The sequence below is a fragment of the Sphingobacterium paramultivorum genome (genome assembly GCF_014109745.1).
GTDB lineage: Bacteria > Bacteroidota > Bacteroidia > Sphingobacteriales > Sphingobacteriaceae > Sphingobacterium > Sphingobacterium paramultivorum.
The window spans coordinates 5016279-5131621 of record NZ_CP058555.1; the positions used below are offsets into that span (position 1 = coordinate 5016279).

88 protein-coding genes, 3 tRNA genes and 3 rRNA genes (1 of these 94 only partly in view) are annotated in these 115343 nt (G+C 40.0%); 62 read left to right on the forward strand and 32 right to left on the reverse strand.

What is annotated here, in order from left to right:
* Positions 1–245: 245 nt before the first annotated feature.
* The 3 genes from HS960_RS20940 to HS960_RS20950 all read left to right on the forward strand — a co-directional run bounded on the left by HS960_RS20940 (position 246) and on the right by HS960_RS20950 (position 3243).
* A complete protein-coding gene (locus HS960_RS20940) occupies positions 246–530 on the forward strand; it encodes an HU family DNA-binding protein (protein WP_046673299.1) in 285 nt (94 codons plus the stop codon).
* A gap of 18 nt (positions 531–548) precedes the next feature.
* Entirely contained in the window at positions 549–1385 is an 837-nt protein-coding gene (locus HS960_RS20945) for a tetratricopeptide repeat protein (RefSeq protein ID WP_070562796.1), read from the forward strand.
* A gap of 304 nt (positions 1386–1689) precedes the next feature.
* Positions 1690–3243, forward strand: coding sequence for an Rne/Rng family ribonuclease (locus HS960_RS20950; protein WP_046673301.1), 1554 nt, complete (start codon positions 1690–1692; stop codon positions 3241–3243).
* Between the two features lie 69 nt (positions 3244–3312).
* Here HS960_RS20950 and miaA read toward each other — a convergent pair whose 3' ends face one another.
* From miaA to HS960_RS20965, 3 genes are all read right to left on the reverse strand, one after another.
* Positions 3313–4212 carry a tRNA (adenosine(37)-N6)-dimethylallyltransferase MiaA gene (miaA, locus tag HS960_RS20955; RefSeq protein WP_153847972.1) on the reverse strand — a complete coding sequence of 300 codons (900 nt, stop codon included), beginning with the start codon at positions 4210–4212 and terminating at the stop codon, positions 3313–3315.
* Positions 4209–5381 (reverse strand): Gfo/Idh/MocA family protein, encoded by a 1173-nt coding sequence (locus HS960_RS20960; RefSeq protein ID WP_153847973.1) that lies wholly within the window; start codon positions 5379–5381, stop codon positions 4209–4211. Before HS960_RS20960 ends, miaA begins: the two co-directional genes overlap by 4 nt.
* A gap of 64 nt (positions 5382–5445) precedes the next feature.
* Positions 5446–6225: a hypothetical protein gene (locus tag HS960_RS20965; protein ID WP_182330590.1), complete on the reverse strand. Its 780-nt coding sequence runs from the start codon at positions 6223–6225 to the stop codon at positions 5446–5448.
* A gap of 267 nt (positions 6226–6492) precedes the next feature.
* Between HS960_RS20965 and def the strand changes: the two genes are divergently transcribed.
* Entirely contained in the window at positions 6493–7074 is a 582-nt protein-coding gene (gene def / locus HS960_RS20970; protein WP_088163356.1) for a peptide deformylase, read from the forward strand.
* A 167-nt stretch (positions 7075–7241) separates the two neighbouring features.
* Here the strand turns inward: def and HS960_RS20975 are convergent, their stop codons facing one another.
* The 6 genes from HS960_RS20975 to HS960_RS21000 form a co-directional block, all read right to left on the reverse strand.
* A complete protein-coding gene (locus tag HS960_RS20975) occupies positions 7242–7853 on the reverse strand; it encodes a trimeric intracellular cation channel family protein (protein WP_153847975.1) in 612 nt (203 codons plus the stop codon).
* Between the two features lie 96 nt (positions 7854–7949).
* Positions 7950–10313: a GAF domain-containing protein gene (locus HS960_RS20980; protein ID WP_153847976.1), complete on the reverse strand. Its 2364-nt coding sequence runs from the start codon at positions 10311–10313 to the stop codon at positions 7950–7952.
* A 12-nt stretch (positions 10314–10325) separates the two neighbouring features.
* Entirely contained in the window at positions 10326–12926 is a 2601-nt protein-coding gene (locus HS960_RS20985) for a BamA/TamA family outer membrane protein (RefSeq protein ID WP_182330591.1), read from the reverse strand.
* Between the two features lie 2 nt (positions 12927–12928).
* Complete coding sequence (locus tag HS960_RS20990; protein WP_227550322.1) at positions 12929–13825, reverse strand: AvrE-family type 3 secretion system effector; 897 nt, start codon at positions 13823–13825, stop codon at positions 12929–12931.
* A 120-nt stretch (positions 13826–13945) separates the two neighbouring features.
* Positions 13946–15967, reverse strand: coding sequence for a polyphosphate kinase 1 (ppk1, locus tag HS960_RS20995; protein WP_159729871.1), 2022 nt, complete (start codon positions 15965–15967; stop codon positions 13946–13948).
* A 162-nt stretch (positions 15968–16129) separates the two neighbouring features.
* Entirely contained in the window at positions 16130–17314 is a 1185-nt protein-coding gene (locus HS960_RS21000; RefSeq protein ID WP_220801567.1) for a Pycsar system effector family protein, read from the reverse strand.
* A gap of 1056 nt (positions 17315–18370) precedes the next feature.
* On the opposite strand from HS960_RS21000, the gene HS960_RS21005 reads away from it, so the two are divergent.
* The 7 genes from HS960_RS21005 to HS960_RS21035 all read left to right on the forward strand — a co-directional run bounded on the left by HS960_RS21005 (position 18371) and on the right by HS960_RS21035 (position 25089).
* Positions 18371–18514 (forward strand): hypothetical protein, encoded by a 144-nt coding sequence (locus tag HS960_RS21005; RefSeq protein ID WP_153848835.1) that lies wholly within the window; start codon positions 18371–18373, stop codon positions 18512–18514.
* 143 nt (positions 18515–18657) lie between these two features.
* Positions 18658–20187 (forward strand): 16S ribosomal RNA (locus HS960_RS21010).
* Positions 20188–20308: 121 nt separating this feature from the next.
* Positions 20309–20382 (forward strand) — tRNA-Ile (locus tag HS960_RS21015).
* 11 nt (positions 20383–20393) lie between these two features.
* Positions 20394–20467 (forward strand) — tRNA-Ala (locus tag HS960_RS21020).
* A 229-nt stretch (positions 20468–20696) separates the two neighbouring features.
* Positions 20697–23576, forward strand: a 23S ribosomal RNA gene (locus tag HS960_RS21025).
* Between the two features lie 125 nt (positions 23577–23701).
* Positions 23702–23813 (forward strand): 5S ribosomal RNA (rrf, locus tag HS960_RS21030).
* The 16S, 23S and 5S rRNA genes sit together here with 2 tRNA genes alongside, the layout of an rRNA operon.
* Before the next feature lie 556 nt (positions 23814–24369).
* Positions 24370–25089: a hypothetical protein gene (locus HS960_RS21035; protein ID WP_182330592.1), complete on the forward strand. Its 720-nt coding sequence runs from the start codon at positions 24370–24372 to the stop codon at positions 25087–25089.
* 69 nt (positions 25090–25158) lie between these two features.
* Here the strand turns inward: HS960_RS21035 and HS960_RS21040 are convergent, their stop codons facing one another.
* Entirely contained in the window at positions 25159–25545 is a 387-nt protein-coding gene (locus HS960_RS21040; protein ID WP_182330593.1) for an SRPBCC domain-containing protein, read from the reverse strand.
* Positions 25546–25633: 88 nt separating this feature from the next.
* On the opposite strand from HS960_RS21040, the gene HS960_RS21045 reads away from it, so the two are divergent.
* Positions 25634–27001 (forward strand): methyltransferase RsmF C-terminal domain-like protein, encoded by a 1368-nt coding sequence (locus HS960_RS21045; RefSeq protein ID WP_159727584.1) that lies wholly within the window; start codon positions 25634–25636, stop codon positions 26999–27001.
* Positions 27002–27047: 46 nt separating this feature from the next.
* Here the strand turns inward: HS960_RS21045 and coaBC are convergent, their stop codons facing one another.
* Genes coaBC through HS960_RS21060 form a run of 3 tightly spaced genes read right to left on the reverse strand, consistent with a single transcriptional unit; the run spans position 27048 to position 29497 of the window.
* Positions 27048–28244 (reverse strand): bifunctional phosphopantothenoylcysteine decarboxylase/phosphopantothenate--cysteine ligase CoaBC, encoded by a 1197-nt coding sequence (gene coaBC / locus HS960_RS21050; protein WP_153844536.1) that lies wholly within the window; start codon positions 28242–28244, stop codon positions 27048–27050.
* A gap of 10 nt (positions 28245–28254) precedes the next feature.
* Positions 28255–28584, reverse strand: a complete 330-nt coding sequence (locus tag HS960_RS21055) for a DNA-directed RNA polymerase subunit omega (protein ID WP_075990346.1) — start codon at positions 28582–28584, stop codon at positions 28255–28257.
* Positions 28568–29497 carry an outer membrane protein assembly factor BamD gene (locus tag HS960_RS21060; protein WP_153844535.1) on the reverse strand — a complete coding sequence of 310 codons (930 nt, stop codon included), beginning with the start codon at positions 29495–29497 and terminating at the stop codon, positions 28568–28570. Before HS960_RS21060 ends, HS960_RS21055 begins: the two co-directional genes overlap by 17 nt.
* Before the next feature lie 242 nt (positions 29498–29739).
* On the opposite strand from HS960_RS21060, the gene HS960_RS21065 reads away from it, so the two are divergent.
* Complete coding sequence (locus HS960_RS21065) at positions 29740–30015, forward strand: NifU family protein (protein WP_153844534.1); 276 nt, start codon at positions 29740–29742, stop codon at positions 30013–30015.
* A 57-nt stretch (positions 30016–30072) separates the two neighbouring features.
* Positions 30073–30720 (forward strand): carboxypeptidase regulatory-like domain-containing protein, encoded by a 648-nt coding sequence (locus HS960_RS21070; protein ID WP_153844533.1) that lies wholly within the window; start codon positions 30073–30075, stop codon positions 30718–30720.
* Here the strand turns inward: HS960_RS21070 and HS960_RS21075 are convergent.
* The 11 genes from HS960_RS21075 to polA form a co-directional block, all read right to left on the reverse strand.
* Positions 30717–31946 carry an FtsX-like permease family protein gene (locus tag HS960_RS21075; protein WP_153844532.1) on the reverse strand — a complete coding sequence of 410 codons (1230 nt, stop codon included), beginning with the start codon at positions 31944–31946 and terminating at the stop codon, positions 30717–30719. The two genes, HS960_RS21070 and HS960_RS21075, sit on opposite strands and share 4 nt — an antisense overlap.
* 5 nt (positions 31947–31951) lie before the next feature.
* Entirely contained in the window at positions 31952–32593 is a 642-nt protein-coding gene (locus HS960_RS21080) for an MBL fold metallo-hydrolase (RefSeq protein ID WP_153844531.1), read from the reverse strand.
* 44 nt (positions 32594–32637) lie between these two features.
* Entirely contained in the window at positions 32638–33384 is a 747-nt protein-coding gene (locus tag HS960_RS21085; protein ID WP_153844565.1) for a shikimate dehydrogenase family protein, read from the reverse strand.
* Between the two features lie 98 nt (positions 33385–33482).
* Positions 33483–34895, reverse strand: coding sequence for a tetratricopeptide repeat protein (locus HS960_RS21090; RefSeq protein WP_153844530.1), 1413 nt, complete (start codon positions 34893–34895; stop codon positions 33483–33485).
* A 181-nt stretch (positions 34896–35076) separates the two neighbouring features.
* The gene (locus HS960_RS21095) at positions 35077–36456 is read right to left on the reverse strand and encodes an OmpA family protein (protein ID WP_153844529.1); all 1380 of its coding nucleotides are present in this window, start codon (positions 36454–36456) and stop codon (positions 35077–35079) included.
* A gap of 240 nt (positions 36457–36696) precedes the next feature.
* A complete protein-coding gene (locus HS960_RS21100; protein ID WP_046671636.1) occupies positions 36697–37707 on the reverse strand; it encodes an inorganic phosphate transporter in 1011 nt (336 codons plus the stop codon).
* Positions 37708–37743: 36 nt separating this feature from the next.
* Complete coding sequence (locus HS960_RS21105) at positions 37744–38391, reverse strand: DUF47 domain-containing protein (protein ID WP_046671637.1); 648 nt, start codon at positions 38389–38391, stop codon at positions 37744–37746.
* A 90-nt stretch (positions 38392–38481) separates the two neighbouring features.
* Positions 38482–39519, reverse strand: coding sequence for a sensor histidine kinase (locus tag HS960_RS21110; protein ID WP_153844528.1), 1038 nt, complete (start codon positions 39517–39519; stop codon positions 38482–38484).
* A 63-nt stretch (positions 39520–39582) separates the two neighbouring features.
* The gene (locus HS960_RS21115) at positions 39583–40236 is read right to left on the reverse strand and encodes a phosphatidylserine decarboxylase family protein (protein WP_159727582.1); all 654 of its coding nucleotides are present in this window, start codon (positions 40234–40236) and stop codon (positions 39583–39585) included.
* 24 nt (positions 40237–40260) lie between these two features.
* Positions 40261–41391: a toxin-antitoxin system YwqK family antitoxin gene (locus HS960_RS21120; RefSeq protein ID WP_159727580.1), complete on the reverse strand. Its 1131-nt coding sequence runs from the start codon at positions 41389–41391 to the stop codon at positions 40261–40263.
* Between the two features lie 4 nt (positions 41392–41395).
* Entirely contained in the window at positions 41396–44197 is a 2802-nt protein-coding gene (gene polA / locus HS960_RS21125; protein WP_182330594.1) for a DNA polymerase I, read from the reverse strand.
* 106 nt (positions 44198–44303) lie between these two features.
* Between polA and rsgA the strand changes: the two genes are divergently transcribed.
* Positions 44304–45224 (forward strand): ribosome small subunit-dependent GTPase A, encoded by a 921-nt coding sequence (rsgA, locus tag HS960_RS21130; protein WP_153844524.1) that lies wholly within the window; start codon positions 44304–44306, stop codon positions 45222–45224.
* 90 nt (positions 45225–45314) lie between these two features.
* Here the strand turns inward: rsgA and HS960_RS21135 are convergent, their stop codons facing one another.
* Positions 45315–47768 (reverse strand): hypothetical protein, encoded by a 2454-nt coding sequence (locus tag HS960_RS21135; RefSeq protein WP_182330595.1) that lies wholly within the window; start codon positions 47766–47768, stop codon positions 45315–45317.
* Complete coding sequence (locus tag HS960_RS21140) at positions 47728–48765, reverse strand: hypothetical protein (protein WP_182330596.1); 1038 nt, start codon at positions 48763–48765, stop codon at positions 47728–47730. Before HS960_RS21140 ends, HS960_RS21135 begins: the two co-directional genes overlap by 41 nt.
* Positions 48766–48860: 95 nt before the next feature.
* Here HS960_RS21140 and HS960_RS21145 point away from each other — a divergent pair, with 95 nt between their 5' ends.
* From HS960_RS21145 to HS960_RS21165, 5 genes are all read left to right on the forward strand, one after another.
* Positions 48861–50756, forward strand: a complete 1896-nt coding sequence (locus tag HS960_RS21145; RefSeq protein WP_182330597.1) for an AsmA family protein — start codon at positions 48861–48863, stop codon at positions 50754–50756.
* 146 nt (positions 50757–50902) lie between these two features.
* Positions 50903–52693: a TrkH family potassium uptake protein gene (locus tag HS960_RS21150; RefSeq protein ID WP_227550074.1), complete on the forward strand. Its 1791-nt coding sequence runs from the start codon at positions 50903–50905 to the stop codon at positions 52691–52693.
* Between the two features lie 110 nt (positions 52694–52803).
* Positions 52804–53490, forward strand: a complete 687-nt coding sequence (locus tag HS960_RS21155; RefSeq protein ID WP_153844521.1) for a potassium channel family protein — start codon at positions 52804–52806, stop codon at positions 53488–53490.
* Between the two features lie 3 nt (positions 53491–53493).
* Positions 53494–53814, forward strand: coding sequence for a YbjQ family protein (locus HS960_RS21160; RefSeq protein WP_046673052.1), 321 nt, complete (start codon positions 53494–53496; stop codon positions 53812–53814).
* A gap of 323 nt (positions 53815–54137) precedes the next feature.
* Positions 54138–56618 (forward strand): YfhO family protein, encoded by a 2481-nt coding sequence (locus HS960_RS21165; protein ID WP_153844520.1) that lies wholly within the window; start codon positions 54138–54140, stop codon positions 56616–56618.
* Between the two features lie 30 nt (positions 56619–56648).
* Here the strand turns inward: HS960_RS21165 and HS960_RS21170 are convergent, their stop codons facing one another.
* Entirely contained in the window at positions 56649–57245 is a 597-nt protein-coding gene (locus HS960_RS21170) for a ribonuclease HII (RefSeq protein ID WP_153844519.1), read from the reverse strand.
* 269 nt (positions 57246–57514) lie between these two features.
* Here HS960_RS21170 and HS960_RS21175 point away from each other — a divergent pair, with 269 nt between their 5' ends.
* The 3 genes from HS960_RS21175 (at position 57515) to fabD (ending at position 62920) form a co-directional block, all read left to right on the forward strand.
* Positions 57515–60352: an outer membrane beta-barrel protein gene (locus HS960_RS21175; RefSeq protein WP_153844518.1), complete on the forward strand. Its 2838-nt coding sequence runs from the start codon at positions 57515–57517 to the stop codon at positions 60350–60352.
* Positions 60353–60579: 227 nt separating this feature from the next.
* Positions 60580–61809, forward strand: a complete 1230-nt coding sequence (locus tag HS960_RS21180; protein WP_182330598.1) for a M16 family metallopeptidase — start codon at positions 60580–60582, stop codon at positions 61807–61809.
* A 220-nt stretch (positions 61810–62029) separates the two neighbouring features.
* Entirely contained in the window at positions 62030–62920 is an 891-nt protein-coding gene (gene fabD, locus HS960_RS21185) for an ACP S-malonyltransferase (RefSeq protein ID WP_153844516.1), read from the forward strand.
* 285 nt (positions 62921–63205) lie between these two features.
* Here fabD and HS960_RS21190 read toward each other — a convergent pair whose 3' ends face one another.
* Complete coding sequence (locus HS960_RS21190; protein WP_153844515.1) at positions 63206–63937, reverse strand: RDD family protein; 732 nt, start codon at positions 63935–63937, stop codon at positions 63206–63208.
* Between the two features lie 114 nt (positions 63938–64051).
* Between HS960_RS21190 and HS960_RS21195 the strand changes: the two genes are divergently transcribed.
* The 6 genes from HS960_RS21195 to HS960_RS21220 are packed head-to-tail and all read left to right on the forward strand — an operon-like array spanning position 64052 to position 70291.
* Positions 64052–65014: a stage II sporulation protein M gene (locus HS960_RS21195; RefSeq protein WP_153844514.1), complete on the forward strand. Its 963-nt coding sequence runs from the start codon at positions 64052–64054 to the stop codon at positions 65012–65014.
* Positions 65005–65916: an ABC transporter permease gene (locus HS960_RS21200; protein WP_182330599.1), complete on the forward strand. Its 912-nt coding sequence runs from the start codon at positions 65005–65007 to the stop codon at positions 65914–65916. Before HS960_RS21195 ends, HS960_RS21200 begins: the two co-directional genes overlap by 10 nt.
* A complete protein-coding gene (locus tag HS960_RS21205; RefSeq protein WP_153844512.1) occupies positions 65909–66787 on the forward strand; it encodes a DUF4129 domain-containing protein in 879 nt (292 codons plus the stop codon). The genes HS960_RS21200 and HS960_RS21205 overlap by 8 nt, the downstream gene beginning before the upstream one ends.
* Positions 66784–67977: a DUF4350 domain-containing protein gene (locus tag HS960_RS21210; RefSeq protein WP_153844511.1), complete on the forward strand. Its 1194-nt coding sequence runs from the start codon at positions 66784–66786 to the stop codon at positions 67975–67977. The genes HS960_RS21205 and HS960_RS21210 overlap by 4 nt, the downstream gene beginning before the upstream one ends.
* Positions 67974–68963 carry an AAA family ATPase gene (locus HS960_RS21215; protein WP_153844510.1) on the forward strand — a complete coding sequence of 330 codons (990 nt, stop codon included), beginning with the start codon at positions 67974–67976 and terminating at the stop codon, positions 68961–68963. Before HS960_RS21210 ends, HS960_RS21215 begins: the two co-directional genes overlap by 4 nt.
* Complete coding sequence (locus tag HS960_RS21220) at positions 68963–70291, forward strand: DUF58 domain-containing protein (RefSeq protein ID WP_153844509.1); 1329 nt, start codon at positions 68963–68965, stop codon at positions 70289–70291. Before HS960_RS21215 ends, HS960_RS21220 begins: the two co-directional genes overlap by 1 nt.
* On the opposite strand, the gene HS960_RS21225 is transcribed toward HS960_RS21220, so the two are convergent.
* Together HS960_RS21225 and metK are read right to left on the reverse strand one after the other, a co-directional pair.
* The gene (locus tag HS960_RS21225) at positions 70284–70688 is read right to left on the reverse strand and encodes a Dabb family protein (RefSeq protein WP_200845542.1); all 405 of its coding nucleotides are present in this window, start codon (positions 70686–70688) and stop codon (positions 70284–70286) included. The genes HS960_RS21220 and HS960_RS21225 overlap by 8 nt on opposite strands.
* Before the next feature lie 170 nt (positions 70689–70858).
* Complete coding sequence (gene metK / locus HS960_RS21230) at positions 70859–72112, reverse strand: methionine adenosyltransferase (RefSeq protein ID WP_120335217.1); 1254 nt, start codon at positions 72110–72112, stop codon at positions 70859–70861.
* Between the two features lie 304 nt (positions 72113–72416).
* Here metK and HS960_RS21235 point away from each other — a divergent pair, with 304 nt between their 5' ends.
* From HS960_RS21235 to HS960_RS21350, 24 genes are all read left to right on the forward strand, one after another.
* Positions 72417–73295 (forward strand): diacylglycerol/lipid kinase family protein, encoded by an 879-nt coding sequence (locus HS960_RS21235; RefSeq protein ID WP_153844508.1) that lies wholly within the window; start codon positions 72417–72419, stop codon positions 73293–73295.
* Between the two features lie 4 nt (positions 73296–73299).
* Entirely contained in the window at positions 73300–73650 is a 351-nt protein-coding gene (locus tag HS960_RS21240) for a translation initiation factor (protein WP_153844507.1), read from the forward strand.
* A gap of 432 nt (positions 73651–74082) precedes the next feature.
* Positions 74083–74907: a MotA/TolQ/ExbB proton channel family protein gene (locus HS960_RS21245; protein WP_120335215.1), complete on the forward strand. Its 825-nt coding sequence runs from the start codon at positions 74083–74085 to the stop codon at positions 74905–74907.
* A 101-nt stretch (positions 74908–75008) separates the two neighbouring features.
* Entirely contained in the window at positions 75009–75671 is a 663-nt protein-coding gene (locus tag HS960_RS21250) for an ExbD/TolR family protein (protein ID WP_075990315.1), read from the forward strand.
* 24 nt (positions 75672–75695) lie between these two features.
* Entirely contained in the window at positions 75696–76253 is a 558-nt protein-coding gene (locus tag HS960_RS21255) for an ExbD/TolR family protein (protein ID WP_153844506.1), read from the forward strand.
* A gap of 31 nt (positions 76254–76284) precedes the next feature.
* Positions 76285–77169 (forward strand): energy transducer TonB, encoded by an 885-nt coding sequence (locus HS960_RS21260; RefSeq protein ID WP_153844505.1) that lies wholly within the window; start codon positions 76285–76287, stop codon positions 77167–77169.
* 330 nt (positions 77170–77499) lie between these two features.
* Positions 77500–78426, forward strand: a complete 927-nt coding sequence (locus HS960_RS21265) for a PstS family phosphate ABC transporter substrate-binding protein (RefSeq protein WP_227550073.1) — start codon at positions 77500–77502, stop codon at positions 78424–78426.
* A 25-nt stretch (positions 78427–78451) separates the two neighbouring features.
* Positions 78452–80251 carry a tetratricopeptide repeat protein gene (locus tag HS960_RS21270; RefSeq protein WP_153844504.1) on the forward strand — a complete coding sequence of 600 codons (1800 nt, stop codon included), beginning with the start codon at positions 78452–78454 and terminating at the stop codon, positions 80249–80251.
* Between the two features lie 119 nt (positions 80252–80370).
* A complete protein-coding gene (locus HS960_RS21275) occupies positions 80371–80745 on the forward strand; it encodes an NADH-quinone oxidoreductase subunit A (protein ID WP_088163316.1) in 375 nt (124 codons plus the stop codon).
* Between the two features lie 65 nt (positions 80746–80810).
* The gene (locus HS960_RS21280) at positions 80811–81362 is read left to right on the forward strand and encodes an NADH-quinone oxidoreductase subunit B (protein ID WP_153844503.1); all 552 of its coding nucleotides are present in this window, start codon (positions 80811–80813) and stop codon (positions 81360–81362) included.
* Positions 81363–81860: an NADH-quinone oxidoreductase subunit C gene (locus HS960_RS21285; protein WP_228280104.1), complete on the forward strand. Its 498-nt coding sequence runs from the start codon at positions 81363–81365 to the stop codon at positions 81858–81860.
* Positions 81861–81870: 10 nt separating this feature from the next.
* A complete protein-coding gene (locus HS960_RS21290; protein ID WP_182330600.1) occupies positions 81871–83106 on the forward strand; it encodes an NADH-quinone oxidoreductase subunit D in 1236 nt (411 codons plus the stop codon).
* On the forward strand, positions 83099–83620 hold the full coding sequence (locus tag HS960_RS21295) for an NADH-quinone oxidoreductase subunit NuoE family protein (protein WP_075990305.1): 522 nt from the start codon (positions 83099–83101) through the stop codon (positions 83618–83620). Before HS960_RS21290 ends, HS960_RS21295 begins: the two co-directional genes overlap by 8 nt.
* 1 nt (position 83621) lies before the next feature.
* Entirely contained in the window at positions 83622–84977 is a 1356-nt protein-coding gene (gene nuoF / locus HS960_RS21300; RefSeq protein ID WP_153844502.1) for an NADH-quinone oxidoreductase subunit NuoF, read from the forward strand.
* A 30-nt stretch (positions 84978–85007) separates the two neighbouring features.
* Positions 85008–86027 (forward strand): 2Fe-2S iron-sulfur cluster-binding protein, encoded by a 1020-nt coding sequence (locus tag HS960_RS21305; protein WP_153844501.1) that lies wholly within the window; start codon positions 85008–85010, stop codon positions 86025–86027.
* 8 nt (positions 86028–86035) lie between these two features.
* Positions 86036–87079 carry an NADH-quinone oxidoreductase subunit NuoH gene (nuoH, locus tag HS960_RS21310; RefSeq protein WP_153844500.1) on the forward strand — a complete coding sequence of 348 codons (1044 nt, stop codon included), beginning with the start codon at positions 86036–86038 and terminating at the stop codon, positions 87077–87079.
* Positions 87080–87092: 13 nt separating this feature from the next.
* Positions 87093–87602 carry a NuoI/complex I 23 kDa subunit family protein gene (locus HS960_RS21315; RefSeq protein ID WP_070560982.1) on the forward strand — a complete coding sequence of 170 codons (510 nt, stop codon included), beginning with the start codon at positions 87093–87095 and terminating at the stop codon, positions 87600–87602.
* Positions 87603–87613: 11 nt separating this feature from the next.
* The gene (locus tag HS960_RS21320) at positions 87614–88111 is read left to right on the forward strand and encodes an NADH-quinone oxidoreductase subunit J family protein (RefSeq protein ID WP_046673083.1); all 498 of its coding nucleotides are present in this window, start codon (positions 87614–87616) and stop codon (positions 88109–88111) included.
* Complete coding sequence (gene nuoK, locus HS960_RS21325) at positions 88111–88440, forward strand: NADH-quinone oxidoreductase subunit NuoK (protein WP_153844499.1); 330 nt, start codon at positions 88111–88113, stop codon at positions 88438–88440. Before HS960_RS21320 ends, nuoK begins: the two co-directional genes overlap by 1 nt.
* Positions 88441–88459: 19 nt before the next feature.
* The gene (gene nuoL / locus HS960_RS21330) at positions 88460–90382 is read left to right on the forward strand and encodes an NADH-quinone oxidoreductase subunit L (RefSeq protein WP_159727570.1); all 1923 of its coding nucleotides are present in this window, start codon (positions 88460–88462) and stop codon (positions 90380–90382) included.
* A gap of 14 nt (positions 90383–90396) precedes the next feature.
* The gene (locus HS960_RS21335; RefSeq protein ID WP_153844497.1) at positions 90397–91839 is read left to right on the forward strand and encodes a complex I subunit 4 family protein; all 1443 of its coding nucleotides are present in this window, start codon (positions 90397–90399) and stop codon (positions 91837–91839) included.
* Between the two features lie 17 nt (positions 91840–91856).
* A complete protein-coding gene (locus HS960_RS21340) occupies positions 91857–93233 on the forward strand; it encodes an NADH-quinone oxidoreductase subunit N (protein WP_153844496.1) in 1377 nt (458 codons plus the stop codon).
* Between the two features lie 126 nt (positions 93234–93359).
* Positions 93360–95900 (forward strand): DUF5686 family protein, encoded by a 2541-nt coding sequence (locus HS960_RS21345; protein WP_153844495.1) that lies wholly within the window; start codon positions 93360–93362, stop codon positions 95898–95900.
* Between the two features lie 5 nt (positions 95901–95905).
* Positions 95906–96685 (forward strand): enoyl-CoA hydratase/isomerase family protein, encoded by a 780-nt coding sequence (locus HS960_RS21350; RefSeq protein ID WP_153844494.1) that lies wholly within the window; start codon positions 95906–95908, stop codon positions 96683–96685.
* Between the two features lie 172 nt (positions 96686–96857).
* Here the strand turns inward: HS960_RS21350 and HS960_RS21355 are convergent, their stop codons facing one another.
* Positions 96858–97751: an AraC family transcriptional regulator gene (locus HS960_RS21355; protein WP_182330601.1), complete on the reverse strand. Its 894-nt coding sequence runs from the start codon at positions 97749–97751 to the stop codon at positions 96858–96860.
* A gap of 129 nt (positions 97752–97880) precedes the next feature.
* On the opposite strand from HS960_RS21355, the gene HS960_RS21360 reads away from it, so the two are divergent.
* The 9 genes from HS960_RS21360 (at position 97881) to HS960_RS21400 (ending at position 115137) form a co-directional block, all read left to right on the forward strand.
* Positions 97881–99257: a sugar porter family MFS transporter gene (locus HS960_RS21360; RefSeq protein ID WP_153844492.1), complete on the forward strand. Its 1377-nt coding sequence runs from the start codon at positions 97881–97883 to the stop codon at positions 99255–99257.
* Between the two features lie 54 nt (positions 99258–99311).
* Entirely contained in the window at positions 99312–102680 is a 3369-nt protein-coding gene (locus HS960_RS21365; protein ID WP_182330602.1) for a DUF5107 domain-containing protein, read from the forward strand.
* 7 nt (positions 102681–102687) lie between these two features.
* The gene (locus HS960_RS21370) at positions 102688–105471 is read left to right on the forward strand and encodes a sugar-binding domain-containing protein (RefSeq protein WP_182330603.1); all 2784 of its coding nucleotides are present in this window, start codon (positions 102688–102690) and stop codon (positions 105469–105471) included.
* 143 nt (positions 105472–105614) lie between these two features.
* Positions 105615–106193, forward strand: coding sequence for an RNA polymerase sigma factor (locus HS960_RS21375; RefSeq protein ID WP_120335201.1), 579 nt, complete (start codon positions 105615–105617; stop codon positions 106191–106193).
* A 211-nt stretch (positions 106194–106404) separates the two neighbouring features.
* Positions 106405–107577: a FecR family protein gene (locus HS960_RS21380; RefSeq protein ID WP_159727559.1), complete on the forward strand. Its 1173-nt coding sequence runs from the start codon at positions 106405–106407 to the stop codon at positions 107575–107577.
* A 180-nt stretch (positions 107578–107757) separates the two neighbouring features.
* Positions 107758–111060 (forward strand): TonB-dependent receptor, encoded by a 3303-nt coding sequence (locus HS960_RS21385; RefSeq protein WP_182330604.1) that lies wholly within the window; start codon positions 107758–107760, stop codon positions 111058–111060.
* Positions 111061–111071: 11 nt separating this feature from the next.
* Entirely contained in the window at positions 111072–112910 is a 1839-nt protein-coding gene (locus HS960_RS21390; protein WP_182330605.1) for a RagB/SusD family nutrient uptake outer membrane protein, read from the forward strand.
* Between the two features lie 22 nt (positions 112911–112932).
* Positions 112933–114273 carry a BT_3987 domain-containing protein gene (locus tag HS960_RS21395; RefSeq protein ID WP_159727555.1) on the forward strand — a complete coding sequence of 447 codons (1341 nt, stop codon included), beginning with the start codon at positions 112933–112935 and terminating at the stop codon, positions 114271–114273.
* 240 nt (positions 114274–114513) lie between these two features.
* Positions 114514–115137, forward strand: a complete 624-nt coding sequence (locus HS960_RS21400; RefSeq protein WP_153844486.1) for a hypothetical protein — start codon at positions 114514–114516, stop codon at positions 115135–115137.
* Between the two features lie 138 nt (positions 115138–115275).
* Here the strand turns inward: HS960_RS21400 and HS960_RS21405 are convergent.
* Positions 115276–115343, reverse strand: a tRNA-Glu gene (locus tag HS960_RS21405); it runs 4 nt beyond the window's last position.

Genomic DNA, 115343 nt, shown 5'->3' on the forward strand with positions numbered 1-115343 from the left:
TTTATATGACAACTAATAAGTCAACATCTTGTAAATTAGATAATTGTTTTTATTTTTGAGGTCTATTTAATGGTTGGTCGGACGCAATGTCTCGTTAATTGATTGTAAATGTTTGGCTTTTGGAAGCTTATTTATCAAAAAAGTATTTAAATAATTTCCATTACTCATTTTAAAACAATACTTTTGCATCCCCAAACATTAGTTGGCTTAAGGGTTGAAAAATAAATAATTACAGTAAAATAGATATGACTAAAGCAGAAATTATTGCAGAAATCTCTACCAAAACTGGCTTAGAGAAGGTAGATGTTCAAGAAACCGTAGAGGCGTTCTTTAAAGTTGTCAAAAACGCAATGATCGGAGGAGAAAATGTATATGTAAGAGGTTTTGGTAGCTTCGTAGTCAAAAAAAGAGCTGAGAAGACTGCAAGAAACATTTCAAAAAATACAGCAATCATTATCCCTGAACACTTTGTTCCTAGTTTCAAGCCAGCTAAAATTTTCGTAGAGAAAGTAAAGAATGGCAATAAATAATCTTTAAAATAGATTAAAATGGCAAAAACCAAACAGATAATAGTAATAGGATCAGTAGTAGCCTTGGTTGCTGTGCTTTTAGCGCAGCCTATTAAAGGTTTGGTGAACAAAGAAAAACAAACTGCTGCAGCATCTGAGTCGAAGCCTTCCAATGAAGTTAATTTGGAAAATATATCTTCGATGACAAAACAAGGTTTAGATGCTAGTTTAGTCAAAGAAATTTCCGATATTGAGGGCCAAGTTGCAAAAGCTTCTGGAGAGGATAAGATAAAGCTGTTGCAACAGTTGGCAAATAAGTGGGATGATGTCGCAAAACCAGCCCCTCAGGCTTTCATCTATGAGGAAATGGCAAAGGTTTCACCGAAGTTTGAATATTGGTTGAAAGCAGGTAATGCTTATCGTGCCGCTTATACAAATTTGCAGGATTCTACTTTAGCCCAAGCGTTGAATCAAAATGCTATTCATGCATATGAAGCTGCGTTAAAAGCGAATACAAGTAGTTTGGATGCAAAAACAGGATTGGGTGCCGCAATGGTATCAGGAACGAATAACCCTATGGCAGGTATTGCCTTATTGCGCGAAGTCGTTGCTGCCGATCCTAAAAACTTAGAAGCAAACAAAACTTTGGGGTTGTTTTCATTACAATCCCGTCAGTTTGACAAAGCCATCGAGCGTTTTAAGACCGTTATCGATCAAAAACCCGATGCTGAGTCATACTTTTACTTAGCCACAGGCTATGAAAATATTGGGATGAAAAAGGAAGCCGTTACAGCTTTTCAAAAAAGTAAGGAACTGGCAGCCGATCCTTCCCTATCACAATTCATCGATCGAAAGATCGCGGAATTGAGCAAGTAATTAATTTATTATTTTATAATCATTAAAAAATTTAGCTATGCCAAGCGGAAAAAAAAGAAAAAGACACAAGATGGCTACTCACAAACGTAAAAAACGTTTAAGAAAAAATAGACACAAGAAAAAATAGTCTTGTGATAAGCTTTTAAACATCTTGGCCCATTTTGCTGAGATAGCTTTACGAAACGATCTACATGTCTGTGAAGGGGATGTAGATTGTTTTTTTCGTTACAACGTTCTTTAAATGTTTAATCGGATACCCAAGATTGCGATAGGATATTGCATAGGTATCAAAAATGAGTAGCTTTTGGTAAAGGAATTAATTATCGATTCAACTCCTGATAAAGGGGTAACTATTGCTTTACTACAAGATAAGCAGCTTGTTGAACTTAACCGCGAGCCCGCAAATAATAACTTCGCCGTTGGAGATATCTATCTCGGACGTATTAAGCGAATTATGCCTGGGCTTAATGCAGCTTTCGTAGATGTAGGCTACGAAAAGGATGCTTTTCTACATTATTTAGATCTGGGTCCTCAAGTTCAATCTTTGCTAAAGCTTACGCGTATAGTGAAGAATGGCAGTTATCAAGAGAAACTGCTCAATAGTTTAAAACTTGAAAAGGATATCGATAAAGCTGGTAAGATCTCTGATGTCTTAAGCAAAAATATGCTCGTGCCAGTACAAATCGCCAAAGAACCCATTTCAACAAAAGGACCGCGTCTGAGCTCAGACCTTTCAATAGCGGGTCGTTTTGTCGTTTTGGTACCTTTCTCAAGTACTGTTTCCATTTCCAAGCGTATCAAAGGTAGTAATGAACGCAATCGCCTAAAAAAGATTGTCGAAGGAATTAAGCCAGCTAATTTTGGCGTTATCATTCGCACAGTTTCCGAGGGTAAGGGTGTTGAAGAACTACAACGTGACTTATTGGACCTGATCTCAAAATGGGAGCTATTTACCAAACGTCTTCGTAATGCTGAACCGCCTCAAAAGGTTCTTGGCGAAATGGATCGTGCATCCACTATTCTACGAGATATTTTGACAGACGAGTTTTCGCATATTTATGTTAATGATCCTTCGATCTTCGAAGAAACAAAATCATATATACACGATATATCTCCAGACTTAGAGAAAATTGTCAAACTTTATAAACATAAAGAGCCAATTTTTGATCATTTCGGAGTTGAAAAGCAAATCAAGGCAGCTTTTGGCAAAACTGTAACATTGCCGGGCGGTGCGTACCTCGTTATAGAGCATACCGAAGCCTTGCATGTCATTGATGTCAACAGTGGTAACCGTTCTGCTAATAAGGAGAATCAGGAAGACAATGCATTGCTGGTCAATATGGAAGCAGCAAAAGAAATTGCGCGTCAGCTGCGTTTGCGTGATATGGGCGGAATTGTAGTCATCGATTTTATCGATATGCATAAACCCAATCATCGAAAAGAGTTGTATACGTTCTTAAAAGAATGTATGGTAGCGGATAGAGCGAGACATACAATTTTGCCTCCAAGTAAATTTGGATTGGTTCAAATTACACGTCAGCGCGTTAGACCTGAAATGAATATCGTCACAAACGAAAAATGTCCGGCTTGTGATGGTACAGGTGAAATCCGATCAAGTATTGTCCTCATGGATGATATTGAAAATAATTTGAGCTTTATCCTTCAAGAACAGAACGAAAAGAAGGTGACCTTATGTGTTCACCCTTATATAGACGCCTACATTAAGTCTGGTTTGATTTCTAAAAGAATGAAATGGTTCATGAAGTACGGAAAATGGATTAAAGTAAATCCAATGACGTCATATTATCTAACTGAATTCCATTTCTTCAATGCGAAGGATGAGGAAATCAAGTTATAATAGAAAGAGATTAACGAAAAGGGTTAGTAGTGATACTAACCCTTTTTTGTTTTTATATTATTGTGTTGTTTAAACCCAATGGATAATTATGCCGTCTTTTTCCATTTTGCGGAAGTAAGTCATTTGCCTTTTGGCATAGCGATGTATTTCTGTCTCCAGTTTTGCGGTAAAAGCAGGATAATCGAGCTGCCCAAGGAGATGGAGTGACGCATATTTATACTCCAAACCATAGTATTGAAGCTGCTCGTGTGTAATACCTTCTGTCAAGAGCCCGCACACTTCTTCTAAGAAGCCTTCATTCAATCGTTGTTTTAATCTTTGGCTAATGTGTTCGCGTCTGATTTCCAACGGAGGATTTAATCCGATAACAATGCTATCTACCGCTTGTTGCTGGACGATGTGATCGGGGTGATTCTCTAAAAACGCTAATATTTCTATTGCTCGGATTATACGTTTTTTTGTCGAAAGATCGATTTGAAAGTTCACAGGTAGCGTATATTCCTGAAGACGTTCTAACAGCTCCGTCTCTGGATATGCAAGTAATGACTCCTTGAAGCCTTTGATTGATGGGATCAGCGCATAGGGATTTTCTTGGATTACACTTTGAATATATAAACCTGTACCACCACACAGGATGGTATATTTTCCCTTTTCTAGAATGGATTGTTGGGCTTGACGGAAGTCAGCAATAAAGTTTCCGAGATTGTAGCGTTCTCCCGGTTCATGAATGTCGATAAGATGATAGGGAATATCTTGGTATTCCGATAGGTCTTTTCCCGTACCGATGTCCATCCTTCGATAGATTTGGCGGGAATCAGCACTGATGATTTCAGCATCAATGTGTTGGGCCAGTTGGACGGCCAGTTTCGTTTTTCCAGAAGCTGTAGGGCCTAAGATAACGATAACTTTCTCTTTGGGAACGGTTTGCTGTTCCAAAAGAGAAAGTGTATATTTTAATCTGTCTATCACAGAACAAATTTAGTCCATTTTTCTGTTCCTTCGTTATTTTTTACGACAGTATCGATAAAAGCCATGCCTCTTACGCCATCGTAAACTGTTGGGAAATCTTGTTGTTCAGCTGTAGGGGTTTTTCCTTCACGTTTGGCTGTAACTGTTGCCGCAAAATTACGATAGATATTCGCAAATGATTCTAATAGCCCTTCAGGGTGACCGGCTGGTACACGGGTATTATGTGTTGCAAAAGAACTCAACGTATAAGGCGCTGCGTAAGCATTTCCTGTGCGATAAAGCTGACGAGGTTGATCAAGCATTTTGATAATTAAATTGTTCGGATCCTCATTAGCCCATTCCAATCCACCTTTTTCACCATAGATTCGGATACGAACAGCATTTTCTTCTCCGGCTGAAATTTGCGAAGCCATCAATACGCCTTTAGCACCATTTTCGAAACGTAAAAGCACCGAACCATCGTCATCCAATAGACGGCCTTCAACAAATGTTGTTAGGTCTGCACATAGCTCTTGGATTTTTAAGCCCGATACATATTCCGCTAAATGCGCAGCATGGGTACCGATATCACCCATAACCAACGATTTACCCGAGCGTTTCGGATCTGCACGCCAAGCGGCCCCAGCATTACCCTCGCGTTCCGATAAACGGCTCAACCAACCTTGTGGATACTCAACAACAATCTTTCTGATCTTACCGAAGTGACCTTCTTTGACCATTGCTTTAGCTTGTTTAACCATTGGGTAGCCTGAATACGTATGGGTAAGGCACAGAGTACGACCAGTACGTTCTACCGTTTCTTGTAATTCTTTTGCTTCTTCAACGGATACTGTCATTGGTTTTTCAACGACAACATCAAAACCTTTTTCTAGCGCTAATTTAGCGGGAGCAAAATGTAAAAAATTGGGTGTTACGATCGTTACAAAATCCATGCGTTCGCCTTCGGGAAGCAAAGATTCTTTTTCGATCATCTCTTCATAGTTTAGATAGACACGCTCAGGAGCTACAAATAAGTCTTCTCCAGATTGTTTTGAAATCTGTGGATCAATACTAAATGCACCACAAACCAGTTCAATCTTGCCATCCATAAAAGCGGCAATACGGTGTACAGCTCCAATAAAGGCATCGTTTCCGCCTCCGACCATACCCATGCGAAGTTTTCTCTTCATAACGTTATTATTTTTGATTATTTATTTTTCAAACTTTTACAGTGTACAATATACACAATTTAGCTTATTTTATGTATAAAATCATCTTGATGCTACCCATATTTTCTTTGGGAAAGCCATTGGGGAACTGCTCCCTAAGCGCCTTTAATTCATCTGTATTTCGATAGGTATACCGCTTTGTTCCTGTGATCCAAAAGCTAATCGGTGCCGTAATTTCTTTCGCAACGAACCCAATTTTTTCGAGCGAAGAGTGTTGGCTCCAATCACGGTCGGTGAAAGTCATAATGTCTCCTGGCGAGAAATCGCTACAAAAGGCTTTAATTAATTTGCTTAGGCCTCCTATAACATTAATACCTGTTTTATTACAAAAACGTATTAGTTCAAATGAGCGATAGTCTTCATCTTTATTCAACATTCGACGCCCTCCAGAGAATACCGCGACCGCGACAAGCTCTCCCTGTTCATAAAGGCCATAACGATACTTGCCGGGAAGAGCGGCTTGTAAATGATGTTCCACGAGGAACTGTAAACTCGTTCTTTTGTCAATCCGGGCAAATACAGTATTGCGTGCGTAAATGCGTTTGTCATTTTTTGTTCTAGAAACAATGCGTCTGACGATCAAATCAAACTTTGTTATTAATTGGTCTTCATCGATATGAATGCAAGGGTCGGAAGTATCACTTCTAACGGATTTGTTGTGAGGATATAGTAAAATGTTAATTGCTAATTCCGGAGAGGATATTTGTATAAATCCATCATCCTGGCAAAACCCTAATGGGGCTTCAAGAGCTTGCTCGAGCCTAAGCTTGAACTGTGTTGACAAATTTATAAACGAAGGATCCATAAAACAAAAGTAACTTTTATGGAAGTTTTGACGAAATATTCACTTTTAATAATTATCCGTACCTTTGTACCGAAGAATATAATGGTGATACAAGGTATCCTTGTTAAAAAAGTACAATGACTCAGGGTGAGCAATCAGCCTGACATAATCTGAAATTAAATCGTGCTAAAATTACAACAGGTGCCAAGTGACCTTTAAAAGCAAACAGCGTGTAACGGACTCAGGTATAGCAATGAGTATCGGCACTTATAAATAATTATAATACATATGAAACTTCCGATAGTGGCGTATGGCGATCCTGTATTAAGAAAGGTCGCTGAAGAAATAGATGAAGACTATCCAGATTTAAAGAAATTGATTGATGATATGTTCGATACCATGTATGCAGCTCATGGTGTTGGGTTGGCAGCTCCACAGGTAGGTTTGCCTATACGTATGTTCGTTATCGATGCAACTCCTTTCGCAGAAGATGATGAAGAAAACAAAGAAGTGCTCCAATCGTTCAAAAAAGTTTTCATCAATCCTATCATGGTTGAAGAGTCTGGTGAAAAATGGGCTTTCGGTGAAGGATGTCTGAGTATCCCAGATATTAATGAGGACGTATTGCGTCACAGAAATATTCGCATCAATTATTTAGATGAGAACTTTGAAGAACATGAAGTAGACTTAACAGGTTTGGCTGCACGTGTGGTACAACACGAATATGATCATATTGAAGGTAAACTATTTACCGACAAATTGAGTGCCTTGAAGAAAACGATGCTGAAGGGGCGATTAGATGCTATCGCGAAAGGAAATATTCGCGTTGGTTATAAAATGAAATTCCCACAGCAAAAGAAAAAGCGTTAGTTCATACTAACGCTTTTTCTTTGTTGCTTCCTCCGCGTAAAATTGATTGGAGATCAAAAATATCCGCGTTCGACCCACTGATCCATCCTTTTAATCCATTTTTGAGACCGAATTGGTCATCCAGTAAGGCGTGTTATAAAAACTTCACACGCGAAGAAGGACTTTCCTCAATCCAACCGGGGTAAATATAGACGATATTTAACGGCTGTCATTCGTATTAAAAATACAACTGCTGCCCCAATGAAGGCCGCCCAGGAAAGATCAAGATCAAGATGTACCAGCAAGATGTAAGTGAGGCCACCACCTAAACAGGCGGTAGCGTATACTTCTTTTTTAAAGATTAATGGAGTTTCGTTGAGTAAGACGTCGCGCGTCATCCCCCCACATACCGCGGTGAACATTCCAAAGATAATGGCAGCATAGGTATTGCTTTCGTAGTTGAGTGATTTTTGTACCCCCAGGATAGTGAAAAAACTAATTCCGATGGCATCAAAAAGTGTCAAGGTACGATAATAACCATACAATTGTTTATTGAAGACAATGGCAATTAAAATTCCGAGGAAAATGGCGATGAGATAATTGCTATCATTGACCCATACTGGGCGCAGATTTAAAAATATATCCCGCATGGATCCACCGCCAATGGCTGTCACAAAGCCTAAAAAGGCTGCCCCAAAAATATCAATATCTTTACGTTTTGCCGACAGGGTGCCTGATATTGCAAAAAATAAGGTGCCAAGCAAATCGCTCAGATAAAAATAGTTGGCATCAGTAATCATGGTAATCCTTTTTAAATCATTATATTAAAATCTCCAGTTGACGGTACCCCATATCGCTTACACCAATGGGGATAAATCTCCTTTTATTGGACAAATTTAGGAGAAATCTTGATAGTTTAAATTTACAGAAAGGCGAATAGCTTTCAAACCCGCGATTCCCTGTACATCCTCCAATTTTAAATGTTCGATGGTATGCTCAATGATGCCCATGTCGTAGATTGCCTTTATACTCAACATGAGATCCTCTAGGATTTCATCCGATAAATAGACAATCGCAATTTTATTGACCTGGGTAAGTCGTTCTTTGGTTCGCTTTATCCGAATTTTGTCTATCCTTTTTTTGATTATTTCATAACGGATATTGAGAGATCCCTCTACATCAAACCTCCGTTCATCTTCCCGAAAGCTAATATCAATGCTATGTGGATTGATAAAAATCAATTGTGTTGTTTCTAAAGTCAGAGGAAGAATATCTTTCGCATGGTAAGCTTTCAGCGTAATTCTAGCCATCGAAATAATTTGCTGACGCCTAAATACATTGATAAATTCGTAGCTGAAAGGTTGTTGTGGCGTAATGGATTCGCCGATATAAATGTCATATTCAATACCGTCTGTCCTGAATTTTTGAAAATAAGATGGATAATTCCCCTGGATGAAGCTATTGAAATGATCCAGTTCTCTACTGATCAATTGATTGATCTGGCGTAAAGAAGTTTCAAATTCATTGCGATAAAACTCACCTGTGTCCCGATTGGTGAAAAAATGCTTCGCATAATGTTCGATCACCTCTATTTTTGACGGGAATTGCTTTCTGGCTTCTTCTAAAAATGGCTGTACATCTTTCCTAAAAAACTCAATGATCTTGACCATCGACTCATCAAAAGAAATATGGTCAAGAGATTCTGTAATTTGATCAACACGTGCTGAAAAAGTCATAATCAACTTGTGCTTTCCATCTAAAGAGAGCTCATCAATAAGCATTGCGAGCTGTTTGACCTTGAAGCTAAAGTCTTTCAGAATGGAGGCGTTTCGTATGATCGTTGAGTCTTTGACATCGACAGCACCATAGAGGGGATAGACATCTTCAAATACTACCGCCTTAATATGCGCATCCCGACTGTCGTTTTCCAGTTCCTGAATGTACTGGGCCGCAATATGGTTAAATTTCCACTGAACCGAAGGCTGTATGGTCGTAAACCGGTTGATGATGATATCGTCGATACGTTTTTTAAATTCTAGGGTGATATCCTGAGATAGTTGTGATAAAAGGGGGACCAAAGAACCTAAGGCTTGCATTGTATCATTGTCGAGCTGATCTTGTTCACGGCTGTATATTTCCAATATGCCTGAGAGGGAATGATTATGAATGAGTGGAATACACAGATAGGTCGTTACTCCCGAGCGACTAATCCGTTCGTCGAAAATGGATGTGGTATTTCGGAGGCCATTCGTCGCATTATTTGTATAAAATATAACATGCGGATGTTTTAGGTAGTCCGCAAGTTCAGGATTGATCTTGAATGTTTTATTTGCGGTATACGCTTCCGCAATCAAGATGCTTTTGTTGGTGATTGAATAATCGAAAAATGGGACCCCATTTAATTGGAATAACGGAAATAAACTAAATACGGTTTCAGCCCCTTTTAATAGCGGTGTGATGATTTTTTCTAAATCAGCGAAAAAGAGATGATAATTGTATGTCGGCAGATCCAAGAGAATGGACTGAATGCGACGTAAAGTATGTTCCGTACTGGTCTTTCTGAAAGTTACAATACTAAATCCCGATAACTCAAAATCTTCCAGTTTAACGGTATTGATAACGGTATTCCAATCAAAAAGCGAATCACTGGGATTTTCCGATAAACGACCTATATCAAGCGCAGGAAGTGTTTTTTTTGCCTTGATCTCAACAAATTTGAAATCGATGTCCAAATCGTAATAATCGACGATCTCCCCCCGATCATTGAGTTGATGATAAACAATACTGCTGTTTTCATTGGAAGAAAAGCCATAGAGTCGCTCGAAGATGAGGGTATAAAAGAGCTTTTCTTGATTGGTAAGAAGGCTTCCGGTACGCATCTTCCCTTGAATTTCTTGCTCGACAAGCTGATGGCTAACTAGGTCGAAAAAGGCTTCCGTTCCATAAAAGGCTTCTTCTGCTAGGGCTGTTGTGAGTGCCCAGTACCTTTTTGGAGCAGTGTCAATCAACGATACGGAGAGGCTATAAATCAATTGCAGAATATCTTTATAGGCTTTGAGGTTATGCTTGCAGAGTTTCCCGTTGAGATGTTCTATTTCTTTGATGCGTTCCAATGCATACAAAGGAATCATATCATCGGATGAAGTGCCATTTTCAATAAAAGATTCCAGGTATTTGAAAAATGGTTCAAAGTCTAGCCTGCCATTTGCATACGTATTGGCCGTTTTCTTCGTTGTGAGTTGTACTTTCTTTATCTCCATGGATCGAAAATTTTAAAAGCGGAAACCTGTGCTGAAATAGGGATACCAGCCTTCATTGGATTTCGTCATGACAAAATGTAAAGGAAGTGCATTGGCGACGATATAATAAATGCCTCCGCCCACACCCTGATGAAACTTATCGTTGTTATAGCCCTTTGCCCATACTTTCCCAACATCATACATACCCATTAGTCCGAATTCACCTGGAAGAACATAGCTTTTGACATCAAGTACTTTAACACGAGCCTCTAGGTTATTATAAAGCATCTGTTGCCCTGCAAATCGGTACTGGCGAAATCCTCTGAGATTTTCATGGCCGCCTAGAAATAGATATTGATAAAATGTAGGGTTCCCGACAACGGTGCCCCCTCCTGTTCTATTGGCGAATATAATACCTTCATTGAATGCACTAAAATAGCCGGTCATTGCAGCACTTAACTGCGCTGAATTTTTTGAGTACTGATTGAGTCCAAAATAGGAATTCAAAGCGGCTTCAATATATAGCCCTTTACTTGGGTTAATCTTTCGATTACGGGAGTCTTGTGTTAAAAAGGCATTGATACCTGCAAAAGCTTTGTCTTTGGTAATCGATAAACTATCGTAAGAATGTAAAGCTTGGGGATTTAAAATAAATCGATCTTCATTTTCAATCGGATCTAAGTGGTAAAATTGGATATGCGGACCTACGGCAAAGTTTAATGTAGCTGAAGGTTTCCACCTTAACTGTGGATTGATATTGAAAATATTGAATCTACTTCTGTAATATTTTGCACCATACTGTTCCTTTAAGAAGAGCGAGTTATTGCCTACGCCGAAGAAATTCTGCGTGTTGTCAGGAGCTTTTGCTAGCGCATCGACAACAAGATCCGCATCCCCGACAACAGCTATCCATTCGCCCCTATAGTGAATTTTATAAGCTCCGGTCCGGAAGGCTGTTGCTACAGTAAGTTGTTGCTTATAAGTAAAGGGACTTTTTCTAAATCCACGCTGATGTGTGTAAGCAGCGCCTAGCCCCAGCGAAAAACCGTCATCAGCATTATAACCCGCAGTTACCAGGGGAAGCCAGGTGTTGTACAGGTTTACAGGAACAAATTGCGTGTTGGTACTATCTTGTGCATAATGAAGCTTTATTTTGTTCTTTTCACCCAGTAAAGTGGAATTTTTGGTGTTTTCGTAAAGCTGTATTTTCGATTTGCTTTGGTTGATCACATAAGTCTTTGGCGTGTTATCTCCTATAATTCGGAGTTTTATAGGAGAATTTGCGTTATCGATGACAACAGAGTCTTTTCCCTCAGCCAAATAGAGACGAATTTCTTTTGTCAGGGAATCTTTATAGGTTTTGTCCATCAATGCTTTGGTGACCTTACCATCTTTATTGATCTTCGAAACTTTGACTTTTAAGTTTTTATTCGCTGTGCTGTATATTTCTACTTTTTCGTTTTTGTCGCTGAGATGAATATCGACAATGTTATTAATGAAATTGTAATACTCTTCCATCGCCATGGGCAGTGCATCACGACGGCTTTGAAGTGTTTTAAAAATTTGCTCTCCACGAATAGCAATGGACGATTGCGGCAGGCTATGTACCGACTCCCATAATACCGAATCTGTGAGACGAGCTACAAATTGCTTGACCTCTTTGGTCCATTCCTTGTGAGGAAGCTGGTTGCTCGGATGAGCATTTAAAAAGCGTGATTTAAACAAAGAATAGCGAATATCGGGAATACCGGTCGTGAAACCTTGCATGACTGGGTTGACAAATTGCTGATAGATATCTTTCATCAGAAAACCTTGTGTGACACGTAGTGCCTGATCCCGATCGCGGGGAATAGGAATATAGTCTTTATCGTGATCTGTGCTATCCTGATTTTCATTGTACCAACGCCATTGATCCTCGTGTCGATCCCAATCGCTTACCAGTACATCCAGCATTCTTGCGCGGAGATATGCCTTAGCCTTAAAGTTATCGTCGTTATCTTCCTGTAGTTTTCGTACAGCTTTCGGGCTGTTGTCTGAATCACCAAGAGGCTCGCGTTCTTCTAGTAAAGCCACCGTATGCTCAAAAAGCGGAGCATATTCACCCAATATGCTGTCTTGTGCAACAACGCCGATGATTGGATGGGCATGTGGGACGTTCACGGCATTTGCCAAAGCGGGGATCATAAGCGCAGAATAGGGATGCTGTGCGCTAGTGGCATCGTCCAAGACATCCTGTACAAAGGTGCCATGTAGCTCTTCTGGTATAAGGGATTCAGTCCTTTTATTGACTGATCGCAGTGCCCATTCCTGACCGCTTGAATCTGTAAGTCGTAGAGAAACCGATTGCATCCCGCCCCCTTGTTTAACAGGACGCAGTCCCCCGTATAAGGTTGAAAGTTGGAGCAAAGGTAAGGTGGTTTCTGCAGCCCATTCTTTGCGGTAGTTTTCGCCAAGGAAGAACTTTTTGAATTTACTGGCTTTACAATATTTTGCATTTGCAACGATACTTACACTGTCCTTGATGACGGTTTTAGCAAAGGACTTGCCCTGATGTGCAGGTGACTGTGTATGTTTTTGTTGTGAATAAACATGACTAGCAAGAAAAATAAGAAAGAATGGTACAACCTTTTGCATGCCTATTTTTGTTCAAATTTATAAATGATCCCTTTATCCTGATTACCGGCTTCGCTGCTGATGTAAAGATTGAATTTTGAATCAAAGTTAATGCCTTCAGGTTGAGGGAAGATCTTCGGATCTAATGGAGAGAGCGATTTTACACGAAAATTCTCATCGGTGACCACAAGGGCTTTGTCTACAGAAGATAAGATATACCATTCCTTACTGTCTGCTTTTTTAGCTAACGCGGAGGGTTTGAACGTTTTCTTAATTTTAGCATCAAATGCCTGAAGTTGATCAAGCTGGATGGCAAATTCTCCTTTCGGCTGAAATTGACCATGCTCGTCAATTGAAAAGACATAGCCAGAGGTTTGCGGTTGTTTTCTATCGACCTTGCATTCTTTACATAATACGTATGCCTGGTTACTTTCGCGGTCAACAAAAAGTCCCTCGTACTCTCCTTTTGGGAGTAAATTTTTCTGTTCAACAACGTTTTTTATATCGTCGTTTTCGGCAATCGGAAAGGAATAGATGCTGCCATTGCTCTTTAAGATAAAGAAATGTGTATTGCTTATCGAGATATCCTCATAGTCGCCATCTTTTCCGAAAGGGTTGAACGTGACTTTTTGTGTCGGTTGGTTAAACTTATAAAGAAAGCCCTGCTCGTCTTGGATGGCATAAATATCATCATCCTGTCCCGCGAGAAAGGCTATCCCGGATATTTCTAATAATTCGTCTGGCAAACTCATCTTTATGCCCGAAGATAATGTATAGGGTATTTGTTGCGGTTTTTCAGCTTGAACATGAGCGAGCTTGTTGTTATTTTCCTTGGCTGTATTATTCGGGTTGCAGGCGAGAAAAATAGCAGAGGCTAAGCCTAATGCCATCGTTGTCAATATCGTCGGGTTTTTCATCATTATATGATTAAATTTAAATTGATGAAGTCATCAGGTTTCTGAATGAGCTTACGTGCAATGATTATTTTGTTGGGCTTTCAGGGCTGGTCATGCTTTTATGAGATGCCCTGCTGAATAGTCCTATTTTTTCATTTTACCTTTCAAATAATTAAGGATTTGTTGCTGAGAAACATTCTTCTGTTGTGTTTCTATTGCCTGATTTTGCCCATGTTCATCCAACAAAGTTGCTTCGGTGTCGTCCGCAAACTGAATATCGAACAGTTCCTGTATTTGATGTGCTAATGTCAGATTCAGTAGCGGAAAGCAAGTTTCTATACGTCGGTAAATGTTGCGGTTCATCCAGTCCGAAGAACCCAGATACACGCTGCTTTGGGCTTGATATTGAAAAATAAATATTCTGCCATGTTCTAAATATCGTCCTACAATCCGTTTCACGACAATGTTGTCGCTCAATCCAGGTACTTGTGGTTTTAGTCTACAGATTCCTCTAACCAATAACTGCAGTTTTACCCCTGCCCGGCTTGCTTCATACAATTTATTGATTAACGATTCTTCTTCCAGATTGTTTAATTTAATTTTTATTGTAGCTGTGTCTCCGGCTTTAGCAGCTCGGATGGCCTGGTCGATCAGGGATAAAAATGTATGTTTGAGGTTGAACTGTGCAATCAGTAGATGACTAAAAGACAGCTCATTTGGACTATGGGGTTTTCTCCGGGCTGGTAAAAACTCGAATAGCATATTTAATTCGTTGGTCAATAGCTTATTTGAGGTGATGAGGAAGTAGTCTGTGTAGACCTTCGCCGTTTTTTCATTTAGATTTCCTGTACCTAGCAATGCACTTTCTCGACCTTGTTTGCGTTTGACCAGCGCTATTTTGGCGTGTACTTTTAAATTGGGGATACTATAGGTGATTTTTACACCCTGTTCTTTCATCAATCGAGCCCAATGTATATTATTTGCTTCATCAAAGCGCGCTTTCAATTCGACAAATACATTGACTCTTTTTCCATTTTTTGCTGCGGTAGCGAGTGCTTGTGCGATATGAGAATCACCAGCAATACGGTATAAGGTCGTGTAAATCTCGTCTACGGTTGGATCTATCGCTGCCTCGTTAAAAAAACGCAGTATGGGGTCGAACGATTCATAGGGAGTACAGATCAACAGATCCTCTCGGTCTATTTGGTCAAAGATAGATTCTTTGAAATTCTGATTCGTATTAATTTGCAGCTGTTTTGGATAAGAAAGTTCCGCTATTTTAATCGGAAATGAAAATAGATCCTTAAGATTGTGGTAGTTTCCGCCTTCGACAATGCTACTTTTCCGCAGATCAAATAATGTTGCCAGTGTTTCTATCAACTGTTTTGGCAGATTTGGCTGGAATAGAAAGCGTGTCGCATAGCCAAGGTCACGTTTATTGACTTCCGTCTCGATTTTTTGGGCAATATCACCCTCAAATTCATCTTGGAGATTTAATTCCGCATCCCTTGTGATTTTAAAGGAATAGAAATTTAATGATGTATTTCTTATGGCTTCAGGAAAAAATGCTTTGATAATATCATCTATGAGCACAACATATTTATTCCCATTGATCTCACAGGTGAAAAAGCGGCCAATATGATTTGAAGGCACATTTAGAAAGAATACCGCTCCAGTATTGTCGTCTGTAACGACGAAGTAGAGCTGATTGTTGATCGGGAAAAAAGAGGTGTCATCAATCGGTATAATTTGGAGGTAGGAGGCAATTGTGGTAAAGAAATATTGGGCTGCTAGGTCTTTTATTTCGGCAGGAATAGCTTGATTGTAAATTAAGAGTATATCTTCTTTTGCTAATTCTTGGATAATATCAGCTAGTATTAGGCCAAATTTTTCCTGTTGTCTATTGATGGTTTTTGACGCTTTTTTATAGGTCCCAATATCTATGTTCGGAATGAGCTGTCCGGGATTTTGCTTCATTATTTTTTTCCAAGCCATCAGTACAGGCATTCTAACCCGATAAAATTCATCCAGATTGGATGAGAAAATAGCGATAAACTGTAGTTTTTCCAATAAAGGGACCTCCTGACGACCAGCTTGGTCAAGTACCCTATCATTGAACGACAGCCAGCTGATGTCTCTGTTGATATAAAGATCTTTCTTCTTCATCCGTATAAATTTATGGTTATGGCAACATGCTTACAACAACATCAATAAATGATCCTGTCTATTGGTCGCTAATGATTGATTTAAAGGCGGCATCTTTTTAAATAAAAAAGAAAGTTTGAACAACATGATCCTGACATATTCCGCTGTGTTTATAGGATCGCATTAAAATATGGTTGCGACGACAAAAGAAACAACCGATATAACAAGGCCAAACATAAAAATTCCATATGCGTATCGTAGGAGTTTGTATTTTCGGCCTAATACCACACCTTGCGAATAAACATCCTTGGTAAGCATGCCATATAGAAATTCCGAATCGACCATTACCTTCTGCATGCCCTCATTGTAGTCGTCGAGTTTCATCTTGTAAAAGTTCCCAAAAAAGAGCAGATTGACTGATTTTTGTTCGATTTCCTCCTTTGAGAATTTACCAGAGGGAATTTTGGGTATTGTTGACAGTATTGCCATGACCATGGTTGCTACCACGGCCGTTGTTAAGATAATTGTTGGGATAATAAGGTGCTCGTTGGCATCTAGTTTCCGAAATAAGACAGCAATCACAACGGAAAGAATAATAGAATTGACCGTTAACAAGATGTTGGCCTTATTGTCTGCCATGTCGCTTAATCGCTGATTGTTTGAGGATGTAATCCGGAACATTGTTTCTATCCCACGTTCTGGCTTACTGCCTTTATCCTTTTCCTTCTTGTCTTCTTTTTTGCTTTCTTTATTTTTTGAGATAGATTTCTCCTGTTTTTTCTCCAGTTCTTTTAGATTCATCTCCTTTTTGGCATTGAGCTTTTGCTGCGCATATTCAGTATGGTAATGATGGCTCATTAATAGTTTGATTGTGCCCGCCCTCCATACGTCTTTATCGATCTCCTTCCCTAGTACTGCTTCAGCTTCGGCTTTCATCAGTTTGTTTCTGGTAACGAAATCCTCGTTCCCAAAATGAAATAGGTCCGCGTCGCAGAGAATTTGCTCCAGCAGGTTTGTTGGATCCTGAGGCATTCTCGTTGCTAAAATACAACCTTTGATTTTTTCCTGTATGGCTTCCGGTATTCCTTTATCCTGGAGAAAATTGAAAGCAATTTCGACACTTATCTTCTCATGACCGATAGCATTGTCAGATTTTACGTAGCCGAGGTCATGAAAGTAGGCGGCACTAATAACAATAAAGTGATCCTCCTCTCCTAGTTTATAGTGCGATGAAATCTCCTCCGCAGCACGTACAACAGAACGTGTGTGTATCGTATTGTGAAAACAATGGCAAACTGAAATATTTTCTGTAATATAAGTTTCAGCATATTCTTCTACCTGTTTTAAAAGCTGAGCATAATCTATCATGGACCAATATGGTTTTATGTGCAATAAAAGTATTTAATATCTTTAATTTCTTAAAAATAAGGTCTTCTTTTTTGTTATTTATTAACCTAGATCAAATTTACTGAAAAAAGAGATATTCCAATAGCTGTAAAATTGCCTGTTATATAAGTAGATAGTTGATTGTTAAAACAGATCGTTAATCGGATAAGATCTTTCAATATAAGTCATGACGCTCAGGCGAACTGGGTTTGGATAGTTTTATGATGCGAGCGACCCATGGTTCCTCCCTAAGCGAGGAAGAGTTCTGGATTGCTTATCCTTTAGTTTAGTTTTTGTCTATAGTTAGCTTAGTCTTAAGTTAGGTTTAGTTTAGCTATAACCTAAGCTATACCTAAACTAAACCTAAACAAACCCTAACTAAACCCTAAGTAAAGTGGTAAGAAAGTATAGCTATTAAAAGAGGCAATCAAGAGCGTTGTATGCTGTCCCCTTTTATGTGCTGCGCTGCGGTATCCTTCCGGTGTCATCTTTCCGGCGGCACAATTTTCCGGTCTTTCCGGCACGGATTCTACCCGGGGATGCCGCGCAGGCTTTTAAAAGAGGATCCCGACCGGATTATGCAGCCTGATGTTCTTTGACCTTTGACTGCTATCTTCCTGCCTATGCCCGTTCGCCGACTGCGCTGCCATTCCCGTCCGACTTTAGTACTCTCTTGCGCAAACCACTCCTTTCCGGTGTTCTGAGCGGAAGCCCGCACGGGAAGCTGGGACTGAAATCCGCTGCAGATCTTAGGAAAGTAGCCTTTTTGCCGCCTTCTGCGCAATCCTGTGGACAAAATCCAAAAAGAATCTCGCACCGTTACAGGTAGTTAAGGGCGAAATGAAAATAATAAGAACAAAGGGCTTGGAAGTGATTGTAAAAACTCCCTATCTTTGCACCACTCCGCAAGGGAGGGACGGTTGCCACGAAAGAGGGAACCATGAAAAAAGAAGGGTTTAAGAGAAGCCTGACAGGATTTAAGATCCCGCTCAGTTTATTTTAAACGCGGAAATCGAAAAAAGGGAAAAGAAAAAAAACTTGAAAAAGTTTTTGGAAGTTCAAAAAAGATTTCTACCTTTGCAGTCCCAACGGAAACGAAGGGAAAAACAAAACGATAAAGAGGGGCGCAATGCCTATCGGAATATAGCTGATACGGAAGTTGAAGCGCGAAAAGTTCTTTAAGAAAACACAATCATGTAAGCGTGACGAGTAGACAAACGAAAGTCATGAACAAATTCAAGAATTAGTTCAATTCGATCCAAGATCAGAGATATAAAAAAAAGAATTCTGATTATGTAAATAGTTGGAATCAAAAACTTCATTTTACAATGGAGAGTTTGATCCTGGCTCAGGATGAACGCTAGCGGCAGGCCTAATACATGCAAGTCGGACGGGATCCGTCGGAGAGCTTGCTCGAAGACGGTGAGAGTGGCGCACGGGTGCGTAACGCGTGAGCAACCTACCTCTATCAGGGGGATAGCCTCTCGAAAGAGAGATTAACACCGCATAACATATCTGACCGGCATCGGTTAGCTATTAAATATTTATAGGATAGAGATGGGCTCGCGTGACATTAGCTAGTTGGTAGGGTAACGGCTTACCAAGGCGACGATGTCTAGGGGCTCTGAGAGGAGAATCCCCCACACTGGTACTGAGACACGGACCAGACTCCTACGGGAGGCAGCAGTAAGGAATATTGGTCAATGGGCGGAAGCCTGAACCAGCCATGCCGCGTGCAGGATGACTGCCCTATGGGTTGTAAACTGCTTTTGTCCAGGAATAAACCTTTCTACGTGTAGGAAGCTGAATGTACTGGAAGAATAAGGATCGGCTAACTCCGTGCCAGCAGCCGCGGTAATACGGAGGATCCGAGCGTTATCCGGATTTATTGGGTTTAAAGGGTGCGTAGGCGGCCTATTAAGTCAGGGGTGAAATACGGTGGCTCAACCATCGCAGTGCCTTTGATACTGATGGGCTTGAATCCATTTGAAGTGGGCGGAATAAGACAAGTAGCGGTGAAATGCATAGATATGTCTTAGAACTCCGATTGCGAAGGCAGCTCACTAAGCTGGTATTGACGCTGATGCACGAAAGCGTGGGGATCGAACAGGATTAGATACCCTGGTAGTCCACGCCCTAAACGATGATAACTCGATGTTGGCGATAGACAGCCAGCGTCCAAGCGAAAGCGTTAAGTTATCCACCTGGGGAGTACGCCCGCAAGGGTGAAACTCAAAGGAATTGACGGGGGCCCGCACAAGCGGAGGAGCATGTGGTTTAATTCGATGATACGCGAGGAACCTTACCCGGGCTTGAAAGTTAGTGAAGAATGCAGAGACGCATTCGTCCTTCGGGACACGAAACTAGGTGCTGCATGGCTGTCGTCAGCTCGTGCCGTGAGGTGTTGGGTTAAGTCCCGCAACGAGCGCAACCCCTATGTTTAGTTGCCAGCATGTAATGGTGGGGACTCTAAACAGACTGCCTGTGCAAACAGTGAGGAAGGTGGGGACGACGTCAAGTCATCATGGCCCTTACGTCCGGGGCTACACACGTGCTACAATGGATGGTACAGCGGGCAGCTACATAGCAATATGATGCTAATCTCTAAAAGCCATTCACAGTTCGGATTGGGGTCTGCAACTCGACCCCATGAAGTTGGATTCGCTAGTAATCGCGTATCAGCAATGACGCGGTGAATACGTTCCCGGGCCTTGTACACACCGCCCGTCAAGCCATGAAAGTTGGGGGTACCTAAAGCATGTTACCGCGAGGAGCGTGTTAGGGTAAAACCGATAATTGGGGCTAAGTCGTAACAAGGTAGCCGTACCGGAAGGTGCGGCTGGAATACCTCCTTTCTAGAGTATCGCGGATCGGTACTCGTCACGTTACATATGATTGCAAAAAGAGAAAACATCAGAAGAAAGTGCCCGCCCCGAAAGGAGCAGTACTGAGAGAAAGAGATGAACAAGATAAGCTAGTCCCGTAGCTCAGTTGGTTAGAGCACTACACTGATAATGTAGGGGTCAGCAGTTCAAATCTGCTCGGGACTACGAAAAAAAGAGGGGAATTAGCTCAGCTGGCTAGAGCACCTGCCTTGCACGCAGGGGGTCAACGGTTCGAATCCGTTATTCTCCACATCTCCGGGAGGAACATCGACAGATGCTCCTAAAATAAACCGGAAAAAGAGTTCTTTGACATATTGAAAGAGAAAAAAAATTACAAGAGAAGACAACAGTATAGAGACAATACGTGTATGTGTTTGAAGTAAGGGAGAGACCCTCGGTCAAGGCCGAACGATCCCGAACCTAGCATACGTGTATATATATCAAAAGCAGCCGCATAGTGGCAAAAGGCTATGCCGGTGAAGAAAGTAAATAAGGGCACACGGGGGATGCCTAGGCTCTCAGAGGCGAAGAAGGACGTGATAAGCTGCGATAAGCTTTGGGGATTGGCAAATGCGACTTGATCCAGAGATTTCCGAATGGGGCAACCTGACTATTTGAAGAATAGTCGTATAAAACGCGAACGCGCTGAACTGAAACATCTAAGTAGGCGTAGGAGAAGAAAATAACAATGATTTCCCAAGTAGTGGCGAGCGAACGGGAAAGAGCCCAAACCGATCATGTTACGGCATGGTCGGGGTTGTAGGACCACGAGATTGTACAGCGCTATGAACTGGAAGCAGGTGGGAAACTGCGCGACAAGGGTGAGAGCCCCGTACAGGTAAAGAATGTTGACATAGTGGTATCCTGAGTACCGCGGGACCGGAGAAATCCTGTGGGAATCCACCAGCACCATCTGGTAAGGCTAAATACTCCTGAGAGACCGATAGTGAACCAGTACCGTGAGGGAAAGGTGAAAAGAACCCCGAACAGGGGAGTGAAAAGAACCTGAAACCGTGTGCTTACAAGCGGTTGGAGCAGACAAGTTCTGTGACAGCGTGCCTTTTGCATAATGAGCCTACGAGTTACTCTTGTCTGGCAAGGTTAAGTCCTTCAGGGACGCAGCCGAAGCGAAAGCGAGTCTTAATAGGGCGCATAGTCAGATGAGGTAGACGCGAAACCTTGTGATCTACCCTTGGGCAGGTTGAAGTTGCAGTAACATGTAATGGAGGACCGAACCGATAAACGTTGAAAAGTTTCCGGATGACCTGAGGGTAGGGGTGAAAGGCCAATCAAACTGGGAAATAGCTCGTACTCCCCGAAATGTTTTTAGGAACAGCGTCGGCGTAGAGTTTGATAGAGGTAGAGCTACCGATTGGGTGCGGGGGAGTCAAATCCTACCAAATCCAGACGAACTCCGAATGCTATCAAATATAGCCGGCAGTGAGGCTTTGGGTGCTAAGGTCCAAGGCCGAGAGGGAAAGAACCCAGACCATCAGCTAAGGTCCCCAAATTCGTTCTAAGTTGAACTAACGAGGTCCGGTTGCCCAGACAGCTAGGATGTTGGCTTGGAAGCAGCCATTCATTTAAAGAGTGCGTAACAGCTCACTAGTCGAGCGGCCGGGCGTGGATAATAAACGGGCATCAAGAACGGTACCGAAGCTATGGATTTGCACTTAGGTGCATCTGGTAGGGGAGCATTCCATCGCCGGAGAAGCAGTTTGGCAATGAACTGTGGAGGTTATGGAAAAGCAAATGTAGGCATAAGTAACGATAAGGCGGGTGAGAAACCCGCCCACCGAAAGACCAAGGTTTCCTGATCAACGTTAATCGGATCAGGGTCAGTCGGGACCTAAGGCGCACCCGAAGGGGGCAAGCCGATGGACAACTGGTTAATATTCCAGTACTCTTCATAACTGCGATGTGGTGACGGAGTAGTGACACTGCCGCGAACTGACGGAATAGTTCGTTGAAAGGCGTAGGTATAGGGACGGTAGGCAAATCCGCCGACCCTGCTGAAACCCAATAGTACAGCAAAGCTCCGGTGGCGCTGATAGAGCAGGTAAACAGACTTCCAAGAAAACCCGCTAAGCTTCAGGTTATGAAGACCCGTACCGCAAACCGACACAGGTGGTCGAGGAGAGAATCCTAAGGTGCTCGAGTGAGTCATGGCTAAGGAACTCGGCAAAATGGCCCTGTAACTTCGGGAGAAGGGGCGCTGTCTCAGCGATGAGCAGCCGCAGTGAAAAGGCCCAGGCGACTGTTTAACAAAAACATATGGCTTTGCAAAATCGCAAGATGAAGTATAAGGCCTGACACCTGCCCGGTGCTGGAAGGTTAAGAGGGGATGTCATCGTAAGAGAAGCATTGAATCGAAGCCCCAGTAAACGGCGGCCGTAACTATAACGGTCCTAAGGTAGCGAAATTCCTTGTCGGGTAAGTTCCGACCTGCACGAATGGTGTAACGATCTGGGCGCTGTCTCAGCCATGAGCTCGGTGAAATTGTGGTATCGGTGAAGACGCCGATTACCCGCAACGGGACGGAAAGACCCCATGCACCTTCACTATAGCTTAACATTGAGATTGGGTACAGGATGTGTAGGATAGGCGGGAGATGTTGAAGTGGCTTCGCCAGGAGTCATGGAATCAACCTTGAAATACCGCCCTTTCTGTATTCGGTTTCTAACTCGGTCATGCCGAGGACATTGTTTGGTGGGTAGTTTGACTGGGGTGGTCGCCTCCAAAAAGGTAACGGAGGCTTTCAAAGGTAAGCTCAGTACGCTTGGTAACCGTACGTGGAGTGCAATGGCATAAGCTTGCTTGACTGTGAGACCGACAAGTCGAACAGGGTCGAAAGACGGACATAGTGATCCGGTGGTTCTGTATGGAAGGGCCATCGCTCAAAGGATAAAAGGTACGCTGGGGATAACAGGCTGATCTCCCCCAAGAGCTCATATCGACGGGGAGGTTTGGCACCTCGATGTCGGCTCGTCACATCCTGGGGCTGGAGAAGGTCCCAAGGGTTGGGCTGTTCGCCCATTAAAGTGGCACGCGAGCTGGGTTCAGAACGTCGCGAGACAGTTCGGTCCCTATCTGTTGTGGGCGTTGGAAGTTTGAGTGGATCTGACCTTAGTACGAGAGGACCGGGTTGGACAGACCTCTGGTGAACCTGTTATGCCGCCAGGTGTACGGCAGGGTAGCTACGTCTGGAATAGATAAGCGCTGAAAGCATCTAAGTGCGAAACTAGCCACGAGATGAGACTTCCTTATAGGGTCGTAGAAGATGACTACGTTGATAGGCCATAGGTGTAAAGGTTGAGAGACCAAAGCCAAGTGGTACTAATAGCCCGAAGCTTTCTCAAGCAGACAGACACTGTTGTCTTCCTCTTTAATTTTTGAAACAAACAGAAACGAACCTCTTTCAATAGATATGTCAGTTGGCATGAATAAGATGATATGAATATCATAGATCAGCCAATAAAGATTTTTAGGTGCCTATATCGGCGGTGTCTACCTCTTCCCATTCCGAACAGAGCAGTCAAGCCCGCCAGAGCCGATGGTATTGCCGTAACAGGTGGGAGAGTAGGTCGGTGCCTTTTTTTACACGGAAGCCCTTGCTGGAAACAGTCAAGGGCTTCTTTCGTTTAAATACTTCCGTATTTCCATGTACAGGCTATTGCCTGTCCTCCGCATATTGGTTATCGCAGCACTCAGCTTGAGTTTACTGTATGATAATTTTCTAGTACTAAAACTTAAGCAAGCGAATTAAGCCTACTGTAACTAATTCTGCTTACTTGATGTAGAATTACTGGTATGGATTTATAGAAACAAAATATCTACGTATGATTTTCTTAGTGAGAGCATTGTTGGCGTTATCAAATTCGCAAACCTATAACGTTCGTTGTGCCGAGCAGGAATGAGGTCGTAAAACTAGTAATAGAGATAGAACATTTTATATGGAATTTTAACTTAAATATTTATAATTTTTTACTTAATATTCCATATGCCTAGGAATGTCTAAAACATGAGCAATGAGACAATTATAGTACGCTACGTATAGATATTTAAGTTAAATGTTTAATTTTTTTATGTTTTTACAGGGCGTAAAGTGAAGTATTGGAATGAATTGTATATTTGTGGACATTAACTTATATAATGAAAAAAGCTAAATTATTAATGTTGGGCCAAATGATGGTAGTTATTGCTCTACTTATATTTTCCGAAACACTTTGTGCTCAAAAGAAATCTAATAATACAGATTATATTGTTTTCATGAATGGAGATAGCTTATATGGGAAAGTTTCTTCAGTTACGGATAGTAAATTGTCATGGCGTGATGGAGATACGCAGATGGATTTTTTTCCAGACCAAGTTTTTCGTGTTTATCAAAATAGTAAAAACAAAATTTTCGCACCTTCTTACATCGAAAAAGGGCTAGAAAAGGTTAAAAATACAAAACCTCAGGTTTTTCGGATTAATAAAGAAAAATCAGAGGAATTAAGATTTGCTGAATTAATTCAGGATGGTGAAATAACGGTCTATTATTTTAAAAGTTCTGGCTTGGCGGTGGGAGGTGGAACCTCTGGAGCTCTTCTCGGTTTCACGACAAGGAAATATTGGTGTGCTCTTAAGTGTTCTTCTGGAGAGATAATTGAATTGAATGATGTTGTAAAAGATATTTTGGGGCAAGATGTAAAACAAAGGGCTAAAGCGCTATCAGCATTAATAGAAGATGAACCAACCATATTAAAGCAATTTCAGCTTGAACGAAAATATAGTTACGAGTTGTTTTTAAATTATATAAAAAAATATAATGAAGTCAGGTTATCTAAGGAAAATGGGCCCGGCATCGTTTCGGAACGTATAATTTATTAGATTACTGGCGTCATTTATGACGCCAGTAATCTAATATATCATCAAAAAGGAATTCTGAGATAATAGACTTTAATCTTCTTCTGTATAAAAATCAATTAATGAAGATATATAAGGATCTTCCCATCCATCCGAGATATTTTCAAAGTCTTCATCAGGTATATTCGTTTGCCTAATTTCCAAGGAAGTCCCTTTTTTATGTTCATGCAACTTTAATGTAACAAAAGAAGGGCTGTCTGTTTCACCGAAATACCATTCTTGTACAATTTTTGTCGATGGTTCTAGTTCCAAGAATCGGCCAGTTATAGCACCATCCCACAAAGAGAATTCTCCATTGACAGTAGGGTCTATTGACACAAGGTCCCCTGTCCAAAGACGAGCGGTAATTTCGGTCGTTAATGCAAGATACAGTTCCTCTGGAGTCGCAGGAATAATAGCATATTTCTTGAATTCTTTCATGGTGCAAAGTTACTCTTTCTTGTAATTTACCACTTATTTTGACTTCATTTTTATTTATCTTAATTTTATCGCAAACTATTGGGACAACATGAGTAATTTTCTGCCAAATTCTTTAGTGAAAAAGTTAGGAGTGAATCCGCTATTTGATACTGATGCATTTATTAAGATACATGAGGAAGGTATTCGGGCGACAGCAATACGCCTAAACCCTAATAAATTAGAAGATTGTCCGTTTCCTAATGCAGGGCAAGTTCCCTGGTGTAATGTGGCTTATTATCTTCAGGATCGTCCAGTGTTTACGTTAGATCCATTATTTCATGCTGGAGCATATTATCCACAAGATGCTTCTTCCATGTTCATCGATCATATCATTCGAAGTTTGAAGTTACATGAGGGGAGTATTCGGGCGTTGGATTTATGCGCCGCACCAGGAGGAAAGTCTACCTTATTAAACAGTAGCTTACATCCGGAATCACTCTTGGTTGCAAATGAAATTATTAAAACAAGGGTTACAATCCTGCAAGATAACTTAATGAAATGGGGAAATGCGAACACAGTAACTACAAATAATGATCCTGCAGCGTTTAATCGTCTTCCTGGATACTTCGATTTGATGGTTGTTGATGCGCCATGTTCTGGATCTGGAATGTTTAGAAAAGATGCCGATGCCATCGATGAATGGTCCGAAGCTAATGTTAAGCTTTGTAGCGAAAGACAACAACGGATTTTGGTTGAAAGCTTGAGCGCTTTAAATAGAGGCGGATATTTGTTTTATTCAACCTGTTCTTATTCACCGGAAGAAAATGAAGATATTGTCGATTGGCTATTGGATAGCGGCGATTTTGAATCTGTTGAAATAGCTATTGAAGAGCATTGGGGAATTGATCATACAAATTCTAATAAGCATCGTGCACACGGTTATCGATTTTACCCGCATAAATTAGGTGGAGAGGGCTTTTTTATTGCTGTCCTTAAGAAGGTTGGTGAACAGGAAACATTCAATAGAAAGCGAATTAAACCAGAGAAATCAGATGTACCCAAAGGAATTTTAGATAACTGGATTTCGGATAGTACTAGCTTTCATACTTTTCTTCATCATGAGGATGTATATGTTTTCCCAAAAATGTACGAACATGATCTAAAGTATCTTCAAAATGTACTTTATCTTAAGAATGCGGGAACGAATGTCGGCAAGCTTAGCAGAAAGGAGCTAATACCAAGCCATGCACTGGCTTTGAGTAATCATTTGACCAAAGACTTTCAATCGGTAGAATTGTCGCTTGAAGATGCGCGTAATTACCTTAGAAAGGAAAATATAGCTGTGGATACGATTGGCGAAAGTCTTCAAGGATGGACAATAGCAATTTTTGAAGGTAAACCTTTAGGCTGGATGAAGGTATTGACCAACCGAATCAATAACTATTATCCAAAGGAATTGAGGATTGTAAATTTATAAAATTTAGAAGCATTGAACGCGGAGAGTATGTTTATAAAAGTTGCGCTTAGGAAAGGCTCACTATAATTGAACAGATATCTTTAGCAACTTCTTCTTTCGATTTTAGGCTAAACTCACGGGTATTTCCAGACCGATCGATTATAGTGACTTTATTGGTATCTGTTGCGAAGCCGGCTCCTTTATCCTGCATGGAATTGAGCACGATAAAATCCAGGTTTTTTCGAATCAATTTGCCTTTCGCGTTTTCGAGCTCATTATTGGTTTCCAATGCAAACCCAACGAGTAATTGGTTTTCTTTCTTTTTAGCCCCTAAAGTTGCCAGAATATCTACCGTTTTTTTCAGCTCAATGGAGAATTCGTTTTCTTTCTTTTTTATTTTTTGGCTAGCAACTTCAACTGGTGTGTAGTCTGCCACAGCAGCACTCATCACAACAATATCTGCGGCTTCAAAATGTTCTTCACAGGCATGTAACATCTCAGCTGCCGAGGTTACTGAAATGGTATCGACGCCTTTGGGTAGTTTAAGGGCGCTGGGGCCTGATACTAGCGTGACGTCTGCGCCAAGTTCTTCAAGTTGTGTGGCTATAGCATAGCCCATTTTTCCACTTGAATGATTGCCAATGAATCGGACTGGGTCTATAGCTTCATAAGTAGGACCTGCAGATACTAACGCTTTCTTTCCTGCTAAGGGTAGTCCTTTCTCCGAAAATTTGACTAAGAAATCCAGTATTTCTTCTGGTTCCGCCAAACGTCCCTCACCCACTAGGCCACTAGCCAATTCCCCTTTTCCCGGAGGAATTAGGATATTGCCATAAGAACTAAGCTTATTGATATTGGATTGTGTGGACGGGTGTTTCCACATATCTAAATCCATTGCTGGAGCGAATAGCACCGGACATTTCGCTGATAGATACACGGCAGTTAGGAGGTTGTCACAAAATCCATTGGCCATTTTGGCCAGTGTATTTGCCGTTGCGGGAGCGACTAAAATGTAATCCGCATTTAAGGCAATTTCGACATGATTATTCCATTCCCCGGTATTCGGCTGATAATAATCAATTAAAACAGGATTTTTGGAAAGAGTGGAAAGCGTAAGCGGGGTAATAAAGGCTGTCGCTTCTTTTGACATGACTACGTTAACTCGGGCATCTGCTTTTAGTAAAAGGCGGATGAGGGATGCAATCTTGTATGCGGCAATACTGCCGCATACAGCAATTACAATATTTTTCCCAGCTAAAGCCATTGTTTAAGGATTAGTCCTGCTCTTTTGAAGGATTTCTGTAGTACACTTTATCGTGTAAAAATTCATCAATAGCAACCAAAGTAGGCTTTGGCATACGCTCGTAATGTTTTGAAATCTCAATTTGCTCACGGTTTTCGAATACCTCTTCCAAGTTATCGTTGTTACTTGCAAATTCGGCAAGTTTTCCGTTCAATTCTTCTTTAATGTCTACTGCAATTTGGTTCGCGCGTTTAGAAATAACTACAATAGATTCATAGAGATTGTCAGTGCCTTTGTCCAATTGTCTCAAGTCACGTGTAACTGTAGAGTTTGGAATTGAATTGTTATTTTTTTGACTCATCTTTTTGGGTATTTTCTTTTTCTTTTTTCGCCTTTTGTTCTTTGATATATACTTCCTGCTCTGCAACGGCTTTATTATAATCCTTCACTTGAGAGAGGGCGGTTTTAATCCCTTTTTCAGAATTTTCACGAAGAGATTCTGCCTCTTTCATATGTTTGCTATTCGGAAAATTACTTGCGAAGCTACGGTAATAGTCCAAGGCATCATCAAATCTACTTTCTTGTTTCAGGAAGAAACTTTTGGATGCATAGATGTATTGTGCTTTTAAGGATAAAAACTCAATCTCTTCTGCATATTTTGTATCAGGGTATTCTTTTAATACATTCTGTAATGCGATGACAGCTGCCCTATAATCATCCGTAAGACCCATGTCATAGTACAGTCTTGCATTAGCAAATGCTTTAAGCTCAAGCTTATCTCTTAATTTCTGAATAAGATCTGCAGCTTCTTTGGACCGCTCCGATTCGGGATAGAGATTGACAAAGAGCTGTAATGCATCAATTGCTTTTCTTGTATTTGCTTGATCTAAGGTTGATCTCGGAGAATCCAAGTAATAGCAATAGGCATGCATAAACCGACATTCCTCTGCTCGTGCACTGTTTGGATAAACATCCGCAAAATCTTTAAAGTGAAATGCTGCAGATGTATAATCTTTCAGACGGTAGTTGGCAAATGCCAAATAATAGTAAATATTTTCTGCTTCAGCTTGTCCACGGAACTTGGTCCGCAAGTCATCAAACAAAACTAACGCCTTTGTATATTTCTTTTTCTCATAAAGTTTTACGGCCTCTTCGTACTTTTGAGCGATATTATTGCTTGCGCGCAATTTCTCAAATTTACTTTTACAACCAGTAAATACCAATAGAAACATCATGCCGGCACAGATAGCCGCTATACGCCTATTTAAAAACATTTTACAAAGATAAGTGAATTTGTTATACTAATCAATTAAATTTTACTGTGCAATATAGTTTAATAATTATTTGATCGCAAAAACAACATTTCTTATTAACATTCTTTAACTCGATAGGTGCTATGAAGAGGGGATATTGTCATTTACTTGTTGTTTTTCCATTGGTAGCGAGGCTCAAAAATACACATTTTAAAATATTTGATTATCTTTACATATTACAATCATTGAATAGCATTAAGAGTATGACTTTAAAAGAAAAAGTTGAGCAAGCATTAGATACCTTGAGACCATATTTGGAAACTGATGGCGGAAATGTGAGTGTTGAAGAGATTACAGCGGATAATGTCGTGCGTTTAAAATTATTGGGAGCATGTGCTTCATGTTCAATGAGCATTATGACCTTTAAAGCTGGTTTAGAGCAGGCAATTAAGAGGGCTGTTCCTGAAATTACAGCAGTGGAGGCTATTAATTTAACAGATCCCGATTCCCCAGAAGCAACTTTACCCCCTGTTAATTAGTTGTTCTATTAACACAATTTAACGGCTAGTTCGGCTACTTTTGTTTAAATTTGTTCTATGAAGTTGCTGGTTTCTATATTATTTGCTGTATTTGTACTTTTTTGTTCCTCTGCTTTACATGCTCAGGAAAGGAAAATTATCCAGTACTCTGGTATCGTTACAACGGTGGGGTCTGGGCTTCCTGTAGGTTATGCGACTGTCACTAATTTATCTTTCCGAAATGAAGCATTTGCTGCAAATAACGAGGGTTATTTCTCTTTTGTAGCGCATGTGGGCGATACAATTCGTTTTACTTCCGTCGGTTTTGATCCTTTAGTTGTCACTATTCCTGATGTTCCTGGTGATAAATATACCGCAAATATCGTTATGCAAAACCTGGTTACGGAACTTCCGATGGTAACACCTTATCCATGGGCGAGTATCGAAGAGTTCAATCTTGCATTTATGAATCTAGACGTTTCTGAAGATAACATCGTGCGAGTAAGAAGGTCCTTGTCTTATGAGTCCTTGTCGGCAATGGCAGCTGTAATACCACGTGACGGAAATGAAATGCGTTCAATTAACAATGCGCAGAGCTTTAATACGATGAATAATAAAGTCATCAACCAACGTTATGCTAACCCATTGTTAAATCCTTTTGCATGGGGCAGCTTAATCCAGCAGATTACAAAAGGTAGTCAGAGCCGAAAAAGCTCTAATTATTAATCAGTCGCCTTCAGTTTATTGAGTTCTCTGACACTTAGTTTAGCGGAGAAATAGGAAACTAGACCAGAGATACTGGTGACTGTCATGAACACCAAAATGTAGTCACTCCAATTACTTACCATAGGGTAGCTGTCAATAATTGTATTTGCTCCATCTTCTACACGAATGATTCCATAGGCTGACTGGATATAGTTGAATATGCCGCCTATCAATAGGCCCAATACACACCCAATAATGCCGATCATAAGGCCTTCATAAAAGAAGATACGTTGAATTAGATCATTCGCTCCACCGAGACCTTTCAGTATCGTCATATCCTTTTGTTTGTCTAGTACAAGCATGGTTAAGGAACCTACAATATTAAAGATTGCAATCACACTGATCAAGGTCAGTATAAAAAAGACAACCCAGCGTTCAACACGTACATTTTTATATAAGGTAGGGTTTTGTTTTTCCCTATTCTTTACAATGTAATCCGGTCCTATTTTCTTTTGTACTGCTTGCCCAAATGAATTAACATCTACACCATCTTTTAGATAAAACTCGATCGATGAAACGCGCTCATATTCTCCGAGAACCTCTTTAGCAAATGAAATTGGTGTAATAATCAAATTGTCAAAATCTTGTTGATAGCGCAATACCCCTCCGGGAGCTATGGATCGTATGTTGAATTCTTCGGCAGGATTGGAAGAATTCTTTACTCCTTTTCTCGGAGAATACACTTGAATTTGTTCAGCAGAGTTCTGCATAGGAATTGCCAGATTTGCCTGTACGCTTGCCCCTATAATTGCAAGGTTAGTCGAATCATGGGTAAGTTTGTACTGACCATCTACGAGGATACTGTCTCCGGCCTTTTTACTTAGCGATTGAGGTTCGACGCCTTTTATATTTGCAATAAATTGTCTATTTGAATATTGCAGCAATACTTTCTCTTGTAGAACCTCTGTGTAATGAATCACATTGGAATCCTTCCGTAATTCACTGAAGACAGCCTGTTTACTGTCAAAAAGTTTTCCTTTCTTGGGTTCAATCTTCAGTTCAGGAGCAAACTTACTGTACATAGATAGTATCAGCTGCTCCATTCCATTGAATGAAGACAACAAAATGATTAAAGCGGCACTACTTACCATTACGCCAATTACACTAATAGAAGAGATGATATTAATGGCATTAACTGATTTCTTAGAAAACAGATATCTTTTTGCAAATAGAAATGGCAGATTCATGACTTTTATCCTCGGATAAATGGATTAGAATTTTTTTCGAAGCCAATCGTTGTCGATGGCCCATGCCCAGGATAGACGATCGTGTCGTCGGGCAAGGTATAAAGTTTTGTTTTTATGCTATCCAAAAGCTGCTGGTGATTTCCCCCAGGAAGATCAGTACGGCCAATGCTATTGCGAAATAGGACATCTCCCCCGATCAAGAATTTTTGATTAGCTGAGTAAAAGCAGATATGTGCAGGGGAATGTCCAGGTGCAAGAATGACCTTTAGCTCATCCTTATCCAAATAAATGGTATCATCCTCATTTAGAAATGTTTCTCCGATTGGGGAGATGTCATATCGGATGCCCATTTGAGGAGCGTAGTTCTGAACCGCTACTAAAATGGGTACTTCACCTTCGTGGAACTGCGGGAGCAAGCCAAATTTCTCATGGACAAAACTGTTCCCCAAAACATGGTCAATATGGCAATGTGTATTTAATAGGAGTGTCGGCTTGAGATTATTGTTTGCGATGAAAGCTAATAGTTCTTGCTGATCTTGCTCGCCATACATCCCAGGATCAATGATAATGGCATTTCCTGACTCGTTATAGAGTAGATAAGTATTTTCCTGATATGGATTGAAAGTGAATGTTTTGATCGTAAGCATAGTGGTAAAATTACAGTTTTTATTGATTTCTTACTATTGAAAGCTCAACTATTCCAGATTTCCCAGTTTTTTTCTGCTTGTAGAACCAGCATTTCATATCCGTTTTTGATTCTGGCGCCTTTTTCTTTACTTTTTCGAAGAAATGCTGTTTCCTCTGGATTGTAAATGAGATCATAACAGAGGTGGTTCTCAGTTAGGAATTCGTAAGGGATTTTTGGATATTCTGCCGTATTGGGAAATGTGCCAACCGGTGAACAGTTGATAATCACTGTATGGTCAGCTAGGATAGCAGCATTAAGTTCATTATAAGTTAGCTGGTCTGCCTGTTTGGTTCTGCTTACTAAAGTATGCATTATTCCAAGTTGATTCAGGGCATAAATGACAGCCTTTGCAGCGCCTCCATTACCTAAAATTAAAGCCTTCTTATCCGCCAGGGGATTTAGTAGCGGCCTTAGTGATTCCTCGAAACCATAAGCGTCAGTATTGTAGCCTTTTAGATGCGTTGCGCCATCTGATGTATGACTGATTCGAATACAGTTTACAGCTTGTATTGTACGAGCTTCTTCCGAGAGCTCGTCCAAGTAATCCATAACCTCTATCTTGTAGGGAATGGTCACATTTACACCATAGAAATCTTTATTGGAAGCAATTGTTGTAAAATCGGCTATTTGAGCAAGTGGATATAAATCGTAATCCACATCGGTAATATGTTCTTGATGAAATTTTTCTAAATAATATTTTTTTGAAAAAGAATGCCCTAACGGGTATCCTATTAAGCCTAATTTTTTCATTTGAATTGCGGAAAGTACATTGTGGGGATAGGAATATATCTTCATTTTTAGTATCCGGTCATTGCGTGGCAACAACCGGATGTGGCGCCTATTGTATGTTAATCTTTCGGCTTTGTATATTTTTTTACAATTTCAGTAATGATCTGATTCCCTTGTAGCTGCGGGAGGTAATCAAAAAGAATATGATGCTTATCGGGATCAGTCGCTAAGCCAAGCTCCAAAAAGTTAAGCGCTTCGTTGTATTGTCCATTGGCAAATAGATAAGCAACCACACGATAGTACAGTTCTGCTGCATTTGGATTTTGTGTGATGGCATCGGATATTACATTAATAGCTTCTTCAATTTTACTTTGTTCAAATAGAATTGAGGAATAATCGAGCCACGCATCTATATCTGTTGGGTTCAAAGCTACTACCTTTTTATAGGCTTCTTCTGCAAGATCTATTTGTTGTAGTTTATATCGGGCATCGGCAATCGCAAACCAGTAATCGGGGTTTGTGTCCTCTAGTTCCAATGCTTTTTTATAAAAATGAAGTGATTCAAAATAGCGTTCTTCGAAATCTAAGGTAACCCCAATACCGAACCAAGCATCAGCAAGCTCCGCATCTAATTTGACTGCCTTTTTATAATAATTGCGGGCTTCTTCCATCTGCTCAAGTTTTTCATAACATTCGCCTATCGCACAATAGGTATCAGCACTTGGTTGTTCATATTCAAATGTTTGTTTGTAAACATCCAATGCTTCTTGATAGCGGTCTAGATTGACAAGAGCGTTACCCTTATTGAAATAAGCTGAAGAGAAGTCTTCCTTAATTAATATAGCATAGTCGTATGCGTCTAAAGCTTCCTCAAACTGGCTGATTTTATGGTAAGAGTTTCCTAAATTGTACCAAGCATAGTAGGAGTATGGGTCTGAATCAATGTACTTTTTATAAAAGGAGATACTTTCCTCTTGTCTATCCAATACATCATAACAGTAGGCCAATTCATAGAGTGCTTCCTGGTAATCCATGTTGAGCTCAAGTGCTTTCTTTAGATAAATTATTGCCTTGTCATAATTCATTTGCGCTTGAAAGATCATCGCAATATGGAAATAGACCTCATCTTTATTATCTAATAGCGGAAGTGCTTTGAAGAGCTGTTCCAAAGCATTATCAAACTGGCCGATACTGCCTAATATGCCACCACGGATCAAGAAAATATCCCCTTCTGAAGCCTCTAATAATTCCGCTTTATCCAACGCTGCAAGCGCATTCTGATATTGTTGAATCGTTGAAAACAGTTGTGCTTGTTTCAATAAAAAGGTAATATCAAAAGGGTGTTGGCTGATAGCAAATTCGGTAACCTGTAAGGCCTTTACAGGGTCATTTTTTTCAGCATAGTAATCAATAATTCCTTCAAAAGCTTTGGAGTCAAAAAAATACTGATCCTCGTTTCGAAGCATTTCCTCATATCTGTCCACCGAGATTTTTCTTTCCTCGGGGTTTTCAAATTCAAAATCCTCTTCCATTCTCAAAAGTTTAAAACCAGTATTCTGTTACTTAATTCAAAATACTAATTTCTTATCTAATTTGTTCGAACTAATTTTCCACAAATCGGATATCCTCCACAAAGTTAAGGATAAATACGGGTAAAATAAAAAAAGCCGGCTTTAAAGCCGGCTCTTATTATAATGTATAAGTTATATACGATTATTTTTTGATCTCAACACGACGGTTTTGAACGCGACCTTCCTCAGTAGCATTAGATGCAACTGGGTTTTTCTCTCCGTAACCTTTAGCTGTGATGCTTGATGAAGAAACACCAGCATTTACTAAATATTGTTTTACAGAGTTAGCACGGTCTTTAGATAAAGTCATGTTATAAGCATCAGAACCTTCTGCAGATGCATAACCATCTAATTGTACAGCTGAATTGTTATCACGTAACTCTTTAGCCAATTTGTCTAATGTAGAGTAAGATGAAGTTTTCAATACTGAGCTATCAAATTCGAATTGAATTGGAGCGTAGTAACCGTTAGAAGCTACAGTTTCAATAACTGGCTCTGGGAATTTGATTGGACATCCTGAACCATCTACTGGAGTACCAGCTGGAGTACCAGGACATTTGTCAAATTTATCAGATACACCGTCACCATCAGCATCAGCGCTTAATGTGTTAACAGTACCTTCTAAAGTGCTTACACGTTGTTTCAATGCTTCAACTTCGTTTCTCAATGAAGGATCTTTCAACTCATCGTACAATGTCGCAACCGGGTTAGCAAAAGTCAAGTTTTGTTTGTCTTTCGAACCTAAAGTGAATTCTAAACCAGCCATAACTGAAGAGAATTTACCTTTGTAAGAAGATTGACGAGCTGGACCGTAGATTTGATCATCCGTAAAGTTCATTGTGTAACCTAAGTTCAACGCAACAACTTCAGATAATTTGAATTTAGCACCAACACCTACAGGAACGAAAGCTGTCAATTTGTTGTCGCGATCGTTTTTGTCTTCGCGGTCACCAACGATACCTTCACCCCATTTACCTTTGTTGTCATAAACAACTGTTCCTGAGAAATCATTGTTTGCGTATTGAACAGGGTTGTAAGCCATAGCTCCCAAACCTACTTTAGCGTAGAAGTTAACCGAATTCTCTCTTCTTAAGAAATCGATTGTACCCAATTGGAATACACCGTTTAAGCTAGCAGCCCAGTTTACACTAGTTTCTACTGAACGAGCGCCTAATTTGTTTTCAATAGCACCGCTAGGACCAGAAAGATCATGGTTGTAAGTTTTGATCTTACCACGGTTAGCTTCAACTTCTAAACCAAATAAGTGAGAGAATTGTTTACGTACTGTCAAACCATAGTACTCACCTACTTTATTTTGGAAGTAACCTACTTTTTGACCAAAAGCGTTACCACCACCGATTACGTTGTTCGGTGTAGTGATACCACCTTGAACTCCGATAGACCAAGTTCTGTATTGTGATCTACCACCGAATACTTGTTGAGCTTGTGCTGTACCAGCGAAACCTAAAGCGGCAACTAATGTAGCAGCAACAGCTGTTTTTTTAATTGTAGAATAGTTCATACTCTTGTTTTTAAGGTTATTATTAATTTTAATTGTTTTCAAACTTAATTATTGTATTAACACATGGAACAGTACAATTGCCGTGCCAAAGTCTTAAAATTATGTTAAAATTTTGTTTTTGCTATATTTTGTACTAAATTAAGTATTTAATGTGAAACAACAAAACAAAAATCCGGTACGAAAGTACCAAATTTTTGTTTTGTTTCAATAGGTTTAAGAAAAAAATTAAGTATTTTTTTTCTAAAGCAAATAATGTACGACCAATAACGACAATGCGCCCAACAAAGCTGAAACTGGAATTGTCAATATCCAAGCCCATAACAAGCTGATTGTTACCCCCCAACGTACTGCCGAGACACGTTTGACAACACCAACACCGATGATTGCACCTGTAATGGTATGCGTTGTTGAGGCTGGTATTCCAAAATGTTCTGTTATACCCAAGGTGACAGCTCCTGCAGATTCAGCACAAACACCTTCCAATGGTGTTACTTTTGTAATCTTGGTTCCCATCGTTTTGACAATTTTCCATCCACCGCTCATTGTTCCGGCAGCGATTGCTGCGTAACAAGTCAATGGAATCCACTCTGGCATGTGTTCAGTCGTTGGGACATAACCACCAGCTACCATAGCGACAAGGATAATTCCCATTACTTTCTGTGCATCATTACCTCCATGTGCAAAGCTCAAGGCCGCCGAAGAAACAAGTTGCAATATCTTGAACCATTTTTCGGCAACACTTGGACGGGAGTTTTTCGCCAGATTGATTACAATCAATGTGATGATAACAGATATCGTCATACCTATGATAGGCGCAAGTACGATAAATGCAATAATTTTTAAGGTAGCATCAATATTGATAGCGTGAATAGGATCTGCGCCAAGGATGAAAGCGTAAGCCATACCCGATCCTGCAAAACCTCCAATAAGTGTATGGGATGAACTTGATGGTACACCATAGTACCATGTAAATAAGTTCCAACCAATTGCTGCAAGTAACCCCGCAAAAATAACTTCTAAGGTAATATATTCTTCCAATACTGTTTTTGCAATGGTATTGGCTACTTTATGATCTGTAAAGTAGAAGTAAGCTGCAAAGTTGAATATCGCAGCCCATAAGACGGCCATTGCTGGCGTTAAAACTTTTGTTGATACAACTGTCGCAATAGAATTGGCAGCATCATGGAATCCATTGATGTAGTCAAAAGCAATCGCAAGGACAATCACAACAACGAGTAATGTTGACATCATAATCTCGTAGAATTTTTGTGTACTTAAATCGAATGATTATGCGTTTTTAACTAGGATGCTTTCTAATACGTTAGCAACATCCTCACATTTATCGGTTGCATCTTCCATTGCAGATAACACTTCTTTGTGTTTAATTAATGAAATTGCATCTTTTTCAAATTCAAAAAGGTCAGCTACAGCTTTATCAAAGATATAATCTGCTTTGTTTTCCACGCTATTGATGCGAACACATGAATCCGTAATATTCCGAATATTTTTCAAATCTCTAAGCTCATGAATAGCTTTTGATACATGTTCGGTAGCTTCAACCAGTAAGTCAGCAATTTCAATCATTGGCTCGGTGGCCTTTTCAACCTTGTAAAGGTCCATTCTATTGGCGGCACCGTGTATAAAATCTGCGACATCGTCCAATGAGCTTGCCAAAGAGTGTATATCTTCGCGGTCAAAAGGAGTGATAAAGTTCTTTCCCAGCTCTAAATGAATTTGATGCGTAATGTTGTCGCCTCTATGTTCCAAATCTTCCACTTTGCGTGTTAATTCCTTTTTCTTTTCAGGGTTGCTTGAGTTAACAATATCTTTTAACAACTTTGACATCTCGATCAAGTTGTTGCCGGCTTGTTCAAACAAAGGGAAGAATTTTTTATCCTTTGGAACGAAGTATTGAAAAATGCTATTTAAAGACATATCTTAAATTTATTTTTGCAAAAATAATACCTTAATGTTAAGTTAATGTTAACATTGATTTTGTTTAAACACAAAAGTGTCATCAATTGTTTAATTTCCCGACTGAACTTTTTGTAAAGTGAAGCCAAATGTTGTCCCAATGCCTTCTGTACTACGGACATTGACGTTTTGTTGATGTGCTTCGACAATATGCTTTACGATAGCCAATCCTAGTCCTGACCCTCCGATATCGCGTGATCGACTCTTATCAGTTCGGAAAAAGCGCTCGAATACACGGCTGAGATTTTTTTCTTCGATGCCATAGCCGTCGTCTGTAATCTCGATAAGAACCTGTTCAAACAGCGGAAAAATCTTAATTTTCGTTGTTCCACCCTCTTTTCCATATTTCAGGGAATTGTCAATCAGATTGTATAATACCTGATGGATTTTATTGCGGTCTGCTTTAACCCAATGTGGTGTACCCGCTTTTGGCTTGAATTCTATTTTGATATTGTGCTGTTTAGCTTTATCCTCAAGAGAGTATGTGGTGTCTTTAATAAGATCAACGATATCGAATTTCTCTATATTCAGAACCATTTTTCCAGATTCCAGTTTGGATATCTCATCAAGATCCTGAATCAGGTAGTTTAGCCGGTCCAGATTCCGGGCAGCCTTATCTAAGAAGTTCTTGGCCATTTCCATATCTTCTTCTATAAGGCCATCCTGCAGGGTTTCAATGTAACCTTGGGTAGCAAATAATGGCGTTTTGAATTCATGAGAAATGTTGGATAAAAATTCTCTACGGAATTTTTCTTGTGATTTTAACTGCTCTATCTCGTTTTTTTTATCTTTTGCCCATGCTTTGACTTCGTTTTCAGCATCCGTAATAGGATCCTCACTGACATGTTCTCCGATAGCATCTTTAAGATCCTTGCCGAGTTTAAGGTTATGAATTAATTTATACATCGTATTGAGTCTACGATATATATATTTTTCAAATAGGTAGTTAAATAGGAGGAAACTCGTTACCACAGCAACAAAGAAAATGATCAGCGCTGTCTGCAGGTCATGTTTATAATAAAAGCTGATCGTGGATATTGCAATGCCGACAGCTGCGGAGTTTGCGAATAGTAATTGTTTAAAATTCATTTGCAGAATAAAAAAGGCCCCTGATTTGGAGCCTAAGTTACTTATAATGATATTAATAAATTGTTAAAATTTTCCGATAATTGTCCTTGCTCCAGTAACCTTATCACCAATGTTAACATTGATTTCAGTTCCTAAAGGAAGAAACAAATCTACGCGGGAACCGAATTTGATAAAACCAAACTCATTGCCTTGCACGACTTCGTCTTTTTCTTTTACATACCATACAATGCGGCGCGCTAATGCTCCTGCAATCTGGCGGAAAAGAACCTCCCGTCCAGCCTTATCTTTGACAACGACTGTTGTTCTTTCGTTATCTGTAGATGATTTAGGGTGCCAAGCCACTAGAAACTTGCCGGGATGGTATTTAAAGAACGTGACTAAACCACTGATTGGGTTTCTGTTGACATGCACATTGACAGGAGACATAAATATAGACACCTGTATCCGCTTATCATGGAAATACTCATTTTCCTCAGTTTCTTCGATAACAACAACTTTTCCATCCGCTGGACAAAGAATCACGCCATCCTGCGGGTTAACCACTTTTTTGGGACTTCTGAAAAACTGAACAACTGTAATGAATAGGAATGCTGAGAGCACATAAATAAGCCATTTAGCATATTGCGGAGCGTCATAATAATCCGCAACGGCATTGATAATGAAGATAAAAAGTACAGCGATCGCTAATGTGGTATATCCTTCTTTATGAAATTTCATATCTATTTATTTCTGCAAAGATAATTATTTACTCGAATTGTCTATTTGTCTTTCGATTTTAATTGAATGGGTATAGATTTTTCCGTCATTACCCTGTGTGATTCCGCCAGATACTCTGATAAGGTCGTCTTGAGGCTGATTGTCTTTATATGTAGGGAAATAGAAGTCAATACTTCTCGCAATACGGCTCAAAATGCCATCGAAAGGCTCGTCGCCGGAATCTGATATTAACTTAAGGCTCTTTAGATTAGCCATTCCGGTTTTCTTTACTTCCACTAAATAAGAAAAGTTAACCTGTTTGGTGATGTCTAGCCCGGTTTTATTGAGATTGTCGTTAAAACGTTTGGTTAGGAATGCATAAAAATTGGAATAATCATCAAAGCTGCACGACTTACCGTTAAATAGTTCCGCTCGTATAAAATAGTCATAAGGGAGGATACTTAGCGACATGAAATCCTCATTATTTAGGTCTCCATTGTCGTCATAGGTCGTTGTGAGTACACCATTTGCAAAGCGTTGGGTCATGGCGTAAACTGCTTGCTGACCTACATTGTAGAAATATGTATTCCAGTTTCCCTGCGGTCTACCGTTTTTCACCTTTCCTTTGCGTAGATAGAAATCAAAACCAAATTCAGTAAAGCCTTCAAAAGGAATAGAAAATTCATAGTTGCCTTCGCCGTCTATCACCTCCTGTTTGCCTCTGTTGTCCCAGTAATCTTTGATAAAATAGCCTTGCTCATTATATGTAATGGTTAATAAGGGTTTTCCATCGGGATAGTAATATTTCCAATCACCAGTCGGATTGTTGCTTTGAAAATTTACTTCCCATTTTAGCACTCCATTCGGATGGAAGGCTTTAAATAAGCCTTCTTTTTTACCATCTTTATAGGAACCAACGAGTATTCTCGATCCATTTGGCGCAAAATCGCGAAACTCTCCATCAAAAACTTGCTTTGCAAAATCAAATTTGCTCACACGTTCGATCGTTTTAAACTCACACTCTTTTGAAACTAAATAATAATATTTGTCAAAATAAAAGCGAATCAATCCCTGGTCTAATTTTTCATAGAATACAGGTTTGTCATCTTGTGCATGTAGCTTTGTGAAGCTACAGACACACAATAATAATAAGATATGGATGAGTTTTCTAATCATAACTTTAATGTGCTTCTAGCCAATTTTTGCCTTCTCCAATTTCTACGATCAAAGGAACACTTGTTTTTATAGCATTGGACATTTTATCCAAAATGATTTTTTTGAATACCTCGATCTCGTCTTTAGGTACGTCAAAAACCAATTCATCATGCACCTGCATGATCATTTTGCCAGATAAACCTCGCTGCTCAATTTCCTTTTGAATGGCGATCATAGCAAGTTTGATTAAATCTGCTGCTGATCCTTGGATCGGAGCATTAATAGCGTTTCTTTCTGCGAATCCGCGGACAGTCATGTTTGCGGAATTGATATCTCTCAGATAACGTCTTCGTTTTAAAATTGTTTCAACGTAACCATTCTCTTTTGCAAACTCGATGGCATCACTCATGTATTTCTTTATCCCTGTATATTGGTTGAAATATTCATTGATGATATCGGATGCTTCTTTACGTGATATGCCAAGATTTTGAGAAAGGCCAAACGCCGACTGACCATATATAATGCCGAAGTTAACTGCTTTCGCGTTGCGGCGTTGTTCAGAAGTAATAGCATCAAAATCCACATTGTATACTTTCGCGGCTGTTGCTCGGTGGATATCATGACCTTGGCTAAATGCTTCCATCATATTTTGATCTTTACTTAGCTCTGCAATTAGGCGAAGTTCAATCTGCGAATAATCGGCTGAGAGGATCACATTGTCTTCAGATCTTGGGATAAAGGCTTTTCTAACTTCTCTTCCCCGTTCGGTACGGATCGGGATATTCTGCAAGTTCGGATTAGTTGAGCTCAGACGGCCTGTTGCGGCAACCGCTTGATTGTAGGACGTATGAATTAGCCCTGTTTCGGGGTTTATTAACTCAGGTAGCGCATCAACATAGGTTGATTTGAGTTTTTGCATTTGCCTAAAGTTTAAAATATCTTGGACAATATCTGATTTATGGGCCAAAGCTAATAACACATCTTCACCTGTTTTATACTGTCCCGTTTTTGTTTTTTTCGCTTTAGGATCCAGTTGCAGTTTATCGAATAAGACTTCTCCCAATTGTTTAGGGGATGCAATATTGAAATTTACGCCCGCTTTCTCAAAGATGGATTCCTCGAAATTTTTAATGTCCTGCTCCAGTGTTTTTGAAAACTCTCCAAGTGCCGGAACATCTATTTTTACACCGTTTCGTTCAATTTCAGCGAGTATATATACCAATGGGAATTCCACATCCTGAGCGAGCTGCATGGTGTTGGTCTCGACAAGAAGAGGTTGAAATATATTTTTTAGCTGTAGGGTAATGTCTGCATCTTCAGCAGCATATTCTTTTATTTTTTCGACTTCAACGTCACGCATATTCCCTTGCTTCTTTCCCTTTTCACCGATAAGTTCGGTGATTGATACCGGGCTGTAATTTAGGTAATTTTCTGCGAGCACATCCATTCCGTGACGGGTATCTGGATCAATTAGATAATGTGCGAGCATGGTGTCAAAAAGGGGCCCCTGTACTTTTACACCATAACGTGCCAATAACAAAATATCGTATTTGATGTTTTGTCCTATTTTCTCGATGTTTGGGTCTTCTAAAGCTGTCTTAAAAATATCGACTATAGCCTGAGCACTCTCACGATCGGCAGGTGTTGGAACATAATATGCTTTTGCGTTTTCAAAAGAAAATGATAATCCCACGATGTCGGCAAGGTTTGCATCCAATCCCGTTGTTTCTGTGTCAAAACAAAAACTATCCAAAGAAGCAAGCTGTTGAGCGAGCGCTATTTGTTTTTCCGTTGTATCAACCAAAACATAGTCATGTGCTGTATTATGTATGTTATTTATGGCAGCATTTTCGACGCTAATTTCAGTAACAATTTCGGTCGTGGTAATTGTCGTTGTTGTTGTCGAAAATAGATCCATTTGTCCATTTGTAGGGCTGCTCTTGTCAAGGACAGAGAAATCTTCGCCGAAAACTCGTTTTCCAAGTGTTCGGAATTCTAATTCAGCAAATAGTGGTTCAAGGATTTCTTTGTTTGGATCTTCCAGTTCTAGCGATTTTTCATCGAGTTCAATTGGTACATCCAATAAAATAGTGGCTAATTTTTTGGAAATGAGCCCTTGCTCTGCAAAATTCTCTACGTTTTCGCGCATTTTTCCTTTGAGTTGGTCCGCGTTAGCGATAATGCCTTCGACAGATCCGTATTCCTGAACAAGTTTTTTCGCTGTTTTCTCTCCAATACCAGGTATACCAGGGATATTGTCTACGGCATCACCCCAAAGACCGAGAATATCGATGACCTGGCAAACATCAGAAACTTCCCATTTTTCAAGAATCTCTTTGACACCTTGTACTTCTGCTCCATTACCCATGCGGGCAGGTTTGTAGATAAAGATATTTTCAGACACAAGTTGCCCAAAATCTTTATCGGGTGTCATGCAATAGATTTGAAAGTCTTGTTTCTCGGCCTTTTTTGCAAGTGTTCCGATAATATCATCGGCTTCGTATCCATCCATCGTGATAATTGGGATATTGAAGCCCTCGATTAAGCGATTTATATAGGGGATAGAGGCGGCAAGGTCCTCAGGCATTTTCTCACGATGTGCTTTATAAGCTTCAAATTCAATATGTCGAGCGGTAGGTGCCGCTGTGTCGAACACTACTGCTATGTGGGAAGGTTGCTGATTTTTCAATACATCCAATAGGGTATTGGTAAATCCCATGATTGCTCCTGTATTTAACCCTGTTGAGGTAATTCGAGGAGTTTTGCTCAAAGCAAAATAAGCTCTATATATGAGAGCCATTCCGTCTAGAAGAAATAGTTTTTTCACAAAATTGAATTTTAGTCTCCTTACAAAGGTAAGAAATTCATCAAAGGGTAAGTTTAATAAATTTTTCCGATTTTTGTACTATGACACATTTAATGCAACAGGATTTATGAGAGGACTGGTAACTAAATCGACAGGTAGTTGGTATCAAGTTTTGGGTGAAGATGAAAAAAGATACGATTGTCGTATCAAAGGAAAGTTTCGTACCAAAGGAATAAAAACGACTAATCCTGTTGCTGTGGGTGATTGGGTACATTTTGATGTGGAACCTGATCAGGAAAGTGCGGTCATTCACGAACTCGAACCTCGTCGAAATTATATCATTCGAAAATCCGTCAATCTGTCCAAGCAAACTCAAATTATCGGAGCAAACCTGGATCAGGCTTTTTTAGTGGTGACACTTGCCTCGCCACCAACTTCTTTAGGTTTTATCGATCGCTTTCTAGTAACAACAGAGGCGTACGGAATTCCTGCCGTAATTATTTTCAATAAATTGGATCTTTTTAGTGATGAAGGATTGGAGATATTGGCAGACTATAAAGCTATTTATGAACATATTGGTTACCCCTGTTTCGAGGTTTCTGCGTTAACCGGTACAAATATCGACGTTGTCAAGCAACTGCTTAAAGATAAAATAACCTTGGTATCAGGCCATTCTGGGGTTGGTAAATCAACATTAATCAATGCAATCGTTCCTGAATACGGGTTGAAAACTGGTGAAATCTCCGATTGGTCCGACAAAGGAAAGCATACAACTACTTTTGCTGAAATGTTCGATCTTCCTTTTGGAGGTAAGCTAATTGATACGCCTGGTATTCGTGAGTTGGGAATTGTCGATATAGAAAAACAGGAGCTATCTCATTTTTTTCCAGAAATGCGCGCGTTGATGAATCAATGTCGATTTCATAATTGCCGGCATATCAATGAACCCGGTTGTGTCATTATGGAGGCTGTGGAAGAAGGTTCTATTGAGAGTTCGCGCTACGATAGCTACCTCAGTATATATCATAATGAGGATAGTAGATCTTAATCTATATAAATCTTAATCTTTATAAAAAAATAGCGCCTTCTTACATCAGGAAGGCGCTATTTTTTTGTAAAGCGAGGAAGGAAGAAGCCCTTAATGTATCGCTTGTGTCAAGTTTAAAAAGTCGCGAAGATAGGTACATTCTTTCGAAGCGATGGTAAAGAATGGTGTATCTTTATATTGCGTGCTCAATTCTTTGAAATACTTATTCTGCATTGAGAAACGGTAAAAAGGATTTTTCAAGGGTGAATCATAATACTGCCAACGCGATTCATTGGTATAAACAAAATCTTTTTGTTCACATTTGGCAAGCATAAAGGTACATTTCGCTTTGAACTCTTTGTCTGTGCTCAGCGTACGCGCTTTGCTGTACCATTCTTTTGCTGATTTTGTCTGTAGATAATTTCGTTGCCAGTGAAGTGTCGAAGCTGCGTGGTTGTCTGTGGACGACCAGTCATAGGACACCAGGGACCAAGCATTTCCATAGGTGCTTGTCTGATAGATACCTGTGGCCATTTGGAAATAATACTCGGCTTTTTTCTGGTTGTTCTTTTCCGTTTTTATAGCATTTTCCAAGCGTGCCATGCGTTCAGCATATTTTAGCTTAGTGGTGGACTCTTTACCATATTTTTTTGGGTAATCATTTATAGTAACAATAAATGGATTCGGTGTAATATCGCTTTCATCCGCATCGTACCAGTTTTTAATTTCTTTTATTTTATGGTCTTTAGGAAGTCCCGCTAAAGTTTTTGCTGCTTTTTGGAAATCCAGTTCGCGCAGGTAGGTTGTACCCAGTAATTCTGTGAGATAATCTTTGTTGAAATGTTTGATATCCTTCAATAAGAATTTAGATAGGGTATTCTGTTGGGAATTGTCCGACAGTAAATTTCTTATTTTTAACAGCGTTTTAGGTGTAAGGCTATTTTCCCAGAAGTGCATTGTTGTCCACTGCATATTATCTTCCAGTGAGTCTTTCACAAAGCCATAGTTGTAAAAGGCATCCGCCTTTACAGCAGCTAAACTAGCCATAGCGGTATCTTGTGTACTTAAGTAGTGTTTTACGACAAGATTTTGTAGAATATTCCGGCAGATTAAACTATAGTTGCTATATTCAAAAGCACTATATCCCCAATTTTGTTTGCGGATATCTTCTTTACCATCAAGTTTTGCTTTTTCTTCTAACCAAGATAGCGTTTTGGTCAATTGAACTTCATCTAGTTGCTTACTGCTTTGCCAGTCAGTTAATTGCGTGAGCAATCGGGTAATTTGAAGCTGATCAATTAATTTTGGACTGAGGTCAGTCTCTTTTATTTCGGAAAGGTATTCTTTTGCTAACGTATTTTCCTTATTCATCCAGCTTAGGTAGGCAGCAGTAATAAGGCCTAATTGGGGTTGAATATATTTTTTGTCGCGATAAAGTTTTAGGGCAAAATTGCGGAGAGAATCCAGATGTAGTTTAACCTTTCCTTTATCGTCATTTTTACTGTAGTAATTATAATTATCGCTACTGAGGTAAAAAGACTCGTTCATTTCTGTTTCTATCTTATTGACTTCGCGTCCCAATAGTACGGCATTTACGGTATTGGCCGGATCGAACTGATAGCAGTCGATCAGATATTTCAGGGCATAGTCACTTGTGCCAAAGCCTATTATAGCATTGATATTGAATCGATCTGCATCATTTTTTGCATATTGAAATATCTCGGCATCGCTGGCTGTGATATAATGGAAATTAGCATACGCTAGGATGCGCCTTTCTGGACTGGCAGTGAATAATTTGGAAAAGAGATAAGCTGCCTTTGCTGCATCGCCATTTTTGCGTACAGCGCCAGCGTAGTTGGATAGTGCCCAATTGAGGATGGCTTCATCTCCCTTAGCCGGTTGCAGGTACTTTTCATAGATTGTCATGCTCTTGGCGTATTCCTGTCCAAATAGATATAAGCGGGCGGCTTGATAAGCATAACGGATATAGAGAAAGCTATTTTTGGGGTACTTCGTGATCTGCTGTTCGGCGAGCTCAGCAAATTGAGTAATTTCTTTGAAATTTCGGGTATCCGGATCCCAATAGTTATGTTGAATATTCGTGATAGGTTCCTGCTTTTTGGTGAACATAAAATAAGCACGTTCAGCTTCATGTTTTCCGTCAATCAACGTGCTTAGGAACGTATTTCCCCTAATGGAATCGGGAAGGTTTGTCCAAGCCGACTTTTGTTGATTGCTTGCTAAATTAGCAGTTGCATCGTTGCTATTGTACATCAATTGTTCGATATCCTTAACCTTGACCTGTGAACCTAAGTGTTTAGCCCAGGTTTCGGCATTGATTAAACTTTCTTTGACTGGAGCTTCTTCCGTATAAAGAAATTGGTATGGGATAAATTGAAAGGCAGAAAATCCATTGTCCTCCAGATTGGGGAGATAATATGTCGTTTGATTGTCGTAAGGATCCATTTCAGGACCACAGGCGATATTGGTTGCGATCTCCCCAAAGAAGAAAGCTAATGTCGTGCTAGAAAGCAGCAATAATTTTTTGTAATTCGGCATTGCCATGGTTTGCTAGTGTAGCTTGATCTAAATGATAAAAAATAATCCGGTGTTCTTTTCCTTTCAGCTCTCCCTTCAAAAATTTTGCCGTTTGTAAGAGTTCCTCCTGATTTATGGATTCAAAACGTATAACATCTCCCTCTTTAAGGTTTGCTTTTGGGAGATCTTTCGTTAAAATATAGAGGTTCGTATTGGGATTATGGGTAAACAATGACGAGTCTTTGAGATCTTCTTCATTGATATGTTTTGAAATACCGATGTAATTATTATTTCTGAAAACGACAAACCACTGAAATAGCGGTAATGCAATATCCATTTCCATGGGATAGTTGCGTAATGTTCCGCTTAGATAGGTCTTGAGGTCCTGTTGATTTAAAATGGAGTTCTGATTGCCAAATTGTCTGAGATTTCCCATGTTGTAACACATTAACATTGCTTTTTTCACAGGTGGAATTCCACTGGTGACTGTGTTTTTGACCTGGTGTAGCCGCAGAGTAGAGCTTACGACAACATCTTTTAAGGCTGGCAATTGTTGTAAATAGGTGAGCAGGTAGAAAAATTTATCACGGGATGTCTTTGTCCAATCGCAGTCCAGTTGAAGTTCGGTAAATTTTTCCTTTCCTGCTTGTTGTATTTTAGCCGTCACAAACGGAACAATTTTATTTGCCAGTCCTCTGATCTGCAGGCTATCCATTTCTACAAAAATACGTTGGTTGACAAATACTACAGGAATCAACTGCTGTTCTTTGGGGACAGGTTGCGAAAACGTAATGGGGCTAATAGGGACGGCTTGTACACCAGATGGATCGAAATCAATATCCATGATGCGGACATAGATAGATTTCGCGTCAATTTCCTTTAAAGAGCGGCTTTCTACGGTGTCTAACTGAAATACTGTCTTCCAAAAATAGAAGCCTGTTTCATGCTTTGTTTTGGTGCAGGAACTTAAAAAAAGTAGAGAGAGCGGTACAAGAAATAAAAATAGTTGTGTTTTACGCAGCATATTCACTTTATTTAGTCGTTATTCAAACAAAATGGGCTTAATTTTGTTTGTTATTCAATAAAATAAAGACGAAATTACAAAGAGATTGTGACTTTATGAAGCCTATTTTCAAATGGATCCTTGGTATTGTAGCGTTTATCCTATTGGCATTGGCTGGAGGTATTTGGTATTTTAGCAATAAGTGGAAGCCTCTTTTAGATACTAAAATCAAACAGCTGGTGTCTCAAGCAACGGACAATTTGTATACTATTAAATACGACGATATCCACGTCAACCTATTATTAGGGAATATAACAATAGATAATCTGCATCTCGTGTCAGATAGTTCCATCTATAAAAAGTTGGAGCTGGTCAAGAAAGCACCAGATAACCGCTTCGAAATTTCCATCAATAGGTTGAAAATAAAAAGCTTTGGTATTCGGAGGGTATTGATGGATAAGGAACTTTTTCTGAATGATATCACCGTCGAAAGACCAACGATTCATGTCATTAATGAGGTACACCGTTATAATGATACGGTGAGTCGGGGACCTAAAAAACCACTGTATGAGAAAATAAAGGACAATCTGAAAAAAATTCAGGTGCGGGCTGTCAATTTGAATGACATTGATTTTAAATATACGCAAGTCCAAAAAGGAGTTTATCAAGATTTCGAGGTCAAGAAGGTCAAAGTCCGGATAGATGATGTTTTGATCGATTCGACTTCTGAGCACGACAGACAGCGCTTCTATCATACGAAAATGATTGATATTGAGGTGCCCGGTTTTACCTATAAAACTCCGGATGGGTTTTATAAAGTAAACTTCGATCAGTTGAAAATCAATAGTAAAAACCGCAATGTCCTGTTGACTAAAGTTGCTTATCAGCCGACGCTGAATAAGGCGGCTTATTACCGGAAGAAAGGAGAGGGTGGAAGCTATATGGTGCTGAAAATGGACACACTTCTTTTGACGGGATTCAATTTTGCCGAGCTTTCCCGGGATAAGAAAATATACGCACAAAATGCACGCTTAAAAAATGGTTCACTTTCGATTTACAGTGATAAGCATTATAAAAGCCCTCCAACCAGTCAGATTGGAAATGCTCCGCATATGAAATTAATGCAAATGTCGACACGCCTGGGAATTGATTCATTGATTTTAGATAATATTGGAATTGCGTATTCTGAAATGAGTGATGAGTATAGTCAAATCGGAACCATTACTTTTGATCACACTTATGGGACAATATTAAATGTGACAAATGATTCGACAAAATTGCTTAAGCAGAAGCTAATGCGTGCAAATTTGAGTAGCAATTTTATGAATGCTGGTAAGCTTTCTACCAACTTTGTGTTTGATATGACCTCTAAAGTTGGAGCCTACACCTATAAGGGCACACTTGGGAAAATGGATCTAACAGTCGTTAATAAAATGATTCGTCCATTGTTAAATGTTGAGGTAAAATCGGGCAATCTCAGTCAGATTACATTTGACATTTGGGCTAACGATTACCGTAGTAAAGGAACCTTTAAAATGGATTATGACGACCTCAAAGTTAATATCCTGTCAGAGGCAGGTGATGATGGTCGTCGAGAAAAGAAAGGGCTGCTGTCTTTTATGATTAATCAGGTTTTGTTTAATCCGGGCAATCCGGATTTATACGGTAAATATACGGTGGGGCATATTAACAAGCGTCGGGATCCCAATCATCCGTTTTTTAAAGCGATGTGGCAGACTTTGTTGGTTGGAATCAAACAATGTGTCGGTCTTGGTCCAGAACGGGAGGCTAAACTGATGAATACGGCTGGAAAAGTTGAAAAAGTCGTTGGGGGAATCAGCAAAGCCAAGAAAATGATTTCAAGTATATTTAAGAAACACAAAACTCCTGAGGAGTTGCTGAAGGAAGAAAAGGAAGATGAGGCCAAAGAGGCGGCAAAGATTGAAGAGAAGCGGAAGCGTGACCGTGAAAAAGCTGAAAAGGAACTCGAGAAAGAAGGAACGGGAAATTGAGGGTCCGTTTCACGTGGAAAGGTTACCGGTTGATGCTGTAGCCCTTATTTTTTATAAATACTCATTGTCGGCTTCGTTAGCGCGCCAAAAAATACAACGGAGATAGATTTGCATTTATTGACAGATTTATCTTAGTTTGAGACATTATGATAGATTCGATTTTAAGTTTTATCCGATTTGTTTTCAAATATAAAAATGGGCTTGTAGACAAAATCATGTTCTATGTGAGCATGATTTGCGCTGCAATCGTTATTTTCAATGTGGGCTATGTCACTGATCCTGCATTGGGAAAATTGCTGGGTAAAACAATTCATTATCTTTTCTTTGTCCTCTTTTTCATGATTGCTCTCCGCGAGTCATCTTCCATTTACGCACTCAAAAAAATTGCTGTTGAGCATTACGCGGGCTTAGTTATCCTCATTTACTTTGTATTTATTCTTATTGCCCGTTTTGCAGGATTTGGAGCGCTTTCTGTTTTTTCAAGAGAACAGTGGGTTTATCTAGGAATCTATCTTATTTTTATCGCGGAGCTATCGAAAAGCACGCTTTTCTTTGACAATTTTTATTTTAATCCGACAATATTATTTGTCATCAGTTTCCTGGTTCTTATCTTGCTCGGGACCGTACTCTTGATGCTGCCCCGTACCACGGTAGAAGCTCCATTAAGTTTTGTGGACGCCTTATTTATGGCAACTAGTGCTGTTTGTATCACTGGCTTGTCGGTTGCCGATATTTCAACCAATTTTAGCATGTTCGGACAAACTGTGGTCATTGTCCTGATACAGGTAGGCGGATTGGGCATTATGACCTTTACAGGTTTTTTTGGCTATTTTTTCTCCGGGGGATTTTCTTTTAAGAACCAATTGATGTTTGGTGAAATTCTAGGTGAAAATAAGGTTGCCTCTGTCATTAAAACCCTATTGACCATGATATTTATTACGCTGCTGTTTGAGTTTCTTGGTGCTATACTGATCTTTAGTACCCTAGAAAGTGCTAATTTTCCAAATTTAGGGAGCATGGTTTTCTTTTCGATCTTTCATTCTATTTCTTCATTCTGTAATGCTGGATTTTCGATCTTATCTGGGGGAATTACCAATGAAGCCTATAAATTCAATTACCCATTCCAATTGGCGTTATCGTCGCTCTTCATTCTTGGCGGTTTGGGTTTTGGAATTGTATTGAATTTCTACACCTATATTAAAGAATCCATATTGCTTTATTATCACCGATGGATCACAAAGAAAAACTATAAGCATAAAGCATGGAGCTTTAGCTTTAATTCTAAATTGGTGCTGATTTGTAACGCGATTATTATTGTAGGTGCAACTTTGTTTTTCTACTTTTTGGAGCGAGGGAACACACTTTCTCTTGAGCGGGGAATCGATGGTGAATGGGCGACTTCCTTCTTTATGGCCAATGCAGCGCGTTCGGCAGGATACAATAGTGTTGATTTGAGTTTTGTCGGGCCACCGACTGTTTTTTTGATTATGCTTCTGATGTGGGTCGGGGCTTCTCCCGGATCTACTGGTGGGGGAGTAAAGGTAACTACCGTTGCTGTTTCACTGTTGAATATTGTTTCTCTGGCTAAGGGAAAAGAATATATTGAGATTTTTAAAAGGAGGATAGCCGGCGAGTCTGTTAACAAAGCGTTTGCTATTATTCTGTTGTCGCTATTCGTCGTTGGGTTCAGTTTTTTTGTGCTCATTTTTACAGATCCCGATAAGAGTATGAAAGCACTCCTCTTTGAATCACTATCAGCCTATACAACATGTGGGTTAAGTTTGGGGATTACACCATCACTCAGTATGGGCGGAAAATTGATTATTGCCTTAACAATGCTCGTCGGACGTGTGGGTATGCTGACTCTGCTGGTCGCTTTTATTAAAAATACAACACGGAGAAATATTGTATTTCCGGAAGAAAAGATCTTGTTTTAGGTACATAGAAGGGTGTTTTGATTAACTCTTGAAGGCCTTATCAGAGAAATATAAGTATATAAATCGAAAGAGAGCTTGGAAATAAAAGTAAATTTATTTTAGTTTGAGATATGAAGTATATTGTTTTAGGATTGGGGCATTTTGGACGTTCTTTAGGAATACATCTTACTGAGCTCGGACATGAGGTGATTGGTGCCGACCGAAATCTCAGCATCGTTGAACAGCTAAAGGACAAGATAACACATACGGTATGCCTAGACACAACCGACCGAGAGGCGGTTTCTTCATTACCACTGAAAGATGCGCATGCTGTCATTGTTGCTATTGGAGAAGATGAAGGAGCTTCGCTTATGACCGTGGCCCTCTTAAAACAGTTGAAGGTCAAACGTATCATTGGCCGTATCGTTTCAGATTTACAAAAGACTGTTTTGGAGGCAATGGAAATCAATGAATATATTATGCCCGAAGAAGAAGCTGCTGAGCGATTGGCGATGCGCTTGGACAATATTGATATTGTCGATTCGTTTAAGGTTTCGGATAAATATTCCATTGTGGAGACTAAAGTGCCTGCTCGTTATGTGGGCATGACATTACGTGAAGCGAACCTGACCAATTTATACAAGGTTATCGTGTTGACCACTGTGAAGATCACAGAAACGAAGAAGGACGGTGTGACCAAAGAACAAAAGGAAGCCTCTGGAATTGCTGCCTCGGAAACGATCATGGAAGAAGGCGATATTTTGGTTGTTTTTGGGGAGTTATCCAATATTAATAAGTTAATTCAAAAAGGAGAATAAAATATGTTATTGACAACAACTGGTACTATTGAGGGGCACCAAATTGAACGTTATTTGGGGATAGTCTCTTCCGAAGTGGTTCTGGGAGCGAATGCAATCAAGGATATGATGGCGGGTTTTCGTGATTTTTTTGGCGGAAGATCCAATTCTTATGAACGTGCATTCCAGGAAACCCGTGAGGCAGCGCTACGTGAACTTGAAGACCGCGCTCGCGCTTTAGGGGCTGATGCTGTCGTTGGGGTTCGACTGGACTTTCAAACCGTAGGAACAGGGGGTATGATGATGGTAGGCGCAACGGGAACGGCCGTAAAAATGAGATCTTAATTACCTAAAGCCCTAAATAACATTAGGGCTTTTTTAGTGCTTAAAAGACGTGACATGGATCGATCGTATTTAATACCTATTATAAACTTTCTGTTAACAGCAATCTGAGCGATAATTATAATTGTATATAAAAACAAATTTATCTAAGTTTGGCTTTTAAGACTTTTAAACAACCTAAGAAGGTAAATGAAATCATCGAGTTTTATCAAACCGCGTGTAATGTGTTCATAAATACAACGAAAGGCAAGTTATGAATGAACGATTATTTGGTAAATTGAATAAATTAGATATATTCATCACCTTTAAATGACAAATTTATACGGATGAAAAATTGGTTTAAGGCGAATTCGGCACATTTGATCGTTATTGCGATATTCATTGCGCTCGTATTTTTTTATTTTACCCCTGTTTGGCAAGGAAAAACGCTTGCGCAGTCGGATGTGGTACAAGCGCAGGCGGCACAGAAGGAATTATTTGATTTTAAGGCAAAGGATGGTAAAGCGCCCTTATGGACTAACTCTATGTTTGGCGGGATGCCGACTTATCAAATTTGGCAAGAAAATGAGAATAACATTGGTACTTATTTCTTAAAAGCGGTTAAGTTCGCCTTTCCGAGCCCAATGGATACGGTGCTGTTTTATTTGTTGGGTGCTTATTTCCTTTTTAGTGTCTTAAGGATCAAACCCTGGCTGGCAGCAATTGGTGCAATAGCCATTGCGTTTACATCCTATAATTTTATTTATATTGAAGCTGGGCATATAACAAGGGCTAATGCAATTGCATTTATTCCACCCGTTATTGCTGCGGTCATTATGTGTTATCGGGGAAGTAAATTGTGGGGCCCTGTATTATTGGCTCTGTTTCTTTCGCTGGAGATTCGTGTAAATCACTTGCAAACAACCTATTACCTGTTGATAGTCCTGATGGTATACGTGATTTTCACTTTCGTAGATGCAATTAAACAAAAACAATTAAAAGGTTTTTTTATTGCTTCGGGTAGGCAGATTATCGCAGTGGTCATCGCTTTGATGGTAAATGCATCAATTTTATTACCAACTTGGGAATATAGTAAATTAAGTACGCGTGGACATGCCAATATCACGAAGGTTGATAACAACAACACCAAAGAGAAAGGGCTTGATAAAGAATATGCCTATGAGTGGAGCCAAGGGATTGGTGAAACCATTACCTTTTTGATTCCAAATGCATATGGTGGTTCAACTGGCGGACAATTGGACGAAAAATCACATGTCGCTAAATTCCTAATGGAACGAGGAGGTGCGTCGGAGATTCAAGCTGGTCAGATGGCTCAAGGCATGCCAACCTATTGGGGCGATAAACGTTTTACTTCGGGACCATGGTATTTTGGGGCCGGTGTTTTTTTCCTATTTGTTTTAGGCCTTTTTATTGTCAAAGATCGGATCAAGTGGTGGATTTTGGCAACAACCATTTTAGCATTGCTTTTGTCATTTGGAAAAAACTTTACACTTGTATCAGATCTGTTCTTTGACTATTTCCCAATGTACAATAAGTTTAGGGCTGTTGAATCCATTCTTGTTGTGGTTTCCATTACAGTACCTATGATGGCAATTTTGGCTGTCAACGAGCTTTTGACACGGGCGAAGGAGATTCCACACTTAGATAAAAAAGTGCTGTATACTTTTATTGGTGTCGGCGGCGTCTGTCTTCTTATTGGCGTGATGCCCGATCTCTTTTTAAGTTTTAGGAATGCTGAGCATAGCAATTTAGTAGCAACGTTTGAGCACCAGATAGGCGACAAGGCCTTTGCGACGGAGTTGGCAAATCAATTGGTCTTAGATCGCAAAGATATTGCGAGTAAAGATGCCTATCGTTCCTTTGTCATCGTTCTATTAACTTTTGGATTTGTTTGGGTCTTTTTAAAGAAGAAACTGAGCGAAGGTGTATTACTGGGGACATTGCTGGTCTTATTCTTGTTTGACTTATGGAGCATAGATAAACGCTCTTTGAATGATAAATCTTTTATGGAAAAAGGAGCTACTGCACAGCAAGTATTCCAACAACGTGAAGTGGATCAATTGATCTTAATGGATAAAGATCCAAGCTACCGCGTACTAGACTTGACTTCGGACCCGTTTTCGGATGCCCGTCCATCCTACTTCCATAAATCTCTAGGTGGATACCATGCTGCAAAATTAATGCGCTTCCAGGAAATTCTGGAAAATCAATTTAATGGTGCGCTCAATGAAGATGTGTTGGATATGTTTAATGTGCGTTATCTGATTACAACAGATCCTCAAAATCAATCACAGCGTATTGTGCGGAGAAGTACCGCGGCAGGAAATGCCTGGTTTGTGGATCGGGTAAGTTTTGTGAAAGGAAATGCCGAGGAGATGCAGGCTATCAGCTCGTTTGATCCGCATAAAGAAGCTTTTGTCAACCAGCAATATCAAAATGAAGTAAAAGCGAAGACTTCGAATGCGTCGACATCAGGCGAGATTAAACTGACATCATACCACCCGGATAAAATGCAATATGAATATACAGCGGCTAGTGATGCATTTGCGGTATTTTCTGAAGTATTTTATGATAAAGGTTGGAAAGCCTATGTGGATGGAAAGGAAACGCCAATTATTCGTGCCGACTATATCCTAAGAGCATTACAGTTGCCAGCAGGTACACATAAGGTAGAATTTATCTTTGATCCTGAATCGCACAAAATGGGTAATTTATTGACATTAATCTCGTCTATTGTTCTTGTACTGGGAATAGGAGCGGCGATATATTTCTCCTTTAGAGGGAATAAAAAAGAAACAGCGGCTTAAAGCTGTTTCTTTTCGAAGCATTTTAGAGCTTTAGAATAATTTGAGCTGCGGATCGGTTATTCTAAAGCTCTTTCTATGATGTGGAGTGGAGCCGTGTGCCAATACGGCTGTTCTGTGCTTAACTGTCGGATACCCTTTGTTGTTGAGCCAGTCGTAATCGGGATAATCCAAGGCGATGTTATCCATGTATTCATCCCGGTAAGTTTTAGCCAGAATCGAAGCTGCGGCAATCGATAGATATTTCCCGTCGCCCTTGATGATACATGTATGTGGTATTTGCTGATATGGAATAAACTTGTTCCCGTCAACAATAATATACTCGGCTTTGGTCTTTAAGAGATCAAGTGCCTTGTGCATCGCTAGGTAGCTCGCCTTGTGGATATTTATGCGATCTATTTCTTCTGCTGAGACGCTCGCAACGGCATAAGCAAGGGCTTCGCGCTCAATGATGGGGCGTAAAGCCATCCTCTTTTTTTCACTAAGTTGTTTGGAGTCATTAAGAAGTTCGTGATGGTAGTCTGTCGGGAAAATCACTGCTGCAGCGAAAACTGGCCCTGCCAGACAACCTCTTCCCGCTTCGTCACAGCCGGCCTCTATCCACTGCTCCTGATAATATGATAATAGCATGTTCAGTTCTTTAAAATAGCCGAAAATACAAATAAATTTAGAGTTATCTATTGTAACTTCTGTGTGAATATCGACCGTTTACATTAATTAACACTAATAATGTCTTCTTTTGTAAAGATTTAGAGCGCTAGACTATTAAAACGTTGGAATAATTTCCATTAACAAAATAAAAGTTTGTTCTTGTCTAGGCCATATTGTTTCAAATTAAACTTGAGCAATAGTTTTAGAGTCAAAGATTTATCAATTATAGAAATATAAAAATACGTATTATGAGAGGCTTTGTGCTTTTTTTGTTTAGTATGCTGATGGGATGGACCGTTTATGGCCAGACGAAGAGCGTACAGGGAATGTTGAAGGACGACAAGAATCGAATTGTCGCCGGTGCAACAGTGAAATTAACGTCAAAATTGGATTCCATGACGACAGGATCCAATATGGCCGGGATTTTTATCTTTGATAAAGTCAAGGCGGACACCTTTAAAATTACGGTTTCAAACCTTGGTTTCGAACGTTTTGAGCAGGAATTTAGTATCCCTAAAGGCGAATCAAAGCATATTATTCCAAGTTTGACTTTACAACAGAACTCACAGATGCTACAAGAAGTTGTTGTTGATGGTGTTCCTACAGTCGTTGTCAAAAGTGATACCCTCGAATATACCATGAAAGATCTAAAACTCCGCGATGGGGCTGTTGCAGAGGACGCTTTGAAAAAATTACAAGGGGTCGAAGTCGATAAGGATGGTAATGTTACGGCACAAGGGGAGTCTGTTAAGCGGGTTCGTATAAATGGAAAAGATTTCTTCGGTGGAGATGTCAAGACAGCTACACAAAATCTACCGGCAAATATTATCCAAAAGATGCAGGTCATCGATGACTATGGCGATATGGCCAATGTCACCGGTAATAAAACGGGTGATTCAGAAAAAGTATTAAATATTCAGATTGACCCAAAATACAATACAGGACACATGACTACCCTACGGGCAGGCGTGGGAACCGAAGATCGTTACCAGGCTACAGGGATGTGGATGGGAATGCGCGAAGGTGAACAAATTTCTGTATTGGGAAATTTGAACAATACCAATGCACCCTTATTTGATTTTAGTACCGTAGGTGGTGGTGCGCGTCGTGGCCAAGGTGGCGGCGGCCGTCGCGGCGGCGGCATGTTTGGCGGATCGGACGGTTTAACTAAAATCGGTTCTATTGGGCTGAATTACCGTAAAGACTTTAATGATAAATTGACGGTTTACGGTAGTTACAGTTATAGCCATAGCAACAATACAACAATATCGCAGCGCTTTCAGGAAAATACACTACCTAATATCATGCAAACGGATAGTGTTCAATCTAATTCCAATACGGTAGGAGCAAGCCACCGTTTTGAAGCAAATGTTGAATGGAAACCTACAACAAAAGATTATATCAAAATTTCTCCTCAGTTTGGTTACGACAATAGTGATGTAACGACAGGTACTAATTCGCTAACTTACCGTAGTAACGTATTTAATAATTCACAGGCCCAAGATATTGTTGCAAATTCTACTGCACCGAGATTTGGGATTAGCGGATTGTATAATCATAAATTTAATGATAAAGGAAGGAATGTTTTTGTAAACATGAACTTCAATAATGCAAAAACAACGAAGGATCAGAATGCAATTTTAGATAGGCTATTGGCTGATCCCAACAATGCAAATGCTCCTTTAGACTCGATTTATGAAAAAACGATTCTGGAAGCAAATAATAAAAGTTGGAATGGGGGGGCTTCGGTGAATTATACTGAACCTGTTTCCGAGAAAGGAAAAGTAGAGTTTACCTATGATTTCAACAAAAACAAGTATGACAATTCGAATAAACAACAAGGGTTTGATCGCGATGGAAACCTTATTGCAGAAGATCCCAAGTTGAATTTTGATTATAATTATGATTATTCCTTCACAACACATAAAATCGGAGCAAACTATTTGTATAGTGGCGATAAAATAACCTATTCCATTGGAGCAGCGGCTCAGCCTTCTCAATTGAGAGGCGATGCGATCAGTTCAGGATTAGTGGTTCCAATTCATCGGAACAACATGAACTGGATGCCTATTGCACGTTTTGAGTATAAATTTTCGAGACAGTCCAATATCTCTGTCAATTATTCGGGAACACCGAATGAGCCTTCGGTAACCCAAATTTTGCCATTTGATATGAGTACAAACCGGACCAGTATCGTGATCGGTAATGCAAATTTGAATCCGGAGTTTAGCCATCAATTGAATGTAAGATTCCGTAAGAATGATTTTCAAAAGGGAAACAACTTTTTTGCGTTCGTTAATGCCGGTCTTACTAACAACAAGATTGTGAGCTTGAGCAAAAGCTATTTTGATGATCTAATGGATTATCAAACAGGACAGACAAATTCAACGCTAGTTTCTGAAACCCGCTATTTGAATGAAACAAGCGATAAGCCATTTAATGTGAGTTCTTTCTATCATTATGGTAAATCACTGAAAGAAAAAACATATAATATTATGTTAATGGGTGGTGTGTCTTACAATAAAAATATTGGATATGTTTCCACGGAGAAAGATGATAACATCGGTCAAAAGAACGTCGCCCGGAATATTGTATTAAATCAAGGTTTAATGTTTAGATATAATCCTTCCGAGAATTTAGAAATAAATCCGGGAGTACGCTACCAATTTAATCATACAGAGAATTCATTGACAAATCGTACGACGAATGTTTCTTCTTGGACACCAACATTGATTGGCTCTGTTAACATAACAAAAACAACCATTTTCGGAGCGGATCTATCCAAACAATTCAACAGTGGTTATGGAGCCGGCATTAACGCAAATCCTTTCGTCATAAATACCTACTTGGAGCAGAAGTTCTTGAGTCAACAACGTGGTACTGTACGTCTACAAGCATTTGACTTGTTAAATCAGCAAACGAATGTTTCAAGAACGGTGAGTGAGTCTATGATTACAGATAGCCGTACCAACCGTTTGGGTCGATATTTTATGATTCTGTTTACCTATAAATTCCAAAAATTTGCGATGGGAAATCCAGAAGGAGAGAATAGATTTCCGGGCGGAATGAGACCTCCGCGTATGTAATCTGATTCCTATAGGATATAAAAACGGTCATAGTGATTTCGCTATGACCGTTTTGCATTTAAAAATGCCTAGTTTTGTGAAGACTTCATATGCCCATACGATTTTGAAGATAGAGCAACGTAACAAAAAATGTAAGATTTTATATTTTTTGTTTTAGGGAAGATTGTCAAGGTTAATGGGCACAAAAAATAGATAAACTAAAAGAAGCTACAGCAAGTTTGTACTGCATGGAATACGAAATTATTAGACTTTCAAACGGAATACGCGTAGTATTTCAATATCAAAATTTACCGGTTACACATGTCTGCATGGTCATCAACGCAGGGTCTCGGGACGAGTCTGCTGGGAAGTATGGTGTAGCCCATTTTATTGAGCACCTTTTATTTAAGCGTACTGAAAGACGCTCTACACAACAGATTATAAATCATTTGGAATCCGTTGGCGGAGATTTAAATGCCTATACGACGAAGGAGTATACCTGTGTACATGCCTCTATTCTTCAGCCTTATTTAAATCGTGCGTTAGATCTTTTTGAAGATATCTTTTTTCATTCCACTTTCCCCGACATAGAATTGGATAAAGAAAAATCTGTCATTGTAGATGAAATGGCATCTTATCTGGATAGCCCGGAAGAGTCTATTGTGGACGATTTTGAAGATCTGGTTTTTCAGGGATCTGGTTTAGGGCATAATATTTTGGGCCTGGAAGATCAGCTTCTTGCACTGCAAAAGGGTGATATTGTCGATTTTATGCGGGCAAATTATGATACAAATGAAATGGTCATTGGTATCACGGGAAATTATACGCTAAAAGAAGTTGAGCGATTGTTGCACAAAGTGTTTGGGACGGTGCCTTCAAATACGATAGAACGTCTCCGCAATGATGTCAGACCGCTTGTTGAACAGCATGTTGCCGTAGGCAAGCCAATCAATCAGGTGCATTATATGCTCGGTTCTTTAGCTTATAATTATCGAGATGACCGTAAGACGGGGCTGCTGCTTTTAAATAATATGCTTGGTGGAATGGGAATGGGATCTATCCTGAATCTTTCCATACGGGAGAAATATGGAATAGCCTATACCATTGAATCTAATTATACTATTTTTTCGGATACAGGGTTATTTAGTATTTACCTCGGTACCGATGAAGAAAAAGTTGAAAAAGCTAAAAAACTCGTCTTTAAAGAACTTGCGAAGCTGAGCGAGCAACCGCTATCCGAAACTGCAGTAAAAAAGGCGAAGCAGAAATTTATTGGGCAGATTGCTTTGACCGAAGAGAACCGTATGAGTATGATTATCTCTGCCGCGAAAAACGTGATGGACTATGATCGTGTCATCTTATTGGACGAAGTAATTGAAAAAATTCAGGATTTGACGAATACAGGGCTGCTGGAAATAGCACAAGATGTATTTGATCCGAAGAAGATGTTGTCGCTAAGTTTTGTTCCCGAAGACTGAATTTAAGGACCGATTTAGACCTTTCAGAGGAGATGAATAATATGAGATCGATGGGCCGACGATGGGAATAATAGCTGGCTGACATGAATTTATATTGCATATAAAAAGCAATTTATCTAAGTTTGCGCTTACGGGAATTCGTTCTTCTCAACCATTGACTGCCTAAGGCAGATTCAATACCTATGGTAGCAGACAAATAAATGAATAAAAAATATAAGGGATGAAAACAGCATATGTATTTCCTGGTCAAGGGGCCCAATTTGTTGGAATGGGGCAAGACCTGTATAATTTAAATGATGAAACGAAAGCCTTGTTCGAACAGGCTAACGATATTTTAGGGTTCCGCATCACGGATATTATGTTTTCCGGTACGGATGAGGAATTGAAACAAACGAAAGTAACCCAACCTGCTATTTTCTTGCATTCGGTTATTTTGGCGAAAGCCTTGGGAGAGTCTTTTCAACCGGACATGGTTGCAGGCCACTCATTAGGTGAGTTTTCGGCTTTGGTATCAGCCGGTGCATTGAGCTTTGAAGATGGCTTGAAATTGGTTGCACAACGTGCTAATGCGATGCAAAAAGCATGTGAGCTTCAACCTTCAACGATGGCTGCGATATTAGGTCTGGAAGATGCTATAGTGGAAGATATCTGTGCTCAGGTTGATGATGTCGTGGTAGCTGCAAATTATAACTGTCCTGGGCAATTGGTTATTTCGGGATCTATTGAAGGTGTGGATAAAGCTTGTGCTTTATTGACCGAGGCTGGTGCTAAGCGCGCATTAAAATTAAACGTGGGTGGAGCATTTCACTCACCACTAATGGAATCTGCCAAAGTTGAATTGCAAGCGGCTATAGAAGCTGTAGACATTTTGTCGCCTAGCTGTCCGATCTATCAAAATATCGATGCCAAACCACAGACAGATCCAGCGATTATCAAGCAAAATCTTATTGCGCAATTAACTGGCGCTGTACGATGGACGCAGACAGTACAAAATATGTTGGCCGATGGTGCAACAGCTTTTGTAGAAGTTGGTCCAGGAAATGTATTGCAGGGATTGGTTAAGAAGGTCGACCGTCAAGTTCAGACTTCCGCAGCATCAGTGACCGCGTAACAAAATATTCAGTATAAAAAAGGAATTATTTTGCAATGCCCTCAAAAAGTGTCCAACTTTTTGAGGGCATTTTTTATGAACGAAAAATCGGAATCACATCAAGAATTCCCTGTAAAAATGGATAAGACGTAGGGATCATTTTCGGAGATTACTCGGTGCTTCTTCGGTGCTTGTTCGGAGCTCGTTCGGTGTTTCTTCGGTTGCAACCGAAGAAACACCGAACGAGCTCCGATCGATATCCGTTTTTTAACCGAGAGAATGCCGAATCAACTATGGGCTTAAAAACTATTTATCCTTAAACATACTGTAATGATCTTTCATGACTTGCAGTACAAAATCATTGGGGGTCATTTTTTCCGGATGTTTAACCTCCATCACCGTTTCCAGCCGTTGTACTAAAGCAGTTAAAATTCCTACATCTCTTCTATCAAAAGCTGTTTGATAGATCTCTTTGACTGAGTTGGCATCTTTATCACTCAATTTAATCACTTGAGGAAATAGGATAGGGTGATTGTCGAATGTCTCTTCGTAGATTGTGTCGCTCAATTTTAAGGTGGGTTTGAGACTGATAACAGAAGTTTCACCAGCAATATCTCCAATGCGTTGTCCATTTTTGGATAAAACGATCGAAGTAATGGCGACACCACCCATCGTCATCCAGATATCTACAATAGATAGACTCCATCTGGATAAGTACTGATAGAAGTTGGCACGCGATCCGTCAAGTTTGACGACCTTTATTTTCATGATTTTCTTGCCGACTGTTTGGCCTCCGAAAGCTGTTTCAGTAATCAAAGTAAAAAAAAATGCAGGTAAGGTCAATGCCATCATAATCCCATAAAAGAGATAGGGATCTCCTGCGTTCATGTTTATGCTGTCCAAGAGAAAAAAGCAAAAGAAATAATAACAGACTATAATAAAATAATCTATTGCAAATGCGATCATTCTTGAGCCAAGACTGGCAAGATTATATTCGATTTTTACATTTTGTGCCGTATTTATCTCAAGCTTATTCATATGCAAATTAGTTGAATTTAATGTAATATAGAATATCTAGGTCATTTTAGCTCTAATTTGTGCTTTTCAATCATGGATATTTCCTATATTTGGTTATGCCAGTTAAAAAAATTAATGAGAGAAGCATCCTTTGTAGAACGAAATAAAGAAAAATGGACGTTAATTGAAAATAATTTATCAATTAATATGCAGGTTGATCCAGATGAATTGGCCTCAAATTACATTGAGCTCACAAATGATCTGGCGTATGCACAAACCTTTTATCCTGAAAGTAAGGTAAAGGCTTATCTGAATGAATTGGCCGTAACCGTCCATCAGAAAATCTATAAAGATCAGAAAGCTTCCAATAATAAGTTTAAATCTTTTATCAATGAAGAGATACCGCAGGCGATTTGGTCGATTCGCCGACCCTTGCTGTATTCATTCTTAATTTTTGTTTTGGCTTCGGTCATTGGTTTTGTATCGTCTGTATACGATATGGATTTTATTCGGCTTATTTTAGGTGACTACTATGTCGATTCGACGATAGAAAGCATAAAAGCAGGAGATCCTGCTGCGGTATATGGAAAGGGAAGTGACTTTGGGTCAGCAATTTGGATTACGATTAATAATGTGCGGGTTGCTTTTATGGCCTTTGCTGCTGGGCTATTTTTCAGTGTAGGTACAGGTTATGTTTTGTTTAGCAATGGTATTATGCTTGGTGCATTTCACCATATGTTTTTCCAGTATGGCGTTATGGGGAAAGCCATGTCAGCGATTTGGATTCATGGCACTATTGAGATTTCGGTAATTATTGTGGCTGGAGGATGCGGGTTGGCCATCGGTAATAGCATTCTATTTCCTAAATCGTTTACACGTTTGACATCTTTTGTCCGTACAGCAAAGATTGCGATGAAAGTTCTCGTCAGCACAATTCCTTTTTTTATTATCGCTGGTACATTGGAAGGTTTTGTAACACGGTATTATAATGTGTCAATTTGGTTATGTTTATTGATAATCGTTTTATCCTTACTGGCTATCCTTTATTTTTATGTTATTAATCCTTATCGACTAGCAAAACGATTTCAATGGAAATAGACTTTGAATTTCAAAAAGAACGGAAGATAGGGGACTTTGTCCAAAGTTTTATAGACCTTTTTAAATTGATCTATAGGCACTTTGTTTCTACTATTTTTGGTTTATCTGCTCTGCCACTGGCGGGGATTGCCTTGGTTTATTATTTTCTGTCTACAAAAATCACATTCTCTGCCAAAAGTGATTCTTTTGAGGATATCGATGCTTTTACTTGGGCTGGATTACTCATTCTGGCACTGATAGCTTTGGGGCTGTACGTTTATGGTATTTCTATCGAATATTTTGTACTGCTCAAAGAGCGCAAAAGTACAGCATTTTCGGGAGCGGAGGTGCTGAAGAATTTCAGATCAAACCTCGGGAAATACTTTATGTTTTTAATTGCCATGATATTGGCATTAATTGTCGTCTTTATTCCCCTGGCCATCGTCGCTGCAATTTGTGCTTTTATCCCTTTCGTCGGAAGTTTTGCGATCGGTATTTTGGGGTCCATGGTTGGCATCTGGTTATTTTGCTCATTTTTATTTTATCGTGAAGGCTATTCGGATCTGGGCAGTTGTTTTACGGACGCCTATGTGATGCTGAGCAAAAAATTGATTCAGTATGGTATTGCCACCTATATCGTGAATTTTATTTTCCAAATGGCTGTCATGATGATTTCCATTGTACCATTGATTATCATGGGGCTTTTGTCGTTCAACTTCCTTGGAATAGATGCCGCCTTCTTTGACTCATCCTGGGGAAAACTGCTGATGACATTTGGGGGCTTATTTATTACACTATTTACCCTATTTCTTTATATGTCCGGTGTTTTGGCCAACGGTATTATTTACGAAACGGCCAAGGATCTCAAATTTGGAGAACGTATTTATGGCATGATCGAAAAGATAGGAGGAAAAGATGAATAAACTCTTGTCTTTTTTCTGCATTGCCTGTTTGTCGATTATATATGCCTGTGATCCCAAACCAAGGAATACAGAATCCAACAGCGATAGGATTGATTCACTTAATGTGCAAATAGATTCTACCTTAGTGGTAGCCGATTCTGTCGCTATTGACTCGATAGCCGTAAAGGCACCTAATGGCCAAAAGGAAAAAGATGAAATTGACCTGTGGGATCCCACATTATTTGATTCGATTCCAAAATATACCGAAGAACGTTCGTTTAAAATGGATCCTTATCAGGATATCATCAAAAGATACGAGACGGACGATTTTGTTTATTCTGAAAATATTAAAGATCGGGTAGGCGTATTACAGCGAATCCTTGCCCGACTCGCGGATTGGATTGGAAGCATCATGCCAGATAATCCCTATAAATTTCGGGAAGAGTTTGGCTACGTATTTGCCTTTTTAGCTGTTATTGCATTAGCGTTTATCCTCTATAAAGTACTCTACAACAGGAAACAATATTTTATTAAACATAGTGAAGAGGAGAGTGAACTTGACGTTTTAGCCTATGTGGAGCGAAATCTGATGAATAGCAACCTAGAACCTTATATTCAAGAGGCTATTGCCCAAAGGAATTATGCATTGGGAATCCGATACTTACAGCTATTGAATATTCAAAAACTAGCGCAATCAGATCATATAAAATGGAAGCTGAGCAAAACAAATGCTGAATTTGCAGAAGAGATTCAAAACGAGGAGCTCCGTCGTGGATTTGCTGAATGTACAAGAATATTTGATTATGTCTGGTTTGGTCAATTTGAATTGACAGAAGACAATTTTAGTCAATATCAGCAATTGTTTCACCAATATCAAAAACAGATTAAATGAAGGGATCGGTAAAATTTGGATTGATATTATTGACTGTTGTGTTAGTGCTAATAGCTCTTATCGATGCAACAAGTAAGAAACCTATTATCTGGGATCGGACTTTTGATGCAAAGGATAAAAATCCCTTTGGAGCTTATGTATTGCGTCAAGAACTGAAGCATATCATTGATCAAAAGAATACAACAATTGAGCGACCATTGTATGAGTATCTGGATAGCACAAAGAAAACAGACGCTAACTTATTTTTTTATACGTCCTATTTTTCGATGGGTGAAGCAGCGGAAGATAAGTTACTGGATTATGTAAACCGGGGTGGGAAAGCAATGATTGTAGCCGAGGATATTGATAATTATCTATTGGATTCCCTGGGTTTGGAAGCAGATAATTTCTATGGTTTTAAAAAAGGTGTAAATATAAAAAGTCAGTTGCGCGTGCGGTTGATGAACGATAACAATAAAATTCATTACAGTAAATCAGATCTTGGCGAAGTATTTAAAAAACTTCCTAAAAATGCGACCATTTTGGGCTCGATCACCTATAAGGAATTTGCGCTACCGAACTTCATCGCGGTTCAATTTGGTAAAGGAACGTTCTATCTTCACCTGACCCCTGATTTATTTGGGAACTATTACTTGCTGAATTCCGCCTCGCAATATGCCTATGTTGCTAAGTCGTTATCTTATCTAAATGATAAGCCGATCGCTTGGTATGATTTTAAAGCGAATATGGGGCAATATCGGACTCCTTTGCGTGTATTGCTTATGAATGATGGTCTTAGGCAAGCATGGTATGTTTTGTTAGCGGGGCTAGTCCTTTTGCTTGTGTTTAGAAGTAGACGTGAGCAACGGGCTGTGGCGGTAGTGAGCCCGGAACCAAATCTCTCGAAGGAGTTCTGTGGAACCATCGCTACTTTATATTATGAAAATGGTGCACCAGGTAATATGGTCGCAAAAAAAATAGATTACTTCCTGCACGATCTTCGGATGCGGTTTCATTTGGACACGCTGATGTTGCGGGAAGAAGAGTTCAGTGAGGAGCTGGCTGAGCGGTCTGGGGTTTCGCTCGCAGAGACACAATCTTTAATCCGGCTGATTGTTCGTATGGAAGATGCTAAACAACATGATGTGGCTGATCTCAAATTGATTAATGATACAATAGAAGAGTTTAAACATAAAGCAAAAATGATATGAGTGACTTCGATAAATATATATCTTTTGAAAACCGAATAGATGTGTCAGTTTTATTCGATAAAATGGCGCAGGTAAAGTCGGAGGTGAAAAAAGTAATCGTTGGGCAAGATCAATTGATTGATATGCTCTTAATCTCGATCTTGGCTTCAGGGCATTCTTTGATCGAGGGCTTACCTGGGGTAGCAAAAACATTATCCGCAAAATTGATTGCCAAAACTATTCACAGTGAATTCAAGCGGATTCAATTTACACCGGATTTAATGCCTTCGGATGTAACAGGATCGTCGATACTCGATTTGAAAAGTAATGAATTTGAATTTCGTAGAGGACCTATTTTTGCAAATATTGTTTTAATCGATGAAATCAACCGTGCTCCGGCAAAGACACAAGCTGCACTTTTTGAAAGTATGGCGGAGCAACAAGTGTCGGTCGATGGAACGACTTATCGATTGCCAGGACCGTTTGTTGTTTTTGCGACGCAAAACCCCATCGAACACGAAGGTACTTATCGATTGCCGGAAGCTCAGCTCGATCGTTTCTTGTTTAAGATCAATGTGAATTATCCTGAACTTGAACAGGAACTGGAAATATTAAAGGAGCACCATGCCCAAAAAGCACAGAATAAGGAGGATCAGGTTCAGGCTGTAGTCTCGGCCGCAGAAATTTTAGAATTTCAGAAATTGATCAAATCTATCTTTGTTCACGAGGAGTTGTTAACTTATATTGCTCAAGTTATTATAAAGACAAGAACTAATCCAAGTTTGACCCTTGGGGCATCACCGCGGGCTTCTATTGCTTTGTTGGAATCAGCAAAGGCTTCAGCTGCGTTGACAGGCCGAGACTTTGTTACTCCTGAGGATATTCGGAGGGTAGCATCTGCCGTATTGGGCCACCGTGTCATGTTGACTCCAGAAAGGGAAATGGAAGGATTTACCACCGCTTATGTCATCGACCAAATCATTAATTCTGTAGAAATTCCAAGATAATGAAGAAATTAAAGCAGCTTTTTCTAACAAATCAATTCTTCTACTCCCTATTAGGTGTAGCAACACTCTTTACATTTTCTTTTTTCGTTAAAGGATTGTTGATTGTGGCATGGATTGTTTTTTGGATATGGTTGGCTGTTTTGGCTTTTGATTTTATTGTCTTGTTTTCAGGAAAGGGGCGAATTGAGATCACAAGGATATATCCTGAAAAATTATCCAATGGCGATGAAAACCCGATGCGGCTGATTGTGAATTCTTTTTACCCGTTTGGGACAAAAGTGGATATTTTGGAGGAGTTTCCGGTACAGCTTCAAATTCGGGATAAAGATTTTGCGACAAGCTTGCCGGCCTTTCAGCGCTCGGAAATTTCGTTTTCCTTGCGACCCACACAAAGGGGAGTTTATCAGTTTGGTCGTTGTATGGCTTTGGTTAAGCGTTTTGGATTTTTCAAAAGAAGGTTTGTTACCAATCAAGAACAGGAAATACCCTGTTATCCATCCTATATTCAACTGCGAAAATATCAGCTTTTGGCAACAAGTAATCGGTTGAATGAACTGGGTATAAAGCGTATTAGACGGATTGGTTCGGCTATGGAATTTGACCATGTTAGAGAGTATGTGCAGGGGGATGATTATAGACACATGAACTGGAAGGCATCTGCAAAAGTAAAGAAGCTGATGGTCAATCAGTACGAAGAGGAGAAGTCTCAGCCAATTTATTCTTTTATTGATCTAGGTCGTGCAATGCGCATGCCATTCAACGGTCTTACCTTATTGGACTACTCCATTAATGCAGCACTCGTTCTTTCCAATGCGACCATCTTAAAGCAGGACCGTGCCGGATTATTAACCTTTTCAAATGATATCAATGCATTTATAGCCGCTGAGAAGAGGAATAATCAAATGCACAAGATTTCGGAAGCACTATACCAGGTGTCGACCAAATTTGAGGAGTCGGAATTTGGAAGATTATATAGTTATGCCAATGCACATATTAATAAACGTTCGCTGATTTTTGTCTATACAAATTTTGAGACCTTAGATTCCTTAAGACGTCAGATAAATTATCTGTCGATGTTAAATAGAAGCCACATTATTGTCGTTGTTGTTTTTAAAAACGTAGAAATAGAGGATTTAGCGAAGAGTACGCCGAAAAAGACAATAGATATTTACAACCAGGTCATTGCTGAAAAGTTTATCTATGAGAAACAACTTATCGTACAGGAACTGATTCGCAATGGGTTTCAGACAATCTATACAGCGCCCGAAAACCTGACCATTAACTCCATCAATAAATATTTGGAAATTAAGGCACGCGGCCTTATTTAATGATGGAGGTATCTTTAACCGTTACTTTTGTCCAGAGATGTTGATATTTTTCGATCGCTTTTAAATGGATTGGATGTGTCTCGTACGTTGTAATATCTTTAAGGTTTTTGAAAGTGACAATCAACGTATAGTCAAAGCTGTTGTCTACGACAGGTCTCGGGTTTGTCTGAGCCGGAACGCCATAATTAAGAGTTTTGATGACGTCGATTTTTCGAAGATCCTCAAAAAATCCAACAAAATTCTTTTTTTCTTTTTCACTGAGATCTTTTTTTAGCCAAAAATTAACAACATGGACAATGGTGCTGGACTCGATAGCCTCATCCGATTGAACTGTATTTGCCCATGTGGGAGCAGTTACGAGCACCATGGGTGTTAGAAGAAAGTTGCGTCTTTTCATGATCGAAACGGTTTAGAAGCTTTAAGATACAAAACCTTCGTGAATTCACCAACACCAATGACGCTGATCGTGAGAGAAGGGTTCTCGTGATTAATGAAAAATAGACGTTTTCAGCAAACAAAAAGGGAGACATAATGTCCCCCTTTTATCTCTTTATGGATGTTTAGCTCTTATAAACCAAACTCTTCCTTCACTTTATCGATATAATCCAGTTTTTCCCAAGTGAAAAGTTCAACCTCAATCTGCTTTTTCTCGCCGGTTGAGCTTTCGAATTCCTTGGTTACTTTTCTTGGTGTTCTTCCCATGTGTCCATAGGCTGCAGTTTCTGAATAAATTGGATTTCTCAGACCCAGACGCGTTTCAATTCCGTATGGAGTCATATCAAATAAATGTGCGATTTTTTCGGCAATCTGGCCATCGGTCAAATTTACTTTGCTCGTTCCATAGGTATTTACATAAATTCCCATAGGATCTTTTACACCAATTGCATAGGAAATCTGTACCAGAATTTCATCTGCAACACCTGCTGCTACTAAGTTTTTGGCAATATGGCGCGTTGCGTATGCAGCTGAACGGTCTACCTTAGATGGATCTTTTCCTGAGAAAGCCCCTCCACCATGTGCACCTCGGCCGCCGTAGGTGTCGACAATGATCTTACGACCGGTAAGTCCTGTATCTCCGTGAGGTCCACCGATAACAAATTTTCCCGTTGGATTGATATGAAACTTAATTTCATCGTTAAATAACAACTGAAGTTCTGGTTTCAATTGTGCTTTAACACGTGGAATTAAGATCGTTTTGATGTCATGTGTAATTTTATCCAACATAACTTGTTCCGTATCGAAGTCGTCATGTTGTGTAGAGATTACGATTGCTTCAATTCTTTTTGGTTTGTGGTCGTCACTATACTCAAGTGTAACCTGAGATTTTGCGTCCGGGCGCAAATACTGGATTTCGTTATTTTCGCGGCGGAGCTCGGCCAACTCATAAAGTAAGCGATGCGATAGGTCCAATGCCAGAGGCATAAAATTTTCAGTCTCGTTGTTTGCATAACCGAACATGATTCCTTGGTCGCCCGCACCCTGTTCTTGTCTTGTCTTGCGGTCTACACCCTGGTTGATATCAGCAGACTGCTCGTGAATCGCCGAAAGAACGCCACAGGAGTTTGCCTCGAACATGTATTCAGATTTGGTGTAGCCAATCTTTTGGATCACCGAACGGGCTATTTTCTGAACATCGAGGTATATGTTTGATTTAACTTCCCCCGCAAGGACAACCTGTCCTGTGGTTACTAGTGTTTCAATAGCGACGCGAGAATCCTCGTCCCATGCTAAAAAATTGTCTATTAATGCATCTGAAATTTGATCCGCAATTTTGTCTGGATGCCCTTCAGAAACAGATTCTGACGTAAATAAATAAGCCATGCTTTACGTAATTTTTAATATTGGATTTGCGCTAGAATGAAATAACAGCAAAGTGATAAGAGCCGTGATAGCGAAGGGTTTTTAGCACTTTTTTACTGTGGTTGCAATCTCCTTGTCGTTGCCTTGTAACGCAACAGCACGCAAATCAGTCCACATTCTATTTTTTGTGCGACAAAGCTACAATACTTTGAGGATTATTTAAAATCAAATTTATATTTTAACTTTTAAAATCATAGGGAAGTGCGTTAATTAGTATAAAGATTACATTATTTTAAGAAATTGGTAATTTCCGCTATCTTTGGATATGTCAGAACGTAAACAAATACTGTTTGTTATTAATCCTATTTCAGGGGGGAAAAATAAAACTTCCTTTAAAAAACAAGTGCTGGATGTGCTTGATTTGCAGAAGTTTGATCCTACTTTCCAGCAGACTGCGAGACCGAACCATGCTTACGAAATTGGGCTAAAAGCGATCAAAGAAGGCTATGATGCAGTCATAGCGGTTGGTGGTGATGGGACGATCAATGAGCTAGGGTCCGCTTTGGTAGGATCTGGAATTCCATTGGGGATTATTCCTGAAGGCTCTGGCAACGGCTTGGCGCTCTACTTGGGGGTTCCAATGAATGAAGCTGCTGCGATCCGTCGGATTAATCGTTTTGAATCGATAGAGGTGGATTGTGGTGTAATTAATGATAGACGTTTTTTTAATATCGCGGGTTTGGGATTTGATGCATCTGTAAGTGAAAATTTTGCCAATGAAAATATTCGTGGACCTTTGGGGTATATGAAGTCGGTTTTTAATGTGCTCAGTAAATACCAACCTGCACATTATAAATTGACGATTGATGGAAAAATGTACGAAAGGCAAGCGTTTATGATCAGTGTAGCGAACTCTCCCCAATATGGAAATAATGCCTATATAGCGCCACAGGCTTCGGTTAACGATGGCATTTTAGATGTCTGTATCGTGCACAAATTTCCGCTTTACATTTTACCAAAGATGATTTTCCATCTTTTTAATAAATCGGCAGATCAATCCAGTTATGTCGAGATCATTCCCGGAAAGAACATACAGATCGAGATTGATAAGGTTTCACCGGTTCATGTGGATGGGGAGCCGATCGAACTTGGCGATAAATTGGATATTTCCATTATGCCAAAAGCGTTAAAGATAATTTGTTAAGATCATGAGTAAAAATAAGAAACAGTCCTATGAGGGCGTTGTATATTCAACAGATGACAGCTTCAGCTATCAGCTGGCTGATTTTTTTCAGGAAGCTGATACGTTATCTGTAAATCAGCAAAACCTAAAAGTACAGCTTGACCGGAAGATGCGGAAGGGGAAAGTTGTTACGTTGGTTACGGGGTTTGTTGGAAAAGTGGAAGACTTGGAGAATTTAGGTAAATTGTTGAAAACGAAGTGTGGAGTTGGCGGAACAGTGAAGGACGGGGAGATTATCATTCAGGGAGAGTTTAAACAAAAGATCTATGATTTGTTACTTAAAGAGGGGTATCGCGTAAAATTAGTTGGTGGTTGAACAAGTATATCAGGGATAATAGTGACAAATCTAATGAATTGTCTATTAGGCAAGTATGCTTTAGGTGTAGGATGTCTGATTGTTCAAAAACATGAGTAATCACTTACTTTTTGTCGTTTAAAATCCTTGATTTTTTTGCATATCAAAAAAAAAATGGCTTTCATTGTAAAATAATTATTGCGAATAAGCGATTTAGCATAAACTAACAATGATTATATAACGGGAACTGCTGAGAAAAATAACACTGATTAATGGTGTATTCAGTTTTAAAAACAAATTTGATTTTTTTTATATATTTAAGAGGAATATTTTAAATTTGACATTAAATATTAAATTTGCTTTGCAAAATTGGTTTCAAAAGCGAATAAGAGTGCATATAATTTAAACAACATTATATATTTAAACAACAGTAAAAAACTAAAAATTAGAAAAATGGCAAACGCACCTAAAACTGCTGCAAAACAAGAGAGCAACAACGGAGGATCTTTCTTCGCTCAAGCTGCAATCATCATCTGTTTCATCGTTGGTTTCTGTTTATGGAAATTTGTAATGGGTAACCCTACAAACTTTGTTGACAACAATAATGAAAATGCTCCAAATCCAGGTAACTATTTAGGAATGGTTTACCATGCTGGTGCTATCGTTCCTGTTTTGCTTGGTTTATTCTTAATGGTATGGGTTTTCTCCGTAGAACGTTTTATCGTTATCAACAAAGCATCTGGTACAGGTAACGTAGGGAACTTCGTTAGAAAGATCCAAACGTTAATCAATGGCGGAAACATCGATTCAGCTATCGCTGAATGTGACAAACAAAAAGGTTCAGTAGCAAATGTTGTAAAAGCTGGTTTATTGAAATACAAATCAGTATCTGCAGATCCTGAAGTAAACACTGAAAAAGCTGCTATTGCAATTCAAAAAGAAATCGAAGAAACTACAGCATTAGAAATGCCAATGTTAGAGAAAAACTTAAACGTTATCGCTACATTAGTTTCTATCGGTACATTATGTGGTCTATTGGGTACGGTAACAGGTATGATCAAAGCCTTCTCGGCATTGGCAACAGGTGGTGCTCCAGATTCAGCTAAATTGGCAAACGGTATCTCTGAGGCCTTGATCAATACAGCAACTGGTATCGCGACTTCAACATTCGCTATCGTATTGTATAACATCTTTACTGCAAAAATCGATAAATTAACTTACTCTATCGACGAAGCTGGTTTCTCAATCGTACAAACATACGCTGCAAACCACAAATAAGAACTATGATGAAAGTTTTTGATTTTATTTTATGGAAATCAAAAATTAAAAGCATCATAGGATAGAAGATTGAGTTTTTAATTTAAAAAGAAGAATTTAAAATGGGTAAAGCAAAAGTAAAAAGAGCCAGTACGTCGATCGACATGACAGCGATGTGTGACGTATCGTTCTTACTGCTTACGTTCTTCGTCTTAACGGCGACTGCGCGCCAACCGGAAGCATTGACGGTGGATACCCCAGCATCGACTACGAAAGATAAGTTACCTGATTCAAATGTGGGTATGATCACAATAGGCGATCAAGGTAAAGTTTTCTTCGGTACGACTGATCAACAAGTTCGCGTAAAAGCACTAGAAAGAATGTCAGCAAAATATGGCGTTGGCTTTTCACAAGAAGATTACGATCGTTTCAAATTGATGGAAAACTTTGGTGTACCAATGTCTAAATTGAAAGGATTATTGGCCTTGGATGGAAGTAAGCGTACAGAAAAAGGTCTGCAAACTGGTATCCCGGTTGATAGTACAGAGAATACTTCAAATGAGTTGTATTACTGGGTTCAAAATGCCCGTCTTGCAGCTGAGGAAGTAAATAAAGAAAAGGAGGCATCTGATAAAAACTTCGTGCATCCAGGACCTTTAAAGATGGCTATCAAAGCAGATGCGAATGAAAAATATCCTTCGGTTAATTTAGTTATTGAAACGTTGCGCAATCAAAAGCAAAACAAATTTAGTTTCATAACAGGCATGCGTGCTGAGGAGAAATAATTGACGATTTAATAAGAACAAACAATGGCAGAATTAAATCAGGATAGTGGTAAAAAAGGCAAAGGCGGGAAAGTAAGATCCAAGAAGAATGGCGGTAAGGTCGACCTTACGGCGATGGTGGATTTGGCATTCTTGTTGATTACCTTCTTCATGTTGACTACGTCCTTAAATAAACCGCAAGCGATGGATGTGGCTATGCCAGACAAAAATAAAATTAAGGAGCAACAAAGCGATGAATTGCTTACAGCAGATAATCGTTCACTTACAATTTTATTGGGTTCTGACAATAAAGTCTCTTGGGTGTATGGTCAAGTTGCTCGTCCGATCGAAGGTCCTACTGTTGCCGGTTATGGTGCGGATGGGATTCGTAAGGTCTTAATGGAGAAAAAGGCATATATACCTCGCGTTTCAGGCGGTAAAGACATGATCGTAATCATAAGACCTAGTGATAAATGTACACAACGTAATCTTGTTGACATTCTTGACGAGATGAAAATTGTAGACGTAAAACGCTATATGATCGGAAAGATTACTCCAGAGGAAGTGGAAGTGTTAAAACGTGACAATATCTATAATGATTAGTTATTAGATTGACACAAAAAACTAAAATAAGATGATAGGGTCAAAATTAGATATTTTTAAGAAAGAATGGCTTGACGTCGTTTTTCAAGGCCGCAATAAGGAGTACGGAGCTTATGAGCTTCGTAAGCTAGCGCCTAAAGCGACTAACAGGGGACTTCTTGTCGTTATCGGCATTGTAGTCATAGCCAGTTTCCTTAGTGTTTATGGAAGTAAGCTGTTCCCGAAGAAAGCCGTTGAGGCACCTCCAGCAGTAACTGAAGTTACTTTGGAAGACCTTGAAGAAATCAAACCACCAGAGCCTGAAGAGGAGCCGCTTCCACAAGAACCGGAAGAAAAACCTCAACAAGTGGCTATGGATGTACCGAAAGAAGATTTGGTTCGTTTCCCTGAACCTAAAGTAGCTCCTGCAAACAAAGTTGTGGAAGAAGTTGCTTCTCAGGAAGAGTTGAAAGATCCAAATAAAACGCCAGCGCGTATTACCTTGAAAGGTAGCCCAACTGGTACTTCTGTTGCACGTGGTGAATTTGGTTCGAAGAAACAAGATGGTGCAATCACTGGCGCTGCAAAAGGCGATCCAAATGGTAATGGAGATGAAATTCTTCCATTTAATGCCATTGAGGTTCAACCAATGCCTATCGGTGGTATGGCTGCATTTATGTCTTGGGTTGGTTCAAACTACGAATATCCAGCTGCTGCAACTGAAAATGGTGTAAATGGTGTCGTTGAGGTATCCTTCGTTGTAGAAAAAGATGGTAGCTTGACAGACATCAATATCAAACGCGATTTGAAATATGGTACTGGTGATGCAGCCGTAAGGTTGCTTAAGAAAGCGAAGAAATGGAAGCCTGGTATTCAAAATGGCCGTCCAGTTCGTGTAGCGTACACTTTACCAATTCGATTGAACCTTCAAAATTAGAATGACAAATTTTAATTCGAATAATAGTTCAAATTATAGACAGAAATCGCCTCTGAAGCGGTTTCTGTCTATTTTGGGACTATTTATGTTTGGCTTTTATTTTGTTTTGGGCCTTTTGATTATATTCTGGGATAATTTTCCCATTGAAATTAATCCAACTTACAAAACAATCTTTGGTGTCGTATTGATCCTGTATTCTTTTATGCGGTTTGTACGGCTTTGGCAAAATAATTTTTAATTAACTGCCCTCTTCTTTTTGGCTACAACCAATTCTCTCTTCAAAAATTAAACTATTTTTTAATTAAACTGTCTTATTTTATGATGTATCATATGAGAAAATATAAAATGGTTCTTGTGATGCTTGGCATCTGTATGGGCATTTTTGTTTCCTGTAAAAATAAAACAAAGCAAGCGAAAGAGGGCGATGATATTTTAACAGGTAAGCTACCTGTTATTGTGGATCAAACTTTGTTGCCTATTGTCCAGGAATCTGCGGATGTGTTTGAGAGCTCTTATCCAAACTCGAATTTGGAGCTTATCGCTCGTCCTGAAATTAAAGCGGTGAATGCATTGCTTGGCGATTCGGCCTATGTGGTTGTTTTGACGCGCAAGCTGACAAATGAGGAAGATAGCTACTTTAAAAAGCGAGGTATTCAACCTAAAATATTCCAAATGGCGTCGGATGCAGTTGTATTGATCAATAATCGTAACAGTGCAGATACTATAATGCCTCAAAAGGACGTTAAGTCTTTGTTGGAAGGTAACTTAGCAGGACAACGATTGATCTTTGACAACGCCAATTCAAGCACACTGCGCTATTTGAAAGATTATTTTAAATTGAACAAAATCGATCCGAAAGCTGTTTCTGCTTTGAAAGATAGTGAAGATGTGATGAAATATGTGAGCGAGAATGCGAATACAGTGGGTGTTATTGGTTATAATTGGTATTTAAAAGCAGTAGAAAAAAATTCGAATTTATTGGAGAAAATTCGTACATTGAGCATCGAAAGTGTTGGTAAGGAGGGAGAAAAGGTCAGTTTTTATCGACCGTCCCAATCGACTATCGCCGACGGCTTATATCCTTTTGTAAGACCTGTCTACATTATGAACTATCAGCCGAATATGGGCTTAGGTTTGGGCTTCAGTGCCTTTTTGACAGGAGATCGTGGACAACGTATTGTATTGAAAGCTGGATTGGTTCCTGCCACAATGCCTGGACGGGAGATCATTATTAGAGATGAAAGTTATATTAAATAGATAATAAATAGTACAAAAATAGATTATGACAAACAGTAAATTATTATTTAGTCTTTTATTGGCGGGATCTGTGGGCACAGTAAGTGCACAAAGTTTGAAAGATGCTAGAGCAGCCATCGAGGCTGAGAATTATGGTAAAGCGAAAACTATCCTTCAACAGTTAGTGACTAAGCAACCTAAGAATGGAGATAATTATTTCTATTTGGGTCAAATTTATTTGGTAAACGACAGAGCGGATTCTGCCGCTGCGATTTTCAACCAAGGTTTGGCTGCTGATCCAAAGGCTACAATCAATAATGTAGGTTTGGGCTATGTTGACTTAATGAAAAAGGATAAAGCGAGCGCTGAATCTAAATTCGCTTTGGCAACCGCAAAATTAGGTAAAAAAGATTATGAACCATTATTGGAAATCGGTCGTGCATATATAAAAACGCCTGAGCCCGATTATGCGAAAGCTTTGGAATACCTAACGCAAGCGAAAGAAAAAAACAAAAAAGATGTTGCAGTTCCTATCGCATTAGGTGATGCATACCGTGGTTTAAAAGAAGGTTCATTAGCCTATACAAGCTATGGTGAAGCGACTGATATCGATCCAAATTCAGTACAAGCGAAAGTTGGACAGGCTGTGATCGTACGTGGCGCGCAAGCATTTGATGAGGCTATCACACAATTGGAAGCTATTGCGGCGGAAACTCCGGCATACGCGCCGACTTACCGTGAATTGGCTGAAACATACAATCAATGGTCTAGATTACCGGGTACTTCTGACGAGAAATATGTCGAGTTAAATAAGAAAGGTGTTGAACAATACAAGAAATATCTTGAAGTTGCGGGTGATAATTCATTGGAAGCTAAAATCCGTTACGCCGATTTCTTGGTTTACGCGCGTCAATATGACGATTTGAAGGTAGTTTCTGAGGAATTAGCTAAAAACCCTTCTGTAGATCCAAAAATCTATCGTTATTTGGGTTATATCGCTTTCCAAAAAGCAAAGGATTATCCGAAAGCACTGGAGTACTTAAACCAGATGTTTAGCAAAATGGAAAAAGATCGTGTAATTCCATTGGATTATATGTATCTAGGTATGTCTGAGATTGCTGCAAATAGCCCAAAACCAGCAGCTGCTGGTGCGGATAGTACGGCTACTGCGGCTCCGGTATTGACAGCAGAGAATACAGCGAATATTCAAAAGGGTATTGCCGATATTAAGAAAGCAATTGATTTAGACAAAGAATTGTTGGGAGAAACAGCTGAGTTGGCATTTGCTAAATACCAAGAGCAAGAATTGCAGACAGCAGCCTCGTTATTTGAATTGGTAGCTTCTTATAAAGACAATAAGACGTATTTGTTTGATGCAAACTACTATGCTGGAGAAGCCTATTACCAAATCGGAGCTAAAGAAGATGCTGGTAGCAAGAATGAGGAACAAGTGGTAGTTAATCAAGAATTGAGAGACAAAGCAATTGCCGATTTGCTAAAAGCACAGACTTTCTTATCTGTTATTGAAACAACAGACAATAAAGAAGCACAAGATAAATATTTGATCAATGCACTTTATTATAAAGCTTTTGCTGCCTTAACCGCGGACAACTTGGAGCAACCTAAAGGTGATTTCGTGGCGCCGTTCCAAAAATTGATCGAAGCTATCAATCAACGTGGGGCACAAGAGAAGAATAAGAATTATTTGATCGATGCAAACACGTATATCGGTCTCTACTATTATGTGAAGCAAGATCTTCCTAAAGCGAAGGAAAGCTTCCAAAAAGTATTGGCAATTGATCCAACGAATGAAGCTGTTAAAGGGTACCTAGGTGCATTGAAATAAGCTTAAGTAAAATCATTCTAAATTAGGCGTAGATAGTAATATCTACGCCTTTTTTGTTTTGTTTTTTACCTTGGAATCTCTATATTTAAAGACAGTTACCAATATAAATTTTAATTGAGATGGAGCAAGCCAATAGTATGCCGATAGACTACTTGCCTATATTTATACAGCTTTTAGTAGCTGTAGGATTTGGAGTAGGTACCATAATTATTACACATCTTATCGGACCGAAAGTCCGTACAGAAAACAAGCTTGGGGCTTTTGAGTCGGGAATTGAAGTTGTCGGAAATGCCAGGCAGCCTTTCTCCATAAAATATTTTTTGGTCGCTATCCTGTTTGTCATATTTGATGTTGAAGTTATTTTCATGTATCCATGGGCAGTCAACTTCCGGGAAATGGGGCTACAGGGCTTGATCGAGATGTTTATTTTCATGGGACTGCTCTTGCTGGGCTTTATCTATGTGATCAAGAAAAAAGCATTGAGTTGGGATTAGATATTCCCGTGATGGTTGGCTCTTTGGGGTCAATGATACTTAAACCTTTATAAAATCGACTTTTCATGAGTGATATAAAATTGGCAGAAGCTCCTCCGGGAGTAGAAGGCGCAGGTTTTTTTGCGACAAGTTTGGACAAGGCCATTGGCTTAGCCCGAGCCAACTCGTTATGGCCTTTGCCCTTCGCCACATCCTGCTGTGGTATCGAGTTTATGGCAACGATGGGCTCTACTTACGATTTGGCTAGATTCGGTGCCGAGCGCCCTAGTTTTTCACCGCGTCAGGCCGATATGCTATTGGTGATGGGTACCATTGCTAAGAAAATGGCTCCGGTGTTAAAGCAGGTGTATGTGCAAATGGCTGAGCCGCGCTGGGTAATTGCTGTTGGGGCCTGTGCATCTAGTGGTGGTATTTTCGATACGTATTCTGTCTTACAAGGAATAGACGAAATCATACCGGTTGATGTGTACGTACCTGGTTGTCCTCCCCGTCCAGAAGCAATTTTGGATGGCGTGTTGCGTCTACAGGATATTGTAAAGAATGAATCATTGAACCGGAGAAATACACCCGAATACAAAGCGCTGCTTGAAAAGTACGGAATACATATAAATAAATAGATGATGGAAAACAGTTTTTTATTGGATAAGCTCCAAGGAAATTTTCCGGCACAGATTAACGAAATTCAAGATGCACACAATGTATTGACGATTGTCGTGGATACGGAAAATGTGATCGAAGTACTTCGTTTCTTGAAATCGAATAAGGAGTTGCAGTTTATCCATCTGACCGATATTACGGCGGTGCATTATCCGCATTTAGAAAAGGAATTTGCTGTCGTCTATCATATACATAGTCTCGTTCATAATATTCGAATTCGGATAAAGGTCTTTTTGCATGGACCGAATCCTGAAATTCCAACGGCAACCGTTGTTTGGAAAGGTGCGAACTGGATGGAACGTGAGACTTTTGATTTTTTTGGTGTCAATTTTATAGGGCATCCCGATTTGAGAAGGATTCTGAATGTAGATGATATGGAGGTGTTTCCAATGCGTAAGGAATATCCTTTAGAGGATCCAAATCGCGTAGATAAGAAAGATTTGTATTTCGGCCGTTAATTTATACGATATGAGCGAATTTATAAGCAAGATAACATCTAATCAGCCAGTCTTCGAAGACAACGATCCGCAAGACGAGTTGATTACCCTAAATATTGGTCCCACGCACCCCGCTACGCATGGCGTATTTCAGAACGTGGTACAAATCGATGGCGAGCGTATTGTGAGTGGCGTGTCCACGATCGGTTATATTCACCGCGCATTTGAAAAAATTGCTGAACATCGACCTTTTTATCAAATAACGCCTTTGACTGATCGTCTAAATTATTGCTCGTCTCCAATCAATAATATGGGCTGGCATATGACCGTTGAAAAACTACTCAAGATAGAGATTCCTAAGCGGGTGCAGTACATGCGTGTTATCGTCATGGAGCTTGCCCGTATTGCGGATCATATTATTTGTAATGGTATTTTGGGGGTAGATACGGGTGCTTTTTCGGGCTTTTTGTATGTGATGCAGGAACGCGAGTTTATCTATGAAATCTTTGAAGAAATCTGTGGCGCTCGTCTGACAACGAATATTGGTCGTATTGGAGGCTTCGAGCGTGATTTCAATGCTATAGCCTTTGAGAAAATACGTGAATTTCTGAAACGCTATCCTCCGGTATTGCAAGAGTTTGAAGAGTTGTTTGTTCGTAACCGCATTTTTATAGAAAGAACGTCGGGTGTTGCTGCTGTAACAGCAGAAGATGCCCTGGATTATAGCTGGTCTGGCCCTATTTTACGGGCGACAGGTGTAGATTACGATGTGCGTGTACAGAATCCTTATTGCTCGTATGAAGAATTTGATTTCGATGTACCTGTTGGCACGACAGGTGATGTATACGATCGTTTCATGGTTCGGAATGCCGAAATGTGGCAATCACTTCGGATTATTGAACAGGCATTAGAGAAAATTGAGAAAGAACCTAAAGGCGTCTTCCATGCGGAGGTGCCTGATTTCTATTTACCTCCGAAAGAACAGGTGTATACCAATATGGAGGCTCTAATTTACCATTTTAAAATCGTCATGGGTGAGGTGGACACACCAAAAGCAGAAGTCTATCATGCGGTCGAAGGTGCAAATGGCGAACTTGGTTTTTATTTGATTCACGATGGTGGACGGTCACCTTATCGTCTTCACTTTAGGAGACCTTCTTTTGTCAATTATCAGATGTTTGCACCAATGAGTGCAGGAATGCTGATTTCAGATGCCATTATAAATATGAGTAGTCTTAACGTTATAGCTGGAGAATTAGATGCTTAGTGTAAAACAACATAATGAAAATGTAACGTTTTCTCCAGAATTGTTAGCCAAGTTTGGAGAAGTGGTAAGCCGTTACCCCGAAGGAAAGCAGAAATCAGGCTTATTGCCCATTTTACATTTGGTTCAGGCGGAATACGGCTGGGTCAGCGCAGATGCGATGGATAAGGTTGCTGTTTACCTGAATATATTACCGATTGAGGTATATGAGGTGGCAACCTTCTATACCATGTTCCTGTTGCAACCTAAAGGAAAATATGTACTGGAGATTTGTCGTACCGGCCCCTGTTGTTTGGTCGGTGCAGAGCGTATCATGGGGCATTTAGAACAAAAGCTCGGTGTAAAGGAAGGGCAGGTCACAAGCGATGGGCTTTTCTCTTGGCGTGGTGTAGAATGTTTGGCTGCCTGTGGTTTTGGACCAGTCTTACAGATCGGTCCTGAATATACATTCTATGAGAATCTGACAGAAGATAAAGTCGACGAATTGATTGATAATTTAAAAGCTAAAACAGAATAATATGGCACGTAAACTTTTGTTGACTCATATCGATGTTCCTGGCATCAATACCTTTGAGGTCTATCGACAAAAAGGTGGTTATGTTGCTGTTGAAAAAGTATTAAAGACAATGTCTCCTGAGGATGTTGTCGAAGAGGTTAAGAAGTCTGGATTACGTGGCCGTGGCGGAGCCGGTTTTCCTACGGGGATGAAATGGTCCTTTTTGGCCAAACCTGAGGGGGTGCCGCGCTATTTGGTCTGTAATGCCGACGAGTCTGAACCAGGGACATTCAAAGACCGTTATCTAATGACACATATTCCGCATGCACTTATTGAGGGAATGATTGTATCCAGCTTCGCTTTGGGGGCTCACACGTCTTATATCTATGTGCGTGGAGAGATGATGCCACAGATCAGAATTCTGGAGCGTGCTATTGCTGAAGCCAAGGAAAAAGGGTTTTTGGGTAAAAATATTTTGGGTTCGGGGTATGATCTAGAGATCTATGTTCAACCGGGAGGCGGAGCGTATATATGCGGTGAGGAAACGGCTTTATTAGAGTCCTTAGAAGGTAAACGAGGTAACCCACGTATTAAACCCCCTTTTCCAGCGATAGCGGGTTTATATAACTGCCCAACAGTGGTGAATAATGTGGAGTCTATTGCAACGACAGTTCCCATTATTAATTTGGGTGGTGAAGAGTATGCTAAGATCGGTGTAGAGCGTAGTACCGGAACAAAATTAATTTCCGCTAGCGGAAATATTGTAAAACCAGGGGTCTATGAGATCGAACTCGGTCTGCCCGTTGAAGAATTTATTTACTCGGACGAATATTGTGGTGGTATTGCCAATGGGAAACGAATGAAGGCTGTCGTAGCCGGAGGTTCTTCGGTGCCTATTTTACCGGCTAATCTAATCTTGAAAACTGCTGCTGGAAATAGCCGATTGATGACTTATGAGTCATTGGCTGATGGTGGCTTCCAAACTGGTACAATGCTTGGATCAGGTGGTTTCATCGTATTTGATGAGGATCAGTGCGTGGTGCGTAATACCTGGAACTTTGCGCGATTCTACCATCATGAAAGCTGTGGTCAATGCTCGCCTTGTCGTGAAGGAACGGGTTGGATGGAGAAGGTACTGCATAAGATCGAGAGCGGTCATGGTGCTATGGAAGATATTGATTTACTGTGGGACGTTCAACGAAAAATAGAAGGGAATACGATTTGCCCATTGGGGGATGCTGCGGCATGGCCTGTGGCAGCTGCAATACGACACTTTAGGGATGAATTTGAATGGCATATCCTGCATCCGGAAGAGTCACAAACAAGAAATTATGGACTGGCACATTATGCTGATCCTTTACAACCAATAGTATCATAATAGAAGCTGTAACGATAAATTAATCATATCATGGCAGAAGCGGAAGATGTAAAGTTTAAGGTCACCATCGATGGTATACCGGTAGAGGTTGCTCCTGGGACAAGCATATTAAATGCAGCGAGACAGATCGGCGGCGATATAGTCCCTCCGGCAATGTGTTACTACTCCAAACTGGAGGGAAGTGGCGGTAAATGCCGTACCTGTTTGGTAAAAGTCTCCAAGGGATCTGAAAAGGATCCAAGACCGATGCCGAAATTGGTGGCTTCTTGTCGTACAACGGTAATGGACGGTATGGAAGTACAAAATATTACTTCGCCAGAGGTGGTGGAAGCGAGAAAAGGTGTTGTTGAAATCTTATTGATTAACCATCCCTTAGATTGTCCAATCTGCGATCAGGCTGGTGAATGTAAATTGCAGGATCTTGGATATGAACACGGCAGTGCTCATACACGCTACGAATTCAATCGACGTACCTTCGAACGCATTGATTTGGGCGATAAGATCCAATTGCATATGAACCGTTGTATCTTATGTTACCGTTGTGTTTATGTCGCAAATCAGTTGACTGACCAGCGTGTACACGGTATCTTAGGACGAGGAGATCACGCCGAGATATCGACTTATATTGAAAATGTAATCGATAACGATTTCTCCGGAAATGTTATTGATGTATGTCCTGTGGGAGCTTTGACAGATAAAACCTTCCGTTTCAAGAACAGGGTATGGTTTACGAAGCCTGTCGATGCTCATCGTGATTGTCCGACATGTTCGGGTAAGGTAACCTTATGGTATAAGGGAGAAGAGGTCATTCGGGTAACTGCTCGAAAGGATGAGTTTGGTGAAGTGGAAGAGTTTATCTGTAATACCTGTCGCTTTGATCAGAAAAAAACAAGCGATTGGGTCTTAGAGGAACCGACAGAAATAGACCGACATTCCGTCATTTCTGCCAATCACTACGAGTTATTTAATCCGCCGAAAGTTGTTAAGGAGAATCCAATGCTACAGGAACAAAATCGCGAACAGTTGGCTAGAACAGAAAAATTGAAATAATCACAAATATGGAGTGGTCTTTTGTCATAGAAAAATTAATACTGGTGTCTATTGTATTCGTTATCACCTTGGTGATCGCGATGTATTCGACACTTGCGGAACGTAAAATTGCAGGCTTTATGCAAGATCGATATGGCCCCGATCGGGCCGGTATCTTCGGAATCTTACAACCTTTATGTGACGGGGGGAAGTTTTTCTTTAAAGAGGAAATTATCCCTGCGGGCGCACACAAGGTGCTCTTTATTTTGGGGCCTACAATTGCGATTATAACGGCATGTATTAGTTCAGCCGTTATTCCTTGGGGACAGGAATTGCAGATTGGAGATCGCACAATTTCTTTGCAGGTTGCGCAGGGTATCAATGTTGGGGTGTTGTATATGTTTGGTGTGATTGCACTTGGCGTATATGGTATCATGTTGGGTGGCTGGGCCTCCAATAATAAATTCTCGCTTATGGGTGCAATTCGTGCAGCGTCACAGAGTATCAGCTATGAGATTGCAATGGGATTGTCGCTTATCGCTCTGTTGATGGTGACGCGTACCTTGACACTGGAAGAAATTGTTGCTCAACAGTCTGGTTTTGTCAATTGGAATATCTGGGCACAGCCGCTGGGTTTTATCATTTTTATGGTCTGTGCTTTTGCCGAGTGTAATCGGGTTCCGTTTGATTTGCCAGAATGTGAAACGGAGCTTGTTGGTGGTTACCATACGGAGTACTCCTCCATGAAATTGGGACTCTACATGTTTTCCGAATATATTAACATGTTCGTTTCCTCTGCATTGATGGCATCACTTTATTTTGGCGGTTATAATTTCCCTTTTATGAATGATCTGGGATGGTCGGCCAATATGATCACGATCATCGGGGTGGTTGCATTCTTCATTAAAATATTGCTGTTTATCTTTTTCTTTATGTGGGTGCGTTGGACTTTACCACGTTTCCGCTACGATCAATTGATGAATCTGGGCTGGAAGATGTTGATTCCATTGGCGATTGCCAATATTGTACTTACAGGTGTATTTACATTGATTAAAGATACTTATTTCTCATAAGAAAGGACTTTTTATGCAACTAACCAATCGTAAAAAAGTAATCGAACAAAAACCGATGACATTTTCGGAAAGAATTTACTTTCCGGCTATTATCAAAGGTTTACGCATTACATTAAGGCATTTTTTCAAGAAAATTCCAACCATTAAATATCCTGAGGAAATAAGACCTTATTCGAAAAACTTCAGAGGGCAACATTCGCTCAAACGTGATGAGGAAGGGCGTGAGCGATGTACAGCCTGTGGATTATGTGCTTTGTCCTGCCCTGCAGAGGCGATTACAATGACTGCTGCCGAGCGGAAAAAAGGTGAAGAAAATCTTTACCGCGAAGAAAAATATGCGTCGGTATATGAAATCAATATGTTGCGTTGTATTTTCTGTGGTCTATGTGAAGAGGCCTGTCCGAAAGAAGCGATTTATCTGGATGGACCGCATGTGACAGCAGATTATCTCCGTAAGGATTTTATCTATGGAAAAGATAAATTGGTAGAACCAACTTTTGATATTACCAAATTAAAGAGCTAAAACAGGAAATTATGACAGTATTTTATTTTGTAGCCTTCTTGTCTATTTTCTTTGCGCTGCTGACCATTTTTACAAAAAATCCTGTACACAGTGTACTGTATCTGGTCATTACGTTTTTTACGTTTACAATACATTATATTCTTTTGAATGCACAGTTTCTGGCTGTGGTGAATTTCATCGTATATATGGGAGCCATCATGGTTTTGTTTTTATTTGTATTGATGCTGCTCAACCTGAATAAGGATACCGAACCCATGAAATCCAACTTGGTTAAGTTTATGGGGGTTATCGCCGGCTGTTGCCTATTGGTGACTTTCTTCGGTGTATACCGCGTATTTGATATTTCTAATCCCTTGACTGTTGTTAATCCAGAAATCGGGTTGGTTAAGAATCTGGGTAAGGTGTTGTTTAACGAATTTTTGCTTCCTTTTGAGTTATCATCATTATTGTTATTGACGGCAATGATTGGAGCAATATTATTAGCTAAGAAAGAACCTAAACAAATCTAATGGAAACAGTTGTTCAACAGTTACAGGGGGTGCCAATAAATCATTATCTGATTTTTTGTGCGATTATTTTCGTTATTGGTGTTATCGGTGTTCTTATTCGCCGTAACGTCATTATTATTATGATGTCTATTGAATTGATGCTGAATGCGGTGAATCTTCTTTTAGCTGCTTTTTCCGTGCAGCATGGCGATGCGTCTGGACAGGTCTTTGTCTTCTTTATCATGGCATTGGCGGCGGCAGAAGTTGCCGTAGGCCTTGCGATTATTATTATGGTATATCGGAATACGAAGTCTGTGGATATCGATTCCTTAAATAAACTTCGTTGGTAGAACTTAAGAAATAAATACGATGAGTGAATTAGTTTGGTTGATTCCCCTTTTGCCCTTAATCGGGTTTATAGTGAACGGATTGGGTAGGAATACCTTTTCCAAAGGTATGATAGGCGCTGTTGGCAGTGCTGTAGTGCTTATTTCTTTTGTATGTAGCTGCCTTCTTTTCTCCGAAGTCTACCAAGCGAGACAAGCTGGACAAGCAGGCATCATTGAACAACATGTATTTGATTGGATTGCAGTGGGCAATCTCAAGATCGGTCTGTCCTTTTTAGTAGATCCGTTAAGTGCGATTATGCTCTTAATCGTTACGGGAATTGGTTTCCTTATCCATGTCTATTCTATTGGTTATATGCATCATGATAATGGATTTGGTAAGTTCTTCGCTTATTTGAATCTCTTTATCTTTTTTATGTTGCTATTGGTATTGGGATCCAATTACCTGGTCATGTTCATAGGCTGGGAAGGTGTAGGACTATGTTCCTATTTATTGATTGGCTTTTGGTATAAGAATAGTTCGTATGCAAATGCGGCAAAAAAAGCATTTGTGATGAATAGAATAGGAGATTTAGGTTTTCTGCTTGCGGTATTTTTAATACTTGGGACTTTTGGCTCCTTAGAATTTTCGACTGTATTTCCAGCGGCCAAGAATTTTGCTGTTGGTGATATCACAGTCGTTAGCATTACCATTTTGTTATTTATTGCTGCAACAGGTAAATCGGCGCAGATACCTTTGTTTACCTGGTTGCCAGATGCCATGGCTGGCCCGACACCCGTGTCGGCCCTGATCCATGCGGCGACGATGGTTACAGCCGGTATTTATATGATTGCACGTTCCAATGTATTGTTTATTCTTTCACCGTTTACGTTGCAGCTCATTTCTGTCATAGCTATCTGTACAGCCCTGTTAGCTGCTGCGATTGCATTGACACAAAATGATATTAAGAAAGTATTGGCTTATTCCACAGTTTCACAATTGGGCTATATGTTTCTTGGCCTCGGTGTCGGAGCATTTACTGGAGCGTTTTTCCATGTATTGACTCATGCCTTTTTCAAAGCATTACTATTCTTAGGGGCCGGATCTGTTATACATGGTATGAGTGAGGAACAGGATATGCGTAAAATGGGCGGCTTGAAGAAAGCAATGCCTATTACTTATCTGACGATGTTGATGGGGACAATCGCGATTGCAGGAATTCCGCCATTCTCTGGCTTCTTCTCCAAAGACGAAATATTGGCGGGGGCTTTTGCCGCTAGTCCGGTCTTATGGGGTTTAGGTTTTATTGGTGCATTAATGACGGCATTCTATATGTTTAGGATGCTGTTTATGACCTTTTTTGGAACATTCCGTGGTACGGAAGAGCAAAAACATCATTTGCATGAATCTCCAAAGAGTATGACAATGCCACTCATTGTATTGGCTATACTTTCTGTGGTTGGAGGTGTGATCAACTTACCAGCTGTTTTGGGTGGTAATCATTGGCTTGAGGACTTCCTGGCGCCGGTGTTCTCAGAGGGAAAAGCAATAATGCCTGCAACTCATCATTTGGAACACAGTACTGAATATTTATTAATGGCTGTTTCTGTTGTTGGAGTATTGATTATGGTTGCTTTAGCCTTTAACAAGTATGTTAAACGACAACAGTTACCTGAAGCGGGAGAAGGTACCAGAAGTTTCTTGGCGAATCTATCTTACAATAAGTTTTACGTGGATGAACTTTATGATAGCATCATTGTACGTCCCATCAATTGGCTCTCGTCTTTCTTCGGGAATGTTGTGGATCAACGTGGCATTGACGGTGTTGTTAATGGTGCCGGGAAAGCAACATTTGATACAGGAAAAGTATTGCGTTTGCTCCAGAATGGTAATGTTGGTTTTTATTTATTGATGATGGTAATTGGGGTGATTGCCATTTTCATCTATGGATTGTTGAGTCTTTAATTTTGGTGTAATCGATGGATAACTTGTTTTTACTTATTTTATTGCCGTTAATAAGCGCATTGATTCTAACGTTTTTAAAGACCAATGCTGCAAAGTCTATTGCCTTGATTTTATCATTACTGTCTTTGGCTTTGACTATTCCTTTCCTTTGTACTTTTGACGCAAATGGCGGAATGCAATTTGAACAAAATTGGCTATGGATTTCTTCATTGCATATTCATTTTCATATCGGCGTTGATGGAATTAGCTTGCCGCTGATATTATTGACGAATGGACTGATGCCTTTAATTATTGCTACAACCTTTAAGAAGGATTATAAAGGAAACTTTTATGCATTAATGGCTTTTATGCAAGCGGGCTTATTGCTCGTATTTATGGCCTTGGATGCGTTTACTTTTTATGTGGGTTGGGAGATTGCCTTGATTCCGATTTATTTTATTTGTGCACTTTGGGGTGAAGGAGATCGTATTCGCGTAAATTTGAAATTCTTTATTTATACTTTTTTGGGGAGCCTTTTGATGTTGATCGGTATTCTTTATCTCTATCAACAAGTACCCAATCGTGATTTTGAATGGACTTCATTTATAGCATTAGATTTGGGGGAAAATACGCAGAGATGGTTATTTTGGGCTTTTTTTGTTGCTTTCGCCATCAAAATACCAATTTTTCCTTTTCATACCTGGCAACCCAATACGTATACAAACGCACCTGCAGCAGGTACGATGTTGTTGGCGGGTATCATGCTCAAAATGGGGGTTTATGGTTTAATGCGTTGGCTATTGCCTATTGCACCGGCTGGTGTTGCTCTATACGGACATTTTGCAATGATCTTATGCGTTATTGGGATCGTTTATGCTTCCATTATTGCAATTAAACAAGATGATGTGAAGCGATTGATCGCATATTCATCAATAGCCCACGTTGGCTTAATTAGTGCTGGTGTCTTCACATGGAATACGAATGGCCTGAGTGGAGCAACTATTCAAATGTTAAATCACGGTATTTCTGTGATAGGGCTTTTTTATGTGTTGGATATTATACAGCAACGCACACAGACACGTAGTCTCACTGAGCTCGGCGGAATAGCAAGCAAGGCGCCTCGGTTGGCCATCTTCTTTATGATTATTTGTATGGGAGCAGTGGGGTTACCATTAACGAATGGATTTATTGGTGAGTTTTTATTATTGAAAGGCGTCTTTCAATATGGATTTTGGTTTGCGGTTTTCGCGGGTTTAACCTTAATTCTGGGTGCAGTTTATATCCTTAGGCTTTATCAAGGAACGATGCTGGGAGAAACGACCGAAAGAACTATACAATTTGAAGATGTAAAAGGAACGGAACTTATTGTATTGACAGTGGTCTCCGTATTGATCCTTTATATTGGTATATTCCCTAATTTCCTATTGAACCTTTCTGCAGGTTCTGTGGAAGTTTTAAGTACATTTTTAGGCAGATAATAGATATATTTAATTGTATGGGTGCAATAATTACACTTTCGATATTAGCATTAGTCGTCCTTTATCTTGGTTTATTCAAGATGAAATCTATGCTGCTGCCTGTTTCTATTCTTGGCTTCTTGGTCGCTATTGGTTTCTTATGGAATGACTGGACTTCTACCAGCGGACCTCTCTATAGTGGGATGGTTCATTTTGATCATTATGCTATTGCTTTCTCGATCTTATGTATCGCGGTTACCTTGTGCATCTTTGTAATATCAAAGGGATATTTCGATGAGGAGGGACAAATTGCGGAGTATTATTCGTTATTGATTTTCTCCCTCACAGGTGCTGTTCTTGTGAATAGTTATCATAATTTTTCAATGCTTTTTTTAGGTATTGAAATTATGTCTGTAGCGCTTTATATTTTGGTCGGTATACGTAAAAGAGACAAAGCATCAAATGAAGCGGCATTAAAGTACTTTTTGATGGGAGCTTTCTCTACCGGGTTTCTGCTGTTTGGTATTGCCCTGTTATACGGTGCTACAGGATCATTTGATTTAGGTGAAATCAAAGACTATGTTGTCAATAACCCGCAGGCAATTTCGCCTTTGTTTTATGGAGGTATATTGCTCCTCATTGTGGGACTGACGTTCAAGGTGGGGGCTGTTCCCTTTCATTTCTGGACACCAGATGTTTATGATGGAGCTCCGATACTGATTACGAGTTATATGAGTACGGTCGTTAAAGTTGCTTCTTTTGCTGGATTGTTACGTTTATTCAGTTATAGTCTATTGCCTTTACAAGATTTTTGGACTCCGGTTTTCTTAGTGATCGCCATTCTTACCTTATTTGTTGGAAATATTTCTGCATTAATGCAGTCTTCCTTCAAACGCATGCTTGCCTATTCAAGTGTTTCGCATGCTGGGTATATGTTATTTGCGATTGTAGCAGTTGGGGCTACTTCGGCTAATAGTATCTTTGCTTATGGCCTTGCCTATTCACTGGCAACCATTGTTGCCTTTACGGGATTGATCCTTGTCAAGAAAACGACTGGCTCCGAGCATTTTGAAGCTTTTAATGGCTTGGGCAAACGAAATCCTTTGCTCGCATTTGCCATCACGATAGCCATGCTTTCTCTTGCGGGAATACCACTGACAGCTGGATTTATCGGTAAGTTTATGATGTTTTCTTCTGTTATGGAAAATTATCATATTGTTTTGCTCGTATTGGCGGTAATCAATGCAGGCATTGCCGTGTATTACTACTTAAAAGTTGTCGTTGCGATGTACTTTAGAGACAGTGACGAATCCTGTGTCAATGTGCAGTGGAATTATTCATTGGTATTATTCCTTGCCGTAATGCTTACAATCTTAATTGGGGTATATCCAGACTGCCTTTTAAAATTAATATAAAGTTTCTGTTAAAATACTTGTTGTTTATTAGAGCATGGCGATTTCGCTGTGCTTTTTTTATTTTTATTGGTATAACTCTTGCATACAAATTGTATATTGTAAAAAAGAAATCCTATCAAATTGCAGATGGCGTTTAAAGTGTGTGTTAAATCTTTTTCGATTCATGTTTTATGTGTGTTACTTTTCTTCGTTATCTGCGGACAAGTAATTGCACAGGACTTTATTCGTGGAAAGGTTGTTGATGCACAAACAGGCAAGGGCATTTCAAGGGTTTCAATCAACTGGCTTGGGGAAGATAGTGGTGGTAGTAGTGATACCCTTGGGTATTTTAAGATTCTAGATATCAAGAAATACAGACAACTTGTATTTGGAGCAGTGGGGTATGAGCGGCGGACGGTGGATGTTCGTCGTTTACAAGATTCTATGCTGACGGTGCATTTAATTGCCTCGAATAATACATTAGAGGAGGTCGTGGTCAATCGAAAAAACAAAAAGCCTAAAGATCCAGCTATTGCACTGATCGAACAGGTGATAGCGCATCGACCACAAAATCATTATACCCGAATACCTGAAATTCGTTTTGACGAATACGAGAAGACGCAATTTGGTTTTGTCAATCCTGAGGATAAAGCGAAAAAATTTCCGAAACCATTCCGATTCCTCTTTGAAAATGTCGATTCTACAGCTTTTCGGGGGCAGACCATAGCACCCTTTTATTTGGAAGAAAACTATGCTAATATCTATTCGTCCCATAATCCAGATCGGAGTAAGAAGATTGTCATTAGCCACAATCAGACCGAATTAAATCCACGTTTTTTTAACAATGATAATTGGCAGACACGGTTTCAGACGATACTCCGTGATGTTGATCTCTATGATAATACAATTCAGATCACAAACAAAGGGGTCTTAAGCCCTATTGCAGCCGGTGCCACGGCATTTTATAAATACAAAATTCAAGATACGATTAAGATAGAGGGGAAGGATTATATTGAGCTCCATTTTGAAGGTAAATCGGAAATTGATCTGCTCTTCTATGGTGATCTACTAATCTCAGATGATACAAGGTATGCCGTTCATCGCGCGACATTGAATATCGGACGTACTGCAAATATCAATTGGATAAATGACGTGCAGATAGATCTCAGCTATAGCGAATTTAAAAACGGTAGCATGCTTCCCGTTCATGCAGACCTGAAAATGTTATTTGGCGGGAGCAAGTCGGATGTATTGTATGGGCGCAGGGAAACCCAATACTTAGGACATCGCACCGATTCTATTTCGAATGAGAATTTTGCGGGTGTACCTGTTGAAAAAAGGTATCTCCTCCAGTCCGCACCGCATGTACCCATAGGAGGGGTCAGACCAAGCCCATTAAGCCATGCTGAATTAGGGGCATATCAAAAAGTTGATTCGGTACAGAATATGCGTTCTTTTAATCAGTTAGTAGCATTGGGCTATTTATTGGCAAAGGGGTATTATAATGCCGGGAAAGTTGAGTTTGGTCCTCTGGAATATCTTTATAGCCGTAATAATTACGAAGGGAATCGTTTTAGGATGAGTGGTCGAACAACACGGTTGTTTTCGGAAAAGGCCTACATTGAAGGATACACAGCCTATGGCGATAAAGACAAAGCGCTAAAATACTACTTGAGTACGGCATTTACTTTAAATGGAGAACGTATTGTTCAGTTTCCGGCAAATTATTTGCGCTTTACCGTACAGCACGACGTTATGGAACCGGGGCGAGGTTTGGGTTTTTTAAAAGGAGATGGTTTCTTCCGTTCTTTTGGGAAAAACAGACCGAATAAATGGCAGTTTAATGATATCTATCGTATCGATCATCTGATCGAATTTGGGAACCATATTAGTGTAGGAACGGCATTTACACATACCCGCAGACAACCTCGCGGTGATTTGTTTTATATCAATAGTCTACCTTTACCGGATACAATCCGCCAAGTAAATACAAATGATCTACAGCTAATTTTGCGTTGGGCTCCGAATGAAGAATTTACTTATCATAATCTCGACAGGGGAACAGTAGAAAATAAATATCCCATTTTTACCCTGCAATATAATAAAGGCCTGAAAGGATTTTGGGGGGCAGATTATAGTTATGATGCGTTGCGGTTCAGTGTGTTCAAACGATTGTTCTTATCGCCAGCAGGACAGGCTGATTTTGAATTCTCAGGCGGGAGAATTTGGGGGAAACACCTGCCTTATACCTTACTGGAACTTCCAGAAGTCACTAAAGATAAGCAGGGCCCGTTGGTGAATTTTGACTTGATGGCTACCTCGGAATTTGTTTCAGACCAGTTTTTGAAATTGACTTATTACCACAATTGGAATGGTTTCTTTTTTAATAGAATTCCTTTGTTCAGACGGTTAAAGTGGCGTGAAGTAACAGGATTCAAGGCGTTTTATGGAAAGTTAAGCGATGCCAACAATCCCTTTGTTACGCCCGAAAATATTCAGTTTGAAGCGGACAAGGATGGTATTATTCAAACAAAAGCAGTGCGAAATAAACCTTATGTAGAAGGACTTGTGGGGGTGGATAATATCTTTAAATTGATTAGATTAGAGTATAAAAAGAGATTAAGCTATAAAGGCGGTGAAGGAGTTCCTTCTGATACTTTTACGGCATCCTTACATTTTAATTTTTAGCAATTATGGTTCAATATTCAAATTTAAAGTATGCCATTAAAGATAGTATTGGCTATGTCATCATTAATCGCGAGCCGCAACTGAATGCCTTAAATCAGGAAACGCTTGATGAATTGCAAGATATCTTCAAACATTTCAATTCCGATGATCATGTAAGGGGTATTATCCTGACTGGCGCCGGACATAAAGCATTTGCCGCGGGCGCGGATATCAAGGAATTTATGGATTTGTCTGTGATTCAGGCGCGATGGCTTAGTGAAAGAGGGCATATTATCTTTACGGATCTTATCGAAGGTTCTCCTAAGCCAGTTATTGCTGCTATAAATGGATATGCTTTAGGCGGAGGGCTGGAGATGGCTTTAGCTTGCCATATCCGTATAGCTTCTGAAAATGCCAAAATGGGACTTCCGGAGGTTTCTTTGGGCCTGATTCCGGGTTACGGAGGTACGCAGCGTTTGCCCAAATTGATCGGAAAAGGACAGGCTATGCAAATGATTTTAACTGGCGATATGATTGATGCGCAGCGAGCTTATGAACTAGGACTGGTCAATGAGGTGATCGCACAGGATAAACTAATTGCCCGAGCGGAGGAAATACTCCAAAAGATATTTACGCGCTCGCGCGTTGCAGTGGCAAATGCTATTGCAGCTATTAATGCTGCAGAGGATAGACAACAAAACGGAAATAAGTTGGAAATGGATGCCTTCGGACATTTGTTCGGAACAGAAGATTTCAAAGAAGGTGTTTCAGCATTTTTAGGGAAAAGGACACCCAATTTTGAATAATGCCGCAATACTTCGCTAAACGCTATACGTTGTGTATTGGCCGGTTTGAGTGTCGATGAAGAGTGAGAGATAGCCAAGAAAAGATGTTCGAATGGAGAGCTAATCGTTTATAACCAATCGTTTAGAGGTAACTGGTCTAGATGGCTTATGAATCCGAAGGGTTTAACCGACTTTATTTTTGATATTTTTTGCGATATTCTTGTGGCGACATTTTCATTTCTCGTGTAAACGTTTTTGAAAAATGAAAGGGGTCATAAAAGTGGAGTTTGAATGCGATTTCTTTAATCTTAAGTAGTGTAAATTGTAGATAAGAGCAAGCTCTTTGCATACGGAGTTGATTGTAATATACCATGGGTGGGTAAGATGTTTTCTGCTTGAACAAGTTAATAAGATGTGATTTGGAATAGTTGAAATGTGCTGAAATATCATCCAAATTGATATTGGTCTCCAGATTGTCTTTCATAAATATGATGATATCCTGTATGATATTGTCTACTTGAATTCGGTTACTTTCTCTAAACTGTGCCTGATATTGAATGGAAGCTAAAAAATATTGAAAGCAAAAACTCGTATACTCCAAATTTTCTGGACTGTATCCCATCTCGAGGTTTTTGTAGATGCTCTCGAAGAGCTGGATGCGGTTGGCATGTTTGTTTGAATCCGCGTCATCTATATGAATCACTTCGCCCATGATATGTTTAAAAAGAGCCGCATCTGTCCCGATGAAATGAATCCAATAGATGCTCCAGGGATCATTTGATTTTGCTCCATAGCAATGTGCACAATCTTTCGGTATTATAAATACATCGTTTCTTTTAAGGTTGTGCGTTGTTTCATCCTGTTTTATCCAACCACTTCCTTCTTCGCAATAAATCAGAATATATTCCTTACATCCTTCTTGACGATCACGGTAGTGTTTTTTTGCATTGGGATAATAGCCGATATGTGTGATGTGTAATTTTGATGTAATGCTATTGTCTGCCAGGTAATTGCAGACGGCATAGGGAAGGACAATCGCCTTTTCTCCTTTGAATCCTTCAGCGATGACATCTTGGTTTTGTTTCATAAATCGAGCTTGTTTTTGGTTATCCTTATAAAAATAGTAATATTTTACATGTTTATCGTGTTCACTTACATGATTCTCCCCAAGTAATCCATTACTTTTACCTAAGTAAATCTAAATATGTAAACTCTTATGCAAAAGACTGCGACGACTTATCTGCTATTGATCACTTTTGTGGCTGCTATTGGTGGATTTCTATTTGGATATGATTGGGTAGTTATTGGAGGTGCGAAACCATTTTATGAGGCTTATTTTCATTTGGAATCCGATCCTGCATTGCAAGGATGGGCCATGTCTTCGGCGATTGTGGGAAGCTTTGTTGGTGTACTGCTCTCGGGGGGATTGGCAGATCGCTTTGGTAGAAAACCACTGATTTATACAGCTGCAATTTTATTTATAATTTCTGCATTGGGAACCGGCATGGCGTCCGAACTTGACACCTTTATTATTTATCGGATTTTGGGCGGGATAGGTATTGGTGTAGCCTCCAATTTGGCTCCGATGTATATCGCGGAAATCGCCCCTGCAGAAAGTCGGGGAAAATTTGTATCAGTCAATCAATTAACCATTGTACTGGGCATACTTACAGCACAGGTGGTTAATTGGCTCATTGCTAAGCCGGTTTTAGCTGGAGAATCTATTCTAGAAACCTGGAATGGGCAAGAGGGTTGGAGGTGGATGTTTTGGGCAGGTGCGATCCCAGCGGTCTTTTTTTTGGTATTACTTTTCCTGATTCCCGAAAGTCCCCGTTGGTTGTATTCGAAAGGGAAGCACGAACAGGCAAAGCGCGTGTTTTTACGCATGGGTGGAGATGAATATGCAGCAGAAAATATACGATCTATTGCCGAGGCGGCTGAGCTAAGTCAGGGTAAAGCTCGAAAAAGAAATTTATTTCAGGGCAAGTTGCTGCGGTTGTTGTTGCTCGGGAGTTTTATTGCGGTCTTTCAGCAGTGGTGTGGGATTAATGTTATTTTTAATTACGCCCAAGAAATTTTTACGGCTGCTGGATATACAGTTTCGGGGATGCTTTTCAATATTATTATCACTGGAGTGATCAATGTAATTTTTACATTCATCGGCATGTATCTGGTCGATCGAATTGGTCGTCGTGCATTGATGCTCTTCGGATCGGCAGGACTTTTTGTGATTTATATTGCCTTAGGAGCTTGTTATTATTTCAATTGCAGTGGAATTTTCGTGCTTCTGCTTGTGTTAGCCGGAATTGCGGTGTATGCAATGACCTTGGCACCTGTTACTTGGGTAATCATAGCCGAAATATTCCCTACCGCTGTAAGGGCGCAGGCCATGGCGATTGCGACATCGTTATTATGGATTGCATGTTTTGTGCTCACTTATACTTTTCCTTTACTGAATCAAAATCTGGGCGCAGCTGGTACATTCTGGCTGTATGGTGGAGTCTGTTTTATTGGCTATCTGTTTCTATGGAGCCGACTGAAAGAGACCAAAGGAAAAAGCTTAGAAGAAATTGAACAAGAACTGGAAGGATAATTGGCACTAGGATAATCAACTCGACCTATATAAACCTATTAGCGTATTAAGAAAATGACAGAATTGACTCGTTACCTCATAAAATCAACAGTTGACCAGAAAGGGATCGTAAAAGCATGGGAGGAGCAGGTTGCGATTCCAACATACGAGATTGGGACGATGGAGAAGAATCCCATATTTGCCGAAAAGCGCGTATACCAAGGTAGCTCGGGGGTAGTATATCCCTATCCGATCATAGAGAAAATTAGCGATCAAAAGCGAAACAAGATCTATCAAGCGCTATTTCTTGAAAATGAATATATCAAGGTGATGATTCTTCCAGCTTTAGGTGGACGGGTTCATATGGCTTATGATAAAGTTAGAGAACGACATTTCGTTTACTATAATGAAGTTATCAAGCCCGCTTTGGTTGGGCTCACTGGTCCTTGGATTTCCGGAGGGATTGAATTTAATTGGCCCCAGCATCATCGACCGACTACTTTTATGCCAACAGAGCATTTAATCGAACACAACAGCGATGGAAGTATTACGGTTTGGTGCAACGAAATCGAGCGTATGTTTCGGATGAAGGCCATGCAGGGATTTACTTTGCATCCCGACAAAGCGTATCTGGAAATCAAGGTTCAGGTGTATAATCGGACAGCATTGCCACAAACTTTTCTGTGGTGGGCCAATCCGGCTGTTGTTGTGAATGACGACTATTATTCTGTGTTCCCTCCCGATGTCAATGCCGTTTTTGATCATGGAAAGCGAGAGGTTTCTTTTTTCCCGATTGCTACGGGGACCTATTACAAGTACGATTACTCGGCAGGTGTTGATATTGCGCAATACAAGAATATTCCTGTTCCGACATCCTATATGGCCATTCAATCGAAATACAACTTCGTTGGCGGCTATGAGGCCGGTGCTACCAATGCGGGGATGTTACATGTGGCCGACCATCACATTTCACCGGGGAAAAAACAGTGGACCTGGGGAAATGGTGACTTTGGTGTCGCTTGGGATAGAAACTTGACAGATGAAAATGGACCATATATTGAATTGATGGCTGGTGTATATACAGATAATCAGCCTGATTTTGCTTGGTTACAACCCTATGAAGTGAAATCCTGGTCGCAGTATTTTATGCCTTACGCAGAAGTCGGACAGGTGAAAAATGCAACAAAAGATGCGGTGCTCAATATGGAGATTCGGGAGCAGACCGCTCACATTGTCCTGTATACAACAGGGACCTATGAAAGTATACGTATTTTGTTACGTAATACGGCCGGTAAAATCTATTTGGACGAACAAGTGACTTGTTCTCCTCGGAATATTTATACCCAAAGTGTTGCTGTATTGGACAGTGTACCAACCGAACTCATATTGACTGTGTATGATAAAAATAACCATGAAATATTGGTCTACCAGCAAGAACAGGCGAAGGATGCCAAAGATATACCCAAACCAGCACAGGCAGCATTGCTGCCCGAAGATATTTGTTCTATCGAAGAATTGTTTTTGACAGGACAGCATCTGGAGCAGTACCGACATGCAACTTATAACCCATTGGATTATTATAAGGAAGCTCTGCGACGTGAACCGAGCGACATCAGATGTAATAATGCAATGGGCGCTTTCTTGTTGCGGAACGGTAAGATAGAGGAGTCCATTATTTATTTTGAGACCGCGATCGCTCGCGCTACGGAGCGTAATACCAATCCTTATGATGGAGAACCTTATTACAACCTTGGTGTAGCTCTGCAACTATCTGGGGATCTGAATGGAGCTTATGCAGCTTTCTACAAAGCAACATGGAATGCCGCATGGAAGGATTCTGGCTATTTTGGTTTGGCACAAATTGATGCGAAGAGAGGCGATTGGAAAGCTGCTTTGGAAAAAATAGATCACTCATTGAGCAGAAACTGGTATCACCATAAAGGAAGACAGCTGAAGGCCTCTATTTTAAGAAAACTCGGGGCAAAAGATGCCGCTTTAGCATGTATTCAAGAATCAATGGAATTGGATCCGTTTAATATGGGCTGTCGATTCGAATGGTACCTGTTAACACAAGAAGAATCGATATTTTCTCCTATTCTCGATTTAGCGCGCGTTAATATTCATAGTGTGATAGAGTATGCATTGGATTTTGCTCATGCCGGTCTGTATGAAGAAGCATCTTTACTCCTTGAAAAAACCATTGAAGACGTAACCTTAGTTTACCCAATGGTATATTATACACTAGGTTATTTCGCAACTCATTTGGGCTTGCATGACAAGGCAAAAACTTATTGTGACCAAGCCGTCGTTATGGATCCGACTTATTGTTTTCCAAATCGTTTGGAAGAGATTGCAATTCTCCGACATGCCATAGTTTTAAATAGTGCTGACGCAAAGGCCTCGTATTATTTGGGCAATCTTTGGTATGGTAAAAGACAGCATCAGGATGCTGTTGACTGTTGGGAGCATGCGATCCAACTGGATGGACAGTTTCCTACCGTTTATCGTAATTTGGCCCTAGCTTATTATAATCGGATAGACAAGAAGAAAGAAGCTGTACCCCTATTGGAGAGCGCATTTTCATTGGATGAAACTGATGCACGTTTACTCATGGAGCTTCATCAGCTCTACAAGAAGGAGGGACGCTCTTACAAAGAAAGGTTGGCGTTACTCGATCGATATCCGGATTTGGTGAAGCTTAGGGATGATCTATTCTTGGAGCGCATCACCCTGTTTAATCTCTTGGGCGAATACGAGAGCGCGAAAACGTTGCTTGCTTCCCGGCAGTTTAAGCCCTGGGAAGGAGGAGAAGGTAAGGTCTCTCGTCAATACACCATATGTCAGCTGGAATTGGCCAAAAAATCGATACTGCAAAATGAACTGCAGCAGGCGCTTTCCTTACTAAAGGCGATTGATTATTATCCACATAACCTTGGTGAAGGTAAGCTGATTACAATGGAAGAAAACGATATTCACTATTATAAGGGACTTGTCCATCGTTTATTGGGTATGGACGAAGAAGCTAAGGTTTATTTCTATAAAGCAACAGAAGGTGCTGATGAACCCCAGCAAGCCCTTTTCTATAATGATCCACAACCAGATAAGATATTTTATCAAGGTTTAGCCTGGCATGAGCTTGGTGATCCGGTGCGAGCTGAACAACGTTTTCAATGTTTAATAGATCATGGAAAGTTATTTATTGACAAGCCCTTTAAAATAGATTATTTTGCAGTTTCCTTGCCTGATATGGATATTTGGGAGGAAAATCTGGATCATAAGAATAAAATACATTGTCTGTATGTCATGGGATTGGGGTATTTGGGGAATGGAGATCGTGCTTTGGCAATGGATTATTTGGCACAAGTGCAGCAGTTAGATCCAAATCACCAAGGGAGCCAAGCCATTATACATTCTTTCTTAGGTGAAACTTCTTTAAAGAATTAATTTCAGTATGTATCGCTATATCATTGTATTCGTCATTCTATTTCAAAGTTATACCGTCTGGGCAGATGGACTAAATCGTCTTGATCTTGCAGGAGAGTGGAAAGTTCGGCTTGATCCCGAAGATATCGGTATCGAGCATGGTTGGGCTGGTAAATCGTTCGAAACATCGATTAAATTACCAGGAACAACAGATGATGCGGGTTTAGGAACCGTAAATACATTGACACCTGCTCTTGCCAAACCTCAGCTTTCGCATCTAACGCGAACACATCGTTACGTGGGGGCAGCATGGTATACACGGGAGGTTTCAATTCCGGCTGGTTGGGCAGGTAAGGAGATGATCTTAACCCTCGAGCGTGTTCTTTGGGAGTCTATGGTTTGGATCGACGGGATAGCAGTAGTACAAAAGCAACGTAGCCTTGTCAGTCCGCATGAGTTTGACTTGAGTTCACTACTGAAAACAGGAAAGAAGCATCGGTTGACAATCCGCGTAGATAACAGGAAGAAGCTCCCGATCAGCGTTGATGATATGGCGCATGCTTATACCGATCACACCCAAATTATTTGGAATGGCATTCTTGGAAAGATTGCTATTCAGGCCTACGATGCGGTGCGTCTGAAGTCTGTGTATGCGAGCCCTAATCTAGCGAAAAAGGAAATCAATCTGCAGATCAATCTCCGTAATAAACTTGCAAAGGCCGTTGTCGGTAAACTGAAAATAAAGGTAAAAGACAAAATGGGTTCCCTACCACCAGTTGAAAGAACCATTCAGCTGTCGCCAAGGGATTCAGCGATCAACCTAAACTACCTTCTTGGTGACAAACTGAAACTTTGGAGCGAATTTTCGCCGCATTTGTACGACATCAGTCTGGAATTGAAAACCGCAGATGCCGTATCAACATTGAGTACCTCAATAGGTATGCGTGAGCTCTCTACGGATGGGACCATGCTAAAAGTCAATGGTGAGCCTTTATTTTTGAGGGGAACATTGGAGTGCAGTATCTTCCCGTTAACGGGACATCCGCCGATGGATAAGGCCGGTTGGAGAAAAGTCTTTGTGACAGCACGCGAATGGGGGTTAAATCATCTGAGGTTTCATTCATGGTGTCCTCCTGAGGCGGCCTTTGCTGTTGCCGACGAATTGGGATTCTATCTTCAAATTGAGTTGCCAATCTGGGAGAATAATCTTGGTAAAGATGAGGGAGTGATGAATTTTCTCTATGAAGAGGCCGATCGAATAATGCAGACTTATGGAAATCATCCGTCCTTTTGTTTTTGGAGTATGGGTAATGAGTTGAGTGGTGATTTCAATGCGCTGAATGATCTGGTAAAATACGTAAAGGAAAAAGACAAACGGCATCTTTATACGGCAACTTCTTTTACATTCCAGCAAGGGCATGGTGTGAAGGAAGAACCCTATGATGATTATCTGATTACCCAGTGGACAGCCAAGGGCTGGGTGCGGGGACAAGGTGTATTTAATAGCGAAGCACCTACATTCAATAAAAACTACAGCAATTCTTTGGAAGGAATTTCGATTCCGGTCGTGACGCACGAAATTGGACAATATGCTGTCTATCCCAATCTCGCCGAAATCAAAAAATATAAAGGTGTTTTAAAACCATTAAACTTCATTTCTGTTGCAGAAGATCTAAAACAAAAAGGATTATTACATAAGGCCAGTGCATATACGATGTCCTCGGGGAAATTGGCAGCTATTCTGTACAAAGAGGAGATGGAAAGAGCGTTGAAGACACCGGGTATCAGCGGTTATCAGCTCCTTGATCTTCACGATTTCCCTGGTCAAGGAACGGCGTTGGTGGGCTTATTAGATGCTTTTTGGGACAGCAAACATATTCTCTCAGCGGCCGAATTTCGACAATTTAGCGCTCCAGTAGTGCCTTTACTCCAGTTTGCGAAAGCGGTATATACCAACGATGAAACGTTCGAAGCTTCTATAGATGTGAGTAATTATGGACAGGAGATTTTGAAGAATCAGGGGATTAGTTGGTTCCTGAAAGATGCGGGAAAAATAGTCGCACAAGGACATTTTCAGTCAACCATTGGAAAGGGACATCAAGGCAATGTGGGGCATGTAGAAATACCATTACAAACAATTGGACAGGCGAAGAAATTGACGATTCAACTTAAACTTGAGGGTACTTCATACGAAAATCATTGGAATATTTGGGTGTATCCTCAAAAGGTAGCCGTTGATTTTGGGGAAGTTAGCTATACGCGCGAATTGGAGGAAGCAATGCACTTGCTGAAAGAAGGGAAAAAGGTACTTTTAAATCCCGATTGGAAGAAAATAAACGGTATTGAAGGGAAGTTCGTTCCTGTTTTTTGGAGCCCGGTACATTTTCCAAAACAGGCAGGTACAATGGGCTTGCTTTGTGACCCTAAACACCCTGTATTTGCCGATTTCCCGACAGATAATCATACGGATTGGCAATGGTGGGATCTCCAAATTAAATCGACTACGATGATTACGGATCAGGTCAAAGGCGGAAATGCAGTTGTAGAGCTCATTGATAACTTTGCCAATAATAGAAGATTAGCATCTCTTTTTGAAGGAACGGTAGGATCAGGCAAGCTGATGATCGCTACGTTTGATCTGGAGGCGGATCTAACCAATAGGCCCGTTGCAAGACAGCTGTTGAGCTCCATCTTAACGTATATGAACAGTACAAAGTTTAGGCCTAAAGTGATCGAAAATCCAGCAATTCTATCGCAGGTATTGCGCTACAAAGAAGCGCAAGAAAAATCCGAACCCAAAGCGATCTATTAGTTAGAAGATCGCTTTGGAAAAATTTAATATGCTTGATTTTTTAAAATAAAGATGTTGAAATAATTGTTAACTTGGCCTTGTAATCTAATTGTTACCTGTGAAAAGCACAAAGACCAATAAACTGAAGATTGGGCGCTTTAGTTATGAGAAAAGAAAACGATGAAGCCAATTTGATCCAGGCGCTCTCTATAGGAAAGCAGGCTGTTTTACCAAAACTTTACGAACGATATGCAGACCGCATTTTCGATGTATCTTTCCACCTGTTGAAAGATACAGGCTGGAGCGAGGATGTCGTGCAGGAAGTTTTCGTGAAACTGTGGACCAATAGAGAAAGTATAAAACAGGATGTGGATCTCTGGCCCTTTCTCTATGTATTGACTAAAAGAGAGTGTTTCAATAAACTAAGAAGTATTAAACGTTCTCATTCGGCCTTTGAGCTTCTATATTACCATATTGAACATCATTCGGATAGCGCCGACGGTTTAATAGAACGAAAGGAACTTGCTGGTGAAATAGAAAATTATCTTGCCCTACTTCCTGAACAACAAAAACTTGTTTTTACATTAAGTCGAATCGAAGGAATACCTCACAATCAAATTGCAGAGGAACTAAATCTTTCTAAGAACACTGTAAAAAACCATCTTGCCAGAGCATCGAAACATTTAAAACAAGTCCGTTCTGGACGAAATCCGCTATTATCCCTATTTTTTTATTTTTTCTGAAAAAGGATTTCATTTATTGATGTATCTATATTAAGCGTCTGTTTACATTTTTTCTGGCAAGGCTTAAGATCTATTTAGAAATTATTATGGCCATAGGTGATTTCGGCTTGATCTAAAATTTTTTAAAAAAATATTTTTCAGTGTAGTCCTTTTCTGTTTTTGCGGTGTACTGTCTAAAATCAATACTTAGAAAGTACGAACCAATTTGACCATGCAAGAAGAAAGACTACGCTATTTGCTAACCCATTATTTTAGAAATACAATCTCTCGTTCGGAACTGAAAGAGATGCTCGATCAATTAGATCAGCTGGAAGAAGCTGAATTCTCCGATCTTTTTGAACGTATGGGCGAAAGAATTCCTGAACGCTCGGAGCTGTTTAACAGGGATCAGGTTTTAAATCAGATCTCAAGTCGAATAGGGGAACATCATGAAGAGATAGGAGATGAAAGAAAATCAAAGCTACGCTACATCAAATGGGGGGCGATTGCAGCTGCAATTGTTGTTTTTTGTTTTTCAATTTTGTTTCTGGTCCAGCAAAACGCGAAGGAAATAACGTCTCAACAAGCCATCTCGCCAAGGGAAATCGCCTTGCCGGAAAACGGTGCGCCTATACTTAAACTTTCAAATGGTGATCAATATTCAATTTCAGAAGAGCATCCTGAAACCTTGGATAAAAACGATCTGAGCATCGTTAAAGCAACAGATGGTACAGTAGTGTATCAAATTAGAAATAATGGCAAAGGCAAGTCTGAGATGAGAACTTTCCTTAGTCCAAAAGGTAGTGCATTAACCGTGAGGCTGATTGATGGCACACAAGTTCAACTAAACTCGGGCGCTAGCTTGACCTATCCGACACATTTTGATGATCACATCCGAACGGTATCCTTGGATGGTGAAGCCTATTTTGATGTCACTCATGACAGTAGCAAGCCTTTTATTGTTCAGACGAAACAAACCCAAATTAAAGTGTTGGGCACGCAATTCAATATCGCCTCCGATCTCAGTAAAACTAAAATCCTGACTACTTTAATCAAAGGTAAGGTTGCTGTAGCTGCAGGGCGTAATCAGCAGATTTTAACCCCAGGAATGCAGGCGCAGACTAATCTGCATACGAAACAAATTGTGGTACAGGAAGCCGACTTAAAAGAGGTTCTCGCATGGCGGGATGGCTTCTTTCGCTTTACCGAAGATAATATTGAGACTGTCTTGCAAAAAGTGGGTGAATGGTATGATATCAAGGAAGTCAAGGTGAATTCATCGTCCAGCGATAAATTTACGGGGATGATAAAGAGGACCAAAAAGCTCTCGGATTTATTGCGGCAGCTGGAAAAAATATCCAATTATAAATTTAAAATTCAGGATGGGAGGGTCCTTGTTATGTAATAAGGAGACCTTGAGCTAAAAGTAATCGGAAGTGCTCGCAACACTCCCGATCGTAGTTTAGCAATTAAATAAACCTAATTGAGTTATAAACCATTTAACACCAAACCTATACAAATGTATAAAAGGAATAGCAAAAGTTGCTTTTTTACACAAAAATTCTTTGTAAAAGCATTTATCAGGATGAAAGTATGCATACTAATCCTCATCATCTCCATGGTGCATGTTCATGCATCTAGCTTTGGTCAACAAGTGACATTGGATATAAAAAATGGACGTTTGGTGGACGTCCTGGATGAGATTCAAAAACAAACGGGGTACGAATTTTTGTACAATAACAGTTTGATCAATAAACAGAAAAGAGTGACCATTAAAGCAAATCACAAAAACTTTAAAGAGGTGCTGCAAGAGTTTCTATCGGAAAGAAATCTGACCTACGAATTGAATCTGAACACGGTATTGATTATGGCCAAAGCGGCTTCTCTGCCAGTTGCTTCCAGCTCCGCAGTGATCTTGCAGCGACGTAAAATAAGAGGGGTTGTATCGGATGTTAAGGGGATGCCATTGGAAAGTGTCACGGTTTCGGTTAAGGGGGCAAATATTGGAACGAAGACCGATGCGCAGGGGCAATTTGCCTTGGAAATTGAAGATCAGTATAAGGTGCTGCAGTTTTCGCTGGTGGGATTTCAGTCGTTTGAGCGTAATATTAGTACGTCAAATCAGCTGAATGTCACTTTGGAGCCTGCAGTAAGCGATTTGGAGGAAGCCGTTGTTGTTGCTTATGGAAAACAACGTAAAATCAGTGTGGTGGGCGCAATTAGCAGTGTTTCTCCACAGCAATTGAAAACCCCGGTCGCAAAACTTAGTAGCTCGTTGGCGGGACAGATGGCGGGGGTTGTCACGGTGCAAGGCTCGGGAGAGCCGGGCTCCGCAACTTCGTTCTGGATACGGGGGGTCAGTAGTTTTGCTGGAAGTAATAGCCCATTGATTTTAGTCGATGGTATCGAACGTCCGATGGATTTAGTTGATCCTGAGGATGTAGAGTCTTTTTCAGTTTTGAAAGATGCAACAGCCACAGCCGTGTACGGTGTAAGGGGAGCGAATGGCATTGTGATCATTACAACAAAAAGAGGAAAGAAAAGTGCCAAACCAACAATTAATGCTCGTGTCGAACGGGGGATGTTGGAGCCGACACGACTGCCGAAATTGGCCAATGCTACGCAATGGTTAGATTATTATAATGATATCAACTTTGAAGCCTCTGGTAAAGTACCATTAACACAAGAAGAAATAAATAAGTACGTGAATAAAGTGGATCCGGATGTGTATCCTAATGTGGATTGGATGCAAGAAATATTTAAGAAAAGAACGTCGAATGAACGTTTGAATGTGAATGTGACCGGAGGTGGAGATTTTATCAAATATTATGTGTCGGGTTCCTACATGAAAGAGAATGGCATCTTTCAACCTCGTAAAACATCAAACTATGATCCTTCGGTGAACTTTGACAGGATCAATTTCCGATCTAATGTAGATATCAAGCTTTCTCCTTCAACTGAGGTAAACCTAAATCTCTCCAATCAATTTGAAACAAAGAACCGTCTGGGACTAGATTTGGGAACGATGTACGAGACTATCTTGCATACAACACCAGTGGCAATTCCAACGCAATTTTCTAATGGTGCCTATACAATGAGTCCCTATTATTTTCTGAATACAACAGGATACTCAAAGGATTTTTGGAATAATGCGCAATCGCTGGTTGGCGTAACGCAAGATTTCTCAGAGTTGATCACACCTGGATTAAGAGCAAATGTCAAATTCTCTTGGGATGCTAAAAATTCGACTTCTTTGGACAGACGTAAAAATCCTATCACTTATTATGTGGATAAGACGAATGCCCGGGATAGTGATGGAAATTTGATTTTGAAAGATAATGGCGCTGGAAGCGATTATTTCACATTAAAGGATTGGCATTCTGGCGAGCGGGCAATCAACTTTGAGAGTTCATTAATGTACGACAGATTGTTTGCGGAGAAGCATCGTTTCGGGGGGCTATTTTTATTCTCTATGCGTGAGCGCACGAATAATTTTCCGGAGAACAATTATATAGCTGCGTTGCCTTATCGAAATACCGGAATTGCTTCCCGTCTGACTTATTCGTATCAGGATCGCTATTTTATCGAAGGCAACTTTGGTTATAACGGTTCAGAAAACTTTGCCCCCAAGAAGCGTTTTGGATTCTTTCCGTCCTTGGCGATGGGTTATGTGCTAAGTAATGAGCCATTCTTTGAGTCCTTATTACCCGTGATTAGCTTCTTGAAGATCCGCGGATCCATCGGTAAGATTGGTAGCGATAAAATTGATGGAAAACGTCGGTTTGCTTATAACTCGGAGATGGAAGACCGTGGAGGATATTCATTTGGTATAGGGGGGCAAAAACCATTGACTGGAATTGCCACAGGTTATCCCGGAAATCCATTGGTAGCCTGGGAGAGTGCATTGAAACGAAATATTGGTTTAGAATTGACGCTATTTAATAAATTGACCATTCAGACGGATTATTTCGCTGAGAAGCGCGATGGGATTTATATCCCACAGGAGAGTGTGCCTTCTGTTGTTGGGGTAAATGTGAAACCTTTAGTAAATATTGGTCAAATGGAGAATAGGGGTATAGAAGGATCATTGGAATTTAATCACCATCAGGGAGATTTCGGCCTTCAGATTCGTGGGAATATCACCTATAATCGTAATAAAAAGTTATTTGATGACAAACCAGTTCCCGTGTGGGCTTACCAATCGGATATCGGACAGCGTTGGGGGCAGCAACGGGGCTTGATAGCGCTGGGCTTATTCCAGTCCGAAGAGGAAATAGCACACAGTCCTGTGCAGAAATACGGAGATGGTCCGCATCCTGGAGATCTCAAGTATCGAGACATTAATGGAGATGGACAGATAACCGAGCAGGACAAGGTCGCTATAGGTGATACTGATATGCCACAGTTGACCTATGGATTTGGAACGAGTGTATCCTGGAGAGGATTTGATATTGCCGCATTTTTTCATGGTGTGGGTGAGATTACGCGAATTATTGCCGGAGGGCCCTTGTATGGGCAGACAGGCAATATCTGGAATGCAGGACAAATTTATTCCGATGTCGCAGATCATCGTTGGAGCGCTGATAACCCAAACCCGGACGCTATTTATCCGCGTATGTCTCTCAATATTGCCAATAATTCTCAGGCATCTACATGGTGGCAGCGCGATATGAGCTTTATCCGTTTAAAAAATCTGGAGTTTGGTTATACACTACCTAAACGTTGGATAGAAAAATGGAAAATGTCAACAATGCGTTTTTATGCCCAAGGAGTCAATGTTTTTACGTTCAGTAAATTCAAATTATGGGATCCAGAATTGGAAACGGTCTCGGGAAGTGGTTATCCGCAAATGCGCGTATTTAATATTGGTCTAAGTGTGATATTCTAAACGAAAAAACGATGAAAAAATATATTTACCTCTTGACTTGTCTTTTAGTACCGGTTTTCTTTGGGGCATGCAGTAAGTATTTGGATGTGGATTTGGCAAACCAGAAGACCCTTGATGAAACCTTTCAGAAGCGTACAACAACCGAACGGTATCTCGCGCAAGTATATGGTTACTTGCCCATTGAACATGATCTATTTAATAGTGAGGGGGGGAATGTGCCGCTTAGCGATGAAGCGCTGTTCTCCTGGGTAGCATGGGTACCTTGGCTCAACTTCACAAATGGAGGTTGGGGGGTGACAACAGATGATTATGCGACATGGGTACATAATTATCAAGGCATTAACCAGGCGACCATTTTTATCAATAATGTTGATAAAAACGTAGAGCTCAATGAATCTACTAAAAGTACGATGAAGGCGGAAGCCAGGTTTTTACGTGCTTATTTTTATTACCTATTGTTAAAACGCTACGGGCCTGTATTTGTTTGGGGTGATCGTGCTGCAGACGATAAGATCGATGCTAAGACAGTGGATCGCATGTCCTTGGAAGCCAACGTTAATTTTATACTCTCGGAATTTGATAAAGCAACTGCTGTATTACCTAAGGAGATTACCGATCAGGCCTGGTATGGTCGCTTGACCAAAGGTGCAGTAATGGCCGCTAAATCAGAGTTATTGTTGTACATGGCACGACCGTTATTTAATGGAGCGAAATTATATGTGGGTTTGAAGAATAGAAATGGTGAATTCCTGTTTCCTCAAACTGTTGATCCTACTAAATGGGAGCTAGCTGCCCAAGCGGCTAAAGATCTCATTGATCTAAATTTATATACCCTGTATCAGGATAATAAAGAGACGAACAACTTTCGTCGTGCGATAAAATCATATATGGGTATTTATTTTGAAAAGTGGAATTCGGAAATTATTTGGGGCCGCTGGTCAGACGATGGCTTTAATTATAATGTTCGTACCGCGCCGCCGCGAGTCGTTACGATGGGCTGGGGTGGATATGCTCCTTCATTGAAATTGGTCGATTCTTATCCAATGGCGAGCTCTGGACGTTATCCAATTACGGGCTACAGTAGCAATGGCCAACCTATTATTGATGAAAAATCTGGTTACCAAGAAACTGGATTTACAGATAACTATGTGCATCCATTGGACAATTTTGCTGCCTTTAAAGCACATAACAGTTGTGTGGGACGTGATGCACGTTTTTATGCATCTATTCTGGCGAATGGAATGTACTGGATTAATAGGTTGCATGGCGACAAAAAGGTGACGTTTTTCGATGGAGGAACATCGACCTATACCAAAACTGGCGACTGTGTAAAATCGGGATATCTCTGGCGGAGGATGAGTGACCCAACAAACGATATAGAATCTGGAAACTGGGGACAGTTTGCCTGGCCTTTTTATCGCTTGGCAGAGATATACCTCAATTATGCTGAAGCATGTAATGAAAAGCCAAACCGAAATGAAACTGAGGCCTTGAAATATGTTAATCTCGTTCGCCAACGCAGCGGATTGAATAAATTGGAGGAGGCTTATCCTGAAGTCTTGGGAAATAAAGAATTGCTTCGAGGACTTCTTCGTAAAGAGCGCATGGTAGAAATGGCTTTTGAAGGACATCGCTATCCGGATTTAAGAACATGGATGATTGCAGAACAGGAAATGAATGAACCTTATTACACACGCAATGTTGCAGCGACAACCTATGAGACTTCATGGGAACGCACAAAAGATGTCTTCCCTGGCAAACGGGTATTTCAAGCAAAACACTATTTCTTTCCGATACATCAGCAGCAACTGAGTGAGATGGTCAACATGACGCAAAACTATGGATGGTAGTACTTATTTACTAATACAGAAAATGATGAGAAATTGTATTTCCTATTGTATTTTCCTACTGACATTGGTTTTGATGAATGGATGTCAAAAGGATGATCGAATGAATAATATGGTCGATGACACCATTTATTTCAGAGACTTTAAAGAGAATAAAATAACGGTATTTGACTGGGGAAAGTTTGATTATAATGTAACTGTTGTGAAGGCTGGAATTGGACAGCAGGAAGCAAAGGTCAACTTTAAGATTGACGAAGCTTATCTAGCGGCATATAATGCGCAAGAGGGTACAAACTATAAGTTGCTCCCCCCAGATTGCTATAAAATCGACAATACCGCTTTAGAATTTTCAAAAAAAGACTATTTACATGATATAGCAATTGTTTTTGATAGCGAACGTATAAAAGCGTTGCAGGGAAAGTATAAGGAGTTGTATGTGCTTCCCTGTCGTATTGAAGCTGAAGGATTGCATGCGCTGAAACCTGAAATGGCAACTACATTGCTCATCCCCAACGTTAAAGATCCTTTTTTGGAGTTCACATCGCCAGGACTGCAGCTGGATCAAATCAAATTAAGCCCCACTAGTGCTGAACAAGTTATAGGAGAAGCTACATTGGTGACAAACTATCCTAATCAATGGAATCTTGACTACGAAATTGAAGTAGATCCCATGATTTTGGATGATTACAATGGGACGGTATCAGATGATAAGAAGTTGAAATTACTGCCGAAAGCGGCTTATCAGCTTTTGCCTGCACCTTATAAAATTGCTGAGAAGGAGAATAAAGCGAGTTTCTCATACACCATTCAAAAAAAGGGACTTATTGATGGATCAACCAATTTATTCGGAGAATATGCTTTGCCTTTACGGATTAAGTCTGTTTCAAAAAATAGTATTAACCCCGTTGCTTCGACAATATTAGTTCCTGTTTCATTTCAGCCGCCGGATATTCCACGTAGTGGCTGGAAGGTCATCGCTGCTTCTTCCGAATGGATTGGCGGTGGTGAAAAGGAAAATATACTGGACGGAAACCCAGATACTTTCTGGCATAACATATGGATGGGCGGAGAACCACCGTTGCCACATTACGTGATTATAGATTTTGGCAAAGAATATAATGTGATGATGATTGAATTGACAAGGCGACTTTGGAATAATGATTTAAAAGTTGTTGAGTTTTCGGCTAGTAATGATAATAAAACATATGTTCCATTAGGAAAGATTGATTTTGGAACAAATAGTCCCAAATCAACGTTGGCCGTTAATGTTCCGACAACAAAAGCCCGTTATTTAAAATGTACAGTAACAGCAAGTAATCGTCCTCCTTCATCCGCTATAGCAGAAGTATATGTTAAAGGACTATAAAATGCATCCGAGATTAGACATAATACAACTTCAAGTATAGTCTAGCTTGCAATCTGGTAGAGCTGAAAGTCACTCCATTTTCCGGAGTGACTTTTTTACTTTTTTAATATTTGTTCTTATTTGATACTTTTGCGCTGAATTAGGTGATGCTGAATGGCCTAAGCCGGAAGTTTCGACTTCCCTAGTATATTTATTTGTCAAGCAGCTATCCTTTATACCGAGCTATATTACTACATTATAATGAATAACTTTTTAGAACTCAATAAGCATAAATTCTTCTTAGCATTCAAGATATTATCGTTAAGTTTTACCGTACTCTTTGTTATCCTTCCCATGGCAATTTCTATTGCGAATGGAGATTATCCTACCTGGACTCTTTTCATCAGCGTTTTTCTGTTAGGGTCCGTTATATTCCCTCTTTTCTTAGTCGGAATGACTTACTTGACCTGGCTGAATAAAATATGGGTTAAGAAGAAAGCACTTAATATACAGCCATTCGATGAATTGGATCGGATAGGATTTGCTACAGCCTATATTAATGAAAAATCGAAATGGAATTTTACCGAAGAAATCAAAGAGATTGTAATTGATGGTTATCGAATACAGTTCAATGTAATCATGGGATTTCCGAGTAATATTGAATTTAGGGCTTTAGTTAAGCATCCAAAAGTAGAAAGAGAACGCTTTATGGCTTTCGTGGCAAGTTCCAAGCAGGATAGAATATATTTAGACATTGATTCATTAATTAAAGTTTACTCGCCTAAAAAGGTAGACAATTTGACGATCGAACAATTAAAAGCTGAACTGATACAATTTGCACAGGTAATGCGGCTTGAAAATTTTGAACCTTTAGATAGGAAGTAAAACAACTAAGCTGTATGCTTTTGACTACGCTGGTAATAGATTTCTATTGATTTTTTTGAGAGGCAATATGCTTATCAAAGGCATTAAAAAGGTGTAGGCTTTAAATAGAAAAAGCGACTCTTTTGAAGTCGCTTTTTGTAGCCCGTAGGGGAATCGAACCCCTGTTTCAAGAATGAAAATCTTGCGTCCTAACCCCTAGACGAACG

Excerpts from the sequence above, each read along its gene's own strand:
- HS960_RS20940 (WP_046673299.1), top strand. The coding sequence starts at position 246 with ATGACTAAAGCAGAAATTATTGCAGAAATCTCTACCAAAACTGGCTTA.
- HS960_RS20945 (WP_070562796.1), top strand. The coding sequence starts at position 549 with ATGGCAAAAACCAAACAGATAATAGTAATAGGATCAGTAGTAGCCTTG.
- HS960_RS20960 (WP_153847973.1), bottom strand. The coding sequence starts at position 5,381 with ATGAAGAGAAAACTTCGCATGGGTATGGTCGGAGGCGGAAACGATGCC.
- HS960_RS20965 (WP_182330590.1), bottom strand. The coding sequence starts at position 6,225 with ATGGATCCTTCGTTTATAAATTTGTCAACACAGTTCAAGCTTAGGCTC.
- def (WP_088163356.1), top strand. The coding sequence starts at position 6,493 with ATGAAACTTCCGATAGTGGCGTATGGCGATCCTGTATTAAGAAAGGTC.
- HS960_RS20975 (WP_153847975.1), bottom strand. The coding sequence starts at position 7,853 with ATGATTACTGATGCCAACTATTTTTATCTGAGCGATTTGCTTGGCACC.
- HS960_RS20980 (WP_153847976.1), bottom strand. The coding sequence starts at position 10,313 with ATGGAGATAAAGAAAGTACAACTCACAACGAAGAAAACGGCCAATACG.
- HS960_RS20985 (WP_182330591.1), bottom strand. The coding sequence starts at position 12,926 with ATGCAAAAGGTTGTACCATTCTTTCTTATTTTTCTTGCTAGTCATGTT.
- HS960_RS20990 (WP_227550322.1), bottom strand. The coding sequence starts at position 13,825 with ATGATGAAAAACCCGACGATATTGACAACGATGGCATTAGGCTTAGCC.
- ppk1 (WP_159729871.1), bottom strand. The coding sequence starts at position 15,967 with ATGAAGAAGAAAGATCTTTATATCAACAGAGACATCAGCTGGCTGTCG.
- HS960_RS21000 (WP_220801567.1), bottom strand. The coding sequence starts at position 17,314 with ATGATAGATTATGCTCAGCTTTTAAAACAGGTAGAAGAATATGCTGAA.
- HS960_RS21035 (WP_182330592.1), top strand. The coding sequence starts at position 24,370 with ATGAAAAAAGCTAAATTATTAATGTTGGGCCAAATGATGGTAGTTATT.
- HS960_RS21040 (WP_182330593.1), bottom strand. The coding sequence starts at position 25,545 with ATGAAAGAATTCAAGAAATATGCTATTATTCCTGCGACTCCAGAGGAA.
- HS960_RS21045 (WP_159727584.1), top strand. The coding sequence starts at position 25,634 with ATGAGTAATTTTCTGCCAAATTCTTTAGTGAAAAAGTTAGGAGTGAAT.
- coaBC (WP_153844536.1), bottom strand. The coding sequence starts at position 28,244 with ATGGCTTTAGCTGGGAAAAATATTGTAATTGCTGTATGCGGCAGTATT.
- HS960_RS21055 (WP_075990346.1), bottom strand. The coding sequence starts at position 28,584 with ATGAGTCAAAAAAATAACAATTCAATTCCAAACTCTACAGTTACACGT.
- HS960_RS21060 (WP_153844535.1), bottom strand. The coding sequence starts at position 29,497 with ATGTTTTTAAATAGGCGTATAGCGGCTATCTGTGCCGGCATGATGTTT.
- HS960_RS21065 (WP_153844534.1), top strand. The coding sequence starts at position 29,740 with ATGACTTTAAAAGAAAAAGTTGAGCAAGCATTAGATACCTTGAGACCA.
- HS960_RS21070 (WP_153844533.1), top strand. The coding sequence starts at position 30,073 with ATGAAGTTGCTGGTTTCTATATTATTTGCTGTATTTGTACTTTTTTGT.
- HS960_RS21075 (WP_153844532.1), bottom strand. The coding sequence starts at position 31,946 with ATGAATCTGCCATTTCTATTTGCAAAAAGATATCTGTTTTCTAAGAAA.
- HS960_RS21080 (WP_153844531.1), bottom strand. The coding sequence starts at position 32,593 with ATGCTTACGATCAAAACATTCACTTTCAATCCATATCAGGAAAATACT.
- HS960_RS21085 (WP_153844565.1), bottom strand. The coding sequence starts at position 33,384 with ATGAAAAAATTAGGCTTAATAGGATACCCGTTAGGGCATTCTTTTTCA.
- HS960_RS21090 (WP_153844530.1), bottom strand. The coding sequence starts at position 34,895 with ATGGAAGAGGATTTTGAATTTGAAAACCCCGAGGAAAGAAAAATCTCG.
- HS960_RS21095 (WP_153844529.1), bottom strand. The coding sequence starts at position 36,456 with ATGAACTATTCTACAATTAAAAAAACAGCTGTTGCTGCTACATTAGTT.
- HS960_RS21100 (WP_046671636.1), bottom strand. The coding sequence starts at position 37,707 with ATGATGTCAACATTACTCGTTGTTGTGATTGTCCTTGCGATTGCTTTT.
- HS960_RS21105 (WP_046671637.1), bottom strand. The coding sequence starts at position 38,391 with ATGTCTTTAAATAGCATTTTTCAATACTTCGTTCCAAAGGATAAAAAA.
- HS960_RS21110 (WP_153844528.1), bottom strand. The coding sequence starts at position 39,519 with ATGAATTTTAAACAATTACTATTCGCAAACTCCGCAGCTGTCGGCATT.
- HS960_RS21115 (WP_159727582.1), bottom strand. The coding sequence starts at position 40,236 with ATGAAATTTCATAAAGAAGGATATACCACATTAGCGATCGCTGTACTT.
- HS960_RS21120 (WP_159727580.1), bottom strand. The coding sequence starts at position 41,391 with ATGATTAGAAAACTCATCCATATCTTATTATTATTGTGTGTCTGTAGC.
- rsgA (WP_153844524.1), top strand. The coding sequence starts at position 44,304 with ATGAGAGGACTGGTAACTAAATCGACAGGTAGTTGGTATCAAGTTTTG.
- HS960_RS21135 (WP_182330595.1), bottom strand. The coding sequence starts at position 47,768 with ATGGCAATGCCGAATTACAAAAAATTATTGCTGCTTTCTAGCACGACA.
- HS960_RS21140 (WP_182330596.1), bottom strand. The coding sequence starts at position 48,765 with ATGCTGCGTAAAACACAACTATTTTTATTTCTTGTACCGCTCTCTCTA.
- HS960_RS21145 (WP_182330597.1), top strand. The coding sequence starts at position 48,861 with ATGAAGCCTATTTTCAAATGGATCCTTGGTATTGTAGCGTTTATCCTA.
- HS960_RS21150 (WP_227550074.1), top strand. The coding sequence starts at position 50,903 with ATGATAGATTCGATTTTAAGTTTTATCCGATTTGTTTTCAAATATAAA.
- HS960_RS21155 (WP_153844521.1), top strand. The coding sequence starts at position 52,804 with ATGAAGTATATTGTTTTAGGATTGGGGCATTTTGGACGTTCTTTAGGA.
- HS960_RS21160 (WP_046673052.1), top strand. The coding sequence starts at position 53,494 with ATGTTATTGACAACAACTGGTACTATTGAGGGGCACCAAATTGAACGT.
- HS960_RS21165 (WP_153844520.1), top strand. The coding sequence starts at position 54,138 with ATGAAAAATTGGTTTAAGGCGAATTCGGCACATTTGATCGTTATTGCG.
- HS960_RS21170 (WP_153844519.1), bottom strand. The coding sequence starts at position 57,245 with ATGCTATTATCATATTATCAGGAGCAGTGGATAGAGGCCGGCTGTGAC.
- HS960_RS21175 (WP_153844518.1), top strand. The coding sequence starts at position 57,515 with ATGAGAGGCTTTGTGCTTTTTTTGTTTAGTATGCTGATGGGATGGACC.
- HS960_RS21180 (WP_182330598.1), top strand. The coding sequence starts at position 60,580 with ATGGAATACGAAATTATTAGACTTTCAAACGGAATACGCGTAGTATTT.
- fabD (WP_153844516.1), top strand. The coding sequence starts at position 62,030 with ATGAAAACAGCATATGTATTTCCTGGTCAAGGGGCCCAATTTGTTGGA.
- HS960_RS21190 (WP_153844515.1), bottom strand. The coding sequence starts at position 63,937 with ATGAATAAGCTTGAGATAAATACGGCACAAAATGTAAAAATCGAATAT.
- HS960_RS21195 (WP_153844514.1), top strand. The coding sequence starts at position 64,052 with ATGAGAGAAGCATCCTTTGTAGAACGAAATAAAGAAAAATGGACGTTA.
- HS960_RS21200 (WP_182330599.1), top strand. The coding sequence starts at position 65,005 with ATGGAAATAGACTTTGAATTTCAAAAAGAACGGAAGATAGGGGACTTT.
- HS960_RS21205 (WP_153844512.1), top strand. The coding sequence starts at position 65,909 with ATGAATAAACTCTTGTCTTTTTTCTGCATTGCCTGTTTGTCGATTATA.
- HS960_RS21210 (WP_153844511.1), top strand. The coding sequence starts at position 66,784 with ATGAAGGGATCGGTAAAATTTGGATTGATATTATTGACTGTTGTGTTA.
- HS960_RS21215 (WP_153844510.1), top strand. The coding sequence starts at position 67,974 with ATGAGTGACTTCGATAAATATATATCTTTTGAAAACCGAATAGATGTG.
- HS960_RS21220 (WP_153844509.1), top strand. The coding sequence starts at position 68,963 with ATGAAGAAATTAAAGCAGCTTTTTCTAACAAATCAATTCTTCTACTCC.
- HS960_RS21225 (WP_200845542.1), bottom strand. The coding sequence starts at position 70,688 with ATGAAAAGACGCAACTTTCTTCTAACACCCATGGTGCTCGTAACTGCT.
- metK (WP_120335217.1), bottom strand. The coding sequence starts at position 72,112 with ATGGCTTATTTATTTACGTCAGAATCTGTTTCTGAAGGGCATCCAGAC.
- HS960_RS21235 (WP_153844508.1), top strand. The coding sequence starts at position 72,417 with ATGTCAGAACGTAAACAAATACTGTTTGTTATTAATCCTATTTCAGGG.
- HS960_RS21240 (WP_153844507.1), top strand. The coding sequence starts at position 73,300 with ATGAGTAAAAATAAGAAACAGTCCTATGAGGGCGTTGTATATTCAACA.
- HS960_RS21245 (WP_120335215.1), top strand. The coding sequence starts at position 74,083 with ATGGCAAACGCACCTAAAACTGCTGCAAAACAAGAGAGCAACAACGGA.
- HS960_RS21250 (WP_075990315.1), top strand. The coding sequence starts at position 75,009 with ATGGGTAAAGCAAAAGTAAAAAGAGCCAGTACGTCGATCGACATGACA.
- HS960_RS21255 (WP_153844506.1), top strand. The coding sequence starts at position 75,696 with ATGGCAGAATTAAATCAGGATAGTGGTAAAAAAGGCAAAGGCGGGAAA.
- HS960_RS21260 (WP_153844505.1), top strand. The coding sequence starts at position 76,285 with ATGATAGGGTCAAAATTAGATATTTTTAAGAAAGAATGGCTTGACGTC.
- HS960_RS21265 (WP_227550073.1), top strand. The coding sequence starts at position 77,500 with ATGAGAAAATATAAAATGGTTCTTGTGATGCTTGGCATCTGTATGGGC.
- HS960_RS21270 (WP_153844504.1), top strand. The coding sequence starts at position 78,452 with ATGACAAACAGTAAATTATTATTTAGTCTTTTATTGGCGGGATCTGTG.
- HS960_RS21275 (WP_088163316.1), top strand. The coding sequence starts at position 80,371 with ATGGAGCAAGCCAATAGTATGCCGATAGACTACTTGCCTATATTTATA.
- HS960_RS21280 (WP_153844503.1), top strand. The coding sequence starts at position 80,811 with ATGAGTGATATAAAATTGGCAGAAGCTCCTCCGGGAGTAGAAGGCGCA.
- HS960_RS21285 (WP_228280104.1), top strand. The coding sequence starts at position 81,363 with ATGATGGAAAACAGTTTTTTATTGGATAAGCTCCAAGGAAATTTTCCG.
- HS960_RS21290 (WP_182330600.1), top strand. The coding sequence starts at position 81,871 with ATGAGCGAATTTATAAGCAAGATAACATCTAATCAGCCAGTCTTCGAA.
- HS960_RS21295 (WP_075990305.1), top strand. The coding sequence starts at position 83,099 with ATGCTTAGTGTAAAACAACATAATGAAAATGTAACGTTTTCTCCAGAA.
- nuoF (WP_153844502.1), top strand. The coding sequence starts at position 83,622 with ATGGCACGTAAACTTTTGTTGACTCATATCGATGTTCCTGGCATCAAT.
- HS960_RS21305 (WP_153844501.1), top strand. The coding sequence starts at position 85,008 with ATGGCAGAAGCGGAAGATGTAAAGTTTAAGGTCACCATCGATGGTATA.
- nuoH (WP_153844500.1), top strand. The coding sequence starts at position 86,036 with ATGGAGTGGTCTTTTGTCATAGAAAAATTAATACTGGTGTCTATTGTA.
- HS960_RS21315 (WP_070560982.1), top strand. The coding sequence starts at position 87,093 with ATGCAACTAACCAATCGTAAAAAAGTAATCGAACAAAAACCGATGACA.
- HS960_RS21320 (WP_046673083.1), top strand. The coding sequence starts at position 87,614 with ATGACAGTATTTTATTTTGTAGCCTTCTTGTCTATTTTCTTTGCGCTG.
- nuoK (WP_153844499.1), top strand. The coding sequence starts at position 88,111 with ATGGAAACAGTTGTTCAACAGTTACAGGGGGTGCCAATAAATCATTAT.
- nuoL (WP_159727570.1), top strand. The coding sequence starts at position 88,460 with ATGAGTGAATTAGTTTGGTTGATTCCCCTTTTGCCCTTAATCGGGTTT.
- HS960_RS21335 (WP_153844497.1), top strand. The coding sequence starts at position 90,397 with ATGGATAACTTGTTTTTACTTATTTTATTGCCGTTAATAAGCGCATTG.
- HS960_RS21340 (WP_153844496.1), top strand. The coding sequence starts at position 91,857 with ATGGGTGCAATAATTACACTTTCGATATTAGCATTAGTCGTCCTTTAT.
- HS960_RS21345 (WP_153844495.1), top strand. The coding sequence starts at position 93,360 with ATGGCGTTTAAAGTGTGTGTTAAATCTTTTTCGATTCATGTTTTATGT.
- HS960_RS21350 (WP_153844494.1), top strand. The coding sequence starts at position 95,906 with ATGGTTCAATATTCAAATTTAAAGTATGCCATTAAAGATAGTATTGGC.
- HS960_RS21355 (WP_182330601.1), bottom strand. The coding sequence starts at position 97,751 with ATGAAACAAAACCAAGATGTCATCGCTGAAGGATTCAAAGGAGAAAAG.
- HS960_RS21360 (WP_153844492.1), top strand. The coding sequence starts at position 97,881 with ATGCAAAAGACTGCGACGACTTATCTGCTATTGATCACTTTTGTGGCT.
- HS960_RS21365 (WP_182330602.1), top strand. The coding sequence starts at position 99,312 with ATGACAGAATTGACTCGTTACCTCATAAAATCAACAGTTGACCAGAAA.
- HS960_RS21370 (WP_182330603.1), top strand. The coding sequence starts at position 102,688 with ATGTATCGCTATATCATTGTATTCGTCATTCTATTTCAAAGTTATACC.
- HS960_RS21375 (WP_120335201.1), top strand. The coding sequence starts at position 105,615 with ATGAGAAAAGAAAACGATGAAGCCAATTTGATCCAGGCGCTCTCTATA.
- HS960_RS21380 (WP_159727559.1), top strand. The coding sequence starts at position 106,405 with ATGCAAGAAGAAAGACTACGCTATTTGCTAACCCATTATTTTAGAAAT.
- HS960_RS21385 (WP_182330604.1), top strand. The coding sequence starts at position 107,758 with ATGAAAGTATGCATACTAATCCTCATCATCTCCATGGTGCATGTTCAT.
- HS960_RS21390 (WP_182330605.1), top strand. The coding sequence starts at position 111,072 with ATGAAAAAATATATTTACCTCTTGACTTGTCTTTTAGTACCGGTTTTC.
- HS960_RS21395 (WP_159727555.1), top strand. The coding sequence starts at position 112,933 with ATGATGAGAAATTGTATTTCCTATTGTATTTTCCTACTGACATTGGTT.
- HS960_RS21400 (WP_153844486.1), top strand. The coding sequence starts at position 114,514 with ATGAATAACTTTTTAGAACTCAATAAGCATAAATTCTTCTTAGCATTC.